The 115,343-nt window shown below is 31.4% G+C and carries 116 protein-coding genes, 4 pseudogenes and 2 riboswitches (2 of these 122 running past the window's edge); of the genes and pseudogenes, 106 read left to right on the plus strand and 14 right to left on the minus strand.

Annotated elements, in window-relative coordinates:
* From dnaJ to recO, 14 genes are all read left to right on the plus strand, one after another.
* Positions 1-314: the 3' end of a molecular chaperone DnaJ gene (gene dnaJ, locus JG554_RS06320; RefSeq protein ID WP_046208138.1), read on the plus strand. 817 nt of this gene lie to the left of the window's left edge; 314 of the gene's 1,131 nt are visible here — the last part of the coding sequence; its start codon lies beyond the left edge, outside the window; it ends in the stop codon at positions 312-314.
* Between the two features lie 3 nt (positions 315-317).
* Positions 318-1,256, plus strand: coding sequence for a 50S ribosomal protein L11 methyltransferase (gene prmA, locus JG554_RS06325; RefSeq protein ID WP_070039389.1), 939 nt, complete (start codon positions 318-320; stop codon positions 1,254-1,256).
* 3 nt (positions 1,257-1,259) lie between these two features.
* A complete protein-coding gene (locus JG554_RS06330; protein ID WP_070039387.1) occupies positions 1,260-2,012 on the plus strand; it encodes a 16S rRNA (uracil(1498)-N(3))-methyltransferase in 753 nt (250 codons plus the stop codon).
* A 5-nt stretch (positions 2,013-2,017) separates the two neighbouring features.
* Entirely contained in the window at positions 2,018-3,364 is a 1,347-nt protein-coding gene (gene mtaB, locus JG554_RS06335) for a tRNA (N(6)-L-threonylcarbamoyladenosine(37)-C(2))-methylthiotransferase MtaB (protein WP_046208141.1), read from the plus strand.
* Positions 3,365-3,539: 175 nt separating this feature from the next.
* On the plus strand, positions 3,540-3,716 hold the full coding sequence (gene rpsU, locus JG554_RS06340) for a 30S ribosomal protein S21 (RefSeq protein WP_002483157.1): 177 nt from the start codon (positions 3,540-3,542) through the stop codon (positions 3,714-3,716).
* Between the two features lie 377 nt (positions 3,717-4,093).
* Entirely contained in the window at positions 4,094-4,786 is a 693-nt protein-coding gene (locus tag JG554_RS06345) for an NfeD family protein (protein ID WP_371090943.1), read from the plus strand.
* Positions 4,787-4,792: 6 nt separating this feature from the next.
* Positions 4,793-5,779, plus strand: a complete 987-nt coding sequence (floA, locus tag JG554_RS06350) for a flotillin-like protein FloA (protein WP_026034799.1) — start codon at positions 4,793-4,795, stop codon at positions 5,777-5,779.
* 17 nt (positions 5,780-5,796) lie between these two features.
* Positions 5,797-6,453, plus strand: a complete 657-nt coding sequence (locus JG554_RS06355; RefSeq protein ID WP_064208894.1) for a hypothetical protein — start codon at positions 5,797-5,799, stop codon at positions 6,451-6,453.
* A 334-nt stretch (positions 6,454-6,787) separates the two neighbouring features.
* Entirely contained in the window at positions 6,788-7,735 is a 948-nt protein-coding gene (locus JG554_RS06360; protein WP_046208145.1) for a PhoH family protein, read from the plus strand.
* The gene (gene ybeY / locus JG554_RS06365) at positions 7,736-8,197 is read left to right on the plus strand and encodes an rRNA maturation RNase YbeY (RefSeq protein ID WP_070039383.1); all 462 of its coding nucleotides are present in this window, start codon (positions 7,736-7,738) and stop codon (positions 8,195-8,197) included.
* Between the two features lie 8 nt (positions 8,198-8,205).
* The gene (locus JG554_RS06370) at positions 8,206-8,544 is read left to right on the plus strand and encodes a diacylglycerol kinase family protein (protein WP_070039382.1); all 339 of its coding nucleotides are present in this window, start codon (positions 8,206-8,208) and stop codon (positions 8,542-8,544) included.
* Between the two features lie 91 nt (positions 8,545-8,635).
* On the plus strand, positions 8,636-9,040 hold the full coding sequence (cdd, locus tag JG554_RS06375) for a cytidine deaminase (protein WP_046208148.1): 405 nt from the start codon (positions 8,636-8,638) through the stop codon (positions 9,038-9,040).
* Complete coding sequence (era, locus tag JG554_RS06380; RefSeq protein WP_046208149.1) at positions 9,040-9,939, plus strand: GTPase Era; 900 nt, start codon at positions 9,040-9,042, stop codon at positions 9,937-9,939. The genes cdd and era overlap by 1 nt, the downstream gene beginning before the upstream one ends.
* A 21-nt stretch (positions 9,940-9,960) precedes the next feature.
* On the plus strand, positions 9,961-10,719 hold the full coding sequence (gene recO, locus JG554_RS06385) for a DNA repair protein RecO (protein WP_070039380.1): 759 nt from the start codon (positions 9,961-9,963) through the stop codon (positions 10,717-10,719).
* 124 nt (positions 10,720-10,843) lie between these two features.
* Here recO and JG554_RS06390 read toward each other — a convergent pair whose 3' ends face one another.
* Complete coding sequence (locus JG554_RS06390) at positions 10,844-12,235, minus strand: glycine--tRNA ligase (RefSeq protein WP_040030033.1); 1,392 nt, start codon at positions 12,233-12,235, stop codon at positions 10,844-10,846.
* 341 nt (positions 12,236-12,576) lie between these two features.
* On the opposite strand from JG554_RS06390, the gene JG554_RS06395 reads away from it, so the two are divergent.
* From JG554_RS06395 to gcvPB, 30 genes and pseudogenes are all read left to right on the plus strand, one after another.
* Entirely contained in the window at positions 12,577-13,200 is a 624-nt protein-coding gene (locus JG554_RS06395; protein WP_081338795.1) for a transcriptional regulator CcpN, read from the plus strand.
* 14 nt (positions 13,201-13,214) lie between these two features.
* Complete coding sequence (locus JG554_RS06400; protein ID WP_046208151.1) at positions 13,215-14,036, plus strand: pyruvate, water dikinase regulatory protein; 822 nt, start codon at positions 13,215-13,217, stop codon at positions 14,034-14,036.
* A 46-nt stretch (positions 14,037-14,082) separates the two neighbouring features.
* A complete protein-coding gene (gene dnaG / locus JG554_RS06405; protein WP_046208152.1) occupies positions 14,083-15,867 on the plus strand; it encodes a DNA primase in 1,785 nt (594 codons plus the stop codon).
* A gap of 138 nt (positions 15,868-16,005) precedes the next feature.
* A complete protein-coding gene (gene rpoD / locus JG554_RS06410) occupies positions 16,006-17,112 on the plus strand; it encodes an RNA polymerase sigma factor RpoD (RefSeq protein WP_046208153.1) in 1,107 nt (368 codons plus the stop codon).
* 66 nt (positions 17,113-17,178) lie between these two features.
* Positions 17,179-17,859: a tRNA (adenine(22)-N(1))-methyltransferase gene (locus tag JG554_RS06415; protein ID WP_070039379.1), complete on the plus strand. Its 681-nt coding sequence runs from the start codon at positions 17,179-17,181 to the stop codon at positions 17,857-17,859.
* The gene (locus JG554_RS06420; RefSeq protein WP_070039377.1) at positions 17,860-18,963 is read left to right on the plus strand and encodes a Nif3-like dinuclear metal center hexameric protein; all 1,104 of its coding nucleotides are present in this window, start codon (positions 17,860-17,862) and stop codon (positions 18,961-18,963) included. It abuts the gene before it with no gap.
* Between the two features lie 204 nt (positions 18,964-19,167).
* The gene (locus JG554_RS06425; protein WP_070039375.1) at positions 19,168-20,502 is read left to right on the plus strand and encodes a DEAD/DEAH box helicase; all 1,335 of its coding nucleotides are present in this window, start codon (positions 19,168-19,170) and stop codon (positions 20,500-20,502) included.
* A gap of 16 nt (positions 20,503-20,518) precedes the next feature.
* On the plus strand, positions 20,519-21,409 hold the full coding sequence (locus tag JG554_RS06430) for a deoxyribonuclease IV (protein WP_070039373.1): 891 nt from the start codon (positions 20,519-20,521) through the stop codon (positions 21,407-21,409).
* A gap of 176 nt (positions 21,410-21,585) precedes the next feature.
* Positions 21,586-22,358: pseudogene (locus tag JG554_RS06435) on the plus strand (metal ABC transporter ATP-binding protein).
* Positions 22,355-23,218, plus strand: coding sequence for a metal ABC transporter permease (locus JG554_RS06440; protein ID WP_046208159.1), 864 nt, complete (start codon positions 22,355-22,357; stop codon positions 23,216-23,218). Before JG554_RS06435 ends, JG554_RS06440 begins: the two are co-directional and overlap by 4 nt.
* Entirely contained in the window at positions 23,205-23,618 is a 414-nt protein-coding gene (locus tag JG554_RS06445; protein ID WP_070039370.1) for a Fur family transcriptional regulator, read from the plus strand. Before JG554_RS06440 ends, JG554_RS06445 begins: the two co-directional genes overlap by 14 nt.
* Before the next feature lie 278 nt (positions 23,619-23,896).
* The gene (locus tag JG554_RS06450) at positions 23,897-24,496 is read left to right on the plus strand and encodes a superoxide dismutase (protein ID WP_203265394.1); all 600 of its coding nucleotides are present in this window, start codon (positions 23,897-23,899) and stop codon (positions 24,494-24,496) included.
* Positions 24,497-24,616: 120 nt separating this feature from the next.
* On the plus strand, positions 24,617-26,668 hold the full coding sequence (locus JG554_RS06455) for a peptidoglycan D,D-transpeptidase FtsI family protein (protein WP_070039368.1): 2,052 nt from the start codon (positions 24,617-24,619) through the stop codon (positions 26,666-26,668).
* Between the two features lie 129 nt (positions 26,669-26,797).
* Positions 26,798-26,947 carry a 50S ribosomal protein L33 gene (gene rpmG, locus JG554_RS06460; protein ID WP_019469354.1) on the plus strand — a complete coding sequence of 50 codons (150 nt, stop codon included), beginning with the start codon at positions 26,798-26,800 and terminating at the stop codon, positions 26,945-26,947.
* Between the two features lie 133 nt (positions 26,948-27,080).
* Entirely contained in the window at positions 27,081-27,623 is a 543-nt protein-coding gene (locus JG554_RS06465; RefSeq protein WP_070039365.1) for a 5-formyltetrahydrofolate cyclo-ligase, read from the plus strand.
* Between the two features lie 11 nt (positions 27,624-27,634).
* Positions 27,635-29,086, plus strand: a complete 1,452-nt coding sequence (locus JG554_RS06470; RefSeq protein ID WP_070039363.1) for a rhomboid family intramembrane serine protease — start codon at positions 27,635-27,637, stop codon at positions 29,084-29,086.
* Positions 29,070-29,275: pseudogene (locus JG554_RS06475) on the plus strand (YqgQ family protein). The gene JG554_RS06470 and the pseudogene JG554_RS06475 overlap by 17 nt, the downstream one beginning before the upstream one ends.
* A 306-nt stretch (positions 29,276-29,581) precedes the next feature.
* Positions 29,582-30,568, plus strand: coding sequence for a glucokinase (locus JG554_RS06480; protein ID WP_070039362.1), 987 nt, complete (start codon positions 29,582-29,584; stop codon positions 30,566-30,568).
* Positions 30,568-30,891 carry an MTH1187 family thiamine-binding protein gene (locus JG554_RS06485; protein ID WP_046208167.1) on the plus strand — a complete coding sequence of 108 codons (324 nt, stop codon included), beginning with the start codon at positions 30,568-30,570 and terminating at the stop codon, positions 30,889-30,891. Before JG554_RS06480 ends, JG554_RS06485 begins: the two co-directional genes overlap by 1 nt.
* Before the next feature lie 2 nt (positions 30,892-30,893).
* Positions 30,894-31,517: an MBL fold metallo-hydrolase gene (locus tag JG554_RS06490; RefSeq protein ID WP_046208168.1), complete on the plus strand. Its 624-nt coding sequence runs from the start codon at positions 30,894-30,896 to the stop codon at positions 31,515-31,517.
* Positions 31,518-31,576: 59 nt separating this feature from the next.
* Complete coding sequence (gene comGA, locus JG554_RS06495; RefSeq protein WP_046208169.1) at positions 31,577-32,551, plus strand: competence type IV pilus ATPase ComGA; 975 nt, start codon at positions 31,577-31,579, stop codon at positions 32,549-32,551.
* Positions 32,523-33,590 carry a competence type IV pilus assembly protein ComGB gene (comGB, locus tag JG554_RS06500; protein WP_070039361.1) on the plus strand — a complete coding sequence of 356 codons (1,068 nt, stop codon included), beginning with the start codon at positions 32,523-32,525 and terminating at the stop codon, positions 33,588-33,590. The genes comGA and comGB overlap by 29 nt, the downstream gene beginning before the upstream one ends.
* A gap of 19 nt (positions 33,591-33,609) precedes the next feature.
* The gene (gene comGC, locus JG554_RS06505) at positions 33,610-33,927 is read left to right on the plus strand and encodes a competence type IV pilus major pilin ComGC (protein ID WP_070039360.1); all 318 of its coding nucleotides are present in this window, start codon (positions 33,610-33,612) and stop codon (positions 33,925-33,927) included.
* Positions 33,917-34,357 carry a competence type IV pilus minor pilin ComGD gene (comGD, locus tag JG554_RS06510; RefSeq protein WP_052722073.1) on the plus strand — a complete coding sequence of 147 codons (441 nt, stop codon included), beginning with the start codon at positions 33,917-33,919 and terminating at the stop codon, positions 34,355-34,357. The genes comGC and comGD overlap by 11 nt, the downstream gene beginning before the upstream one ends.
* Positions 34,338-34,631, plus strand: a complete 294-nt coding sequence (locus JG554_RS06515; protein WP_070039359.1) for a hypothetical protein — start codon at positions 34,338-34,340, stop codon at positions 34,629-34,631. Before comGD ends, JG554_RS06515 begins: the two co-directional genes overlap by 20 nt.
* A 165-nt stretch (positions 34,632-34,796) precedes the next feature.
* Positions 34,797-35,051 (plus strand): competence type IV pilus minor pilin ComGF, encoded by a 255-nt coding sequence (locus JG554_RS13360; RefSeq protein WP_203265209.1) that lies wholly within the window; start codon positions 34,797-34,799, stop codon positions 35,049-35,051.
* A gap of 122 nt (positions 35,052-35,173) precedes the next feature.
* Entirely contained in the window at positions 35,174-35,740 is a 567-nt protein-coding gene (locus tag JG554_RS06525) for a shikimate kinase (protein ID WP_260852391.1), read from the plus strand.
* Positions 35,727-35,823: riboswitch (glycine riboswitch) on the plus strand. It overlaps the preceding gene by 14 nt.
* A 74-nt stretch (positions 35,824-35,897) precedes the next feature.
* Positions 35,898-36,989 carry a glycine cleavage system aminomethyltransferase GcvT gene (gene gcvT, locus JG554_RS06530; protein WP_064208915.1) on the plus strand — a complete coding sequence of 364 codons (1,092 nt, stop codon included), beginning with the start codon at positions 35,898-35,900 and terminating at the stop codon, positions 36,987-36,989.
* A gap of 17 nt (positions 36,990-37,006) precedes the next feature.
* Complete coding sequence (gene gcvPA, locus JG554_RS06535; RefSeq protein WP_046208177.1) at positions 37,007-38,359, plus strand: aminomethyl-transferring glycine dehydrogenase subunit GcvPA; 1,353 nt, start codon at positions 37,007-37,009, stop codon at positions 38,357-38,359.
* Entirely contained in the window at positions 38,346-39,821 is a 1,476-nt protein-coding gene (gcvPB, locus tag JG554_RS06540; protein WP_046208178.1) for an aminomethyl-transferring glycine dehydrogenase subunit GcvPB, read from the plus strand. The genes gcvPA and gcvPB overlap by 14 nt, the downstream gene beginning before the upstream one ends.
* A 189-nt stretch (positions 39,822-40,010) precedes the next feature.
* Here the strand turns inward: gcvPB and JG554_RS13365 are convergent.
* A pseudogene (locus JG554_RS13365) lies at positions 40,011-41,550 on the minus strand (IS3 family transposase).
* Between the two features lie 284 nt (positions 41,551-41,834).
* The gene (locus JG554_RS06560; protein ID WP_046208179.1) at positions 41,835-42,221 is read right to left on the minus strand and encodes a rhodanese-like domain-containing protein; all 387 of its coding nucleotides are present in this window, start codon (positions 42,219-42,221) and stop codon (positions 41,835-41,837) included.
* A 172-nt stretch (positions 42,222-42,393) separates the two neighbouring features.
* On the opposite strand from JG554_RS06560, the gene JG554_RS06565 reads away from it, so the two are divergent.
* Positions 42,394-43,224, plus strand: a complete 831-nt coding sequence (locus JG554_RS06565) for a lipoate--protein ligase family protein (RefSeq protein WP_046208180.1) — start codon at positions 42,394-42,396, stop codon at positions 43,222-43,224.
* Positions 43,225-43,331: 107 nt separating this feature from the next.
* On the opposite strand, the gene JG554_RS06570 is transcribed toward JG554_RS06565, so the two are convergent.
* Both JG554_RS06570 and JG554_RS06575 read right to left on the minus strand, forming a co-directional pair.
* Positions 43,332-43,547 (minus strand): SA1362 family protein, encoded by a 216-nt coding sequence (locus JG554_RS06570; RefSeq protein ID WP_046208181.1) that lies wholly within the window; start codon positions 43,545-43,547, stop codon positions 43,332-43,334.
* Between the two features lie 27 nt (positions 43,548-43,574).
* Complete coding sequence (locus JG554_RS06575) at positions 43,575-44,156, minus strand: hypothetical protein (RefSeq protein WP_046208182.1); 582 nt, start codon at positions 44,154-44,156, stop codon at positions 43,575-43,577.
* A gap of 103 nt (positions 44,157-44,259) precedes the next feature.
* Between JG554_RS06575 and JG554_RS06580 the strand changes: the two genes are divergently transcribed.
* The 18 genes from JG554_RS06580 to JG554_RS06665 all read left to right on the plus strand — a co-directional run bounded on the left by JG554_RS06580 (position 44,260) and on the right by JG554_RS06665 (position 61,642).
* Complete coding sequence (locus JG554_RS06580; protein ID WP_070038269.1) at positions 44,260-45,318, plus strand: M24 family metallopeptidase; 1,059 nt, start codon at positions 44,260-44,262, stop codon at positions 45,316-45,318.
* Between the two features lie 27 nt (positions 45,319-45,345).
* A complete protein-coding gene (gene efp, locus JG554_RS06585; RefSeq protein WP_046208184.1) occupies positions 45,346-45,903 on the plus strand; it encodes an elongation factor P in 558 nt (185 codons plus the stop codon).
* A 255-nt stretch (positions 45,904-46,158) separates the two neighbouring features.
* Positions 46,159-46,632 carry an acetyl-CoA carboxylase biotin carboxyl carrier protein gene (gene accB, locus JG554_RS06590; RefSeq protein ID WP_070038266.1) on the plus strand — a complete coding sequence of 158 codons (474 nt, stop codon included), beginning with the start codon at positions 46,159-46,161 and terminating at the stop codon, positions 46,630-46,632.
* Positions 46,632-47,981, plus strand: a complete 1,350-nt coding sequence (gene accC / locus JG554_RS06595; RefSeq protein WP_046208186.1) for an acetyl-CoA carboxylase biotin carboxylase subunit — start codon at positions 46,632-46,634, stop codon at positions 47,979-47,981. Before accB ends, accC begins: the two co-directional genes overlap by 1 nt.
* A gap of 21 nt (positions 47,982-48,002) precedes the next feature.
* Entirely contained in the window at positions 48,003-48,365 is a 363-nt protein-coding gene (locus JG554_RS06600; RefSeq protein ID WP_046208187.1) for an Asp23/Gls24 family envelope stress response protein, read from the plus strand.
* 112 nt (positions 48,366-48,477) lie between these two features.
* Complete coding sequence (gene nusB / locus JG554_RS06605; RefSeq protein ID WP_046208188.1) at positions 48,478-48,864, plus strand: transcription antitermination factor NusB; 387 nt, start codon at positions 48,478-48,480, stop codon at positions 48,862-48,864.
* A 14-nt stretch (positions 48,865-48,878) separates the two neighbouring features.
* Positions 48,879-50,219, plus strand: coding sequence for an exodeoxyribonuclease VII large subunit (xseA, locus tag JG554_RS06610; protein ID WP_070038263.1), 1,341 nt, complete (start codon positions 48,879-48,881; stop codon positions 50,217-50,219).
* Positions 50,209-50,454, plus strand: coding sequence for an exodeoxyribonuclease VII small subunit (locus JG554_RS06615; protein WP_103161483.1), 246 nt, complete (start codon positions 50,209-50,211; stop codon positions 50,452-50,454). Before xseA ends, JG554_RS06615 begins: the two co-directional genes overlap by 11 nt.
* Positions 50,441-51,328: a polyprenyl synthetase family protein gene (locus JG554_RS06620; protein WP_070038260.1), complete on the plus strand. Its 888-nt coding sequence runs from the start codon at positions 50,441-50,443 to the stop codon at positions 51,326-51,328. Before JG554_RS06615 ends, JG554_RS06620 begins: the two co-directional genes overlap by 14 nt.
* A gap of 319 nt (positions 51,329-51,647) precedes the next feature.
* Positions 51,648-52,100, plus strand: coding sequence for a transcriptional regulator AhrC/ArgR (ahrC, locus tag JG554_RS06625; protein ID WP_019468379.1), 453 nt, complete (start codon positions 51,648-51,650; stop codon positions 52,098-52,100).
* 20 nt (positions 52,101-52,120) lie between these two features.
* Positions 52,121-53,800 carry a DNA repair protein RecN gene (recN, locus tag JG554_RS06630; RefSeq protein ID WP_070038257.1) on the plus strand — a complete coding sequence of 560 codons (1,680 nt, stop codon included), beginning with the start codon at positions 52,121-52,123 and terminating at the stop codon, positions 53,798-53,800.
* A 73-nt stretch (positions 53,801-53,873) separates the two neighbouring features.
* Positions 53,874-54,782, plus strand: coding sequence for a phosphate acyltransferase (locus JG554_RS06635; protein WP_070038254.1), 909 nt, complete (start codon positions 53,874-53,876; stop codon positions 54,780-54,782).
* A 493-nt stretch (positions 54,783-55,275) separates the two neighbouring features.
* A complete protein-coding gene (lpdA, locus tag JG554_RS06640; protein ID WP_070038252.1) occupies positions 55,276-56,697 on the plus strand; it encodes a dihydrolipoyl dehydrogenase in 1,422 nt (473 codons plus the stop codon).
* A 16-nt stretch (positions 56,698-56,713) separates the two neighbouring features.
* A complete protein-coding gene (locus JG554_RS06645; protein WP_046208195.1) occupies positions 56,714-57,712 on the plus strand; it encodes a thiamine pyrophosphate-dependent dehydrogenase E1 component subunit alpha in 999 nt (332 codons plus the stop codon).
* On the plus strand, positions 57,705-58,688 hold the full coding sequence (locus JG554_RS06650) for an alpha-ketoacid dehydrogenase subunit beta (RefSeq protein ID WP_046208196.1): 984 nt from the start codon (positions 57,705-57,707) through the stop codon (positions 58,686-58,688). The genes JG554_RS06645 and JG554_RS06650 overlap by 8 nt, the downstream gene beginning before the upstream one ends.
* Positions 58,689-58,700: 12 nt before the next feature.
* A complete protein-coding gene (locus JG554_RS06655; RefSeq protein WP_064208924.1) occupies positions 58,701-59,981 on the plus strand; it encodes a dihydrolipoamide acetyltransferase family protein in 1,281 nt (426 codons plus the stop codon).
* 215 nt (positions 59,982-60,196) lie between these two features.
* Positions 60,197-60,634, plus strand: a complete 438-nt coding sequence (gene brxB, locus JG554_RS06660) for a bacilliredoxin BrxB (RefSeq protein ID WP_046208198.1) — start codon at positions 60,197-60,199, stop codon at positions 60,632-60,634.
* Between the two features lie 12 nt (positions 60,635-60,646).
* Positions 60,647-61,642: an aromatic acid exporter family protein gene (locus JG554_RS06665; protein ID WP_203265211.1), complete on the plus strand. Its 996-nt coding sequence runs from the start codon at positions 60,647-60,649 to the stop codon at positions 61,640-61,642.
* Between the two features lie 170 nt (positions 61,643-61,812).
* Here the strand turns inward: JG554_RS06665 and prli42 are convergent, their stop codons facing one another.
* A complete protein-coding gene (gene prli42 / locus JG554_RS06670; RefSeq protein WP_150822912.1) occupies positions 61,813-61,911 on the minus strand; it encodes a stressosome-associated protein Prli42 in 99 nt (32 codons plus the stop codon).
* A 201-nt stretch (positions 61,912-62,112) separates the two neighbouring features.
* On the opposite strand from prli42, the gene JG554_RS06675 reads away from it, so the two are divergent.
* The 3 genes from JG554_RS06675 (at position 62,113) to JG554_RS06685 (ending at position 66,933) form a co-directional block, all read left to right on the plus strand.
* Positions 62,113-63,252 carry a M20/M25/M40 family metallo-hydrolase gene (locus JG554_RS06675; RefSeq protein WP_070038250.1) on the plus strand — a complete coding sequence of 380 codons (1,140 nt, stop codon included), beginning with the start codon at positions 62,113-62,115 and terminating at the stop codon, positions 63,250-63,252.
* Between the two features lie 68 nt (positions 63,253-63,320).
* Complete coding sequence (gene gndA, locus JG554_RS06680) at positions 63,321-64,730, plus strand: NADP-dependent phosphogluconate dehydrogenase (RefSeq protein WP_070038247.1); 1,410 nt, start codon at positions 63,321-63,323, stop codon at positions 64,728-64,730.
* Between the two features lie 553 nt (positions 64,731-65,283).
* Entirely contained in the window at positions 65,284-66,933 is a 1,650-nt protein-coding gene (locus JG554_RS06685) for a glycoside hydrolase family 13 protein (RefSeq protein ID WP_070038244.1), read from the plus strand.
* 118 nt (positions 66,934-67,051) lie between these two features.
* Here the strand turns inward: JG554_RS06685 and JG554_RS06690 are convergent, their stop codons facing one another.
* Together JG554_RS06690 and zwf are read right to left on the minus strand one after the other, a co-directional pair.
* Entirely contained in the window at positions 67,052-67,921 is an 870-nt protein-coding gene (locus tag JG554_RS06690) for an AraC family transcriptional regulator (protein ID WP_046208203.1), read from the minus strand.
* Positions 67,922-68,210: 289 nt separating this feature from the next.
* Positions 68,211-69,695, minus strand: coding sequence for a glucose-6-phosphate dehydrogenase (gene zwf, locus JG554_RS06695; RefSeq protein ID WP_046208204.1), 1,485 nt, complete (start codon positions 69,693-69,695; stop codon positions 68,211-68,213).
* Positions 69,696-69,843: 148 nt separating this feature from the next.
* On the opposite strand from zwf, the gene rnz reads away from it, so the two are divergent.
* The gene (gene rnz, locus JG554_RS06700) at positions 69,844-70,764 is read left to right on the plus strand and encodes a ribonuclease Z (RefSeq protein WP_064208927.1); all 921 of its coding nucleotides are present in this window, start codon (positions 69,844-69,846) and stop codon (positions 70,762-70,764) included.
* Between the two features lie 132 nt (positions 70,765-70,896).
* On the opposite strand, the gene proC is transcribed toward rnz, so the two are convergent.
* Positions 70,897-71,712: a pyrroline-5-carboxylate reductase gene (gene proC, locus JG554_RS06705; protein ID WP_046208206.1), complete on the minus strand. Its 816-nt coding sequence runs from the start codon at positions 71,710-71,712 to the stop codon at positions 70,897-70,899.
* 145 nt (positions 71,713-71,857) lie between these two features.
* On the opposite strand from proC, the gene JG554_RS06710 reads away from it, so the two are divergent.
* Positions 71,858-72,616, plus strand: coding sequence for an SDR family NAD(P)-dependent oxidoreductase (locus tag JG554_RS06710; protein ID WP_070038242.1), 759 nt, complete (start codon positions 71,858-71,860; stop codon positions 72,614-72,616).
* A 260-nt stretch (positions 72,617-72,876) separates the two neighbouring features.
* On the opposite strand, the gene JG554_RS06715 is transcribed toward JG554_RS06710, so the two are convergent.
* Complete coding sequence (locus JG554_RS06715; protein ID WP_046208208.1) at positions 72,877-73,791, minus strand: aldo/keto reductase; 915 nt, start codon at positions 73,789-73,791, stop codon at positions 72,877-72,879.
* A 194-nt stretch (positions 73,792-73,985) separates the two neighbouring features.
* Here JG554_RS06715 and JG554_RS06720 point away from each other — a divergent pair, with 194 nt between their 5' ends.
* The 3 genes from JG554_RS06720 (at position 73,986) to xerD (ending at position 76,003) form a co-directional block, all read left to right on the plus strand.
* Entirely contained in the window at positions 73,986-74,528 is a 543-nt protein-coding gene (locus JG554_RS06720) for an NUDIX hydrolase (RefSeq protein ID WP_046208209.1), read from the plus strand.
* A 104-nt stretch (positions 74,529-74,632) separates the two neighbouring features.
* Complete coding sequence (gene fur / locus JG554_RS06725) at positions 74,633-75,079, plus strand: ferric iron uptake transcriptional regulator (protein WP_019468360.1); 447 nt, start codon at positions 74,633-74,635, stop codon at positions 75,077-75,079.
* Between the two features lie 36 nt (positions 75,080-75,115).
* Entirely contained in the window at positions 75,116-76,003 is an 888-nt protein-coding gene (gene xerD / locus JG554_RS06730; RefSeq protein ID WP_064208929.1) for a site-specific tyrosine recombinase XerD, read from the plus strand.
* 91 nt (positions 76,004-76,094) lie between these two features.
* Here xerD and JG554_RS06735 read toward each other — a convergent pair whose 3' ends face one another.
* Positions 76,095-76,601, minus strand: coding sequence for a DUF309 domain-containing protein (locus tag JG554_RS06735; RefSeq protein ID WP_046208211.1), 507 nt, complete (start codon positions 76,599-76,601; stop codon positions 76,095-76,097).
* 91 nt (positions 76,602-76,692) lie between these two features.
* Here JG554_RS06735 and JG554_RS06740 point away from each other — a divergent pair, with 91 nt between their 5' ends.
* The 6 genes from JG554_RS06740 to JG554_RS06765 all read left to right on the plus strand — a co-directional run bounded on the left by JG554_RS06740 (position 76,693) and on the right by JG554_RS06765 (position 82,275).
* Positions 76,693-77,427 carry a segregation and condensation protein A gene (locus tag JG554_RS06740; protein ID WP_046208212.1) on the plus strand — a complete coding sequence of 245 codons (735 nt, stop codon included), beginning with the start codon at positions 76,693-76,695 and terminating at the stop codon, positions 77,425-77,427.
* Positions 77,411-77,959 (plus strand): SMC-Scp complex subunit ScpB, encoded by a 549-nt coding sequence (scpB, locus tag JG554_RS06745; protein ID WP_081254262.1) that lies wholly within the window; start codon positions 77,411-77,413, stop codon positions 77,957-77,959. Before JG554_RS06740 ends, scpB begins: the two co-directional genes overlap by 17 nt.
* Positions 77,952-78,689, plus strand: coding sequence for a pseudouridine synthase (locus JG554_RS06750; protein WP_046208213.1), 738 nt, complete (start codon positions 77,952-77,954; stop codon positions 78,687-78,689). Before scpB ends, JG554_RS06750 begins: the two co-directional genes overlap by 8 nt.
* Before the next feature lie 135 nt (positions 78,690-78,824).
* Positions 78,825-79,550 (plus strand): response regulator transcription factor, encoded by a 726-nt coding sequence (locus JG554_RS06755; protein ID WP_046208214.1) that lies wholly within the window; start codon positions 78,825-78,827, stop codon positions 79,548-79,550.
* A complete protein-coding gene (locus tag JG554_RS06760; protein ID WP_070038240.1) occupies positions 79,534-81,306 on the plus strand; it encodes an ATP-binding protein in 1,773 nt (590 codons plus the stop codon). The genes JG554_RS06755 and JG554_RS06760 overlap by 17 nt, the downstream gene beginning before the upstream one ends.
* Before the next feature lie 216 nt (positions 81,307-81,522).
* A riboswitch (FMN riboswitch) is annotated at positions 81,523-81,659 on the plus strand.
* A 64-nt stretch (positions 81,660-81,723) separates the two neighbouring features.
* Entirely contained in the window at positions 81,724-82,275 is a 552-nt protein-coding gene (locus JG554_RS06765) for an ECF transporter S component (RefSeq protein WP_203265212.1), read from the plus strand.
* 485 nt (positions 82,276-82,760) lie between these two features.
* On the opposite strand, the gene JG554_RS06770 is transcribed toward JG554_RS06765, so the two are convergent.
* Entirely contained in the window at positions 82,761-83,009 is a 249-nt protein-coding gene (locus tag JG554_RS06770) for a ferredoxin (protein WP_019468351.1), read from the minus strand.
* Between the two features lie 109 nt (positions 83,010-83,118).
* Here JG554_RS06770 and JG554_RS06775 point away from each other — a divergent pair, with 109 nt between their 5' ends.
* From JG554_RS06775 to ypdA, 4 genes and pseudogenes are all read left to right on the plus strand, one after another.
* On the plus strand, positions 83,119-84,084 hold the full coding sequence (locus JG554_RS06775) for a helix-turn-helix domain-containing protein (RefSeq protein ID WP_070038236.1): 966 nt from the start codon (positions 83,119-83,121) through the stop codon (positions 84,082-84,084).
* Positions 84,071-85,449: pseudogene (locus JG554_RS06780) on the plus strand (RecQ family ATP-dependent DNA helicase). The gene JG554_RS06775 and the pseudogene JG554_RS06780 overlap by 14 nt, the downstream one beginning before the upstream one ends.
* 147 nt (positions 85,450-85,596) lie before the next feature.
* The gene (locus tag JG554_RS06785; protein WP_238394750.1) at positions 85,597-87,060 is read left to right on the plus strand and encodes a LysM peptidoglycan-binding domain-containing protein; all 1,464 of its coding nucleotides are present in this window, start codon (positions 85,597-85,599) and stop codon (positions 87,058-87,060) included.
* 231 nt (positions 87,061-87,291) lie between these two features.
* Entirely contained in the window at positions 87,292-88,278 is a 987-nt protein-coding gene (gene ypdA / locus JG554_RS06790) for a bacillithiol disulfide reductase YpdA (RefSeq protein ID WP_070038232.1), read from the plus strand.
* Positions 88,279-88,363: 85 nt separating this feature from the next.
* Here the strand turns inward: ypdA and JG554_RS06795 are convergent, their stop codons facing one another.
* Entirely contained in the window at positions 88,364-89,338 is a 975-nt protein-coding gene (locus JG554_RS06795) for an asparaginase (RefSeq protein ID WP_107360165.1), read from the minus strand.
* A gap of 78 nt (positions 89,339-89,416) precedes the next feature.
* Here JG554_RS06795 and cmk point away from each other — a divergent pair, with 78 nt between their 5' ends.
* The 25 genes from cmk to JG554_RS06920 all read left to right on the plus strand — a co-directional run bounded on the left by cmk (position 89,417) and on the right by JG554_RS06920 (position 114,664).
* The gene (gene cmk / locus JG554_RS06800; protein WP_070038226.1) at positions 89,417-90,073 is read left to right on the plus strand and encodes a (d)CMP kinase; all 657 of its coding nucleotides are present in this window, start codon (positions 89,417-89,419) and stop codon (positions 90,071-90,073) included.
* Between the two features lie 297 nt (positions 90,074-90,370).
* A complete protein-coding gene (rpsA, locus tag JG554_RS06805; protein WP_070038223.1) occupies positions 90,371-91,549 on the plus strand; it encodes a 30S ribosomal protein S1 in 1,179 nt (392 codons plus the stop codon).
* Positions 91,550-91,745: 196 nt separating this feature from the next.
* A complete protein-coding gene (gene der, locus JG554_RS06810) occupies positions 91,746-93,056 on the plus strand; it encodes a ribosome biogenesis GTPase Der (protein WP_046208224.1) in 1,311 nt (436 codons plus the stop codon).
* Positions 93,057-93,072: 16 nt separating this feature from the next.
* Positions 93,073-94,071 (plus strand): NAD(P)H-dependent glycerol-3-phosphate dehydrogenase, encoded by a 999-nt coding sequence (locus JG554_RS06815; protein ID WP_070038220.1) that lies wholly within the window; start codon positions 93,073-93,075, stop codon positions 94,069-94,071.
* A gap of 169 nt (positions 94,072-94,240) precedes the next feature.
* Positions 94,241-94,513: an HU family DNA-binding protein gene (locus tag JG554_RS06820; protein WP_019468914.1), complete on the plus strand. Its 273-nt coding sequence runs from the start codon at positions 94,241-94,243 to the stop codon at positions 94,511-94,513.
* 327 nt (positions 94,514-94,840) lie between these two features.
* Positions 94,841-95,398, plus strand: a complete 558-nt coding sequence (locus JG554_RS06825) for a heptaprenyl pyrophosphate synthase subunit A (protein ID WP_046208226.1) — start codon at positions 94,841-94,843, stop codon at positions 95,396-95,398.
* 17 nt (positions 95,399-95,415) lie between these two features.
* Entirely contained in the window at positions 95,416-96,117 is a 702-nt protein-coding gene (locus JG554_RS06830; protein WP_046208358.1) for a demethylmenaquinone methyltransferase, read from the plus strand.
* 26 nt (positions 96,118-96,143) lie between these two features.
* The gene (locus JG554_RS06835) at positions 96,144-97,097 is read left to right on the plus strand and encodes a polyprenyl synthetase family protein (RefSeq protein ID WP_182478099.1); all 954 of its coding nucleotides are present in this window, start codon (positions 96,144-96,146) and stop codon (positions 97,095-97,097) included.
* A gap of 124 nt (positions 97,098-97,221) precedes the next feature.
* The gene (gene ndk, locus JG554_RS06840; RefSeq protein ID WP_070038216.1) at positions 97,222-97,671 is read left to right on the plus strand and encodes a nucleoside-diphosphate kinase; all 450 of its coding nucleotides are present in this window, start codon (positions 97,222-97,224) and stop codon (positions 97,669-97,671) included.
* Between the two features lie 387 nt (positions 97,672-98,058).
* Entirely contained in the window at positions 98,059-99,225 is a 1,167-nt protein-coding gene (aroC, locus tag JG554_RS06845; protein WP_046208229.1) for a chorismate synthase, read from the plus strand.
* Between the two features lie 26 nt (positions 99,226-99,251).
* Positions 99,252-100,319, plus strand: coding sequence for a 3-dehydroquinate synthase (gene aroB, locus JG554_RS06850; protein WP_070038214.1), 1,068 nt, complete (start codon positions 99,252-99,254; stop codon positions 100,317-100,319).
* Positions 100,320-100,328: 9 nt separating this feature from the next.
* Positions 100,329-101,627, plus strand: a complete 1,299-nt coding sequence (gene aroA / locus JG554_RS06855) for a 3-phosphoshikimate 1-carboxyvinyltransferase (protein ID WP_046208231.1) — start codon at positions 100,329-100,331, stop codon at positions 101,625-101,627.
* Positions 101,628-101,630: 3 nt separating this feature from the next.
* The gene (locus JG554_RS06860; RefSeq protein ID WP_046208232.1) at positions 101,631-102,878 is read left to right on the plus strand and encodes a tetratricopeptide repeat protein; all 1,248 of its coding nucleotides are present in this window, start codon (positions 101,631-101,633) and stop codon (positions 102,876-102,878) included.
* 21 nt (positions 102,879-102,899) lie between these two features.
* Positions 102,900-103,460, plus strand: coding sequence for a YpiB family protein (locus JG554_RS06865; protein WP_046208233.1), 561 nt, complete (start codon positions 102,900-102,902; stop codon positions 103,458-103,460).
* Between the two features lie 4 nt (positions 103,461-103,464).
* Entirely contained in the window at positions 103,465-104,067 is a 603-nt protein-coding gene (locus JG554_RS06870; RefSeq protein WP_046208234.1) for a DUF1405 domain-containing protein, read from the plus strand.
* Between the two features lie 37 nt (positions 104,068-104,104).
* Positions 104,105-104,800, plus strand: coding sequence for a zinc metallopeptidase (locus JG554_RS06875; protein WP_046208235.1), 696 nt, complete (start codon positions 104,105-104,107; stop codon positions 104,798-104,800).
* Positions 104,801-105,129: 329 nt separating this feature from the next.
* Entirely contained in the window at positions 105,130-105,447 is a 318-nt protein-coding gene (locus tag JG554_RS06880; protein WP_019468926.1) for a nucleotide pyrophosphohydrolase, read from the plus strand.
* A gap of 32 nt (positions 105,448-105,479) precedes the next feature.
* Positions 105,480-106,628: an N-acetyl-alpha-D-glucosaminyl L-malate synthase BshA gene (gene bshA, locus JG554_RS06885; RefSeq protein WP_070038201.1), complete on the plus strand. Its 1,149-nt coding sequence runs from the start codon at positions 105,480-105,482 to the stop codon at positions 106,626-106,628.
* Positions 106,621-107,829 carry a CCA tRNA nucleotidyltransferase gene (locus JG554_RS06890; RefSeq protein ID WP_070038195.1) on the plus strand — a complete coding sequence of 403 codons (1,209 nt, stop codon included), beginning with the start codon at positions 106,621-106,623 and terminating at the stop codon, positions 107,827-107,829. The genes bshA and JG554_RS06890 overlap by 8 nt, the downstream gene beginning before the upstream one ends.
* On the plus strand, positions 107,813-108,784 hold the full coding sequence (locus JG554_RS06895) for a biotin--[acetyl-CoA-carboxylase] ligase (protein ID WP_070038193.1): 972 nt from the start codon (positions 107,813-107,815) through the stop codon (positions 108,782-108,784). Before JG554_RS06890 ends, JG554_RS06895 begins: the two co-directional genes overlap by 17 nt.
* Before the next feature lie 25 nt (positions 108,785-108,809).
* Positions 108,810-111,527 carry a helicase C-terminal domain-containing protein gene (locus JG554_RS06900; RefSeq protein WP_070038191.1) on the plus strand — a complete coding sequence of 906 codons (2,718 nt, stop codon included), beginning with the start codon at positions 108,810-108,812 and terminating at the stop codon, positions 111,525-111,527.
* Positions 111,528-111,601: 74 nt separating this feature from the next.
* The gene (gene asnS, locus JG554_RS06905) at positions 111,602-112,894 is read left to right on the plus strand and encodes an asparagine--tRNA ligase (protein ID WP_046208240.1); all 1,293 of its coding nucleotides are present in this window, start codon (positions 111,602-111,604) and stop codon (positions 112,892-112,894) included.
* Between the two features lie 105 nt (positions 112,895-112,999).
* Positions 113,000-113,674: a DnaD domain-containing protein gene (locus JG554_RS06910; RefSeq protein WP_431011155.1), complete on the plus strand. Its 675-nt coding sequence runs from the start codon at positions 113,000-113,002 to the stop codon at positions 113,672-113,674.
* Positions 113,664-114,323: an endonuclease III gene (gene nth / locus JG554_RS06915; RefSeq protein ID WP_046208242.1), complete on the plus strand. Its 660-nt coding sequence runs from the start codon at positions 113,664-113,666 to the stop codon at positions 114,321-114,323. Before JG554_RS06910 ends, nth begins: the two co-directional genes overlap by 11 nt.
* A 5-nt stretch (positions 114,324-114,328) precedes the next feature.
* Positions 114,329-114,664 carry a YpoC family protein gene (locus tag JG554_RS06920; RefSeq protein ID WP_070038295.1) on the plus strand — a complete coding sequence of 112 codons (336 nt, stop codon included), beginning with the start codon at positions 114,329-114,331 and terminating at the stop codon, positions 114,662-114,664.
* Positions 114,665-114,909: 245 nt separating this feature from the next.
* On the opposite strand, the gene JG554_RS06925 is transcribed toward JG554_RS06920, so the two are convergent.
* Positions 114,910-115,343, minus strand: partial view of a transglycosylase domain-containing protein gene (locus tag JG554_RS06925; RefSeq protein WP_046208243.1) — the end only. It continues 1,777 nt past the right edge of the window; 434 of the gene's 2,211 nt are visible here — the last part of the coding sequence; its start codon lies off the right edge, out of view; it ends in the stop codon at positions 114,910-114,912.

The following is a 115,343-nucleotide window of genomic DNA, read 5'->3' on the forward strand; positions in this document are numbered from 1 at the left end:
AAGATATTAGTATTGCGCAAGCAACGCTTGGTGATGAAGTCAAGGTTCCAACCTTAAAAGGTCATGTAATGTTAACAATTCCTGGCGGAACACAATCAGGTAAACAATTCCGTCTTAAAGAAAAAGGCGTCAAAAATGTTCATGGATATGGTTATGGTGACTTGTTTATCAATGTAAAAGTTGTTACACCTACTAAGATAAATGAACGTCAAAAAGAATTGTTAAGAGAATTTGCTGATATTGATGGTGAATCATTAACTGAACAACCATCAAATTTTAAGGACAAAGCAAAAAGATTCTTTAAAGGAGAATAAAAAATGAACTGGACTGAAATATCAATCACTGCAAATCATGATACGATACCTATTATTTCTAATATTTTAGAAGAATTCGGGTCAAACGGGGTTGTTATCGAAGATTCATTAGATCTTCAAAATGGTTTTGCTGATAAGTTTGGTGAAATTTATGAGTTAAACCCTGATGATTACCCAGTTAACGGCGTAAGGGTTAAAGCTTATTTTAATGAAATGAAATATACTCAAGACTTTAAAAAAGATCTGATTCATGAAATTAAAAGCATTGAATCTTTGGATGCAAACATATTTGAATATCAACAACAAACGATTCAAGAACATGACTGGGAAAATGAATGGAAAAATTATTTTCATCCTTTTAGAGCTTCTGAAAAATTTACGATTGTTCCAAGTTGGGAAACCTATCAAAAAGAAGACGAAGCAGAAATGTGTATTGAATTGGATCCGGGAATGGCTTTTGGTACAGGAGACCACCCAACCACTAGCATGTGTTTGAAAGCGATTGAACACTTTGTAAAGCCAGATGATTCAGTGATTGATGTTGGTACAGGTTCAGGTATACTTAGCATTGCATCATATTTATTAGGAGTAGAACGCATAAAAGCGATTGATGTAGATGAAATGGCTATTAAAGTTGCGAAGGAAAACTTCGAAAAAAATAATTGTGTTAAAGCAATTGAAGCTGTGCCAGGTAATTTACTAACAGAAGAAACTGAAAAATTTGATGTCGTTATTGCGAATATTTTAGCTCATATTATTGAAGAAATGATTGAAGATGCTTATAATACTTTAAATAAAGATGGTTATTTTATAACTTCTGGTATTATAACAGAAAAGCATGAAACAATTTTAGCACAGATGAAGCGTGTTGGGTTTAAAATCATTTCTATTAATCATGAAAACGGTTGGGTATGTATCGTTGGACAGAAAGTGAGCGATTAAGCAATGCAGAGATATTTTATTGACCAAAACGCTGATGTAAATCAGCGTTTTTTTATTACTGATCAAAGTGATATACATCACATTACAAATGTAATGCGATATCAAAATGACGATCAAATTATTATTACTTTTTCAGATCAAAAAGTCTATAAATGTAAAATTGAAAATATAACTATGGATCAAATCGAAATTGTATTAATAGAAAAAATGGATATCAATACAGAGTTACCACAACATGTAACAATTTGCAGTGGTTTAATTAAAGCAGATAAGTATGAATGGATGATACAAAAATCAACAGAGTTAGGCGCAAGCCAATTTATTGCTGTTGGTATGCAAAGGTCAGTTGTAAAACTTAATGAAAATAAAGTAACTAAAAAATTAGAACGTTGGCAAAAGATTATAAAAGAAGCTGCTGAACAAAGTTATAGGCTAATTATTCCAGAGATAGAGTATAAGTCGAATTTAAAGGAAATCTATGATATTATTGATGAATATGATTATGTATTGATTGCTTATGAAGAATCTGCTAAGTGTGGGGAAAAAAGTACTTTTAAAGCAGTTGTTCAAAAATTTGAACCTGGTGATCGTGTGTTAATCATTTTTGGACCAGAAGGTGGTTTGTCTGAATCAGAAATTAAGTTATTTGGAAGTTCAGCATATCAAGTCGGTCTAGGTCCTAGGATATTAAGAGCTGAAACTGCACCTTTATACACATTAAGTGCTGTAAGCTTTCAAAAAGATTTATTGGGGTGATATTTATGTCAACGGTTGCATTTCATACATTAGGATGTAAAGTGAATCATTATGAAACCGAAGCAATTTGGCAATTATTTAAAGAAGCAGAATACGAGCGTGTTGACTTTGAAACAAATGCTGATGTATTTGTTATCAATACATGTACGGTTACGAATACAGGTGATAAAAAAAGTAGACAAGTTATCAGACGTGCTATAAGACAAAATCCAGACGCAGTTGTATGTGTTACAGGTTGTTATGCACAAACATCTCCTGCTGAAATTATGGAAATACCTGGTGTAGATATAGTGGTCGGCACACAAGATCGAACGAAGTTAATCGGTTATATCAATGAATTTAAAAAAGAAAGACAACCAATCAATGGTGTAGGAAACATCATGAAAAATCGTACATATGAAGAATTAGAGGTTCCATACTTTACAGACAGAACAAGAGCTTCATTGAAGATACAAGAAGGATGTAATAATTTTTGTACTTTCTGTATTATTCCTTGGGCACGTGGATTAATGCGTTCCAGAGATCCTGAAAAAGTGATAGAACAAGCAACAACACTTGTAAATTCAGGATATAAAGAAATTGTTTTAACTGGTATCCATACAGGTGGATATGGCCAGGATTTAAAGAATTATAATTTAGCACAATTACTACGTGATTTAGAAACGATAGATGGATTAGAACGTATCAGAATTTCATCAATTGAAGCCAGTCAATTAACGGATGAAGTCATTAGTGTAATTGAACAGTCAAACAAAGTTGTGCGTCATCTGCATATTCCTTTACAATCTGGATCTGATTCAGTATTGAAGAGAATGAGAAGAAAATATACTATGGCTCATTTTTCAGAGCGATTGACGCGTTTACATGAAGCGCTACCTGGATTGGCAGTTACAAGTGATGTCATTGTTGGCTTCCCAGGTGAAACAGAAGAAGAATTCCAAGAAACATATGATTTTATTGTTGAACATCAATTTTCAGAACTACATGTATTTCCGTATTCTTCTAGAATTGGTACACCAGCTGCAAGAATGGATGACCAAGTGGACGAAAATATTAAAAATGAACGTGTACATCGTTTAATTCATTTAAGTGATCAACTGGCTAAATCATATGCATCTAAATTTGACCAAGAGGTACTTGAAGTCATTCCAGAAGAAGTTGGCAGTGAGCAAGGGACTTTAATAGGTTTTGCGGATAATTATATGAAAGTTCAATTTGAAGGTGATGAATCACTGATTGGCGAGCTTGTAAAAATTAAAATTACTCAACCTGATTACCCAATCAATCATGGGGAGTTACTAAGAGTAGTGGATCATGCTACCAATACAACAGAACATTCAATTACTGTTTAAATTTTAATGAACAATGATTTAACTGCAAACATCTTTTGATGGTGTAAAATGAATCATGAAATTAAAATTTTACTAATTGACCACATTAATCAGATATATTATACTAATTAATACATGGTAATTACCGTGTAATGATTATAAAGTTTCGTTGATATTTGGAGGGAGGGAAATACACATGTCTAAAACAGTAGTCAAAAAGAACGAATCACTTGAAGATGCGTTACGTCGTTTCAAACGTACAGTTTCTAAAAGCGGTACAATTCAAGAAGTACGTAAACGTGAATTTTACGAAAAACCTAGCGTTAAACGTAAAAAGAAATCAGAAGCTGCACGTAAACGTAAATTCAAATAATTAATTGTTTCGTTGACTCCCTCAACACCAACATTAATTATAAACCATAATAGCCTTAGTTGTTTATTCAGCTAAGGCTATTATTTTTATATGTTAAGAAAGTGACTATCTATAATCCTTCTCCCTATACAATGATGTCATAAACATTGAAATAACATGATACATATTTAAGAAAACAACCACATTTACATTATGAACAAATATTAATGTTTACTTCTTTTACAGTAGATTGAAAAAGACTATATTTGTATTTCTAGCATTTAATTAAAAATGAATAACATTATGAATTTTATTGTGTAAACGGTATAATCATATATTTATTTCATGTATAATTAAATTGAGAGTGAGGTGATATAGTGATTCCTTCGATAAGCAGTATACATACAATCTTTTCAACTAGACTTGTTGAAAACGGAAACTGGATAGACAACGTTTCTAACTTTATTGTTAGTCCAATAGGTGCTTTGATATTAACTTGTATTATCTTCTTAGGCTTTTTGTATCAGTTATATTCAAATAGGATAAATATTATCGGAATTATATCAACATTAGCGTTATTCATCTTCTTTTTAGGATTTTTTATAAAAGGCGATGTTAACTTTTATTCAGTTGTCTTATTTGCTATTGGTGTGATATTCGTCATTATTGAATTATTTGTAGTAGGTGCAATCATAGGCATTATAGGTATGGCATTAATCGTTTTTAGTATTGTTACTTTAGGTGACAATTTAGTGTACATGATTGCTAATGTTGTCGTTGCCTTAATATTATCAATCATAGAGTGGGTGATACTTGTGAAATTTTTCAAACGTAAAATACCGTTTTTAGATAAAGTTGTATTGAAGGATTCTACAAATGCAGAAGCAGGTTATACATCACATGAAGATCGCTCTCATTTAGTTGGAGAAGTTGCAGTTACATCTACAGATTTAAGACCAGCAGGAATTATTATTTATAACGATGAACGTATCGATGCAGTTTCAGACGGTTCTTTTATATTACGCAATAAAAAAGTAACTATTCTTGAAGTTGAAGGTACCCGAGTTGTTGTGAGAGAAATAGAAACATAAAGGAGAATGAGTATGATTGGAATTTTAATTATAGCAGTTATAGTCGTAATTGCATTATTGTTATTATTTTCATTTGTACCTGTTGGATTGTGGATTTCAGCAATCGCAGCGGGTGTAAAAGTAGGCATTGGTACCCTAGTAGGAATGAGATTACGTAGAGTTTCTCCACGTAAAGTAATATCACCTTTAATTAAAGCTCATAAAGCAGGATTAAACTTGACAACAAATCAACTTGAATCACATTATTTAGCAGGTGGTAATGTTGATCGTGTTGTTGATGCAAATATCGCTGCACAAAGAGCAGATATTAATTTACCTTTTGAGCGTGGTGCAGCTATAGACTTAGCTGGCCGTGATGTGCTAGAAGCTGTTCAAATGTCTGTAAACCCTAAAGTAATTGAGACACCATTTATCGCTGGTGTAGCTATGAATGGTATCGAAGTTAAAGCAAAAGCAAGAATTACAGTACGCGCAAATATTGCAAGATTGGTCGGTGGTGCTGGAGAAGAAACAATTATTGCACGTGTTGGTGAAGGTATTGTATCTACAATTGGTTCTAGTGAACATCACACACAAGTGCTTGAAAACCCTGATAATATTTCTAAAACAGTTTTAAGTAAAGGTTTAGATTCAGGCACAGCTTTCGAAATCCTATCGATTGATATTGCAGACGTAGACATTAGCAAAAACATCGGTGCAGATTTACAAACTGAGCAAGCGCTTGCTGATAAAAATATCGCACAAGCAAAAGCCGAAGAACGTCGTGCAATGGCAGTAGCACAAGAACAAGAAATGAAAGCAAAAGTACAAGAAATGCGCTCTAAAGTTGTTGAAGCGGAAGCAGAAGTTCCACTAGCTATGGCCGAAGCATTGCGTTCAGGAAATCTTGGTGTGAAAGATTATTATAATCTGAAAAATGTTGAAGCAGATACTGGTATGAGAAATTCTATTAACCAACGTACAAAAAAAGAAGATGATGAATCACCGGAATAATAAATAGGGGTGATTAAATGAATATAGGTATTATTATCTTTGTAGTATCTGTCATTTTTACAATAATTGGAGCTATTAACGATGATAGTCATAAAAAACGAAAAAAACAACAACCGCCATCTAACAAACAGCCAAATCAATCTGAAGCACCACCACAAAAACGTGGTTTCCTTGAAGAAATCGGTAAAACATTTTCTGAGTTAGAAAAACAATTTAATGATGGTCCTTTTTCTCAAGAAGAACATACACCAAAGCAGAATAAACCTGCTGAGACACGAGCTGAAAAGATGGAAACTGAGACACCTCAACAAGAATCATCATCAGCTCCTAAACATAATGAAACAGAAGCTGAAAAAGTAAAACGTGAGCAAAAGCAACAAGATGATAAACTTCAAAAAGAGCTTGAAGCTGATTTAATGGGTCAAATAGAAGACGTGCGTAATGAGATTGATCGTGAAACTGAGAAAAAAATACAAAGAACTGAGAAAAAAGCACGAGATATTATTTCTGATAAATATTTATCAGAGAGAACTAAGCGTTATCGTTTAAAACAGTTAATGAATGCGCATTCTGTTCAAAGCTCTGGCACAAATGCTCAATATAGATTTGCAGATGATGAAGTTGTTAATGGCATTATTTGGTCTGAAGTTTTAGAACGACCAAAACAATTATAAATTTATTTAAACTCAACTTATAAAGTTAGAATCTTGACTTTGTGAGTTGAGTTATTTTTAATTTCAAAGTACTTATTGCTTGATAAATTTCACGCAGTCTATCACAATGCTTTGCTTTACATAAAAATAACAATTAATGTCAATTTTTAATTCACTTTGAAATAATATGAGATTATTTCATGATATAATAATATTGAAGTTGCAGTATGATTTATTCAAATTATTATTTTTATAATAATGCTTATTTCATATCATGCATCATAATTATTTTTGTAACTTAAAATCTAATAGGATAAAATAATAGAAACGAATATATTTGTAAAGGAGCAACTATATGCCTGGAATTATTCAAATAGATGACATCAATGAAGCACAAGCACTCATTGGTAACAATGATGAAAATCTAAAATCAATAGAAGAGGGATTTGATGTCATAATACATGCTCGAGGACAAGAAATAGCCGTTAAAGGTGAAAAAGTTGAGCATGTAGAACAAGCAGAATCAGTACTAATTAATTTATTGAAAGTCATACAGCAAGGCGTTACAATATCGCTCAAAGATGTAGAAGCTGCTGTTAAAATGGCAAAAAATGGTACGATTCATTACTTATTAGATTTATATGAGGACGAAATTACTAAAGATGCGTTTGGTAAAACAATAAGGGCTAAAACTATGGGGCAAAGACTTTACGTCAATGCTATGTATCATAATGACTTGGTATTTGGTGTTGGACCAGCAGGTACTGGGAAAACATTTTTAGCTGTTGTTTATGCTGCCAAGCAATTACGAAAGGGTAATGTTAAACGCATCGTCTTGACTAGACCTGCAGTAGAAGCTGGGGAATCATTAGGATTCTTACCTGGTGATTTGAAGGAGAAAGTTGATCCTTATTTACGTCCATTATATGATGGTTTAAATACCGTTTTAGGAAGAGAACAAACTGCTAGATTTATCGAGCGTGGTGTTATAGAAATAGCACCGTTAGCATATATGCGAGGGAGAACGCTTGATGATGCATTTGTTATTTTAGATGAAGCACAAAACACTACACATGCTCAAATGAAAATGTTCTTAACAAGGTTAGGTTTTGGATCGAAAATGGTTGTTACCGGTGATAAGACACAGATTGATTTACCTAAAGGTGTTAAAAGTGGTCTTAAAGAAGCAATAGCAAAGTTACACAATGTAAAAGGTCTAAGTATCCATCATTTAGACCAAAACGATGTTGTGCGTCATCCACTTGTAAGTAAAATAATTGATCGCTATGAGGGAGAAGAATAAATGTTCACAATAGATTTTAATGATCATACTGAATTAGTCGATAAAAAATGGTTTAAGCAAATAGACGACCTTCTTTCTTTTGCAAAAGAACAAGAAGGCATAGAAAATGATGCCGAATTATCTGTGACATTTGTAGATAAAGTGGAAATTCAACAAATTAATAAAATGTATCGAGATAAAGATAAGGCGACAGATGTAATATCCTTTGCATTAGAGGAAGATGAACCTGAAATCAGTGGGTTAGATATACCAAGAGTACTCGGAGATATTATCATATGCACTGAAGTTGCTCAATCACAAGCAGATGCATATGGGCACTCTTTTGAAAGAGAACTTGGTTTTCTCGCGCTTCATGGCTTTTTACATTTATTGGGTTATGATCATATAAATGAAGCTGATGAAAAGGTAATGTTTGGTCGACAAGATGAAATTTTAAATGCTTATGGATTGCCAAGAGATTAGAGATAGTTATGAAACGTTTTAAGTACGCTTTTCAAGGTTTACTGGTCCTCTTTAACAAAGATAAAAAGTTTTTAATCCACATTATTTTTGCATGTTTTGCAATTTTACTGAGTTTTTATTTAAAAATAAATATAGTTGAATGGTTTTTAATCATCATCGCTATAGGATTTGTGTTAACTTTTGAAGCCATGAATACAGCACTAGAATATGTAGTGGATTTGATTACAGATGAATATCATGAACTTGCAAAGAAAGCTAAAGACACTGCAGCTGCTAGTGTTATGCTTGCTTCGATAATTGCGTTGGTAATAGGACTTATTGTTTTTTTACCATATTTTATAAAATAGAAAATACGATTTTTAATCTATCTATATATTAAGCAACATTTAGTTTGGAAAAATACTATAATAATTAAAAATTGAATAGGAGTGTTAAATTATGGCTTACCAACCCGATTATTTCAAGGAAGTAAGAACAGCACAAAGCAAAGCTTATGCGCCATACAGTAATTTTAAAGTAGGTGCGTACTTAATTACGAAAGATGGTAAAACTTATCACGGCGCAAATGTAGAAAATGCCGCTTATCCATTAGGTATATGTGCAGAAAGATCAAGTCTGGTTGCAGCTATTGCTGATGGATATCGACCTGGCGATTTTGAATCAATCACTGTAACCGTTGATGCAGAAACACCTTCTTCGCCATGTGGTTCTTGTAGACAGGTTTTAAAAGAACTTTGTGATGACGAAATGCCTGTATATATGACTAATCACAAAGGTGACATGATTCAATCTACAGTTAGTGATTTATTACCTCTAGGATTTTCTGGAAAGGATTTAAAATAATGACAGCACATAAATCAGGATTTGTAACAATAATTGGTAGACCTAATGTAGGTAAATCTACCTTTGTTAATCGCGTCATCGGACATAAAATTGCTATTATGTCTGATAAAGCACAAACGACAAGAAATAAAATTCAAGGTGTCATGACTCAAGAAGATGCACAAATTATTTTTTTAGATACACCGGGTATACACAAACCTAAACATAAATTAGGCGACTATATGATGCGTGTTGCAACAAACACACTATCTGAAATTGATGCCATTATGTTTATGGTTAATGTTAATGAAGATATTGGTCGAGGCGATGAATACATAATGGAAATGTTGAAATCAGTCAAGACACCAGTGTTTTTAGTGTTAAATAAGATTGACCTCGTCCATCCGGATGAGCTCATGCCAAGAATAGAAAAATATAAAAAATATATGAATTTCACCGAAATTGTCCCTATATCTGCTTTAGAAGGATTAAATGTTGAGCATTTTATCAATGTTATTAAATCATATTTACCTGAAGGGCCAAAATACTATCCGGATAATCAAATTTCTGATCACCCAGAACAGTTTGTAGTGAGCGAACTCATTCGTGAAAAAATATTACACCTAACGAATGAAGAAATTCCACATGCGATAGGCGTCAATGTTGATCGTATGATTAAAGAAGATGAAGAACGCGTGAGGATTGAAGCAACGATTTTTGTAGAACGTGATTCACAAAAAGGAATAGTGATTGGTAAAGGTGGTAAAAAACTTAAAGAAGTAGGGAAAAGAGCACGTCAAGATATTGAAGGCTTGTTGGGGTCTAAAGTGTACTTAGAACTATGGGTAAAAGTTCAAAAAGATTGGCGAAATAAAGTAAACTTTATTCGTCAAATGGGCTATTTAGAAGATCAAGATTAAGTTGAGAGTCGGTGAGCTAAAATGTTAATCAAACAAAAAGGTATCATTATTAAAACGGTTGATTATGGCGAATCCGATAAAATTATTACAATTTTAAATGAATACGGTGCAAAAATTCCACTTATGGTTCGTCGTGCCAAAAAGAGCAAGAGTGGTTTGCAAGCTAATACGCAATTATTTGTTTATGGCTTGTTTATTTATTCTAAGTGGAAAGGCATGGGAACTTTAAGTTCAGTAGATGTCATCGATCAAAATTATCATCTTCGATTAGATATTTATGAGAGTAGTTATGCTAGTTTATGTACTGAAACGATAGATCGATCTATTGATAATGATGAACTGTCACAGTTTAGCTACGAATTATTACATTTTGTATTAGATAAAATTAAAAGCGGTGTATCTGCACAGTTGATGTCGGTAATTGTATTAATTAAATCAATGTCAAAGTTTGGGTTTAGCGCAATTTTCAATCATTGTGTAGTCACTGGTGATGATGACCAAGCTAAACTCATTGGCTATAGTTTTAAATTTGATGGTGCAATTTCAAATCATGCAAAATTTCAAGATCCAAATGCTTTACTACTATCCAATAAAACGCTTTACTTATTAGATGTGCTACAAAATTTACCTATAAGTAAAATGAACGCCTTGAGTATACATCAAGATATTATTAATGAAATGTCGCAATTAATGATAATGTTATATAGTGAATATGCAGGTATGTATTTCAAAAGTCAAAAGCTTATTAATCAATTACAAAGATTAGATCATTCAAATTAATATAGTCAAAATTAATGAAAAATAAATTTTTATAAGTAAAAAACGTCAATTTCTATAAATTATATAGAAATTGACGTTTTCATTTTGTACTACTATTTTCAAAGTATAACTTGAAAAAGTTAAATTAAAATTTCACTTTTTCAGTTAAGAAACTTTCTAATTCAGCAATCGGCATACGTACTTGTTCCATCGTATCTCTGTCACGTACAGTTACTTGTTGATCTTCTAGTGAATCAAAGTCAAATGTTATACAGTATGGTGTACCGATTTCATCTTGACGGCGGTAACGTTTACCAATTGATTGTGATTCATCAAAATCAATTGCAAAGTTAGCACTTAATTGTTCAAATATTTTAATTGCATCACCAGATAATTTTTTACTTAATGGTAAAACAGCAGCTTTATAAGGTGCTAATGCAGGGTGGAAGTGTAATACAGTTCTTGAATCCTTACTACCTTCAACACCTTCTTCAGCATAAGCATCACAAAGGAATGCTAATGTAACACGGTCTGCACCAAGTGATGGTTCAATACAATATGGAAGGTATTTTTCACCAGTTTCTTGATCATGATATTGGAAATCTTCACCAGAATGTTCACTGTGTTGTTTTAAATCATAATCTGTTCTACTTGCAATACCCCATAATTCTCCCCAACCGAATGGGAAACGATATTCTATATCAGTTGTTGCATTTGAGTAGTGGGATAATTCATCTGCATCATGGTCACGTAAACGCGTTGCCGATTCACTTAAATTTAAGTCTTTTAACCATTGGCTAGCAAAAGTTTTCCAATAATTTTGCCATTCTATTTCTTCACCAGGTTTACAGAAAAATTCTAATTCCATCTGTTCAAATTCACGTGTTCTAAAGATGAAGTTACCAGGTGTAATTTCATTACGGAATGATTTACCGATTTGACCAATCCCGAATGGCAATTTTTTACGCATTGTACGTTGAACATTTTTGTAATTGACAAAAATACCTTGCGCAGTTTCAGGACGTAGGAAAATTTCATTTGTAGAATCTTCCGTCACACCTTGGAAAGTTTTGAACATTAAGTTAAATTGACGAATATCTGTCCAATTAGCAGTTCCACTTACAGGACAAACAATACCTTCTTCATCAATAATACGTTTCATTTCATCGAAACTTAAACCATCGGCTACGAAATTTTCGTCTCCTTTTTCATTCGCCATGTAGTCTTCTATTATTTTATCTGCACGATAACGAATTTTACTATCTTTATTGTCTATCATTGGATCGTTAAAGTTTCCTAAATGACCAGATGCTTCCCAAGTTTTTGGATTCATTAAAATTGCTGCATCAATCCCTACATTATATGGAGATTGCGTGATAAATTTTTGCCACCATGCTTTTTTAATATTATTTTTTAATTCTACACCTAATGGGCCATAGTCCCACGTATTTGATAAACCACCATAAATATCACTGCCAGGGAATACAAATCCTCTGTGTTTTGCTAACTGAACAATTGTTTCCATATCTTTTGCCAAAAAAAACACTCCTTTTAACATAAAAACGCCCCAAGACAAAGAAAAAGAAAAAAACTTAATCATTGCCTTGGGACGAGTTAATTATTTTTAATCACATATAATTATGTGTTTTTAATAAAATATTATTAACCCGCGGTTCCACCCAATTTAGTGAGTACACTCGCCTTTGAAACTTCTTTTTAAATTTTTAGCCAATTGTTATGTTAAGCTTTCACCACCCTTAACTCGCTTTAAATATAATTTTAATGTATTGGTTGATTATTAGCAAGTAAATATATGTATTTGTAGCAATTTATAATTCAATGTATAATTAAATGTAATGAGTAAAGGGGTGAAGTCTTATAGAACTGAATAAAAGACAACAACAAATTATTGATATTGTCAAAAATAATGGACCAATTACTGGTGAACATATAGCAGAACATCTTAGTCTTACAAGAGCGACCTTGAGACCAGATTTAGCAATACTTACAATGTCTGGTATTTTAGAAGCACGCCCACGCGTAGGCTACTACTATTCTGGAAAACCCAAAAATAAATTAATTGCTGATCAATTAAAACAATATATTGTTAAAGATTATGCGTCACACCCTGTAGTAGTGAAAAGTGAAATGTCAGTTTACGATGCGATTTGTACTATATTTCTAGAGGATGTTAGTACGTTATTTGTTATAAATAATGAAGGAGATTTTATAGGCGTTTGTTCTCGGAAGGATTTATTACGTGCTTCGATGATAGGTAAGGATATACATACTATGCCTGTTAATATTATAATGACTCGTATGCCTAATTTAAGCTTTGTATTGGAAGACGAACGTGTCATATTTGCTGCAAACCTAATGATTGAAAAGGAAATTGATTCTTTACCAATTGTGAATAAAAAAGAAAATGGAAAATATGAAGTGAAGGGCCGTATTTCTAAAACAACAATTACTAAAATTTTTGTCTCTTTACTAAATGAATAGGTGGTATGTATTAAATGGAAAATATTAAAATTATTGTTGCTTCTGACTCAGTAGGTGAAACTGCTGAACTTGTAGCAAGAGCATGTATTTCACAATTTAACCCAAATCAATGTGAAAGTGAAATTAGTAGGTATCCGTATATAGAAGCTTTAGAAAACGTAGATGAGGTAATCTCAGTTGCTAAAGATACTGAAGCGATAGTTGTTTATACATTAGTTAAACCAGAAATAAGAAAGTATATGGAAGCAAAAATTAAAGAATTTCAAATTAAATCTGTAGATATTATGGGCCCATTGATGAATATATTATTAGATAAAATAGATGAGCAACCATATTTTGAACCCGGACTCGTGCACCAATTAGATGAAGCATATTTTAAAAAAATTGACGCTATAGAATTTGCAGTAAAATACGATGACGGTAAAGACCCAAAAGGTTTAGATAAAGCTGATATCGTTCTATTGGGCATATCTAGAACTTCAAAAACGCCTCTTTCACAGTATCTTGCACATAAAAGTTATAAGGTGATGAATATTCCTATTGTGCCAGAAGTCACACCCCCAGATAATTTATTTAATGTTGATACTTCAAAATGCATTGCCTTAAAGATAAGTGAGGATAAATTAAATCGCATCAGAAAAGAAAGATTAAAGCAATTAGGCTTAGGTGATAGTGCAAGATATGCTACCGAGCAACGTATTGAAGAAGAATTAAATTATTTCAATGAATTAGTTGAAAAAATTGGATGTCCTGTTATAGACGTAACTGATAAAGCGATTGAAGAAACTGCAAATGACATCATTAGTATTATTGAGCAAAACAGTTTCTTAAAATAAGAATTTCTATTATAATATTATAACTACTGTCTAATAGGTGATAATTTTGCGAATTGAACAAGCAACCATTAATGAAATAAAAGAGAAAACAGATATTCTCGATTTAGTAAGTGAATACGTTAAATTAGAAAAAAGAGGGCGCAATTACATTGGGTTGTGTCCTTTTCATGATGAAAAAACACCGTCATTTACTGTTTCTGAAGATAAACAAATTTGCCATTGTTTTGGTTGTAAAAAAGGAGGAAACGTCTTTCAATTCACTCAAGAAATTAAAGACGTTTCTTTTACTGAAGCTGTAAAGTTATTAGGTGAACGTGTAAATATTGAAGTGGAAACACCTCAAGCAACGTCAGAACAGCATACTAATCATCAAATTGCTTCTGAAGATTTGCAAATGATTGAGATGCATGAATTAATGCAAGATTACTATCATTATGCATTAAAAAAAACCGTTGAAGGAGAAGCAGCGTTAAACTATTTAAAAGAACGTGGGTTTACAGATGAACTCATAGATCGTCGGAAAATAGGTTATTCACCTAAAAATGCACATTTTTGCCATGACTTTTTACAGAAAAAAGGTTATGATATTCAATTAGCATATGAAGCGGGTTTATTGTCTAGGAATGAAGAGAATTTCAGCTATTATGATCGTTTCAGGGATCGAATTATGTTTCCATTATCAAATGCACAAGGTCGAACAGTTGGTTATTCAGGAAGAACATATACAAATCAAGAGCCTAAATATCTCAATAGTCCTGAAACACCGATATTTCAAAAAAGAAGATTGTTATACAACGTTGATCAAGCTAGAAAAGCAATTCGTAAAAATGATGAAATTATACTACTTGAAGGTTTTATGGATGTGATAAAAGCTGATTACGCAGGTTTGCATCAAGTTGTGGCAAGTATGGGAACTCAGATTTCACAAGAACATATCGCATTTATGAAAAAACTCACTTCAAATGTGACATTAATGTTTGATGGTGATTTTGCGGGTAGTGAGGCCACTTTAAAATCTGGGCAAATATTATTGCAACAAGGATTTAATGTTTTTGTAGTTCAACTACCAAAAAACATGGACCCGGATGAGTATATTGGAAAACACGGTGCAGATGCGTTTAATTATTTTGTGGAACATGAAAAAAAAGCATTTATTCTTTATAAAGTCCATATGCATCAAGAAGAAATAGAAAATAATGATTTAGCATATGAAAGGTATTTAAAAGAAATCACAAATGATATTTCATTAATGAAGTCATCGATTTTACGCAAAAAGATATTGCAAGACGTGTCAGAATTGTTTAAAGTAAGCATGGATAGTTTAAATAATGAAGTAGGACTACGTGAAGATTATTATCAACCACAGTCATATCAAATGCCTAGTGTGCCACAATTCACTCATTTAAATAAGCAAGAAAAAGCAGAACGTGCTTTATTAAAACATTTTATGAATGATAAGGATATTTTTTTAAATTATCATAAATTACTTCAAACAGAAGACTTTACAAATCAGTATTTTAAGCGTATATTTAATGTTTTACATGAGTTTTATTCTGAGAATGATACGTTTAATATTAGTGATGTTTTACAATATATCGATACAAATGACATTAAAGAAGCATTTATATCATTGGATAACTATTTGATAAATGAAGAACCATATGAACATGAAATCGATGATTATTTAGACACACTTTTAACAAATAGAAATGAAGAAACGATTGAATCGCTTAATCAAAAGTTACGGGAGGCTTCTAGATTAGGTGATTTAGAGTTGCAGAAATATTACCTAGAAAAAATTGTAAACTTCAATAAAAATAGAATGAATTAAATTAAAAATGAATATATCTGTAGATTATTGGGTTTAACAACTTGAATAAACCGTATGATTTATGGGTAGATAGTATTAAGATTATCTATCAAATGATATCATGGTTTCAAGTTGATATTATATTCGGGAGGCCTTTTCATGTCTGGAAATAAAGTTACACTTAAAAAGCAAACAATAGACCCATCTCTAACTTTAGAAGATGTAAAAAAACACTTAATTGAAAAAGGTAAAAAAGAAGGGCATCTTAGCCATGAAGAAATTGCAGAGAAATTGCAAAACTTCGAGATGGATTCTGATCAAATGGACGAACTATTTGATCAATTAACAGATAACGATATCAGTTTGGTAAACGAAAAAGATAGTTCTGACAAAGATGCAAAATTAAATCCTAATGATTTAAGTGCTCCTCCAGGTGTTAAAATTAATGACCCTGTTCGTATGTATCTTAAAGAAATCGGACGTGTCGATTTATTAAATGCGCAAGAAGAAATAGAATTGGCGAAAAGAATTGAACAAGGTGACGAAGTTGCTAAGTCAAGATTAGCTGAAGCAAACTTGCGTTTAGTAGTCAGTATAGCCAAAAGATATGTTGGTCGTGGCATGCTTTTCTTAGATTTAATTCAAGAAGGTAATATGGGCTTAATAAAAGCAGTTGAAAAGTTCGATTTTAATAAAGGATTTAAATTTTCAACATATGCGACATGGTGGATACGTCAAGCGATAACACGTGCTATTGCAGACCAAGCTCGTACAATACGTATTCCAGTGCATATGGTAGAAACAATTAATAAATTAATCCGTGTACAAAGACAATTATTACAAGATTTAGGTCGTGATCCAGCACCAGAAGAAATTGGTGAGGAAATGGATTTACCACCAGAAAAAGTAAGAGAAATATTAAAAATAGCTCAAGAGCCAGTTTCATTAGAAACACCAATTGGTGAAGAAGATGACAGTCACTTAGGTGATTTTATTGAAGACCAAGAAGCCCAAAGTCCATCTGATCATGCAGCTTATGAATTATTAAAAGAACAACTGGAAGATGTATTAGATACATTAACAGATAGAGAAGAAAATGTACTGCGCTTACGTTTTGGACTTGATGATGGAAGAACACGTACACTAGAAGAAGTAGGCAAAGTCTTCGGCGTTACGAGAGAACGTATTCGTCAAATTGAAGCTAAAGCATTGAGAAAATTAAGACATCCGAGTAGAAGTAAACGTCTTAAAGACTTTATGGACTAATTTTTCAGCTCTTTTGTACCTAGTCGTACAAAAGAGCTTTTTACATTTACATAGAGGAGCGCTTTTATGGTTATATTAAATCAAAGATTAAAAAAAGTAAGTACATATATAATAGGGGATTGTTTAGCGGATATTGGTTCAGACCATGCATACCTTCCGATTTATGCGATTGAAAACAATTTAGTCAAAAATGCAATTGCTGGAGAAGTTATCCAAGGACCATTTGAAGCTTCGAAAAAAAATGTTGTGGAACATGAGTTAAGTAATCATGTCGATGTTAGACTAGGTGATGGATTGTCGATATTACAGTCAAATGATCAAGTTAATTCCATCACTATATGTGGTATGGGTGGACCGTTAATAGCTAAAATCCTTGAAGAAGGTAAAGAGAAATTAACTGCCCATCCGAGGCTTATTTTACAAAGTAATATACAATCTAGTGCGATTAGAAATTTGTTAGATTCCATGCATTACAAGATTATTGAAGAAGTTATTTTAGAAGAAAAAGGGCATATATATGAAATAATAGTGGCAGATTATTTTGAACAACAAACACAAACACTTACTAAATCAGAAATAAAGTTTGGACCGATTTTATTAAAAAAGAAACATGAATTATTTTTTAAAAAATGGGAAAGAGAACGACAGGCATTGCAAAAAATCAAAGATCAATTGAACACTGAAAAACATCGTGAACGGCTAAATGAAATTAACAACGAAATCAATTTAATTAATGAGGTGTTGTAAATGAAAATTAAAACGTTACTCCAAGTAATAAATCAGCATGTACCATTTGAAACTGCAGAGTCATGGGATAATGTTGGCTTGTTAATCGGAGATGAATCTGCTGAAATTTCAGGTGTTTTAACCGCGCTAGATTGTACTAATGAAATTGTTGATGAAGCAATAAACCAATGTTTCAATACAATTATTTGTCATCATCCACTCATATTTAAAGGTGTTAATAATATCATTCAACAAGAAGGCTATGGTGCTATCTTACGAAAATTAATTAAAAATGATATTAATTTAATTGCTTTACATACAAATTTGGATGTTTATCCAAAAGGTGTTAATGCAATGTTAGCAGAAAAGCTTCAATTGAAGAACCAACATATTTTAAATCCAGAAACTTTAAAATACTATAAGGTACAAGTGTTTATACCTGAAGAGAATCTTAAAACATTTAAAGATGCATTGAGTGATGCAGGTTTAGCTGAAGAAGGAAATTATAAATATTGTTTCTTTGAAAGTTCAGGGAATGGACAATTCAAGCCTACTGGTAGTGCCAATCCACATATTGGCTCAATAGATAAAATTGAAGAAGTAAAAGAATTTAAATTAGAATTTATGATTGAAGCATATCAAAAAGATTTAGCAGAACAATTAATTAAAAATAATCATCCATACGAAACACCAGTTTTTGATTTTATAAAAATGGAAAAAGAAGCGAATTATGGTTTAGGTATGATTGGTGATTTAGAATCCGAGATGGATATATCTACATTTGTGAAGCATGTCAAAGCGAATTTGGCAATGCCAAGTGTAAGATATGTTGGTAATTTAGATCAAATTATTAAGAAGGTTGCGATTATTGGTGGTTCCGGTATTGGATTTGAGACTCAAGCCGCTCAACAAGGTGCAGATATCTTTATCACTGGTGATATTAAACATCATGATGCATTAGATGCAAAAACTGCTGGTATTAACTTATTAGATATTAACCATTATAGTGAATATGTAATGAAAGATGGTTTGTGTAATTTATTAATAGATTGGTTTAACCCAGATGATATTACTTTTGAAATTAAGTCATCTAACCTCAACACAGATCCATTTAATTATTTATAATTGCCATGCATGTTACTATCAAGAAATAAAATTTATTTTAGTCAATGACTAGTAATCTTTTTCTAGGCTGTGCATCCTTATGTTCCAGCTTCACTTACATTTAAATTATATTTGATAACTGCCAATTTAGTATAAAATAATTAGTTCAAAATCGTTTGCGAATGCTTTATAATAGAAAAGATGAAGATTTAAGGAGGCCAAATCATGGCAAATCACCCATTCGATAAGTTTAATTTAGACCCAAGTTTAATTGACGCGGTACGAAATTTGAACTTTAATCAACCTACAGAAGTACAAAATAGAGTTATTCCAAAAATATTAAAACAAGTAAACTTAATTGGACAATCTCAGACAGGCACTGGAAAATCCCATGCCTTTTTATTACCACTGATACATTTAATAAATGTCGATATTAAAGAACCACAGGCAATCATCGTTGCTCCAACAAGGGAATTAGCGCAACAGCTATTTGATGTCGCTAGTCATTTAGCTGATTACAAAGGTGATTTATCTGTTAAACTTTTTATTGGTGGCACAGATATAGAAAAAGATAGACAGCGCGCTAAGAATCAACCGCAACTTATTATAGGAACACCAACTCGGATAAACGATTTAGCTAAACATGGAGATTTGCATGTGCATTTGGCTTCTTATTTAGTTGTGGACGAAGCTGATTTAATGATTGATTTAGGATTAATAGAAGAGGTAGACCACATTGCTACACGTTTAGATGAATACTCCCATATAGCTGTGTTTAGCGCTACTATTCCTAAATCATTACATCCATTTTTAAATAAATATTTAGAAAATCCTGAATACGTCGAAATTGAAAATGTTCAAAAAAATAAAAAAAATATTGAATTCTATTTAATTCCGACAAAGGGTGAAGCAAAGATAGAAAAAACAATAAAACTCATTGATATTTTAAATCCATATCTATGTATTATATTTTGTAATAGTCGTGATAATGCAAACGAACTTGCAGACCAGTTAAATACTGCCGGTTTAAAATTAGGTATGATACATGGTGGTTTAACGCCAAGAGAGCGTAAACAACAAATGAAGCGTATTCGTAACTTAGAATTTCAATATGTTATTGCAAGTGACTTAGCATCGCGTGGAATAGATATTGAAGGCGTAAGCCATGTGATTAACTTTGATGTACCAAATGATATCGATTTCTTCACGCATCGTGTTGGACGTACAGGTAGAGGGCAATACAAGGGCGTGGCGATTACCTTATATAGCCCTGAAGAAGAAGAAAACATAGCGTTAATAGAACAACGAGGTTATCAATTTGAAAATGTTGATATAAAAAATGATGAGTTATCGCCAATTAAAGCACACAATACACGTCAATCACGTAAGAATAAAGATGATCATTTAACAAATGAATTAAAAAATAAAGTGAAGAGAAATAAGAAAAAAGTAAAACCTGGCTATAAGAAAAAATTCCAACGTGATCTTGAACATTTAAAACGTCAAGAGCGTAAAAAATACAGTAAGAAACAAAATCGTCAAGCCAGAAAAAATAAATAAAGGATTGGTGACTACTATGTTATTAGGATCTCATGTATCTATGAATGGTAAAAAAATGTTGGCAGGTTCAGCTGAAGAAGCACATAAATTCGGTGAATCTACTTTTATGATTTATACAGGTGCACCACAAAATACAAGAAGAAAGCCAATAGAAGAGCTAAATATTGATCAAGGACAAGAATTAATGCAAACGTACGGTCTTTCAAATATTGTAGTACATGCACCTTATATAATAAATATTGCAAACACTGTCAAACCACATGTGTTTAATCTAGGCGTAGAATTTCTACAAAGTGAAATTGAAAGAACGCAAGCCATTGGTGCTAAAGACATAGTATTGCACCCTGGCTCACATGTGGGAGAAGGTGCGGACGCTGGTATTAATAAAATCATAGAAGGTCTAAATGAAGTGCTGACGAATGACAATAATGTACGCATTGCACTTGAAACAATGGCTGGCAAAGGTTCAGAAATTGGAAGAAATTTTGAAGAAATCGCTCGGATTATAGATGGTGTCAAACATAATGAACGTTTATCTGTGTGTTTCGATACATGTCATACTCATGATGCAGGCTATAATGTAAAAGAAGATTTTGATGGTGTGTTGAATGAATTTGATAAGATAATAGGCATAGATAGAATACAAGTTGTTCATGTAAATGATAGTAAAAATGATATTGGTGCTCATAAAGATAGACACGAAAATATAGGTTTTGGTTATATCGGATTTGATGCCTTAAATTATATCGTTCATCATGATACGTTTAAAAACATTCCCAAAATACTTGAAACACCCTATGTTGGTGAAGATAAAAAGAATAAAAAACCACCTTATAAATTTGAAATTGAAATGCTTAAACAACAACAATTTGATCCAAGTTTAAAGGATAAAATTTTAATGCAATAATACTAAAAAAATGAATTATAATCAAAAATGTGAAAAATTAGATAAATGTATTTAAAGGATGACATAGTGAACTCAATTCAAAATGAGTTTCTAGATCATCCTTTTTTTGTTAATTCGTAAACATTACTATTTACATAATTGTTTGCAAGTTGTATAGTATAGAACGAGGTGAAAAGATGACTACTCCAGTGTTCGAATTAAAAAACATCGATTATTATTTTGAAAACAAAAAGTATTAGAAAATATTAATATTAAAATTAATAAAGGACAATTTTTGGCTATAGTTGGACCTAATGGTGCCGGTAAATCAACTTTGCTAAAAATTATTTTAGGATTGTTACCGTTGCAAAAAGGTGAAATACTTGTAGATGGTAATGTATATAATGGAAAACAATCTTTATACAAGATCAGTTATGTTTCACAAAAAGCTCAAGCTTTTAAAGCAGGTTTTCCTGCAAGTGTTAAAGAAGTCGTGATGAGTGGGCTGACGAAACGTAAAAAGTTATTTCAGTGGTTTAATAAAAAGGATGAAAATAAAGTGGAAGCCGTATTAAATCGATTGAATATAGGCCATTTAATTAATAAAAATATTGCCGAATTATCTGGTGGACAACAACAACGTGTATTAATTGCACGAGCGTTGATCAGTAACCCTTCAGTCCTTATATTAGATGAACCAACTAACGGTATAGATGCAAAACACGTTAGTGAATTCTATGAAACACTAGAAACTTTAAAAAATGAAGGCGTAACTATCATTTTGGTTACGCATGATATAGGTGTCGTGGCTGATACTGCTACAGAAGTAGCATGTTTAAACAAGCATCTGCATTTTCATGGCACGACAGAGGATTTTAAATCGTTAGATGAGGTAGAAATATCTAAAATATACGGTCATCCTATACAATTTGTAGATCACCAACATAATAGGGAGTGTTGTTCATCATGATTGAGGCATTATTAAATTTTGATTTTATGAGATACTCTCTATTAAGTGGTATTTTGATTGGTTTTATTGCCCCATTAATTGGTGCATTTATTGTTGTACGAAGGCTATCATTAATTGCAGATGCTTTAAGTCACGTTACACTTGGTGGTATCTCATTCGGGATGTTTTTCGTGACTATTGCACCCGCACTAACTTTTATTAATCCAATGTGGTTTGGGATATTGTTCGCAGTCATTGGTGCGTTATTGATTGAAAAACTTAGAACATCGTATAGTAATTATCAAGAAATTGCGATTCCTATTATAATGAGTGCAGGCATAGCATTAAGTGCCATTTTTATTTCACTTGCAGATGGTTTTAATCAAGAAATTGTTGGACTATTATTTGGATCAATCAGTGCTGTAACTATCAGTGATTTATCAACTATTATCGCAATCGTTATTATTGTATTAGCATTTATATTGTTATTTTATAAGGAATTATTCATTCTTTCATTCGATGAAGAATATAGTAAAGTGATAGGTATTCCGAAATGGATACAATTTTTATTTATTATTATCGTCGCGATGGTCATATCTGCTTCTATGAGAGTCGTAGGTATTTTATTGGTAAGTGCATTAATTACATTACCGATAGCTATAGCAATGCGTATGACAAAAGGATTCAAACAACTTATTATATTAAGCGTGTTAATTGGTGAATTTTCAGTTATAGCAGGGCTAGTATTAGCATTTTATATGAATATTTCCCCTGGAGGCGTAATTGTCGTATTACTTGTACTTTTATTAGCAATGATGATGTCATATCAAAAGTTTAAATTTAAAACTGTGAAAGGGGCTATTAATAATGAAAACAGATGAAGCAATTAACATTCTAAAAGCAGAAGGACACAAGTATACAAATAAAAGAAGAGATATGATAAATGTTTTTATAGAAGAAGATAAATACATTAACGCAAAACATATACAGCAAAAGTTAGACAAAGATTATCCAGGTATCTCATTTGATACAATATATCGAAATTTACATTTATTTAAAGATTTAGGCATCGTTGAGGGTACCGAACTCGACGGTGAAATGAAGTTTAGAATAGCATGTACAGATCACCACCATCATCACTTTATTTGTGAATCATGTGGTGATACAAAAATTATTGATTTCTGTCCAATTGAGCAGATAAAGGCTTTTTTACCAAAAGTCGATATTCACACACACAAATTAGAAGTATATGGCATATGTGAATCTTGTCAGCATGCTTAAAATTTTTAGCGTGTATCTAATGTAAAATAGCACCTATCGACGCTTATTACTAAAAAGTTCCCTTCAAAATATAGGTCATTAGTCTGAATTTTATTGAATTTTTAAAATACTTTGTCCTTTATGTTTAAAATCCACTATTTTGAGATATAATAGTAAAGGAACTAAAGATAACAAATATAATTTTATGACTTTTGAATAAGTTTGTAAGCATATTCATTGTTGTAATCATTTTTAGTTGTTATGCTTTATTTACAGATTAATTAGGAGGATGATTATTTATGGCTTTTGAATTACCAAATTTACCTTATGGTTCTGACGCATTAGAACCACATATTGATCAACAAACAATGGAAATCCACCATGACAAACATCATAACACTTATGTTACTAAATTAAATGCAGCAATTGAAGGTACTGATTTAGAATCTAAATCAATTGAAGAAATTGTAGCAAATTTAGACAGTGTACCAGAAAATATTCAAACAGCTGTTAGAAATAATGGTGGTGGACACTTAAACCATTCATTATTCTGGGAATTATTAACTCCAAACTCTGAAGAAAAAGGAACTGTAGTTGATAAAATTAAGGAACAATGGGGTTCTTTAGATGCATTTAAAGAAGAATTTGCAGATAAAGCTGCAGCTCGTTTTGGTTCAGGTTGGGCTTGGCTAGTTGTTAATAATGGCAATTTAGAAATTGTTACAACTCCAAACCAAGATAACCCATTAACTGAAAGTAAAACACCTATCTTAGGCTTAGACGTTTGGGAACATGCTTATTATCTTAAATACCAAAACAAACGTCCAGAATATATTAGTGCTTTCTGGAACGTTGTAAATTGGGAAAAAGTTGATGAATTATATAATGCTGCTAAATAATTAAGCTTCTATTTTTGACGGCCTTACACAGGTCGTCATTTTTTTATTTAAAATAATAGAAATCTGTATCAATTTCATATATCATTTAAAGTGATCACTTTTGAATAGAGGTATGTTGTTTTGCTAAAAAGATTAAAGGAAAAATCAAACGATGAGAAAATAAGAAATACGATGAATAAAAGAATAAGCTTTGTGTTTGGTCTAATTGTATTTATTTTTGCAATAATTGTCTTACGATTAGGTTATTTGCAAATTGCACAAGGCTCTCATTATAAACAATTAATTAAAAATAGTGAGAATTTAACTGTTAATGAAGCTGTTCCGAGAGGAAGAATTCTCGATAGAAATGGTAAAGTTCTAGTAGATAATGCATCAAAAAAAGCTATCACTTTTTCTCGGGGAAGAAAAACTTCTCAATCAGAGGTTTTAAAAATAGCTACTGATTTATCAAAACTTATAAAAATGGATACCGATAAAATCACAGATCGAGATAAACAAGATTTTTGGATTTTGAAACACCCTAATCAAGCTGACGAATTAATGAAAAAAGAACAAGCATTGTTAGATGATGGGAGTATTTCTCAAGAAGAATATGATGAAACGTTACATAAAAAAATTGGAAAGCAACAATTTGATTCATTTTCAGACAAAGATTTACAAGTATTAGCGATATTTAGAGAGATGATGTCAGGTTCTGCATTAGATCCTCAAATGATTAAAAATGAAGATGTTACTGATGAAGAATATGCTGCAGTGTCACAAAAACTTTCTGATTTACCAGGGGTTAATACAACAATGGACTGGGATCGAAAGTATCCATATGATGATACATTACGTGGTATTTTTGGTGATGTCTCTACGACACAAGAAGGTATTCCAAAAGAATTAACAGAACAATATTTGTCAAAAGGTTATTCAAGAAATGATCGTGTAGGAAAATCTTATTTGGAATATCAGTATGATGATATTCTCAAAGGTAAAAAGAAAGAAATGAAATATACAACAGATAAATCAGGAGAAGTTATTGACTCACAAGTGATTCATAAGGGGTCACGCGGAGATGATCTTGTTTTAAGTATTGATATTGATTTGCAAAAGAAAACTGAAGAATATTTAGAAAAACAAATAAGCAAATTACGTAGTGAAGGTGCTAAAGATATGGACAATGCTTTAGTGGTTGTTCAAAATCCGAATAATGGCGATATTTTAGCAATGGCTGGTAAACAAATTGATAAAAATGGTGATTTAACCGATTATGATATCGGAACTTTCACATCACAATACGCTGTTGGATCGTCTGTTAAAGGCGGAACATTACTTGCTGGTTATCAAAACAATGCAATTAATGTGGGCGAAAAAATGGTTGATGAACCATTGAAATTTTCTGGTGGTCTTTCTAAACGTTCATACTTTAACCAAGATGGTAAAGTAACTATAGATGATAAAGAAGCTTTAATGCATTCATCAAACGTATATATGTTTAAAACAGCATTAAAAATTGCAGGTTCACCATACGCGCCAAACATGTCACTACCTACTGATATCTCAGAAGCAGGTCAAAAATTACGAAAAGGACTAAATCAAGTTGGTTTAGGTGTTAAAACAGGTATCGATTTACCAAATGAGACTGGCGGACAAATAGAACCGCTAACAGATAATCCGGGTAATTATTTAGATTTGGCAATTGGACAATATGACACTTATTCACCGTTACAGTTATCACAATATGCTTCCACGATTGCGAACAGTGGTTATAGAATTCAACCACATATTGGTTTAGAAATCAGAAAAGCAACAAATAAAGATTCATTAGGACCCGTGAAACAAAAAGTAAAAGGCGACGTATTAAATAAAGTTAACAATACATCAGATCAAGTTAAGCAAGTGCAAGAAGGTTTCAAAATGGCATATAATGAAAAAGAAGGTACAGGTTATCAAAGTTTCAATGATACTGTTGTGCCTTCAGCTGGTAAAACTGGTACAGCAGAAGTATTCCAGGACGGTAAACCAAAAGTAAATTCAACTTATGTAGGTTATGCACCAAGTAATAATCCTAAATTAGCATTTTCAATTGTATATACAAATCAACCTGTTCCAGAACCTTGGCTTAATGGTGGTGACTTAGGTAGAGACATCATTAACTATTATTTTAAGGAAAAAGATAAAAAATAAAATTCATATAACTCATTTTTAAGTTAAAAACCTATGGGTATGGTATATATGAAAAATAATACTTTTCAATTTTATAACTAAATGGTATGATAAATAAGTCGTATTTTGAAAAGGTAAGGAGGAATTAGCATGCGCGTAAACGTAACACTAGCTTGCACAGAATGTGGGGAAAGAAACTACATCACAACAAAAAATAAACGTACTAATCCTGAACGTATCGAAATGAAAAAACACTGTGCTCGTGATAACAAACATACATTGCACCGTGAAACAAAATAATTAAATTTTTAACCAGATTCTAATTTTAGAATCTGGTTATTTTTTTATTAAAAATATTGAAATGACAGTTTGATGACATAATATATTATTATCGTTATAATAAAAGAGGATATAAAATGGGAAGGTGTCATATATGAGTAAACATAAGTTAAGAAAAGAAACCATAAATAAAATGAAACAATTTTCGGATCAAGATCAAAAATTATCTGCTGATCAATACTTAACACAACAATTAATGAATACATCTGAATATAAATCGGCATATCGTATTGGAGTTGTCCTCTCAATGCAACATGAAGTAGATACTTATCCCATCATTTCGAAAATATTAAATGATGATAAAAAAGTATTTGTACCAGAAACTAATTATAAAAATAAAACAATGTCATTTAAGGAGTTAGATAATTTATCAAATATTGCACCTGATGATAAAGGAATTAATTATGTTACAAGTGACACAGAAATAACAAATGATTTAGACCTATTGATCGTGCCTGGTGTAGTATTTAATAATAAAGGTTATAGAATCGGCTATGGTGGCGGCTATTTTGATAAATTTTTATCACAACATCAGCAGCCAACAATAAGTTTAATTTATGACTTTCAAATAAATGATTTTGAAATAGAAGCACATGATCAACCAGTGCAAAAACTAATTATAGCGACTACAAATTAATGGAGGGAAAAATGATTACAGAAAAGCATTTTTGGAAGTCAATTTATACTTGGATAAAATATTTAAATTATCAAGTTGTGCATCGTAATCAAGATGATACTGAAGTTTGGCTTGCAAATAAAAGAAAGCAATCCGTTGCAATATTTAAATTTGGTGCTAATTCTACACAAGAAGTAAGATTTGATAAAAGTAGAATCCAAGACCATGAAGAAGATATAATTACATTTTTAGGTTTTAAACCCCATAATTATAATTTATATATATATACCGATAAAACATTTACAAATGAAAATTTAGATGAGCTAAAATCAGTTAAATTCAAAGTAAAAATTTTACGTCAAAAAGAGCATATAGATCAAATAATGCCCAACTTTTTTGTGAAGTTTGTGTTTAATCGCGATGCGAACCATACAAAAGGTTTTTATAAACAAAGAGCATTAAATAATAATCCTATTGAAAAACATATGCTAAAATTTGCACCAGTTACATATTTATTAATAATAATTAATATTATTATCTGGCTTTCGATGGTATTATTGTTAAATCGATTTTCTGATTTAAAACTTTTAGATGTTGGGGGTCTTGTACATTTTAATGTTGTCCACGGAGAATGGTACAGACTCATTACATCCATATTTTTACATTATAACTTTGAACATATATTAATGAATATGCTAAGTTTATTTATTTTTGGAAAAATAGTAGAATCTATCGTTGGGCATTGGAGATTTTTAATTATTTATTTTGTTTCTGGTTTGTTTGGTAATTTTGCTTCATTATCTTTTAATACAGACACCGTCTCCGTTGGTGCAAGCGGTGCTATATTTGGTCTGATAGGTGCCATTTTCGCTTTTATGTATATTGGTAAACAATTTAACCAAAAGTTGATTGGTCAATTGCTAATTGTTCTTTTCATCCTAATTGGCGTTTCATTACTAATGCAAAATGTAAATATTGTAGCACATGTTGGTGGATTTATTGGTGGTTTATTGATAACACTTATAGGATATTATTTTAGAATTAATCAAAATAAATTCTGGTTTTTTCTAATTGTAATGATTATTTTATTTATTGCAGCACAAATTAGGATTTTTACGATTCAAGAAGATAATATTTATAATACAATCATTGAAAAAGAAATGAAAAATGGCAATTATAAAAGTGCTGAAGATATGGTACAACATACGGTGAATAAAAGTTATGCTGATGATGAAACATACTACCTAAAAGGACTAATTAATGCGACAACTGATTCAAAATCAGAGGGTATGGCATCATGGGAAAGAGGTTTAAGAAACTTCCCAGATTCTGCATTATTAAATTACCAACTAGCGGTTGCAAATAGATCCATCGATAACAAAGATAAAGCAAGAAAATACATTAAGTCCGCTTTGAAATTAGATCCAACAAATAATGATTATATAAATTTAAATAAAGAATTGAGCGATGACAGTGATTCATGAGATTAATACTTTTTATGATGTTCAACAACTTTTAAAAAATTTGGTTTTATTATATATTTTAAGGATAAAAATGATATTTATGAAATGATGGAACAAGAGCTTCATTCACTATATTCCTATAATTTAATTTCTAAAGATGATTATATTAAGTCCAAATTAGTGATTAGTCAAAGAAAAAATGAACACTGATTTTACGAAAGTTTTATGAAAATGTAGTTACTGACATTATAGATATCTACCAAAATAAAGTGATAAAATATTGAAACTAAATAACAGCAATCATGCAAGTGCTGATATAATGTATCTTTATATTCATTATCATTGCATTTATGAAATGAAAAATATTAATATAGATATATATGTTTTATACAGAGAAAAATATATTTTAAGGAAAAAGACTACTATGTTGACACGTTAATCGTTAAAATCGTCTATTGACGAAACAAGGATTCAATTTAGCATTCCTTAAAAATAAGAGAAGGATGAATAAAATACATGAAAAAAATTATCTTAGCAGCAGATATTGGTGGTACAACTTGTAAGCTAGGTATATTCGACGAACAATTAGAACGAATTGAAAAATGGTCTATAAAAACTGATACGTCAGATGTTACAGGTTATGCACTTTTGAAAAATGTTTATGAATCTTTCGTTGAACATGTTGATAATTCAGAATTTGTTTTTTCAGATGTTTTAGGTGTTGGTATAGGTATACCAGGACCAGTGAATTTTGAAACAGGTGAAGTGAATGGTGCCGTTAACTTATATTGGAAAGAAACAGTTAATGTCAGAGAAATTTTCCAACAATTTGTAGACTGTCCAGTTTATGTTGATAACGATGCCAATGTTGCAGCATTAGGTGAAAAGCATAAAGGGGCAGGACATGGCGCAGACGATGTGGTTGCAATTACATTAGGCACTGGCCTTGGAGGCGGTATTATTTCTAATGGAGAGATTGTACATGGTCATAATGGCTCTGGTGCTGAAATTGGTCATTTTAGAGTTGACCATGACCAACGCTTTAAATGTAATTGCGGGAAATCAGGTTGTATTGAAACCGTTGCTTCTGCGACCGGCGTTGTCAATTTAGTGAATTTTTATTACCCTAAATTAACGTTTAAATCTTCGATACTTCAATTAATAAAAGATAATGAAGTTACCGCGAAAGCAGTATTTGATGCGGCAAAAGCTGGAGATCAATTCTGTATCTTTATTACAGAACGCGTGGCTAATTATATTGCATATTTGTGCAGTATTATCAGCGTAACAAGTAATCCTAAATATATTGTTTTAGGCGGAGGAATGTCAACTGCTGGTTTAATATTAATAGAAAATATAAAAACAGAGTACCATAATCTAACTTTTACACCAGCACAACAAGGTACAGAAATCGTTCAAGCTAAACTAGGCAATGATGCGGGCATTACTGGTGCTGCTGGTTTAATTTATACTTATATAATTGAAAAGGAAGGTGTGAAATAATGGCTATAGTAGATGTAGTAGTTATACCTGTGGGTACGGAAGGACCAAGTGTTAGTAAGTATATTGCTGAGATACAAACAAAATTAAAAGAATTTAAAGCACAAGGTAAAATTGATTATCAATTGACACCAATGAATACTTTGATTGAGGGAGATTTACAAGATTTATTTGAAGTTGTTCAAGCAATCCATGAATTACCATTTGATAAAGGTATTGATAGAGTTTGTACTAATATAAGAATTGACGATCGAAGAGACAAATCTCGAAAAATGAATGACAAACTAAAATCTGTTGAAAATCATTTAGATAGTGGAGGTCACTAACAATGCAAATATCTAGTTTAGCATTGGGCTTAGTTAAAACGAATACTTATTTTATTGAAAATGATAAGAATGTGATTTTAGTAGATCCAGCGGCTGATTATGAATTAATTATAAAAAAATTAAATCAAATTAATAAACCTGTCATTGCAGTATTATTAACACATGCACATTTTGACCATATCGGGGCTTTAGATCAAATCGTTGATAAATTTAATGTGCCTGTTTATATGCATCCTAGTGAGTTCGATTTTTTAACTAATACAGAAAAAAATGGTTCACAAAAGTTTAAACAATATGGATTAACACCTGTCATTAGTCATGTATCACCACAAAAAATTGATGAAGGCTCTATGGAAATTGAGGGCTTTAAATTTAAAGTACTTCATACACCTGGACATTCCCCTGGTAGTTTATCTTTTATATTTGATGATTTTGCTGTAGTTGGAGATACTTTGTTTTATCAAGGTATAGGAAGAACTGACTTATATAAAGGCGATTATGAAACTTTGGTTGACTCTATATTAGATAAATTGTTCAAATTAGAGGATGACTTACCATTATTCCCAGGACATGGGCCATATACAACGATAGAAGACGAACAACTTAATCCATATTTGCATGGTTAGTTTTATTTCATAAAGTAATATTAACACCTCCTACGTGTATTATTGTAGGAGGTGTTTTTTTGAAGTTACTCTTTAAAAATATCATTGATAAAGCAATTAAGGAAAATGTATCAGATGTACACTTTATTCCAAACCACAAAAAGGTATACATTAAATTTAGAAAAAAAGAATATTTAAACACTATAGAAACGATAGAAGTCAATATTTATAGGAAGTTGCTCACATATATGAAATATCAAGCAGGTTTAGATGTATCAACACACAGCACCGCACAAAGTGGAAGATACGCTTACAAACTTAAACAATTATACTATTTAAGAGTTTCAACTTTACCTTTATCTCTTGGATTTGAAAGTTGCGTAGTGAGAATTATACCTCAATATTTTCAAAGTTCAGCAAAAGCACTTAGTATAAATCAATTATTTAAACTAGTCCATAAAAAACAAGGTTTAATACTGTTTAGTGGACCTACTGGGTCTGGCAAAAGTACGCTAATGTATCAACTGATAGTGCACGCAAAGGAAAAATTAAATGTTAATATAATTACTGTAGAAGACCCTGTAGAACGTTTGGTTGAAGGTATAACACAAGTTTCTATTAATGAAAAAGCAGGGATTAATTATGCTAATTCATTCAAGGCGATTTTAAGATGTGATCCAGATATTATACTTATTGGTGAAATCAGGGATGCTATGATTGCTAAACAAGTTATTCATGCAAGTTTAAGTGGTCACTTAGTACTTTCAACGATACATTCAAATAATTGTAAGGGCGCATTGAGTAGATTATTAGAAATGGGTATAAGTATTCAAGAACTACGACAGACGGTATTAAGTATTATCAATCAGAGATTAGTAAACACCTCAAAAGATGAACGTTCTTTAATTTATGAACAATTAACTCGAGAAGATATAGCATTTTATTTTGAAAATCAACTTACACTTCCAAGCACATTCAAAAATTTGTCGTATAAATTGAATGAAATGGCAAAAGAAGGGGAAATTTGTGAAGAAACACTTAATAGATATCTTTAGTTCACCTCGATTTATGATTATCAGTGAAAAAAACCAAATTGAATTACTTCAAAGATTACATGATTTACTTCAGCATGGATTCACATTATCAGCATCATTTAAATTTTTACTACAACACTTAACAATAAAAGCACCAAAAATAGTGACTCAGATTAATACTCGTCTAGATCAAGGCGCACAATGTTACGAAATATTATTGTTACTAAAATATCCCAAAATTATTATCATGCTAATATATTTTTCAGAGTTATTCAGTGAACTCACATCAACATTACCACATGCCCAAGACTATTTAATTCGAAATAACAAAGCAAAGCTACAACTACTAAAAACACTTCAATACCCTTTGCTATTAATTACAATTTTTATAGGTATGTTAATCATTTTAAATCATACTATTATACCTGAATTTCAATCTCTCTATAATAGCTTTGATGTTGAAATTTCAAAAACACAATTAATTTTATCATCTTTATTAATATATTTACCTAGAACACTTTTTATTATTTTATTTATCTTCTTAATTTTTTCTTACTTATTTTATATATCTACAAAAAAACTACCCATTAACTTAAAGTACAAAATTATATTAAAAATCCCGATTTTACGTACTTTTTTCAAATTTTATAAAACTTATAGACTTTCTACTGAATTTGCATTGTTTTATAAGAATGGTGTGAACTTACAATCAATCGTTGATATTTATTCTAAACAAAAAAATGACTCATATTTAATTTATCTTGCTAGAAAATTGGCAACAGGTACACAAAATGGCTATAAGTTAAGTGAAATATTAAAAAAGATTTCCTGTTTTGAAGAAGGCTTGATTAACTTTATTGAGGAAGGCGAAAAGATAGGAAAGCTAGACATAGAATTAAAATTATATAGTGAAATTATATTTACAAAAATTGAACGCTATCTGCAACGATTAATTAAATTTATACAACCAACTATATTTTTAATGCTAGGCATCTTAATCATTGCGCTATATTTAGTGATTATGTTACCTATGTTTGATCTAATGCAAACGATTAAATAATAAGATTTGGAGGCTTTTAATGAATAAACTAAAACAATTTTTTAATAAACGTGCTTTTACTTTAATTGAGATGCTCCTCGTACTTTTAATTATCAGTTTATTACTGATATTGATTATACCCAATATTGCAAAACAATCTTCACATATTCAAAGTACAGGTTGTGATGCCCAAATAAAAATGATTGAAAGTCAAGTTGAAGCATATACTTTAAAACATAATAAAAAACCACAATCTATAGATGAATTGATTGCGGATGGCTATATTAAAGAAAACCAAAAAAATTGTAAATCAGGTGCTACTATCACAATTAACAATGGTGAAGTAATTGCAAACTAGTAAAGCATTTACATATATCGAGATGTTAATGGTTATGGCTATTATTAGTATCTTATTAATTGTTCAAGTCAATCATATACCTATTAATGATAAAAAAAATAATGCGAACAATAATTTTATGAATAATTTAATCACTCAACTCAATTATTTAAAATCTAAAGCAATAAAAGATGATAAGTCTATAACACTTATATTTAACGACTATTCAAATAAAATTATAGTTAGAGAACAGTCAATTGAAAACAAAGATATACTATTTCCACCAAATACATTTGTACATCCTAAAAGTAATATAAAATATTTAACATTTAACAATAAAGGTAATATAAATAAATTTGGTAGTGTCTTACTTTCAGTTGATAATGAAATTTTCAAACTAATATTTCATATTGAAAAAGGAAGATTAAGATATGAAAAAATTAAACATTAACGGTAGTATACTTATGGATGCATATATCGCTTTTACTTGCATGCTTATAATGTGTAGTGTATTTTTGCCTATGGTTTTAGAACTAAATCATACTTTTAATGATAAAATTGAAAACATAAGTATGAAAAGAATCATATTATTAGCTTTGAAATATAATGATAGTGAGCGTTTAATAAACGGCGTAAATATTGACGATTATAAAATAAAATTAACTAATTCTAATTTATGCATAAAAACAAAGGATAATAATAATGAAAAATGTTTTCACAAGTAAATATTCCAGCTTTACTTACATCGAAGTATTATTTACATTATTTATAACTATATTAATATTTACTATGCTACCTCTATTATATAAATCAATCGTTCCAACAAAGAATCAATCTAATTTAGAATCATCAATTGATATAGAATTTTTTCAAGAGACATAACTGAAGCAATGTTACAAAACAATTCAAAAGCACTTGAAATTGATAAAAGCGGCCGTATTTTAAAATTTAACATAAGGAAAAATATTATAAGGTACGAGTTTAAAAATAATAAGATTATTAAAACTGTAAATAACACAGGAAACATTACCTTATTAAACAATGTAAAAAATGCGCAATTTATATTACTAAAAAATAAGCATTTAAAATTAAAATTGAAAATGTATTATACAGGGGGTTCCTTTGAAAAGGCAGTTCAATTCTAATATGAAAGGATATATATACCCTTTTGTGATGGTTATTTATATGCTATATTTATCACTAATAGCAAAATATACTTCTCAATTTAATCTTCAACTAAAAACGCTTGATAACATTGAATCATATTATGATAAACAAATTAAATTACAATTACAAAAGGAAGATATTTTTGAAAAATAAAATTAACACACCACTGATTTTAATAGGTTTTATGGGGACAGGAAAAACAACATTAGGAAAATATATTGCACAAAACAATCAATTAAGTTTTGTAGATTTAGATGAATTTATAGTGCAACAAGAAGGAAAAACAATACCAGAAATTTTTGAACAATTAGGTGAAAAAGGATTTCGCAATTTAGAGTTTAAGTATTTAAAAAAATGTGCGAACCAATTTGACGTCATTGCTACAGGCGGGGGTATCATCGAAGGCAATGATGCATTTAACTTATTAAAAGAACAAAAACATGTTATATGGTTAGATTGCGACATAGAAATTCTATACGATAGAATTAAAAATGATAGTAATAGACCCAATGCGAATAATAAACCGTTTTTTAAATTAAAAAGCTTGTATTCAACTAGAGTTTCAAGATATAATGAAATCGCATTCATCAAAGTGAATAGTAATAAGTCGCTTCCAGTTACATATAAAAAAATATTGGAAACGATGAAAGCGAATGACCAGTATTAGAGAGAATGGTTAATCATTTATATAACCATCGCCGAAGGTGCAAGTTTAACGAAACTCTCAGGCAAAAGGATAATACTGAGACGCATTCCTGGATTTATTGACAGGGTAGGCTTAGTCTACTCTGTCTTTTTTTAATATATTAATAGGGGGTTTAGCAATGGTAAATGAATTAAAACGCACACCACTTTATCAAAACTTTGTGGATCTCGGTGCAAAAATTGTTGAATTTGGTGGTTGGGCTATGCCAGTTCAATTTTCAAGTATTAAAGAAGAACATAATGCTGTAAGAACTAATATGGGCTTATTTGATGTAAGTCACATGGGTGAAATTTTAATAAAAGGTTCTGAAGCAGATCAATTAGTACAATACTTGCTTTCAAATGACACTGACAATTTAGACACAACAAAGGCGCAATATACAGCATTGTGTAACGAGCAAGGCGGTATCATCGATGATTTAATCACCTATAAACTCAGTGAAAAAGCATATTTATTAGTCGTAAATGCTGGAAACACAGATAAAGACTTTGAATGGATGAAAAAACAATCTGAAAATTTTGATGCTGAAGTCTTAAATGTATCAACAGATTATGGCCAATTAGCTATACAAGGTCCAAATGCACGTGATTTTGTTCAAAAGCATGTGAAACAGAATATATCAGAAATGTCTCCTTTTGAATTCTTACAAGATGTTGAATTCTTTGGTAAAAACGTAATATTATCCCAATCTGGTTACACAGGTGAAGATGGATTTGAAATTTATTGTAAATCAGATGATACACCATTTTTATGGGATTCAATATTAGAATTTGACGTAGAACCTTGTGGTCTTGGTGCAAGAGATACATTAAGATTAGAAGCTGGTTTACCACTTCATGGACAAGACTTAAGTGAATCAATTACACCATATGAAGGTGGAATTGCATTTGCTGCTAAACCATTAATTGATGCCGATTTTATAGGTAAAAAAGTGTTGAAAGATCAAAAAGAAAACGGTTCTAAAAGAAGAACAGTTGGCATAGAAATGATTGATAAAGGAATTCCAAGAACAGGTTACACTGTTTATGATATCGATGGAAATGAAATTGGAGAAGTTACTTCAGGCACACAATCTCCATTAACTGGTAAATCAATTGGTTTAGCTATAATTGATAGAGATGCATTTGAAATGGGCAAAGAGATTATTATTCAAATTAGAAAAAGACAAGCAAAAGCAAAAATTGTGAAGAAAAATCAAATCAGTAAATAATTTAAAGGGGTGTTACCGTGAGTCATCGTTATATTCCATTAACAGATCAAGATAAAAATGAAATGCTAGAGACAATTGGTGCTGAATCAATCAGCGAATTATTTGGAGATGTTCCAAAAGATATTTTATTAAATAGAGAGTTAGCTATTCCCGATGCTGAATCTGAAACCACATTAACAAAAAGACTTAATAAAATTGCTAGTAAGAACATTACTAAAGAAACACATACTTCGTTTTTAGGTGCAGGCGTTTATGATCATTATGCCCCAGCAGTAGTAGATGCAATGATTTCGCGTTCTGAATTTTATACTGCATATACACCTTATCAACCTGAAATTTCACAAGGTGAATTACAAGCTATCTTTGAATTTCAAACTTTAATTTGTGAATTAACAGATATGGATATTGCAAACTCATCTATGTACGATGGTATGACAAGTTTTGCAGAGGCTTGCATTTTAGCATTTAATCAAACGCGTAAAAATAAAATTGTCGTTTCAAAAGGCATGCATTATCAAGCATTACAAGTCTTACACACATATGTAAAAACACGTGAAGAATTTGAAGTTGTTGAAGTTGATTTAGATGGCACAATTACAGATTTAGAAAAACTTGAAAATGCTATTGATGATGATACTGCTGCAGTTGCAGTCCAATATCCAAACTTTTATGGTTCAATTGAAGATTTAGAGAAAATACAGTCATATATCGAAGATAAAAAAGCATTATTTATTGTTTATACAAACCCAATCGCACTAGGGTTATTGACACCACCAGGTAGTTTTGGTGCAGATATTGTAGTTGGAGATACACAACCATTTGGTATTCCAACACAGTTTGGCGGTCCACATTGTGGCTTCTTTGCTACTACTAAAAAACTCATGAGAAAAACACCTGGTAGACTTGTTGGACAAACCGAAGACCAAGATGGAAACCGTGGTTTTGTGTTGACACTTCAAGCACGTGAACAACATATTAGACGTGATAAAGCAACATCAAATATATGTTCAAACCAAGCATTAAATGCATTGGCTTCATCAATTTGTATGTCTGCTTTAGGAAAACAAGGTATTTACGACATTGCAGTTCAAAATTTTGAGAATGCAAACTATGCTAAAGAACAATTTAAGCAACAAGGATTTGAAGTTAGCAATGGCACATCATTTAATGAATTTGTAGTAAAATTCGATAAACCAGTTAAAGATGTAAACGATGCTTTAATTCAAGAAGACATAATAGGCGGATTTGATTTAAGTGAAATAGGAGAAAACTTCGACAATCATATGTTAATTGCAGTTACAGAATTACGAACTAAAGATGAAATTGATACATTTGTTAAGAAAGCAGGTGAAATAAATGGCAGTAAGTAAATCTAGTCCATTAATTTTTGAACGTTCTAAAGAAGGTCGTTACGCGTATTCTTTACCTAAAAAAGAAATTGATAATGGAGCAGTTAACAAGCTATTAGATGACAAATTTATTAGAAAAAACAAAGCTGAATTTCCCGAAGTGGCAGAACTAGATTTAGTGCGTCATTATACAGAATTATCAAATAAAAACTTTGGTGTTGATTCAGGATTTTATCCATTAGGTTCATGTACCATGAAATATAATCCAAAAGTAAATGAAAAAATAGCTAGAATACCTGGTTTTGCTGAATCACATCCACTACAAGATGAATCTCAAGTACAAGGTTCGCTAGAAATTATTCATAGCTTACAAGAAGAACTCAAAGAGATAACTGGTATGGATGAAGTCACTTTACAACCAGCAGCTGGTGCACATGGAGAATGGACAGCACTGATGATTTTTAAAGCTTATCATGAAAAAAATGGTGAAGGACATCGTAACGAAGTCATCGTTCCTGATTCTGCACATGGTACAAACCCTGCTTCAGCGGCATTTGCTGGATTTAAAGCTGTTACAGTAAAGTCAAATGAACGTGGAGAAGTTGATATAGAAGATTTAAAACGCCTTGTCAACGAAAACACAGCTGCAATTATGCTTACGAATCCAAATACACTAGGTATTTTTGAACAAAACATCATGGATATTCGCAATATTGTACACGAAGCTGGTGGATTATTGTATTATGATGGTGCCAACTTAAATGCAATCATGGACAAAGTTAGACCTGGAGACATGGGCTTTGATGCTGTTCATTTAAATTTACACAAGACATTTACTGGACCGCATGGTGGTGGCGGACCTGGTTCAGGACCAGTTGGTGTTAAAAAAGAACTTGCAAGTTTCTTACCAAAACCAATGGTAATTAAAGAAAATGATGTGTATAAATACGATAATAATATCGAGCATTCAATCGGACGTGTCAAACCATTTTATGGTAACTTCGGTATTTATTTAAGAGCATACACATATATTAGAACTATGGGTAATAAAGGACTTGAAGAAGTTTCAGAAGCAGCAGTACTAAATGCAAACTATATTAAAGCAAGATTAAAAGAACATTTTGAAATTCCTTATGAACAATATTGTAAACATGAATTTGTTTTAAGTGGCTCAAAACAAAAAGAATATGGTGTACGAACACTAGATATGGCTAAACGTTTACTTGACTTTGGTGTACACCCACCTACTATCTATTTCCCATTAAATGTAGAAGAGGGTATGATGATTGAACCTACTGAAACAGAATCTAAAGAAACTTTAGATTATTTCTGTGACACAATGATCGAAATTGCGAATGAAGCAAAAGAAAATCCCGATAAAGTTTTAGAAGCACCTCATACAACGATTATTGATCGATTAGATGAAACAAAAGCTGCTCGTCAACCAGTATTAAAATTTGAGCATTTAAGATCAGAAAAATAATTTTTAAAATGACATATTAAAGGATTTTTTGAATTGATAATCAAATTATGTATGAAGCATTCAATTCAATTAAAAATTAATAACTTGATATAAACCTCATTTAGAGAACAAAGGGCTAATCCGTATTAATGAACTGCACCCTGTCAAGTAGACAGTGAAAAAAACAAAATGTTTATGGCTACCTTATATTTACGATATAAGGGTAGCCATTTTTAATGTTATTCTTTCTTGATTAAAAAATTCTATATATGAATTAATTGCTTTTATTGCTGTAGCCTTGTCTTTAAAAATCACTTTTTTTCTTCCTCTAAACAATTCACTTTTAATAGTTCCCCATACACCTTCCATAGGCCCATTATCTATGCAACATCCTGGTCGTGACATACTTTGTTTTATACCAAGTTGCTCTAACGTAACTTTAAATAATCTGCTTGTATATTGATATCCTCTGTCGCTATGCAAGAGTATACCTTCGGTATTCGGCACAAGTTTGACTGCTTTTTTGAGCGTATCTAATACAAATTTATTGTTATTTGAGGTACTTAATTTATGACTGATAATCTGTTTGCTGCCTAAGTCATAAATAGCACTTAAGTAAAGTTTTTACCATTGCTGAGTTTGAATTCTGTAACGTCAGTTAACCATTTTTATTTGGGATTTGTTCTTCAAATTTTCTATTTAATATATTATGTGCTGTAATTTCAGGTGTTGTTTTAATATATCGTTTTCTTTTAGGGCGGATAGTAGATTTTAGATTAAGTTGATTCATCAATCTATAGACACGTTTATGATTTACTTTTTGATGTAGTTTAAGTCTTAAATATATGTATATACGACGATATCCATATATGCCTTTGTATTTATTGTAGATATCAACGATATCTTTGATCAATTTTTGGTTTTCAATTTCTTTATTTGATGGTTTGCGATGTAACCATTTATAGTAACTTGAACGTGATATCTTTAATACTGAACATAACCAAGCTATCGGATAAAGGTTTTTAAATGCTTTTACCGTTTGGTATGATGCTTTTGTCTGATGCCTGTTTCATCAACTTCCTTTCTATTTCTTCTTCCTTTTTAAAACGTCATTTTCCATTTGAAGAAATTTATTTTTCTCTTTAAGTATCTTAATTTCAGCTTTTAATGCCTCTTCAGGTGTTAATACAGACTGGGGTTTCCCTTTTCCACGTCCATCTTTAAGCCCATCATACCCATGCAAGTTGTACTTTTTTACCCAGTTATATACTTGGCTATAATTGATGTTAAAATGATTTGCTGTTGTCTTATACGATTGGCCATGATTCATATAATAATCAACGATTTCTACACGATCTTCAAATGTTAATGATTTATATTTCAATTGATACACCTCGGGTTTTGGAGAATATGTTTTTAATATTTTACCCGATAAATACTTTGAAATCCATTTGTTTACAGTTGAAGTAGTGGGGATATTATATTTAACTACTAAATCAGTTAAAGATAGGCCATCATTTATATATTCGTTCACAACTTTAAGCTTAAATTCATTTGAGTAGGTATTATTTCTTTGAATTGGTAAAAGCACCTTTATTCCATGCTTCTTAAATTTATAATAGTTAATCAATAATGTTCTAGGAGAACAATTTAAATTTAATTTTTGAATTACATTTTTCATACTATATCCTTCTTCATATAAGCTGAAAGCTTTTTGATAAGTTTCAGGTGATAATTTTCTATGAGTCATAAAAAGCTCCCTTCAAAGTTTACATTTTTAAGTGTCTACTTTGAAGGGAGCTTATCATTAAATTGGATTGGCCCTTTATTCTCTATAAATCTTATGAAGTTAATTGTGTGAATTTACTTGGAAATATTATAAAATCACTGCCTTTCACCATGTATTTAAATTCATTCAAAACAGGTTATTTATAATATTTAGCAAATTATAAATTTAAATTTTTTAATTATATAAAAAATTGAGCTACTAGTTATTTAACTAACAGCCCAATTTTAAAATGTTAACTTATTCATTTATTTTTTTGATTTGATTTTACCAGTCCATTTTTTATATCCGCCTTTAAGCATGAATATATCTTTATAACCATTCTTTTTTAAGATTCTAGCGGCACGATAACTGGCAATACCATTCGCATCACAAAGATAGATAGGTTGATCTGTTCTCAAGCCTTGATATCTTTGCTTAAACATTGTGATTGGGATGTTACGGGCACCATTAATATGACCATAATCATAATCTACTTTTTCTCTTACATCAATCACTTGAGCTTTTCGCAAACCATTATGGAATTCATTTTGGTTTAATTCTGTTACCGCTTTTTTGTTCAAATATCTATTGAACAACATATATGCGATGATTATTATTAAAATTGCTAAAGCTATAAACCAAAAATTACTCATCTTGCATCCTCCCTAATTAACCGATATTATATATTATAAGACTGTTAGCACAAATTATCAAAATATTTTTATCATGATAATTACGTAAACTGACATTTTTGTACAATTATTGAAAACGATAACACAAATTAGATGTTATCACAATTTAATTTTAATGAATGGAGTTTTGATTGTGACTGAAACATGGCATTTTATCAATACAGGTAGTAATGATCCATTTTATAATATGGCAATGGATGAAGCGTTATTAAATTTTGTATCTAGAGGTGAAATTGATCCAGTAATTAGATTTTATACATGGGATCCAGCTACACTTTCAGTTGGTTACTTTCAAAGATTAACGAAAGAAATTGATATAGACAAGGTGAAAGATAAAGGTTATGGCCTTGTTAGAAGACAAACAGGTGGCAGAGGTGTCTTGCATGACAAAGAATTAACTTATAGTGTTATTGTACCGGAATCACATCCAAACATGCCCAAAACAGTTACAGAAGCATATAGGGTCATTTCTGAAGGGCTACTTGAAGGATTCAAAACATTAGGTTTTAATGCTTCATTTGCTATCCCACGAACTAAAGAAGAACGGTCTAAATTAAAACAACCAAGAAGTGCGGTTTGTTTTGATGCTTCCAGTTGGTATGAATTAGTCGTAGAAGGACGCAAAATTGCAGGTAGTGCCCAAATGAGACAAAAGGGTGTGATTCTGCAGCATGGTTCATTGTTACAAGATATAGATATTGATGATTTATTTGATATGTTTATATTTAAAAATGATCGTTTGAAAGAGAAAATGAAGCAAGCTTTTGTCGATAAAGCAGTAGCAATTAATGATATATCTGATCGCTACATCACTTTAGATGAAATGGAACAAGCATTCGAAAGTGGATTCAAAAAAGGATTAAATATCAATTTAAAACCTTTAGAATTGACTGCTCAGCAAAACGCAGAAGTTGACGCATTAATTAATAAGTACCAATCATCAGAATGGACTTATAGAAAATAATTAAATTCGCTATAAAAAAAGCATTTACCCAACAATTTTTGAATTTAATTGTTGGGTAAATGTTTTAATTTATTCAATAATGTTAAATATTCAGAACCTAATTTCTATTATTTTTTATGCCTTTTTCTATATTTTCTTTGGGCACGTTTATACTTTCTTTGATCTTCTGTTAAAAAGAAAAAATAATAAATTAAATAAATGATACCTGCAAAAATTGCTAAACTGATAGCCATTCTTACAAAACTAAATAAGAACGCATCTAAGTTAAGTATTAAACCAACTAATGCAATTGCGATTACGATATAAAATATTGCTTGTTTCAAAATACACACTCCTATTTATATGTCTCATTACTCATTGCTTATGCTCACTTTTGATAAAGTAGTTTGCCCTTTATTAAGTTTTTTCTTATCTTTCTCGTTATAACCATCCCTTATATCACTCATGGCAGAATCTAATGACTTGTTTAATTTAGTAATATTTTTATGTTTCTTCTTATCTTCGTCATTCATTTTATCTTTATCAATTTTACTTTTATATGTAGTAAATGCACTATCAATTTTATTAGTAATATCGGTTAATTTATTTTGAACTTTTTCGCTCTGCTTATTTTTTGAGACTTCGTCTTCAATATCATTATAATCACCAATTGCTTTTGCGACATCTTGATAATATTCAGAAGACGCCTTAATATGATTTAATTTCTTTTTATTACTTTTCGCATTCTTGATATTATTTTTATCTTTTTCTAATGCAGTAATATTTGTTTTTTCTTCTTTTATTTCAAGTTTTAAGTCTTGTATATCACTTTTTAATTTATGATTTTCGTCACGTAATTTTGTTGTTTTCTCTTCTAATGGGCCTAAATTTTGGCTTCCACATCCGGCGAGTAAACACGAAGCGCATAAAATAGCGAATAATTTTTTCTTCATAACTCTCTCCTAATTCAAAAACTATAAATTTGTACACTAATTATGCTATCATTTTAATGTATATATTGGAAATGTACAAATTTATTGAATAGGGTGATTACTGTTGAATAGAATTGAAAAGTTAAAATCTGCTCTAAAGACAAAACATTTGGAAGCAATTATCGTTTTATCTGATTATAATAGAAGATACTTATCTGGATTTACTGGAACCAGTGGTGCATTGATTATTACAAATAGCGAAAAACTATTGCTTACTGATTTTAGATACATAGAGCAAGCAACTGATCAAGCTGCTGGTTTTAAAGTGATTAAGCAACAGGGACAACTGATAGAATCTATAAAATCCACACTAGAAGACTTAAATGTGCAAAATGTTGGCTTTGAAGGTAATTTAGTAAGCTATGATACTTATTTACAATTAAGTAAATCTTATATCAGTTTAATAAGTATTTCTGGTTTAATTGAGAGAATAAGAGAAGTCAAGGATGAACAAGAAATAGCAAATATTCAAAAAGCTGCTCAAATTGTTGATGATGCTTATGAGTATATTTTAACAGTTGCTAAAGCTGGAATGACAGAACTTGAGTTAAAAGCAAAATTAGAAAGTAAAATGCTCGAATTAGGTTCAGAAGGACCATCTTTTAATACTATTGTTGCTTCTGGAGTGAGAGGAGCACTTCCACATGGTGTAGCAAGTGATAAAGTCATCAATCAAGGAGAATTAATTACCTTGGATTATGGAGCTTATTACAATGGATATGCCTCAGATATTACCCGTACTTTTGCTATTGGCGAACCAGATGCTCAATTAAAAGAAATATATAACATTGTATTACAAGCAAATTTAAAAGGAATTGAAGCAGCTAAACAAGGAATGACTGGTAGAGAACTTGATGCAGTAGCAAGAGATTATATTAACGAAAAAGGATACGGTGAGGCTTTTGGCCATTCATTAGGGCATGGTATAGGATTAGACGTACATGAAGGTCCAAATTTATCTAAAAAATCTGAATCTCCATTAGAATTAAATAATTGTGTTACAATTGAACCCGGTATATATTTAGATGGAATTGGTGGCGTACGTATTGAAGATGATATATTAATTACCGAAAATGGTTGCGAACGCTTTACTAAATCGTCTAAAGACCTTATTATTTTATAGAAGACCTTATATTAAGGAGGAAACTGAATGATTTCGGTTAATGATTTTAAAACAGGTTTAACAATTTCTGTAGATAATGGTATTTGGAAAGTTTTAGATTTCCAACACGTAAAACCAGGAAAAGGTGCTGCATTTGTACGTTCAAAATTACGTAACTTAAGAACAGGTGCGATCCAAGAGAAGACATTTAGAGGCGGAGAAAAAGTTGAAACTGCTATGATTGAAAATCGTCGCATGCAATATTTATACGCCGATGGTGATACACACGTTTTCATGGATAACCAAACATTTGATCAAATTGAATTACCTGCTGATTACTTAGAACATGAATTAAATTTCTTAAAAGCAAATATGGAAGTTCAAATTCAAAGTTATGAAAATGAAACTTTAGGTATTGAATTGCCAAAAAACGTTGAGCTTACAGTAACAGAAACAGAACCAGGTATTAAAGGTGATACTGCTACTGGTGCAACAAAATCTGCGACTGTTGAAACAGGTTATACACTAAATGTACCATTATTTGTTAATGAAGGAGATACTTTAGTAATTAACACAAGCGATGGAAGTTACGTGTCAAGAGCTTAATTCATCAGTGACACTCACCACTTGATGACAGCATTTGCAAATTATTTTAGAAGCCTTTCCACTTACTTTAAATGGAAGGGCTTTTATTATTTGCGTAAGGACGGAAAATTATTTTGACACAAAACTATAGTTAATTATTGATTAACTATAAAAGTTAATGAGTTATAATAGAAAATATGTATATGCTTGAATTGAACATTTCACTAAAGTAAAATAAACTAGGTAAATGAAAACAATCTGAAGGAGTCAGTATTTATGAATTTTAAAGAAATTAAAGAATTAATTGAAATTCTTGATCAATCTAGCTTGACTGAAATAAATATAGAAGATAAAGGGAATATAGTTAACTTAAAAAAAGAAAAAGAAACTGAGATTATCACACCTCAAGTTTCACAACAACCGATGCAACAGATTGCACCACAACAATCAGCTGTTTCAAATCAACTTGATACACAAAGTTCTGATGATACAAGTTCTTCCCAAGAAAATGACAATTTAAAAACAATCAATGCACCAATGGTTGGCACATTTTATAAATCACCTTCACCAGAGGAAAGTCCATATGTTCAAATAGGAGATTCTGTTTCAAACGAATCAACAGTATGTATTTTGGAAGCTATGAAACTATTTAATGAAATACAAGCAGAAGTCACAGGGGAAATTACTGAAATACTAGTAGAAGACGGTCAAATGGTAGAGTATGGCCAACCGTTATTTAAGGTGAAATAATGAATAAAATTTTAATTGCAAATAGAGGGGAAATTGCTGTAAGAATTATTCGAGCCTGTCACGATTTAGGTTTACAAACTGTGGCAATATATTCTGAAGGAGACAAAGACGCATTACATACTCAAATTGCTGATGAAGCATATTGTGTCGGTCCCACTCAATCTAAAGATTCTTACCTAAATATCCCTAATATTTTATCTATCGCGACTTCAACAGGATGTGATGGGGTTCACCCTGGATATGGTTTTCTAGCAGAAAACGGTGATTTTGCTGAACTTTGTGAAGCATGTCAACTTAAATTTATTGGCCCAAGTTATGAGTCCATACAAAAAATGGGTATCAAAGATGTCGCTAAAGAAGAAATGAAACGCGCTGAGGTTCCTGTAGTTCCTGGAAGTGAAGGGTTAGTTAAAGATATTAAAGAAGCGAAGAAAATTGCAAAAGATATAGGATATCCAGTCATTATCAAAGCTACTGCAGGCGGTGGTGGCAAAGGTATACGTGTTGCACGTGATGAAAAAGAATTGGAAACTGGCTTCAAAATGACTCAACAAGAAGCAGAAACTGCTTTTGGTAACAATGGATTATATCTTGAAAAATTTATTGAAAACTTTAGACATATCGAAATACAAGTAATTGGAGACAGTTATGGTAATGTCATCCATCTAGGTGAGCGTGATTGTACCATACAAAGACGTATGCAAAAACTTGTAGAAGAAGCACCGTCACCAATCTTAAACGATGCTAAACGGCAAGAAATGGGTAATGCAGCAGTAAGAGCAGCAAAAGCTGTAAATTATGAAAACGCTGGAACAATTGAATTTATTTATGATTTGAACACGCATGAATTTTATTTTATGGAAATGAATACACGTATTCAGGTAGAACATCCAGTTACAGAAATGGTAACTGGTATTGATTTAGTAAAACTACAACTTAAAGTAGCGATGGGTGAAAAGTTACCATTCACACAAAAAGATATTGAAATCAAAGGACATGCAATTGAATTTAGAATTAACGCTGAAAATCCTTATAAAAACTTTATGCCTTCACCAGGTAAAATCACACAATATCTAGCACCGGGTGGTTTTGGCGTAAGAATTGAATCAGCATGTTATACTAATTATACAATCCCTCCATACTATGATTCTATGGTAGCAAAATTAATTGTTCATGAACCATCAAGAGATGAAGCAATTATGACAGGATTGAGAGCGTTAGGTGAATATTTAGTATTAGGCATTGACACTACAATTCCATTTCATATTCGCCTACTAAATAACGATATATTTAGAAGTGGTGAATTTAATACTAATTTCTTAGAAACTTATAACATAATGGATGAATAAACTAAATAGGAGGTTTGTGAAATGGTCAAAGTAACAGAATCATCACATTCCAATTTAGGAAAAATAGAAATTGCACCTGAGGTTTTGACTGTTATTGCAAGTATAGCAACCTCAGAAGTAAAAGGCTTAGAAGGTCACTTTAAAGAAATAAAGGACTTAAGTGTTGAGAAAATTACAAAAAAACAATTGGCACGTGGTATTAAAGTAGATACTAAAGATGATGGTATTCATATTGATGTATATTGCTCATTTTCATATGATATTAATATCTCAGAAACAGCAAGAAAAATACAAAATGCCATATACAATTCAATATCTACGATGACAACGATCATACCAAGTCAAATTAATGTTCACATTACACATATCGTATCTACAAATTAAATATAGCACTTTGACTTTAATGCGGTCATAAAACTGAGTTCTATAATCAAGAGATTAACAAAATTCTATTTTATATTAGTCATAAAGCGTACAATGCTAAAAGGAGTTTATAATGAGTCGAAAAGAATCAAGAACACAAGCCTTTCAAACACTATTTCAATTAGAAATGAAAAATAGTGATTTAACGATTGATGAAGCAATTAGTTTTATTAAAGATGATAATCCTGATTTAGAGTTTGATTTTATTAATTGGCTAGTTACAGGCGTAAAAGATCATGAATCTGTATTAGATAATAAAATTGCACCACATTTAAAAGATTGGACAATAGATAGATTATTGAAATCTGACCGAATTATTTTAAGAATGTCAACTTATGAATTACTAAATAGTGAAACGCCACAAAAAGTAATTATCAATGAAGCGGTTGAATTAGCAAAACAATTCAGTGATGATGAACATTATAAGTTTATCAATGGTGTGTTGAGTAATATTGAGTAAAAGAGTGATATAATATGTCAGATTATTTAAGCGTTTCAGCTTTAACTAAATATATTAAATATAAATTTGATCAAGATCCGCACTTACAGACTGTCTTGCTTAAAGGTGAACTTTCTAACTTTAAAAAACATAGTAGTGGTCATCTCTATTTTAATGTTAAAGATAAAAATAGTGTCATCAGTGCAATGATGTTTAAAGGAAATGCTTCGAAAATTGACTTCGACCCTAAAGAGGGAGATGAAGTGTTGTTAGAAGCACGTGTTTCTGTATATGAAAGACGTGGTAATTATCAAATTTATGTTAATAAAATGCATATAGATGGTATTGGTAATTTATATCAAAAATTAGAACAGTTAAAAAAGAAATTAACTAAAGATGGTTATTTTGATCAAAACCATAAAAAGATTATTCCTAAGTTTCCTAAAAAAATCGCTGTGTTGACTGCAGGCACGGGTGCAGCGATTAGAGATATCCATACTACTATTAATAGTCGATATCCTTTAGTTGAACAAATACAAATCAACACTTTAGTACAAGGTGAGCAGGCTAAGTATGATATCATTGAAAAAATAAAACAAGCTGATGATTTAAATGTAGATACTATAATCATTGGTCGTGGTGGTGGTTCTATAGAAGATTTATGGAACTTCAACGAAGAAGATGTTGTCAAAGCGATTTATGCGTGTGAAACGCCAATCATATCAGCAGTAGGCCACGAAACAGACTTTACGCTTAGTGATTTTGTAGCAGATGCACGTGCTGCTACACCTACACAAGCAGCAGTGATGGCAACACCTGATCAATATGAATTGAGGCAATATATTCAACAACAAAAACTTTCTTTAACCAGGTTTATGAAACAACAGATTCAACATCAAAAGCAGTATTTAGAACACGTTGCTTCATATTACAAATTTAAAACACCAACCTTGTTATATGATCAACAGATTCAAAAACGGGATGACTTAGAGAAACAGCTTAATTTAGCTATTACTTTTAAAGTTAATCAACATAAGCAAAAGCTAGAGTTAATAAAACAAAGTTTCAACTTAAAACATTTCAAACAAAATATTCAAAGAGAACAAACAACTATCAATCAAAAACAAACGAATCTTGTAAAATTAATGAATCATCTTATTGTAAAACAAAGAAATAATTTAACTAATAAAATAGAGAATTTGAATAATCTTAGTCCAACCAATACAATGTTACGTGGTTATACGATTGTGAACAAACAAGATAAAATAGTTACTAGTACTAGCGATCTAGCTGAAAATGATAATATTGTATTAACGATGAAAGACGGTTCTGTTGATGCACAAGTTATGAAAGTAAGGTGTAATGATGACGAATAAATCACAAAGTTTTGAAGAAATGATGAAAGAATTAGAAAGTATAGTTCAAAAACTAGATAATGAAAATGTTTCTTTAGAAGAATCTTTAAACTTATACCAAAGAGGTATGACATTATCAGCAAATTGTGATGAAACATTGAAAAATGCTGAAAAAAAAGTTAATGAACTGATGTCTGAAGAAAATGTTGAAGGCGATGAAGAAACTGAAAAGGAAGAAAATCATGATGAATCATAAAATAGACAATTTAACTGACGAAATAAATGAATTATTACAAAATTCAATTCCGAATTCATCACTGAATACAGATTTAGAACATAGCATGAGATATTCGTTAGAAGCAGGCGGCAAACGAATTAGACCTGTTTTACTTTTATTAACATTGGAAATGCTAGCATCGGATTATAAACTTGGTTACGCTTCAGCACTTGGATTAGAAATGGTACATACGTATTCTCTTATTCATGATGATTTGCCTGCAATGGATGATGATGATTATCGAAGAGGTAAATTGACAAATCATAAAGTCTACGGTGAATGGAAAGCAATACTAGCTGGTGATGCATTACTCACTAAAGCATTTGATATCATTGTTAACGACGACAAGCTGAAAGATAATACCAAAATAAAACTGATTAAACGCTTATCATCTGCAAGTGGACATTTAGGTATGGTAGGTGGTCAAACACTCGATATGCAAAGTGAAGGTGAAGGATCTGCGGTAGACCTAAATACTTTAGAACATATCCATCAAGCTAAGACAGGTGCTTTATTAAAATTTGCAGTAATGGCAGCTGTTGATATTGCCGAGGCTGAACTAAGTGTAGCTAATTTATTAGAAAAATTTAGTGAACATTTAGGATTAATGTTCCAAATAAAAGATGATTTATTAGATATTTATGGAGACGAAGCGAAACTAGGTAAATCTACAGGTAGTGATCTTGAAAATGATAAAAGTACTTACGTCTCATTATTAGGTCAAAACGGGGCAGAAGATAAGCTGAAATCACATACTGAATCTGCATATGCGTGTTTAGCTCGTTTACCTGAACAATATGACACAAGTAATCTAAAATATATCGTAGAATTATTCAATTATAGAGAATCATAATCAGACGTAGATTCTGTTTTTACAGATTTTATAAAATTTCTACCATTAAATTATGCTAAATCATGCTACTTTTCGTAGCGTGATTTTTTATTTATAAAAATTTATAATTTTATAAATAAATATTCATTTGTTACTAAAATAGTATCGGTATAAGTGATTCAAAATTTAATTATGGCTTATTTTTAATTCACTTCGAAAATAGACAGGCAGTATACACAACAGTCAATAAAAGTATTTCTGTTAAATTAACTTTAGTAGTAGTATCATTGTCCATGTGTTAAAATCATTGTATAAATATTCGTTTACAGAGGTGCTATACATGGCAAAAAAATCAGTAAGACATATTAAAATAAGAGAAATTATATCTAATGAAAAAATTGAAACCCAAGATGAACTGGTAAAGCGTTTAAATGAATATGAGTTAAATGTTACCCAAGCAACTGTTTCTCGTGACATTAAAGAATTACAGTTAATAAAGGTCCCTACACCTTCTGGTCAATATGTTTATAGTTTACCTAATGACAGAAAATATCATCCTTTAGAAAAACTTGGTCGTTATTTAATGGATTCATTTGTAAATATTGATGGTACTGGAAACCTTTTAGTACTTAAGACCTTACCTGGTAACGCTCAATCAATTGGGGCAATTTTAGATCAAATAGACTGGGATGAAGTGTTGGGTACAATTTGTGGTGATGATACTTGTTTAATTATATGCAGAGATGAATCAGCCAGCGAAAAAATTAAAACACGTATCTTTAATTTATTATAAGTATAAGGAAGTGATTATAAATGCTACAAACCTTATCAATTAAACAATTCGCTATTATAGATGAATTAGAAGTAAACTTTGGTGATGGCTTAACTGTTTTGAGTGGCGAAACTGGTGCTGGTAAATCAATTATTATAGACGCGATTGGTCAATTAATTGGTATGCGTGCTTCATCAAACTATGTTAGACATGGTGAAAAAAAAGCTGTTATTGAAGGAATTTTTGATATAGATAATAGTAAAGAAGCCATTTCGATACTTCATGATTTATCTATCGATATCGATGAAGACTTTTTATTAGTAAAAAGGGAAATATTTAGCTCAGGTAAGAGTATTTGTAGAGTTAATAATCAAACAGTTACTTTACAAGATTTGAGAAAAATAATGCAAGAATTATTAGATATACATGGGCAACATGAAACACAAACATTATTAAAGCAAAAATATCATTTACATTTATTAGATAATTATGCCGAAAATACATATAAATCACTGCTTGAATCGTATGTTGATACTTTTGATAAATACAGCGCTAAGAAAAAAGAATTAGCAGATTTAGAGTCAGCCGATCAAGCGTTATTACAACGGTTAGACTTGTTAAAATTTCAATATGAAGAATTACAAGAAGCGAATCTTATTGAAAACGAAGTCCCTCAACTTGAGAGCGATATCAAACGTATTCAAAATTCAGAAAGTCTTAGTTTAGCCTTAAACAATGCACACGTCACGTTGACAGATGAGCATGCCATTACAGATCGTTTATACGAATTGAGTAATCAGTTACAATCAATTAGTGAAATTTTACCTGATAAATATGATGAACTAAAAGAAGATGTCGACCAATTTTATTACACACTTGAGGATGCTAAACATCAATTGTACGATGATTTAACGAATACAGAATTTGATGAACAATATTTAAATGAATTAGAATCTAGAATGAATTTATTAAATAATTTGAAACGTAAATATGGTAAAGATATTAATGAACTAATTATGTATCAAGATAAAATGGCTGACGAAATTAATAAGATTGAAAATTATGAAGAAAGTACTGCTCAATTACGTCAAGAAATCGATGATTTATATAAAAATGTTATGGAACTAGGAGAAAAGTTATCGCAAGAAAGAAGAAATGTTGCACAATCTTTGCGTAATCATATTGTAGATGAAATTCAAAATCTTCAGATGAACGATGCTAATTTAGAAATTTCATTTAAACCTTTAGATAAACCGAACCGAGAAGGAATAGAATTTGTGGAATTTTTAATCAGTCCAAATAAAGGCGAACCTTTAAAGAGCTTAAATAAGATTGCTTCTGGAGGAGAATTATCAAGAATTATGTTGGCGCTAAAAACTATCTTTGTAAAAACAAGAGGCCAGACAGCAATTTTATTTGATGAAGTAGATTCTGGTGTATCTGGTAAAGCTGCTCAAAAGATGGCAGAGAAAATGAAAGGATTGGCTGAACACATACAAGTGATATGTATATCACATCTACCACAAGTTGCGTCCATGAGTGACCACCATTTATTTATTAGTAAAAATTCTAATGATGAACGAACAACAACACAAGTTAAAGAATTGACTGGAGAAGAACGTATTGATGAAGTAGCAAGAATGATTTCTGGTGCTACTGTGACAGAATTAACCAGACAAAATGCGAAAGAAATGATAGAGCAGAACCACAATTTAAAATAAAAATCTATATTCACTATTGTTAATACAAGTGCTAGCTGGGTTAGATAAATAATCAGTGAAGGATGTTGATTTTATGCGATTCCAACATTTAGTTGAACCATGTGAAACAATGAATGGAAATGTAGCCGTTTTATATGCAAATGACGAAAAAATGATATCAGTACTAGTTAAGGCTTTAAAATTAACTAACATAGACATTTTTATTTATGATACCCAAGACACTACGGAAATCATTCGTTCTTTTGATTTAGAACCTCAAATCCTAAATAGGATTCATGTGCTAACATTTTCAAGTGATTATCAATTACTTAAGCAATGCGCAGAAGATTTATCGCAGGGCAAAGTGACTGTTTTAATGAAAGGAAAAATGAAAGCCACATCAATGATTTCTTTTATTTTAAGCAATAAAAATTTTATAGACCAATATGGGTTTTTAAACCATGTTGCGTGTTTTAGTATACCTAATTACCATAAAACTTTAATGATTAGTGATGTAGCATATAATGTGGCACCTACGATAGAAGAAAAAAAGCAAATCATTAAAAATCTAACTACATTTAGTAATACATTAGGTTACGATAAATTTAATATTGGATTATTATCTGCAGTCGAATATGCGTCTAAAAAGATACCATCATCTATTGATGCTGAAAAATTAAAAAATATTTTCAATCGAACTTCGGATGTATATGTAAAAGTAGATGGACCAATTCTATTTGATTATGCAATCAGTAAAAAAAGAGCGATTGAAAAAAATTACACATCTAGTATTGCTGGTGATGTTGATGCACTTATCGTTTCAAATATAGATGTTGGGAGTGCATTATTAAAATCTTTAACTCATTTTGGAAATGCTTCTGTTTCCAGTTTGTTACTCGGCGCAAAATTCCCAATTGTTTTCACGTCAAGGGCAGAAAGTAAGCAAAATAAGTTAAACTCCTTATTACTTGCTTTGAAAACACAAAATAAATTTAACCACTAAATAAATTTGAATTTTTACACTATTATTTAGGTTATTAATTTTATAATACTGAATTTTGATGTAAGATAGTAAAGGATATCAATTAATAGAAAATTTAATTGCTGTTGCACTTGTTTATGTAAAGTAAGTAACGATTTTCTATATAAGACTTATTGTAATAATAGTATCTATTCATATTTCATTATTTAAACATTTTACTGAAAGTATTCGTTTTTAAAAATTGGTGAAATGGAGTTATTTTAGTAAATTTCAAAAACTTGTATTGAAATCACTTTTAAAATTCAAAGGTGATTTTATTCGTATGTTTAAATTAATTAACATTAAACAATTCAGTTTGTTAAATACTTTAAACTTGCTATACAATTCTTTTATCAATGTTCTTTCAAATAAATATTAAACTGTAAACTATAGATTGAATTTTAAATACTATACGAATTTAATGTTTAAATATGATTTTTGACATAATACTAAGATTGCAGTTAGGAGCAAAAATATGGCAGATGAAAAATATGATCTAGTAATTTTAGGTGGAGGAACAGCTGGGTATGTATCAGCAATAAGAGCATCTCAATTAGGTAAAAAAGTTGCGCTTGTAGAAAAGTCACTTTTAGGAGGTACTTGCCTACATAAAGGATGTATACCAACAAAAGCGCTCTTAAAATCCGCTGAAGTATTAAGAACAGTTACAAATTCAAGTGAATTTGGTGTAGATATTGATGCATTTAAGTTAAATTTTTCAAGAATGCAAACGCGTAAAAATGAAGTAGTCCAACAAATGTTTAACGGTGTTGAACAACTTATGAAACATAATAAAATAGATGTGTTTAATGGTATCGGACGAATATTAGGTCCATCTATTTTCTCACCTCAAAGTGGCACTATTTCAGTAGAATATGATGATGGTGAATCAGAATTAATTCCTAATAATAATGTATTAATTTGTACAGGATCATCTCCAATGCCCTTGCCTTTTTTATCTTTTGATGGCAACACTGTGTTATCTAGTGATGATATATTGAAGTTAGATAAATTACCGCAAACACTTGCTATCATAGGAGGCGGAGTAATTGGTTTAGAATTTGCATCTTTAATGGTGGACTTAGGTGTAGAAGTTTCTGTTATCGAAGCAGGACCACGTATTTTGCCTACTGAAAGTAAATCAATAGCAAAAGCGTTGCAAAATGATTTAGAACAACGTGGCGTTAATTTTTATGTAGATGTCCAACTATCTGAAGAACATGTTTCTACTAAAGATAACAGTATTGAAATTCAAATCGAGGAAGAATTATTCGTTTTTGATAAATTATTAGTAGCCATAGGTCGTAAACCAAATACAACAGATATTGGATTAAACAACACAAAAATAAAACTGACGGATAAAGGCCATATAGTCGTAAATGAATATCAACAAACAGAAGACAAACATATCTATGCTGCTGGAGATTGTATAGGTAAATTACAACTCGCACATGTTGGATCTAAAGAAGGCATAACAGCCATTGAGCATATGTTTGATGCTACACCAATCTCAGTAGACTATAATAAAATGCCAAAATGTGTCTATACACAACCAGAAGTTGCAAGTATTGGTCAAACTAAAGAATCAGCGAATGAGGAAGGATTCAAAACAAAAACATTTAAAGTTCCATTTAAGGCAATTGGAAAAGCAGTCATTGAAAATACAAAAAATTTGAATGGTTTTTGTGAAATTGTAATTGATCAAGAAAACGATAACGTCCTAGGTATAAATATGATTGGCCCCCACGTAACTGAGCTCATTAATGAATTATCATTATTTCAATTTATGAATGGTTCAACATTGGAATTAGGGTTAACTACACATGCACATCCGTCACTTTCAGAAGTGCTGATGGAATTAGGATTAAAAGTCGAAAATAGATCGATTCACGTTTAATTAAGGAGGATACAAAATGTTTGATTATAAATCAGTAGGTCTTGATACTTCTGAATTAAAATCTATGTATAAATGGATGGATTTAGGCCGAAAAATTGATGAGCGCATGTGGCTACTTAATCGTGCAGGTAAAATACCTTTTGTAATAAGCTGTCAGGGACAAGAAGCTACACAAATAGGTATGGCATTCGCAATGCAAGAAGGGGATATTTCATCACCTTATTATAGAGATCTTGCACTTGTTACATATTTAGGTATGACGCCACTTGATTCAATGTTAGCTGCTTTTGGTAAACGTGATGATATCAGTTCTGGCGGCAAACAAATGCCATCTCATTTTAGTAAAAAAGAAAAAGGAATTCTATCTCAAGGTTCACCAGTTGCTACACAAATATTACATGCAGTTGGTGCTGCACTAGCTTTAAAAATGGACAGTAAACAAAATATTGCAATAACTACTGTAGGTGAAGGAAGTTCTAACCAAGGAGATTTCCATGAAGGTTTAAACTTCGCTGGTGTACATAAATTACCTTTTATTTGCGTTATAGAAAATAATAAATATGCTATTTCTGTACCTGACTCATTGCAATATGGTGCTGAAAAATTATCTGATCGTGCTATTGGATATGGTATACATGGTGAACAAGTAGATGGCAATGATCCTATTGCAGTATATAAAGTTATGAAAGAGGCTCGTGAGCGTGCATTGAGTGGCGAAGGTTCAACTTTAATTGAAGCGATGTGTACACGTTTGACTGCGCATTCTTCTGATGATGATGATAAATATCGTTCACAAGAAGAACGTGAAGGATTAAAATCATTGGATTGTAATCAAAAATTCAAATCTTTCTTATTAGAAGAAGGAATTATTGATGAACAGTGGTTGGATGAAATAGAAAAAGAACATAAAGAAATTGTTAATCAAGCTACAAAAGAAGCTGAAAAAGCACCTTATCCATCACCAGAAGAAACTTACACACATGTCTACGAAGAAGGGAGCTTAAATAATGGCTAAATTATCTTATTTAGAAGCGATTCATCAAGGTCTAGACCAAGCAATGGAAAAAGACAATGATGTTTTTGTATTGGGTGAAGATGTAGGTAAAAAAGGTGGCGTCTTTGGTGTTACTCTAGGATTACAACAAAAATATGGGGAAGCACGTGTGTTAGACACGCCATTAGCTGAATCTAACATTGTGGGAACTGGTATAGGAGCAGCAATGATGGGTAAAAGACCAGTGGCAGAAATACAATTTGCAGAATACATTTTACCTGCTACCAACCAAATTATGAGTGAAGCTGCTAAGATGAGATATCGCTCAAATAATGATTGGCACTGTCCATTAACCATTCGTTCTCCATTTGGCGGTGGAATTCATGGCGCTTTATACCATTCTCAAAGTGTAGAATCTATTTTTGCATCAACACCTGGTCTAACAATAGTCATACCTTCTTCACCTTATGATGCAAAGGGGCTATTACTTGCTTCAATCGAATCTAATGACCCAGTCCTATACTTTGAACATAAAAAAGCATATCGTTTATTAAAAGAAGAAGTACCTGAGTCATATTATACGGTGCCAATTGGTAAAGCTGATGTAAAACGTGAAGGAGATGACATTACAGTATTTACCTATGGCTTATGTGTCAATTATTGTATACAAGCTGCTGATATGTTAATGGAAGAAGGCATCAATGTTGAAGTTGTAGATTTACGTACCGTGTATCCATTAGATAAAGATACAATTATTGAACGCGCGAAACAAACAGGTAAAATATTATTAGTTACTGAGGATAATTTAGAAGGAAGTATTATTTCTGAAGTAGCCGCTATTATTTCAGAAAACTGTTTATTTGACCTTGATGCACCGATTATGAGACTTGCCGGGCCAGATGTTCCATCAATGCCATTTGCACCGACGCTTGAAGATGAGTTTATGATAAATCCAGAAAAAATAAAAAACAAAATGCGTGAACTCGCAGAATTTTAAGGAGGCACAACCATGGAAATTAAAATGCCTAAACTCGGTGAAAGTGTACATGAAGGAACAATTGAACAATGGCTTGTTTCAGTAGGCGATAAAATAGAAGAATATGACCCACTTTGTGAAGTCATAACTGATAAAGTTACAGCAGAAGTGCCATCATCATTTGCAGGTACAATCCGTGAAATTATTGTGGAGGAAGGTACAACAGTTGAAGTAGGTGAAGTAATTTGTTACTTAGATACTGAAGAAGATGTATCAGATGAAAATACCGATAACGGTGCTACAAATGACCAACCTGAAGATGTAAAAGAAACATCACAAACTCAAGAGAGTAACTCAAATGTAAACAATAGCGAAAACGCTGCAGCTGATCAGCGCCCTCAAAATAATGGACGTTTTTCACCTGTAGTATTTAAACTAGCGTCTGAACATCAAATTGACCTTTCACAAGTTAAAGGAACTGGCTTTGAAGGAAGAGTAACTAAAAAGGACATAGAGAAAGCAATCAAAGAAGGTACCCATAAATTAGGTTCAGAAATCATCGCGCCTAAAGACTCACCTAAAGTCAATAAGCAAGTGCAATATAATGAACCCTCTCCGGGTTCAGCAATACCAGTAAATGGCGTTCGTAAGCAAATTGCTGAAAATATGGTCAACAGTGTTAATGAAATCCCACATGCTTGGATGATGGTAGAGGCAGATGCTACAAATCTAGTTAAAACAAGAAATTATCATAAAAATAGTTTTAAAGAAAATGAAGGTTATAACCTTACTTATTTTGCATTCTTTGTAAAAGCAGTAGCAGAAGGCTTAAAAGCATATCCTTTACTAAATAGCAGCTGGCAAAATTCTGAAATAGTAATGCATAAAGATGTTAATATTTCAATTGCAGTAGCTGATGAAGAGAAATTATATGTTCCAGTAATCAAAAATGCTGATGAAAAATCTTTAAAAGGCATTGCTAGAGAAATTAATGATTTAGCTCAAAAAGCACGTAATAAAAAATTAAGATCTGAAGATATGCAAGGTGGTACTTTTACAGTCAATAATACTGGTACATTTGGTTCAGTATCATCTATGGGAATTATCAATCACCCTGAAGCAGCAATACTTCAAATTGAATCTATTATCAAAAAACCTGTCGTTATTGATGATATGATTGCAATTAGACATATGGTTAATTTATGTATTTCTATCGACCATCGTATATTAGATGGCTTGCAAGCAGGTAGATTTATGAATTTCGTCAAAACGAGAATCGAGCAATATTCTATAGAAAACACAAGCATTTATTAGTTTTGTAATATCGGTAAATACTATTAAATATGATAAATAGTAAGTTAGAAATCAAATTTCATTATTTTGATTTCTAACTTTTTTATTTTAAAAACTTTATTATTGAAGGTTCCATGATGAACGAACTTGTTGTCAGATTAAACACACATGTTGAACTATTGTCTATATATTAGTAAAATGAAATTAATAAATTGATAACGAAAGGTGATTTGAATATGGATTTAAATTTTGATTTATATATGAATGATGTAGTAAGCCAAGCAAGAAATGAAATCGAAGAAGCAGGTTATGAACAATTAACGACAGCTGATGAAGTTGATAAAGTCTTAAATCAAGAAGGCACATCACTAGTAATGGTTAACTCAGTTTGTGGTTGTGCCGGTGGTATTGCTAGACCAGCAGCTACGCATGCATTACATTATGATAAATTACCAGACAGACTTGTAACAGTGTTTGCTGGACAAGATAAAGAAGCAACTCAACAAGCAAGAGATTATTTTAAAGGATATGCACCATCAAGCCCATCATTTGCATTAATAAAAAATGGTGAAATCACACAAATGATAGAACGCCATCAAATCGAAGGCCACGATGTGATGGATGTTATTAATCAATTACAAAATTTATTTGATACTTATTGTGATGAAAGATAGAGGTTAACATCGATGATGCGATTAAATCCATATCGAATCGGATTTAGAACAATTAAAACTGCTGTAGGTATGGCACTAGGAATTATCATTGCTAAATTAATGGGGTTAGATAATTTTGCTTCTAGTGCCATTTTAGTGGTGCTTTGTATTAAACATACAAAAGTACATTCACTACAAGCGATAATATCTAGATTTGTCTCTTGTATATTAATCCTTGTGATTGGCTCAATAGCTTTCAGTTATTTTGGTCAAAGCGCGATTATTTTAGGTGTGATCGTACTTTTATTTATACCGCTCACTGTTGTTTTTAAAGTACAAGAGGGAGTAGTTACAAGTTGTGTTATTTTGCTGCATGTATTTAATGCTAAAGTCATTGACATACACTTGTTTATCAATGAAATTTTATTGTTAATCGTTGGTCTTGGTATTGCATTTTTAATGAATTTAATCATGCCTAGTTTAGACTTTAAACTAAAACAATATAAAGAGGAAATAGAAAATCAATTCACAAAAATCTTTGAAACATTCAGTACTACTTGCAAAGCACCTAACCCTTCTTTAGATATGTCCTTCAATCAATTACAACTTACGATACAAAAAGCAAAATCAATTGCATTTAGAGATGTTAAAAATCATTTTGTACGTAATGAAAATTCTTACTATCATTATTTTGATATGAGAGAAGCACAGTTAGAATTATTAGAAAGAATGTCTAAAATGATACAAAACATTGAAACAAAAGACACGTTATTAGATAAAATCAGTATTTTGTTTTTAGAGGTAGCTCAAAACGTAAATAGTAATGATTATACTGCCTTACGCTTGCATTCTCTTTATGAAATCAAATTAGAGTTAGATCAATTAGAGTTACCAAACTCACATGCTTCTTTCAGAACTAGAGCAAGCATTAAACAATTACTCAATGAATTAGAAGAATATTTAGAAGTTAAATCACAATTCGGATCCTTAAAATTACATAAAGATACAAAATCAACAATTTTTTCATAATATGCATAAATAATAATCACCTTGACCTAGGTAAAAGAAATGGCGCACTCACTTTCTTTTACCTAGGTCATTTTAATGTAAAAAAGCACAAAAAATGTACCATAAAGCAATATAATTTACATCGCTAAATGATACATGACACAATTTTAATTAATATTTATTTTCATTTTTTAATTTGTTAAAGGAACGATACTCGTCAAGATTAATGCAAGTACGACTGCTATCAACATAACTACAATTATAAATCTAAGCACTTTATTGTTATTCAAACTTAATTCCTCCAAAATATATCAAATGCGTTTTAAAAATCAATATTGTACTGTGACTCATCCACAATATTTCAAGTCACTACTATTTTATCAATGTATATTATAACATAACTAGACGAATACGTATAAACATATTTGTTTTGCTAAGCTTTAAACTTATGTAAACTAAAATAAATTGTGATTATAGAAAAGGGGATTTATATGATAAATAAACAACGTCTATTAGAGACATTTTTAGAACTCGTTCAAATTGATTCTGAAAGTGGCAATGAACAGGATATCCAATACCATCTTAAAAAAATAATGGAACAGCAAAATATAGATATCTATGAAGATAAAGCCAGTATTCAAAATGATACTTTAGGTGCGAATAATTTAATTTGCACCTTAAAGGCAACGCCCAATTATGAACATCTTGAAAAAATATATTTCACAAGTCATATGGATACAGTTGTACCAGGTCAAAAAATCACACCAACTGTAAAAGATGATGGATACATATACTCAGATGGAACTACGATTTTAGGTGCAGATGATAAGGCTGGCTTAGCAGCTATTATAGAATTTATCCATGTTATTAATGAACAACATTTGCCTCATGGTCAAATTCAATTTGTTTTGACTGTTGGTGAAGAAATTGGCTTAGAGGGGGCGAAAGCAATAGATAAAACTTTACTAGATGCGAGTTATGGGTTTGCAATTGATGCAAGTGTTCCAGTTGGCACAACTGTAGTTGGTGCGCCAACTCAAATGAAACTGAATGCGACTATATTGGGAAAAACAGCGCATGCCAGTACACCTAACCATGGTATAAGCGCAATCAATGTAGCTGCAAAGGCAATTAGTGAAATGAACTTAGGTCGAATAGATGACTATACCACTGCAAATATTGGTCGTTTTGAAGGTGGTTCTGCTACCAATATTGTGGCAGAAAAAGTAACATTAAATGCAGAAGCACGTTCACATTCAGAAGAAAGTATCGTCAGACAAGTCAATCATATGAAATCTGTTTTTGAAACAACAGCAAAAAGGTATCATTGTCATGCCGAAGTAGAAATCATCAAAAGTTATCCAGGATTTAAAATTTCTGATGATGCAGCGGTAACTTCTATAGCAAAATCTAGCGCTTTAGCTTTAGGTTTAGAAGCAAATACTGTCATTGCTGGTGGTGGATCAGATGGTAATATAATAAATCAACTTGGAATACCTACAGTCATTTTAGGTGTAGGTTATGAAAACATTCACACTACAGAAGAAAGAATTTCAATTGAATCTTTAAATCAGTTAGCTAGTCAACTTTTAAGTATTAACGACGTGCTTATTAAACAATCTATAAACTGATTAAGTGAATATAAAGATACCTTTGTGATACAATATACTAGAAAACTTTAATAAGAGAGGTTAGTTAAATGACACAACAAATAGGTGTAGTAGGTTTAGCCGTAATGGGTAAAAACCTTGCTTGGAATATTGAATCACGTGGATACAGCGTATCAGTTTTTAACCGTTCTTCAGAAAAAACAGATGAAATGGTAAAAGAATCTGAAGGAAAAAACATACATCCAACATATTCAATGGAAGAATTTGTAAATTCCTTAGAAAAACCCCGTAAAATACTACTAATGGTAAAAGCAGGAACAGCTACAGATGCAACAATTGATACGCTTTTACCATTATTAGACGATGATGACATTTTAATTGATGGTGGAAATACTAATTATCAAGATACAATTAGACGAAACAAAGCACTCGCTGAAAGTGGTGTTAATTTCATTGGTATGGGTGTATCTGGTGGTGAAGTTGGTGCATTAACAGGACCTTCACTTATGCCTGGTGGACAAGAAGCAGCTTTTAATAAAGTGAGTCATATATTAGAAGCTATATCAGCAAAAGCAAAAGACGGCGCACCATGTGTAGCCTATATCGGACCAAATGGTGCCGGACATTACGTTAAAATGGTCCATAATGGTATAGAATATGCTGACATGCAGTTAATTGCAGAAAGTTATGCAATGATGAAAAACTTACTAGGTATGTCACATGAAGATATCGCTCAAACATTTAAGGATTGGAATGCTGGGGAATTATCAAGTTATTTAATAGAAATAACTGGTGATATTTTCAATAAATTAGATGATGAAACAAATGGACCATTAGTTGAACAAATACTAGATACAGCCGGCCAAAAAGGTACTGGTAAATGGACATCTATCAATGCTTTAGAACTAGGAATACCTTTAACAATAATCACTGAATCTGTATTTGCTCGTTTTATTTCTTCAATTAAAGAAGAACGTGTAAATGCTTCTAAACAATTAAATGGACCTAGTGCTAAATTTGAGGGTGATAAAGAAGCATTCCTTGAAAAAATCCGCAAAGCACTTTATATGAGTAAAATCTGTTCTTACGCGCAAGGTTTTGCTCAAATGAGAAAAGCTAGTGAAGACCATGCATGGAATCTTCAATTAGGTGAGCTTGCTATGATCTGGCGTGAAGGTTGTATAATCCGTGCGCAATTCTTACAAAAAATTAAAGAAGCGTATGATAATGATAGTGAATTACAAAACTTACTATTAGATCCTTATTTCAAAGACATCGTTACAAATTATCAAGATGCTTTACGTGACGTTGTAGCAACAGGCGTACAAAATGGCGTACCAACACCTGGTTTTTCTGCAAGTATTAACTATTATGACAGTTATCGTTCAGAAAATTTACCAGCTAACTTAATCCAAGCACAACGCGATTATTTTGGTGCACACACATATGAGCGTAAAGACCGTTCTGGTATTTTCCATACACAGTGGATTGATGAATAATTTAGATGTTTTATAACATTCATGTTCTAATATAATTATCTCAGATGGAACTGAAAAATTACCAAAAACATAAGTAATTCTAGCTAAAGCGTGTTAATTGTCATTAAAATTAACGATGGATTGGCCTCAAATAGTGAAGTTCATAATTATAATATAAACACTTTCGCTAAATTCATAATATAAAATGAATTTATACGGAAGTGTTTTTCTATAAATAAAATTACTTATTCAATCGAATTTAAAAATAAAGTTATTGTTTAGCTGATTTTTAAAAATGAAATCTATATGTATAAACTAAATATCTTTTTTATATCATACCTGTTTCATTTGGAAGCGATTACGCCAAACTTTTGACTTTTATACATACATTAATTAACCTAATAATATATGTAATTAATTCTTTTATATTTAATATTGTATTAACCTATAACAATGAAATATTCGCTACTGCTTGTCATGCAAATATTTTATGACAATACAACTCATAGGTAACACTTCAAATATTAATAATGAACGGATTTAACGAATTCAATACCTTTGAAGGGGGATTTATATGAACAGGAAATGGTGGAAAGAAGCAATTGCTTACCAAGTTTATCCAAGAAGCTTTAATGATACAAATAACGATGGTATCGGAGATTTAAAAGGTGTGATAGAAAAATTAGATTACTTAGATGATTTAGGCATTGATGTTATTTGGCTTAGCCCAATGTATAAATCTCCAAATGATGATAATGGTTATGACATTAGCGACTATAAAGATATTATGGATGAGTTTGGGACTATGGAAGATTTTGATCAATTACTATATGAAGTACATCAAAGAGATATGAAATTAATATTAGATTTAGTCGTAAACCATACGTCAGATGAACATCAGTGGTTTATAGAATCAAAATCAAGTAAAGATAATCCTAAACGTGACTGGTATATCTGGAGAGATCCGAAACCAGATGGTTCAGAGCCAAATAATTGGGAAAGTATATTTAATGGATCTACATGGGAATTTGATGAACATACAGGTCAATATTATTTTCATTTATTCAGTAAAAAACAACCAGATTTAAACTGGGAAAATAAAGAAGTAAGAAATGCTATTTTTGAAATGATGAATTGGTGGTTTAATAAAGGTATAGATGGTTTTAGAGTAGATGCAATAACACATATTAAAAAAACATTTGAAGCTGGTGACTTAAAACTACCAGAAGGAAAAGATTATGCGCCAGCATTTGAAGTGGATATGAATCAACCTGGCATACAAACTTGGTTACAAGAAATGAAGGATAAATCTTTAAATCATTATGATATTATGACTGTAGGGGAAGCAAACGGCGTCAGTCCAGATAATGCTGAACCATGGGTAGGTGAGTCAACTGGTAAGTTCAATATGATTTTTCAATTCGAACATTTAAGTTTATGGAATTCAGGTGATGTTAAATTTGATGTCAATGCCTATAAAAATGTGTTAAATGAATGGCAAAAAAAACTTGAAAATGTTGGTTGGAATGCATTATTTATTGAAAATCATGATCAGCCAAGACGTGTATCAACTTGGGGAGATGATTCGCATTATTGGTTTGAATCTGCTACAAGTCATGCAGTCGTTTATTTTTTACAACAAGGTACACCCTTTATCTATCAAGGGCAAGAAATTGGTATGACCAATTATCCATTTGATGATATTAAAACTTTTAATGATGTTGCAGTAGTCAATGAATACCAAATTGTCAAACAGCAGGGTGGCGACGTATCCAAACTTTTAGATAAACATAAAAAAGAAAATAGAGATAATTCACGAACGCCTATGCAGTGGAATAATTCTAACTTTGCAGGATTTTCAGACGTAGCGCCTTGGTTCCCTGTAAATCCAAACTATAAAACGATTAATGTTGCACAACAACAACAAGACCCAAATTCAATATTAAATTTCTATAAAGCTTTAATAAAATTAAAAAAATCTCAAGATATTTTTACATATGGAACGTTTAATCTAGTTGATTCAGAAAATAGTCAAGTATTTGCATATACACGAGAATTAGATGGTCAAAGTGTACTAATTGTTGGTAATTTAACAAATCAAGAAGCTAAATTATACTTTGATATGAACGTGATAGAAGAAAATATCTTACTACACAACTATAAAAACAATACTATTGATTTTGAAAATATCCAACCATACGAAGCATTTGTAATTAAATTATAAAACATTTTCGATTTACCACATTAAATAGTATTACAAACGCAAAAATAGCGAGTAAGCAACTCAATTAATAATAAGTTTGCTTACTCGCTTTTTGTTATTTAAGCATTTTTGTGTATTGTTATTCAAGTATGTCATATTGCTCTTGATCAACAGGCATCCATAATTGAACTTTAGTGAATGGATCATCGAATGAAATATCAAATGGATAAACTTCAACGTACAAACTATTATGTTCATAGGGTAAAGTCATCTGCAGGCTAGTCTCAATATAATACCAAGCTTCATTGACGACATAATCCATCTCACCTTGCAAATTAAATTTAGCATATTGTCTTTCAGGTAAGTAACGACTTTCTAGATGAGCAGGGTATCTTTCACTTGGCACGCCAACAAAAATTTCCATACCATGATCAAGTGGACAATTAACCACAAATAGCTCATGTGGACTCGTATCATTATATCGTTGTAATTCCTTAACTTTATCGTCAATTAATAAATCTTCTAAAAAATCAGGCACTTTAAATGGGTTGTCAATCTCGTCTGAATTCAAAAATTTAGCATAACCCACTAAAGATAAGCCTTGTGTATCTTCTAAACGATACGTATAAGGCGCACGTTCTGTAGTAGTAAGTTTAATATAAAGTCTTGGTTGCATTTTTAAATCGTCTCGTTTTGTATTGACTTGAATAGGAGAAACACCATGAAAATCACTAAAATCATTAGCAAAATCATTAGCATCTTTATAGCTATACTTTTTTGCAACATCTACCAAGCGAGCTGAACCACTTAAAATGTCTTGAGCAGCTAAAGTCAATCTTCTTGACCTTGCATATTCTGTTGGCGATTGACCTACAATCATTTTAAATGATTGATCAATATGAAATGGTGAAAGACCAACGTAATCACTAAGTGCTTGCAAATGTAAAGGTTCTAGCAAATGATCTTCAATATATACAATTGCCTGTTGGATTTGCTTGATAACGTCCAAAACTTTCACTCCTAAATTATAACTAAATACAATTAAATATGTACCTCGCTACTTTTCTATACACTATGTTATGAATCATTGTTGATTAGTTCTATTTTACATCATTTTTATATGACTTACATCTCAAAAATATTAAATAGGGTAAAATGTAAACAATCTAAAATTGTATATTCATAGTTTAATCAATAGTCTAAATCATAACACAAATAGGGTATAATAAAAAAGCAACAACACAAGCACAAATAGAAACTTGTATCATTGCCTTATTTTTTAAAAAGTTACATGTTAACTAATGAATATCGTCCCACCAGTGGAAACCATCTCTACTTAATAGTAAATCACTTGCTAATGGACCATTTGTTCCAGCTGTATAATTAGGGAATTCAGGTTCATTTTGGTTCCATTCTTCTTGAATTGCATCAACGAATTTCCAAGTTGATTTTAATTCTTCCCAATGTGTAAAGTTAGTTGCATCTCCATTTAAACAGTCAAATAATAAATTTTCATAAGCATCAACCGTATTCATTTTATCTTGCGCGCTCATTGCGTACGATAATTGTACTGGCTCAGTTTCAATGCCTTGTACATTCTTTTTAGCATTTAAGTGTAAGGAGACACCCTCATTTGGTTGTATGTTAATAACTAGGAGGTTGGAATCTAATTTTTTATCTGTTTTATAGTATAGGTTCATAGGGACTTCTTTGAATTCGACAACTACTTGAATCGTTTTACTTTTCATTCGTTTACCAGTTCTTATATAGAACGGTACACCAGCCCATCTAAAATTATCAATCGTTAGTTTACCTGAAACAAAAGTTGGTGTGGTAGAATTTTCTGCTACACGATCTTCATCTCTATAACGTTTTACTTGCTGACCTTCAATGACACCTTCATCATATTGACCACGAACAAAATTTTGCCGAACTTCTTCTGGTTCTAATTTACGTAAAGATTTTAAAGCTTTAACTTTTTCTGCTCTGATATCTTCACTATTTAAACTAATAGGTGCTTCCATTGCGAGTAAGGCAACCATTTGTAACATATGGTTTTGAACCATATCTTTTAATGCGCCGCTAGATTCGTAGTAGCCACCTCTGTCTTCAACACCAAGCACTTCGGATGAAGTAACTTGAATGTTAGAAATGTATTTGTTATTCCACAATGGTTCGAACATTGCGTTGGCAAAACGTAATACCTCAATATTTTGAACCATATCTTTACCTAGATAATGATCGATACGGTATATTTCTTCTTCCTTAAATGAACGACGTAATTGTTCATTTAATTTTTCGGCAGATTCTAAATCTGAGCCGAATGGTTTTTCAATTACTAGGCGTTTAAAACCTGTTGTATCTGTTAATCCAGAAGATTTTAAATAGTCAGATATAACACCAAAGAAATTTGGAGCCATAGCTAAATAAAAGAGTCTATTACCTTGCAATTGGAAATCATGATCTAATTTATTACTGAATTCTAATAGTGATTGATAACTCGCTTCATCACTTACATCGTGTTTATGATAAAATACGTGTTCCATAAATTTATCTAAGTGTTTAGTATCTTTAACGTGTTCTTGAATTGACGACTTCACTTGACTACGGAAATCATCGTTTGTTAAATCTCTTCTACCAATTCCAACGATTGCAATGTGCTCATTCAAATTTTCTTGTTGATATAAATGGAATAATGATGGAAATAATTTTCTGTGACTAAGATCACCAGTTGCTCCAAAAATAGTAATTAAGCATGGGATATCTTTATTTCTAGTATTCAAGATCAAAACCTCAATTCTTTATTAAATCTGTATTTATTATAGACCAATATACCAATATCTTCCCACAATTTTGCTTGTAATATCATATTTTATTATATTTTTAATACTTTTATATGATAAAATATGAACAAGAAGAGGAGGCATATGCATGGAAATTACGTTTTTTGGGACAAGTGCTGGTCTGCCAACTAAAGAAAGAAATACGCAAGCGATTGCATTAAATTTGGAACCATACTCTAACAGCATATGGCTTTTTGATGTTGGTGAGGGCACACAGCATCAAATATTACATCATTCAATTAAATTAGGTAAAGTTGATCACATTTTTATCACGCATATGCACGGAGATCATATATTTGGCTTACCTGGCTTGCTAACAAGCCGATCTTTCCAAGGAGGTGAGGGTAAACCGCTTACGATTATTGGTCCCAAAGGTATTAAATCATATATAGAAACAACTTTAACTTTATCAGAATCAAAATTAAATTATCCTATTACCTATATTGAGATTGAGGAACAATTGTCCTATCAACACAATGGATTTAATGTTGAAGCACATATGTTAAATCATGGTATTCCTTCATTTGGATATAGAGTGGAAGCACCATATAAATCTGGTAAAATAAATGTTGAAGCACTTAGAAGCATCGGATTAGAACCCGGCCCTAAATATCAAGATGTAAAAAACAATGAAACATTTGAATATAAAGGTGAAATCTACAACTCCAAGGACTTTAAAGACGACGCAGTTAAAGGTCCAGTAGTAGCAATATTTGGAGACACTATGCCTTGTAAAAACGAATTATTAATTGCACGTGATGCAAATATCATGGTACATGAAAGTACATATATAGAAGGAGATAAATCATTGGCTAATAGTTATCACCATAGTCATATTGATGATGTTTTTGAATTGATAAGAGAAGCCAATGTCGACTACAGTTTAATCACACATATCAGTAATCGTTATACTAAAGAAGAAGTATGTGAAATTAGTAAATCACTTAAACTTTTAAGTGATACACCACCATTTAATTTTGTTAATGACTTTGATGCTTGGCAATTTTAAAAATGAAAAGTGGGGCAGTTATCTAAAAATTGATGTATTCCAAAACGAGTCTTAATAATAAACTTTGGAAGTATTTTACAATTTAGATTACTGTCCCACTTATCTATAATAATTTAATTTTTTTAAAAGATATTAATCATTGTCTTGGTTGGATAATTCAATACTTCTATTAACTGCAGAACGTAAACAATCTTCGAATATAGCCTCTATATCATGATCTGCAAGTGCATTAAGTCCTGCTTGTGTTGTACCACCTTTAGAAGTGATATTTTTTCTTAACTGTTCCATACTCAGTTCTGAACGTTCTATCATTTTACTCGTTCCTATAATTAAATTCCGAATCGATTCTTCTACTTGTGACTTTTCTAAACCTAAACGTGTACCTGCTGTAACATATTGCTCAAAGACATGGTATAAAAATGCTGGACCGCTTCCAGTAATCGCTGTTACCTGATGTAAATTATCTTCTGAAACTTCTATTGCAGAACCAAATGCATTTATTAAACTATCAACTTCTTCTTTTGATTTAGCTCCAAAATTATTGGAAAAGCTAATGCCAGTAACTGAATGTCCGACATGTGCATTTGTGTTTGGCATGATACGCGCAATTGGATTATTAGAAGCCAATTTTTCACGAATATAGCTTATCGGTAAACCAGCCATAATAGAAATAAATTTATTCTTTTCTGCAATATATGGTTTGATACGATCTGCTAACTCATCAAAATCATATGGTTTCGTTCCTAAGAATACATAATCTGCATCTTTTAACAATGCCGCATCATCATAGCTATAGTTCACACCTAATTCGTCAGCATATTCTTTTAATGCAACTTCATTCGAACGATTCGTTAAATAAATATTTTTAGAATCAATCACTTTTGAACTAACGATACCTGTAAAAATTGCATGCGCCATATTTCCGGCACCATAAAATACTAGTTTCATGTGAAGACTTCACTTCCTCTTTGCTTTTTATGTTTCCATACTAACATAGTTTTAAATTATGGCTAAGAATTTTTAAAGATCTATAGTAAAATATCATTTACACTCATATACTTAAACTATGAATTTAAAGCTAGGAGAATTTACTATGATAGGTAAACATTTTATATTAACAGGTGGTACAAGTGGATTAGGAAAAGCCATATTAAAAACATTATTAACTAAAAAAGTACATGTTACGGTACTTGCACGAAATCCAGAGAAATTAAAACAATTTAAAACACAATATAACACAGAACATCTTAATATCATTAAATGTGATTTACAATCACAACAGGAAATCATGGATTTAAAAAATTACTTTCAACATCAAACGATTGATGGACTCATCTATTGTTCTGGTCTTGGGTATTTTAAATCCATTGAAGACCATACATCTGTTGAAATGTTTGAAACATATAAGTTGAATGTATTGCATTTTAATCTATTAATGAAAGTTGTACAACCGGCTTTCTCTAAAAATCCAATTATCGTTGGTATAGGTAGTCAAGCTGCCTTTATAAGCCAAGGTTATGCTGCACATTATGGTGCAAGTAAAGCGGCTTTCAATCAATTATTAAATGCACTGCGCATTGAAAAACCAAATTATCATATTATGACAGTTAATACAGGGCCAATAGCGACGCCATTCCATGAAAAAGCAGATCCATCAATGAAATTTGCTAAAAAATACAGAGATATAATGCTTGATCCCGAAAAACTAGCAAACCAAATTATCGAAGGTATAATTAGGCAAAAATTAGAAATTAATCAACCTAGATGGATGCATAATTTACTAAAAATTTATCAATTAATGCCACGCTTTATAGAAAAACACCTCACTTCTTTATTTAAAAACAAAAGGTAACGCTACTTCAAAAATGAGAAATTGTCATTTTGACAATAGCATTAAAATAGAAGATAGCAATAATGGTGTTACGGATAATTAAGCTTTTAATATAAAAACGTCAATTTCTATAAAATCACAATAGAAATTGACGTTTTGGCTTTGATTGAAGTTATTTATTTTTTAGCTTTCGGTCTTAGAAACAATCTCGTTTATACAATTAAAACTTTAAGATTTTCAATTTTTCGCATACATACATATTGGAAACAAGTAAAAGAGATTTATTTTAAATGTTGGGTATACTCTAAATTTTTCACGCGCTCTTGTGCTGCTTTTAAAGCTTCTAAACTTATGTCTTTTGAACGTTGATAATTTTTTACATTTTCATCAAGTTGATCTGTACTACTTGCACCAACAATGATGGAACCTAAAGCATCATGAGACGTTAAATAATTAAACGTAAGTGCAGTTAAATTACTTTCTATTTCTTTTATGGATGCAATTGTTTCGCCGAGTTCTTGATAAGTATAGTCAAAAATACCTTCACTGAATTTTGAATCTAACACATTATTACTTTTAGCAGTTAATAATCCTTTAAACACTGGACCGCGAGCTAATACTTTAACTTTTTTAGCATGTACATCATCTAAAAGTTGTTCCGGTCTGTTATCAATTAAATTAAATTGAGACATTAGCGTTTCGATATCGCTATGTTTTAAATAGTAATCGATTACGTTAGGTCTTATTGAGGAGATACCGTAAGCACGGATAATACCTTCTTTCTTTAATTCATCGAAAGCGCTAATCGTTTCATCTATAGGATCATCAATTGTACCACCATGTAGCTGATATAAATCTAAATGATCTAAACCAAGTCTTTTCAATGAGCCTTTCACTGCTTCTTTAATATAAGATTTAGAAGGATCCCATGTTGTAGACCCATCTTCCGTTAAACGATTTCCTACTTTTGTGCCAATGATTATATCATCTCTATTTTGGTATTTCTTTAATGTCTCACCAACGATTGTCTCATTTACACCTTTGTCATACATATCAGCTGTATCAAAATAAGTGATACCATGTTCAATTGCACGTTCTATGATAGGCTCTGCTTGCTTTTTATTTGTCCCAAGACTCATACAGCCTAAACCTAACTCTGAAATTTCTATACCGCTTTTCAAAACATTTTTTTGCATGTTTTATCTCCTTTCGATACACTTGGATAATAGGGCGTAGACGTAATAAAGTAAGTTGGATTTTTTCAATATTAACTATTCTATACAAAACAAAAATCAAACTCAATATGTGTTCATTCGCTATTCCCATAATAACTAACTAATGAGTACATCTTAACAATATCTTAAACCAATTAAAAGGACAGTGATTATTTATGAACCTATTTGAAAAGACATTGCATAGCGCTTCTATTTATAAAGGAGCAATCATAGATTTAGAAGTCCACGATGTTGAACTACCCGATGGACAAACTTCTAAACGTGAATTAATATACCACAACGGTGCTGTCGCTGTTTGTCCAATTACACCTGATAATAAAGTGATATTAGTGAAACAATTTCGTAAAGCTTGCGAAAAACCACTATTAGAAATACCAGCAGGTAAATTAGAAAAAGACGAAGAACGTATATCCGCAGCTAAGCGTGAACTTGAGGAAGAAACTGGTTATATTGCAGATGAATTAGAACATATTACTGAAATGTATGGTTCACCTGGTTTCTCAAACGAAAAAATATCAATTTATATGGCAAAAAATTTAACAAAAGGTGAAATGCATTTAGATGAAGATGAATTTTTAGAAATAGCATATTTTGATATAAATGAAATTAAAACATTATTAGATAATAAAGAATTGGAAGATGCAAAAACCATTATTGCTTTACAACATTTACTACTTAATTATAATCATTATAAATAAGAGGCGAGAATACTTGCGAATTTTATCAATTATTGGTATTTTAAATATATATATCATAACTAAATTAAAATGATTATAATTATTAGTAGGGGAGTGAGGCTTCCGTGGAAGAACGATTAAATCGCGTGAAGCAACAATTACAGCAATCATCTTATAAATTGACGCCACAACGTGAGGCAACATTGAGAGTTTTAATTGAAAATGAAAAAGATCATTTAAGTGCTGAAGATGTTTATTTAAAAGTTAAAGACAAAGCACCTGAAATAGGACTTGCAACTGTCTATCGTACATTAGAATTGCTAGCAGAATTAAAGGTAGTGGATAAAATAAACTTTGGCGATGGTGTTGCACGATTCGATTTAAGAAAAGAAGGAGCAAAACATTTTCACCACCATCTTGTGTGTATGGAATGTGGTAAAGTAGAAGAAATCGAAGAAGACTTATTACCTCGCGTAGAGGAAAGAGTAGAAAATGAATTTGAATTTAAAATATTAGACCATCGTTTAACATTCCATGGTATTTGTGCATCGTGCCAAGCAAAAGGAAAATAATTTAAAAAATACTATTTCAGAAACAGAGGTAGTACAGTGAAAAATATTATAGATGAATATTTGAAATTTATACAATTAGAAAAAGGATTAAGTGTAAATACAATTGGTGCATATCGAAGAGATTTAAAAAAATATGATGAATTTTTAACATTACACAAAATTAGTCATATTGATTTTGTAGATAGACAACTTATTCAAGAATGTTTGGGTCACTTACATGATGAAGGTGCATCTTCAAAATCGTTAGCACGCTTCATTTCCACTATCCGCAGTTTTCATCAGTTTGCATTAAGAGAAAAATATGCAGCAAAAGATCCAACAGTATTAATAGAAACGCCGAAATATGATCGTAAATTACCAGATGTTTTAGAAATAGATGAAGTACTTAGACTATTAGAAACCCCTGATTTATCCAAAAATAACGGATATAGAGATCGCACGATGTTAGAATTACTTTATGCCACTGGCATGCGTGTGTCAGAACTGATTCAAATAGAGTTAGAAGATGTTAATTTAATTATGGGCTTTATACGTGTTTTTGGTAAGGGAAATAAAGAAAGAATTGTGCCATTAGGAGATACAGTGATTGAATACTTAAATACTTATTTGGAAACAGTAAGACCACAATTATTAAAAAACACGGTAACTGACACACTCTTTTTAAATATGCACGGTAAACCTTTATCAAGACAAGCCATATGGAAGATGATTAAACAAAATGGTATCAAAGCAAATATACTAAAAACTTTAACACCACATACATTAAGACATTCATTTGCCACACATTTACTCGAAAATGGAGCAGATTTACGTGCAGTACAAGAAATGCTCGGCCATTCTGACATATCTACAACACAATTGTATACACATGTTTCAAAATCACAAATTCGTAAAATGTATAATGAATTTCATCCAAGAGCATAAACACAGCCTGGTTTATTCTATTGAATAACTAGACTGTGTTTTTTATTGTAGTTACATTATTTAAATAAATATATTCATATAAGATTAATGCTTATATCCATTTGTTTCGAGCTTGTAGAGCGCGTTTTCTTGCTGCTTCGACTTCAGTTCTGTCTCTTTTTAAATGGTGGTCAATGATATAATCATCTTCAATTTTATAATATGTCATCGCATAATGCGGGTATTGTTGTAATATAACTTGCTCCATTGTCGCAGTTAATGGGAGATGAATAGGCTCGAAAGATTTCTCCTTCTTTGTAGCATTAATTAATTCGACTAATAGCGCTTTATACGCTTCTATATCGAGTCCAATATTAATTGCTGAGTCGTACTTTTCTATTACTTTTAATGACTTACCAAACGATTTATAGGCACCTACATAATTATGTCTACGGTAATGATAAGCGCCAGTTGCAGTCAATATAAGACTTACAACAGCATCTCCTTTATTGTAATTTGGGTTTGTTTTCCAAGCGTCTTCTAAAATATCGTGACAAAGAAAGTAATGTTGCTTTGTATGGAATTGGAAATAAAAATCTTGAAGTGCAATTTTTAACATGTTTATCGCTCCGATTTTAAATGTTTGTATTAAACATGCTATAATATTTTAGTGAATTACGCACTTAACTTGCTAATATGAGGTAGATAAAATGTATGAAGTAAAACTCGATGCCTTTAATGGTCCTTTAGATTTATTATTGCATCTTATTCAAAAATTTGAAATTGATATTTATGATATACCAATGAAATCTTTAACAGAACAGTATATGCAATATATTCATGCGATGAGTCAATTAGAAATTAATGTGGCAAGTGAATATTTAGTTATGGCATCAGAATTACTAATGATAAAAAGCAAAATGCTTTTGCCTCATTCAGATGAAGTTGACGATTTAGAAGATGACCCACGTGAAAATTTGGTTGAGCGATTAATTGAATATCAAAACTATAAAGAATATACAGTGCTATTAAACGAAAAAAGAGCAGAAAGAGAGAAGTATTATTCTAAACACCCAACGGATTTAACACATTTAGAATCAAATGAAACTTGGGACCCTAATAATACGATTGATTTAACAGAACTCATCATTGCTTATCAAAAAGTGAAAAATCGTGTGGAATACCAAACACCCAAAACCGTTGATATTCGAAAAGAAACGTTCACAATACAAGAAGCTACTACACAAGTAACTCAACGTTTGCAAAAACATGAATCATTCAACTTTTTTAGTTTATTTAATTTTACTGAACCACTGGAAATGGTAGTCACTCATTTCCTCGCCATACTAGAAATGTCGAAATCTGGAATAGTAAATATTGAACAACAAAAAAGTTTTGACGATATTAATATTTTAAGAGGAGTTAATTATGGCATTGAACGATAAAGGAATCCTAGAAGCATTACTTTATACTGCAGGTGATGAAGGACTTGAAGAAAAGCAAATACTAGAAATTTTAGACATTGACCAACATCGTTTTCATACATTAATCAATGAATATGACGCTTGTGGCTTAGAGATCCAACATTATGGTAAAAATTATGTCTTAACCACCAAAAAAGATGCGTCAGAATTTATTGAGAAGTTAATTGAACAAAAATCAAAAATGAAATTATCACAAGCAGCTATGGAAGCTTTATCGATAATCGCATACAATCAGCCATTATCTCGTAGTGATATTGAATTGATTAGAGGTATAAATTCGGACGGAGCCGTCAAAACCTTGATAGCACGAGGTTTAATTGAAGCCAAAGATGAGGCAGATTCTAGAAGCCAACAATTATATACAACAGAACTATTCTTAAATGTATTTGGTATTGAACAATTAGATGATTTACCAACTACGGATGAAGAAGATGAGGAAATAGAAGCCTTCTTCAGTAATTTAGTAAATCAAAAAGGAGAAAAAAATGAATAAAGAAACAGAAAGATTACAAAAACGTATCGCAAATAGTGGCTATACTTCAAGACGTAAAGCGGAAACATTAATTACAGAAGGTAAAGTGAAAGTAAACGGTGAAATCAAAACAGAATTAGGTACTAAAGTAAAACCAACGGATACAGTAGAAGTTGAAGGCATTAAATTAGAACAAGAAGACAAACTATATATTCTTTTCTATAAACCTTCACAAGTTATCACTAGCGTTTCTGATGACAAAGGTAGAAAGGTCGTTACTGATTATTTCAAACAAATTAAGACAAGAATATACCCTGTAGGACGCTTAGATTATGATACATCAGGGCTACTTTTACTTACCAATGATGGTGAATTCACTAACTTAATGACACATCCACGTTATAAAATCAAAAAGAAATATGTTGTTAAATTAAAAGGGTATCTCATGCGTGAAGAAGTTAAAGCATTAGAACAAGGTATTAATTTAGAAGATGGGCAAACGCAACCTGCGACTGTTAAAGTTAAAAACCAAGACAAAGATAAAAATACGACACTTGTTGAAATTACAATAACTGAAGGTCGCAATAGACAAGTTAGACGCATGTTTGAATACTTTGGACATCAAGTATCAAAATTACAACGCATAGAATTTGGACCCTTAAATTTAAAAGGACTCAATGCTGGTGAAGGCCGAGTACTCACACCGCATGAAGTAAAAATATTACGTCAAATTGCAGAACACGGACAATAATTATGACATTCCTTTAACAAAATCCTGATATTGATAATTTTTTCACAAACTTTTCATTCATAAACACTTTTATAGCTCAACCTATGATATAATATGGTTGAAATTGAAGTTAGCAGTGTGGGAGGGTACGAACCTATGTCAAACGAAATACTTATCGTTGATGATGAAGATAGAATCAGACGATTATTAAAATTGTACTTAGAAAGAGAATCTTTTGAAACTCATGAAGCTAGAGATGGACAAGAAGCCTACAAAATGGCAATGGAACATGATTATGCATGTATCTTGTTAGATTTAATGTTGCCAGAAATGGATGGCATTACTGTAGCAGCTAGACTCAGAGAACAGAAAGAAACACCAATTATTATGTTAACTGCTAAAGGAGAAGAAACAAACCGCGTAGAAGGTTTCGAATCCGGTGCAGATGATTATATTGTAAAACCATTTTCACCACGTGAAGTGGTCTTACGTGTCAAAGCGCTATTAAGACGAACTCAAGTTGCACATACAGAACAAAGTGAACCACATGCACGAGATTTAATAGAATTTGAACATCTTGTGATTGATAATGATGCTCATCGCGTGCTAGCTGATGGCAACCAAGTAAACTTAACGCCAAAAGAATATGAACTTTTAATCTTTTTAGCAAAAACGCCAAATAAAGTCTTTGATCGTGAGCAACTATTAAAAGAAGTATGGCATTATGAATTTTATGGAGATTTGCGTACTGTTGATACACATGTAAAACGTTTAAGAGAGAAATTAAATCGCGTTTCTGATGAAGCTGCCCAAATGATTCAAACAGTTTGGGGCGTTGGCTATAAATTCGAGGTTAAATCTGAAAATGAACCGCCTCAATAATGTAGTAGTAAAACTGTGGTTAACTATAATTTTTATAGTAACGACAGTTTTAATTTTATTAAGTGCAGCACTTATAACGTTTATACAATCTTACTTTACGCAAGAAACAGAAGATTCATTACTTGAAGATGCTAAAAGAATCAGTCATTTAGTTGAGCATTCAGAAGATAAAACGACTGCCATAAAGCATAGTAAGTCTCTTATCGAGGGTCCAGTGGGGCTTATTATCATGAATCATAAACACATGGATAGCATCAATAATGATGAGACAAAAGAAAAGATGTTCAAAGAAATAAAAAGTAATAAAAACTACGAAAAAGTGTTTGATAAAGGAAAGCAGATATCTGAGCACGTGACAATAGATATAAATAAACAGCAAAAAACTTATGTTTTAATAGGTTATCCATCAAAAAATTTAGAATCGAGTGCACATAATAGTAAATATAGTGGTGTTTTTATCTATCAAGATTTGAAAACGATAGAAGATACCAATAATGTGATTACAGTCATTATTTTAATTATTGCTATAATCTTTTTATCTATTACTACTGTGTTTGCCTTTTTCTTATCATCTCGAATTACAAAACCACTAAGAAATTTAAGGACTCAAGCATTAAAAGTTTCTAAAGGAGACTATACACAAGTAGTTCCTGTTAATTCTCGAGATGAAATTGGTGAGTTATCACGTGCTTTTAACACGATGAGTTCGGAAATACAACAACACATCGACGCATTATCCTCATCAAAAAATATCAGAGACAGTTTAATAAACTCTATGGTTGAAGGCGTTCTAGGTTTTAATGATAAACAAGAAATAATTATATCAAACAAGATGGCACAAAATATTTTAAAAATATTGGATGCACACGATTTAGACAAACTTGATCGTCAAAATGAATTAACATTTAAATCCAAAAAAACACAATTCGAAGAATATGAAATTAGCACACGCTATTTTGTCATTATTACAAGTTATATTGAACAAATTCAGCCTGATGGCAGAAGTGGTATTGTAGCTATTATTCGTGACATGACCAATGAACATAATATTGATCAAATGAAAAAAGATTTTATTGCTAATGTATCACATGAATTGCGTACACCTATTTCATTGCTACAAGGATATACAGAGTCGATAGTGGATGGTATTGTAACAGAGCCAGACGAAATACATGAATCATTGTCGATTGTCCTTGATGAAACAAAACGTTTAAATCGATTAGTAAATGAGTTGCTCAATGTTGCACGTATGGATGCTGAAGGGCTAACTGTAGAGAAAGTGAAACAGCCAATTGATCCACTGCTTAATAGAATGCAACAAAAATACCAGAAACAAGCAAATGACTTAAAGTTAACGATGAATTTAAATCCAAATACACACAATCAATTATGGTATTTCGACACCGATAGAATTGAACAGGTTTTAACTAATCTTATAGATAATGCTACTAGATATACAGAACCTGGTGATTTAATATCGATTAGTTATGGAGAGTCAGAAAATGAAAATATTTTATACATTTCAGACACAGGATCTGGTATTGCTCCAGAACATTTACAACAAGTATTTGATCGTTTCTATAAAGTCGACACTGCTCGTAAACGAGGTAAACAAGGTACTGGGTTAGGTCTGTTTATCTGTCGTATGATTATTGATGAACATGGAGGTACGATAGACGTTAAAAGTGAGCTTGGCAAAGGCACAACATTTATAATTAAATTACCAAAACCAACAGAAGAACGTGAAGATACATGACTATTAAAGTAATCATAGAAAGTGAAATGTAATTTAATTTATAATCTTAATGTAAATCAAGCATGTGTGTTCTATAAATGACGAGATTGAGAGTCAATACATTACTATTGATTTTCAATCTCGTCTTTTTCATAAATTATGTAATTTACTTAGCATAAGCAGGTCTATTGTTTTTATCTGAGTAATAGGCTATGATATATTTATAAAATTTAAGAAATTCATCTTCGGGGTAGGGTGTAATTCCCAACCGGCAGTAATTGAAGCCTGCGACCCATTTATCTATTAAAAAGATAAATGGCTGATCTAGTGTAATTCTAGAGCCGACAGTATAGTCTGGATGGGAGAAGATGGAGGGTTTTTGTTGTGCAATTAAATCCTCCTTTTCTAAGTAAGATGAATGGAAGGAGATAATTGAATATGCAACAACAAACCAAGCGACTTATTACGATAAGTATGTTAAGTGCGGTGTCATTTATTTTGATGTTTATCAAATTTCCAATCCCATTTTTACCACCATATTTAACATTAGACTTTAGTGATATTCCAGCTCTATTAGCAACTTTTAGTTTAGGGCCAGTAGCTGGTATTATTATATTATTTATAAAAAATTTACTTAATTTCTTATTTAATATAGGGGATCCAGTTGGACCAATTGCTAATTTCTTAGCTGGCGCTAGTTTTATTTTAAGTGCCATTTATATAATTAAAAATAATCATACAGTCAAAACACAAATCATTGGATTTACAATAGCGACGATTGTTATGACGATTGTTCTAAGTATTTTAAATTATTTTGTTTTATTGCCACTTTATGGGATGATTATGAATTTATCAAATGTAGTTGAAAATATAAAAATTGTGATAGTTTCCGGTGTTATACCTTTTAATATAGTAAAAGGTATAATAATTTCTTTAATATTTATGTTATTATTCAAACGTTTAAAAAGATTTTACTTAGATAATTTTTAATTAATTAGCTTATACCACGAATATGAAAAAATGGACACGCAATAATAAAAGAAGCTGAGACAATTTATTTGTCTCAGCTTCTTTATTATTGAAAACTTTTGCTAAAGTTGAAAGTGAAGTTGCTTATCATTATTTTTGTACTTAAACGCATCTTTTAAAATAGTTTTTTAACTTGTTAACACTTAATGGAATGATATAAGCACAAGATTATAGAATCGAGTCATATCTCCAGACGAGTGAACAACCTGGTCGAATTTGTCGAATTTTAAAATTTAAAATGACCAAGCTATTTCATATGGATTAGTCATTTATTTTGATTGTGAGATTTACATGCTATATTTCAACTTGCTTTATTTTCATACTACAATTAATAAATGATTATTTTTCATAAAATAAGAGCTCAGCTTTTTCATTAAAACAATGAATATACTGAGCTTTTATAAATTCATTTCATGCAAAAATGAATATCTATTTGATTAATTTTATTATTCAAATTTTAGAGGGTCTCCGTCAAAAGATTCCTCTTCAATTTTAATAGAATCTGTAGGACAACCTTCTAAAGCATCTTCCATGTCTTCATATAATTCTTCTGGTACTTCCGCAGTACCTTGGTTATCATCTAGTATAACGTATGCGATACCTTCATCGTCGTAATCATATATATCAGGAGCAGCAGCACCGCAAGCACCACATGCAATGCATGTATCCATATCAACAATTGTATATTTAGCCAAACTCTTCGCCTCCTTTAACAAACATGCTACACTAATAACACAATTAGTATTGTAGTTACTGTTTAAAATTTTATCAAATGTTTTTGTTTTATAAAATGAGGGAGCACACATGTATAATTTAATTCGCTTTACACGAATGCAAGCACATAATTACAAAACAGAAAAAAGCATATATAATATTATCACAGGCAAAAAATCCCATCAAACCTTTTTTGACGCCTGTAGTCAACAACTATTATCATTGTATCATAGCTTACCAAACTTAAAATATCCATCATTTGTTGGATATATTCAAAATGGACAACAGGATGTTGATGGTACGCGATTAATTCGTACACATCCAAGGTATACATATGATAGTTTATTAAACACCTTTAAGGCACTTCAATTATTAACCCAAACAATTTCGAATATTTCACATGATTCATTACATTTTGTGCCTATTACACACAACAATACAATTCAACATAGAGTTAAAAAAGTATATAACAGTGCTAAAAATAAGAATATATCTTGCAAATTAAAAGAAGAATTAAATCTTCTTTTCTCTTCAATTTCTGAAAAAAATAGTAAAACGTATTTGCACTATTATTTACAAGGTTATAAAGAAAGTATGTATACAAGACAACAAGTCAGCTTAATAGAAAATATTTCGCAACAACAATTGTTCGAACTAGAAATAAATGAATTAGTAATCATGATGTTTGAATTGGAAAATGCGATTAAATATCCTATTTTAAATCAATTAATTATTTTACCAACGTTGCTTTTTAAAACAGAGGAAACTTACATAGGTATTAAAAAAGGTCTCAGCTTTAACGAATTAGCTAAGACACAAAATGTAAAATCAAACACAATTGAAGATCATATTCTAGAATTATTTATAAAAGGGTATCTTTCACAATACGATGTATTTATAAATGATAATTCATATTCACAGTTTCTAAGTTACTATGTAGAAAATCGCAGCGAAAGATTAAGAAATTACAAAGAGAAATTTCCAAAATTAAATTACTTTGAAATTAAACTATTAATCATCGGTGTTGAAAGAGGTGATTTAAATGTTACATCATGAATTAAAAAAATGGTTTGGTTTTGATTCATTTAAGCCTGGACAACAGGAAATTATAGAGCATGTATTAAATGATGAAAATACTTTGGGTATATTGCCGACTGGTAGTGGAAAAAGTTTATGTTATCAATTACCAACCTATATCAAACAAAAGCCCACCCTTATCATCTCACCGTTAATATCCTTAATGGATGATCAAGTTATGCAATTAAAACTACAAGGCGAGCATTACGTTTCATGCATCCATTCCGGATTAGATGAAAATGAAAAAAAACAAAATTTACAATACTTAAAGCATAGTCGTTTTATATTTTTAAGTCCCGAATTTTTGTTGCAACCACATAATTTTAAACTTATACAACATCTAGATTTAGGTTTAATCGTTTTAGATGAAGCCCACTGCTTATCTGAATGGGGTTATGATTTCAGACCACACTATGCACTTGTAGGGAAAATCATCAATTATTTTCCTAAAGCCAATATACTTGCTTTGACTGCCACAGCACCACCTTATTTAACATATGATTTAAATCACATGCTAAATAAAACATTTACTGTTGTGAAAACAACTACGAATAGAGAAAATATTACATTATCACACATAAATTTCGAAAATGATCATGAAAAGTTAAAATGGTTACTTCCAACGTTAGAACAATCAGGTCCAACTATTATCTATGTTTCATCCAAAAAAATGTGCCTAACTTTAGCAAAGGCAATTTATCAATATGGTTTTTTAACTGGGATATACCATGGTGACTTAACCTATCAGGAAAGACATACTGTACAGCATCAATTTATAAATAATGAAATACCAATTATTGTTGCAACAAGTGCTTTTGGAATGGGGATAAATAAAAAAGATATACGAACCATCATACATTTTCATCTAGCCACAAGTCCATCAAGTTATATGCAAGAAATTGGTCGTGCAGGACGTGATGGCTACTCTAGCCAAGCAATCAGTCTTTACCAACCAGATGATAGTTATCTATTAGAAACGTTATTGTTTGCAGATATAATTACTGAAGAAGATGTGAATACATTTGAATTAGGTATGTTTTTACCACCTGAAAAAAATGAAATATTAGAGGTTCTAAGTAGTAATTTTAAAATTGAACAATTGCGTACTATTTTCAAAACAGCATTTGAAAGAAAACAACGCGGTTATTATCGAATGTTAGGTTATAAAAATTTAGACCAATGTCGTAGGTCATATATGGTAGAGTTTTTCGGTGAAAATCTATCAACAAAACCAACACAGTGCTGTGATAATGACACAGAATTAAAACCAATTAATATTATTAATAGAAAAAAGTGAAAAGAAAAATGGATTTTAAAGAAAAATTACGAAATATATTCAAATAAAAGATAAATACTTTACTTCACTTTTTCAATCAAGCTATAATACTAGATATACGCTAAATTTTTATTTGTTTTTCATATAAAATTAATACATATATACTGGCTTTTAGGGTAAAACAGTATATACTAAAATTAAATGATGGAAGGATGATGAATTTGTCTAATAATAATTTCAAAGATGATTTTGAGAAAAATCGTCAATCTATTGATCCAAAAGAACATCGAGATGATGTAAAGGATTCTGTTAACGATTCCGTTGACAATGTAAAAGAGGAAGTTTCTGATAAACAAGACGAACAATTCCCTCCAAGAAATGCCCAAAGAAGACAACGTAGAAGAGATACGGCAACACATCAAAATGAAGGAAATGAATCACCTGTTGATGAGAAAAATGATACATCAAGTCAACAAGACAGTAAGCAACAACAGGAAACACATTCATCATCCAAGACGGTTGCGGATGAAACCAATAAAAATCAAGACCCTTCAGAAAATAACAATATTAATCAAAATAGAAGTGAAAAAGATCACGACATTTCTGAAGATAACCAATCTGAAGATAAAAATGATAAGAAAAAAGGCGCTGCCGTAGCTGGCGGAGCAGCCGCAGCTGGTGCAGGTGCATATGCCGCAAAAAAACACCATGACAAGAAAGATGATTCTGATCATGCTAAAGATAACAATGCAGCCTCAGACGATAACGAAAAAAGTGATGCTGCTACAGGCGTAGGTGCTAATAATAAAAATCAACATACTGAAGAAGCTAATTCTGAAAAAAGTAATGATTCAAAAGACAACAAGAAAAAAGGCGCTGCCGTAGCTGGCGGAGCAGCCGCAGCTGGTGCAGGTGCCGCTGGAGCAAGTGCTGCGCGTTCGAATGGAAATGGCTCCGGTGGAAATAATGGTAACGGTGATCACAACAACGATCCAAATGATGATAACAACAATAAAAAGAAAAAAGGCGGCTTATTTGGAAAAATATTACCAATCGTAGCAGCAATTTTAATTTTAGCAGCAATCGGAATTTTTGGAGGTATGGCATTAACTGGCAACAATGATGATAGTAGTAATAACGACGATAAAAAGGTAGCGGACAACAAAGATAAAAAATCTGACTCAGATTCAGACAAGGACAGCAAGAAAGATTCAGACAAAAACAAAGACGATGATAGTGAAAAAGCAAATACAAATAATGACGATAACGCTGAATCAGATAGTAATGATAATTCAAACCAAAGCGATTCTAATTCTGACGATGCAGCTACTAGCGATCAAAATCAAGCTACTGAATCTGATCAAAATAACCAAAGTGATCAAAATGCACAGAACAGTCAAAATGATCAATCACAACAAAATAATCAAGCTACGAATCAAGGTAATGATTCAGCAAACCAAGGTCAAGCAACTAACAGCCAAAACAATCAACAAAACAACCAAGCTTCAAACAACAATTCAGGACAACAAACACATACTGTAAATGGTCAAAATCTTTACAGAATAGCCATCCAATACTATGGAAGCGGATCTCCTGAAAATGTAGAAAAAATCAGAAAAGCAAATGGATTACAAGGTAATGATATTCATAACGGACAACAATTAGTTATTCCTCAATAAAACATTCATCTTTAACAAATAAAATGAAGCTTGATTATCGAGCCTGTTCCTAAAAAAGGACTAATCCATAACATGATATGCTCCCTACAAAGTAGACATTTAAAAAAGTAAACTTTGTAGGGAGCTTTTATATGAATTAGTCATTTTTGTAAACAAATTTTCAAAATCTATCACTTGGTTTTTTTAAATCTACTGGTATAATAAATGGGTGGTTAAAGGAGGACAAATACTATGCAAACAGTAGAAAGTATAATCATCGGCGGTGGACCATGTGGGTTAAGTGCCGCTATTGAACAAAAGAAAAAAGGGATTGATACTTTAGTAATTGAAAAAGGAAATGTTGTGGACGCTATTTATAACTATCCAACACATCAAACATTCTTTTCTTCAAGTGATAAATTAAGTATTGGCGACATTCCATTTATTGTCGAAGAAAGCAAACCACGTCGTAATCAAGCATTAGTGTATTATAGAGAAGTTGTTAAACATCATCAACTGCGTATCAATGCTTTCGAAGAAGTCCTTACTGTTAAAAAAATTAATAATCGTTTTACACTCACTACTACGAAAGATGTTTATCAGTGTCGATTTCTAACCGTAGCTACTGGTTATTATGGTCAACATAATACTTTAGAAGTAGAAGGTGCAGAATTACCAAAAGTAAAACATTATTTTAAAGAAGCACACCCTTATTTCGATCAAAATGTTGTCATCATTGGTGGAAAAAACTCAGCAGTTGATGCAGCACTGGAATTAGAAAAGGCAGGTGCACATGTCACAGTTATCTATCGTGGTTCTGACTATCCAAAAGCAGTTAAACCATGGATTTTACCTAATTTTGAGTCATTAGTGAAACACGAAAAAATAAACATGGCCTTTAACGCTGAAGTCACAAAAATTACTGAAGATAGTGTTATTTATGAGCAAGATGGAGAAGTAATTGAGATTCCTAACGATTACATTTTTGCAATGATTGGTTATCATCCGGACTATAATTTCTTAGAATCAATTGGAATTGAAATCAATGAAAATGAATTTGGGACAGCACCAGTTCATAACAAAGAAACTTACGAAACAAATGTAGAAAATTGTTATATTGCTGGTGTGATTGCTGCAGGTAATGATGCAAATACGATTTTTATTGAAAATGGTAAGTATCATGGTGGCATTATCACTCAAAATATTTTATCTAAAAAGCAAACGCCTTTAGAATCATAATATAAAAAAGAGCTGGATAAGTGATTATTATTTGAGAATACTTTCAATATTCTTAAATAAAACGTTACTTATCACAACTCTTTTTTTATAATTGAGCTTCAAAATACCTTTTTAATTGTGCTTTAGTTAAATGATTACTTAAGCCGATTAATAATTTCAGTCTCGCTTTTTGTCCATTTAATCCATTAGAGAAAATAACTCCTTTTTGTTCTAATGTTGCACCGCCACCTTCATAAGCATAAATAGGACCGACAATACCATTAAACGATCTAGATACAAGTATAACTGGAATATTGTTATTTAAACATTGATTCAACCCTTCTAAACATGTAGGTGGCAAATTGCCTTGACCTAGCGCTTCTATTATAATCCCATCAACTTGCTTTTTACTGTAAAAAGCCAAAACATCGCTATTCATTCCCATATACGCTTTCACGAGTGGGATATTTAAAGATTGATTGATATCAGTCAATACTAAATGCCCAAATGGTTTATGATGAAACTGTACACTTTGTTTTGTTATCACACCTAAGGGACCATGATTCGGACTTTGAAATGTATTCGTATTAGAAGTGTGCGTTTTCGTTACATTTCTAGCTGTATGAATCTCATCGTTAAAAACGACCATAACACCCATATTTAATGATTCATCACTAATTGCAACTCTAATTGCTGATAAAAAGTTATATAAACCATCTGCACCAATTTCATTGGAAGAACGCATCGCACCAGTGATTACAATTGGTTTTGAGGTGTCTATTGTTAAATCTAATAAATAAGCTGTTTCCTCTAGTGTATCAGTACCATGTGTAATCACATAACCATCATAATCATCTTGATCCTCAGATTGATTTATAATTTGTTTTAAAGTTTCCACATACGCAATATTCATGTGTGGAGATGGTACATTAAAAGGTGTTATTTCTGTTACATCAGCATATTGATTAATAATATTTTGATGATTAGAAATTGGATTGTCTTTATTTGTAACAACTTTGTTCGATTCATCTTGTGACATGCTAATCGTGCCGCCAGTATGTATGACAAGAAGTTTTTTCATGTGTGCATTCCTCCTATTTATAAAATACATATTTATGATAAAATATTATTTATAAAACAACAAGGAAGGGTTACTAAAATGAAACCAATAAATATCGCACTTGATGGACCTGCAGCTGCAGGTAAGAGTACAATAGCAAAACTTGTGGCAGCCAAGTTATCTATGGTGTATGTAGATACTGGTGCAATGTATCGTGCTATAACATATAAATATTTACAATTAAATAAAACAGAAAATTTTTCTGAACTTGTCGAATCAACTGAACTTTCATTAACTTATAACGAAGAAAAAGGACAAAGAGTCATTTTAGACAATCAAGATGTGACAGATTATTTAAGAGAAAATGATGTGACAAATCATGTTTCTTATGTATCTTCAAAAGAATCAGTGCGCTCATTTGCCGTTGAAAAGCAACAAGAGTTGGCGCAGCAAAAAGGCATTGTAATGGATGGTAGAGACATTGGTACGGTTGTGTTGCCAGATGCTGATTTAAAAATATATATGATTGCCTCTGTTGAAGAACGTGCTTTACGTCGTCAAAAAGATAACGAACTAAGAGATATACAATCAACAGTAGAACAATTAAAAAAAGAAATAGCCGAACGCGATCACTATGATATGAATAGAGAAATATCTCCTTTGAAAAAAGCAGAAGATGCAATAACTATTGATACTACCGGTATGAGTATCGAAGAAGTTACTGATAAAATTTTGACATTAGTAGAAGATATCTAAATTCATAAAATCATATTATCTATTGATTTTTTTTGTAGTCCTTTTGTTAAAATTGTGTAAAAAAGTTATAAAATATCAAAATCAGGGTATATTATCGTAGTAGGTTTTTAAAACTTGTACTACATATAAGTCAATGTAAATTGCTATTGATATTAAAACTATTATCTACATGTTAAGTATCAATTAATATTTTTAAATGTATAGAATGAGAGTATTCACTATAAAGTGGAATTCCTTGACAATTCTGTCAAATTATAAGATGTTATAAATATGTAGTGTAATAAGGAGGCAGACAAGATGACTGAAGAATTCAATGAATCAATGATTAACGAAATTAAAGAAGGGGATAGAGTTACTGGTGAAATTCAAGAAATTGAAGATAAACAAGTAATTGTACATGTTAATGGAGGTAAATTTAACGGTATTATCCCTATAAGTCAACTTTCAACACATCATATTGATAATCCTAGTGATGCTGTTAAAGTTGGTGACGAAATCGGTGCATATGTCACAAAAGTGGAATATGACGAAGAAAATGAGACAGGTGCTTATATCTTATCAAAACGTCAATTAGAAACTGAAAAATCATATGAATTTTTACAAGAAAAATTAGATAATGATGAAATCATCGAGGCTAAAGTCACTGAAGTTGTAAAAGGTGGTTTAGTAGTAGATGTTGGTCAAAGAGGATTTGTACCAGCTTCATTAATTTCAACTGATTTCATCGAAGATTTCTCTCATTTTGAAGGACAAGTTCTAAAATTAAAAGTTGAAGAACTAGATCCAGCAAATAATCGCGTCATTCTTAGTCGTAAAGCTGTAGAAGCATTAGAAAATGCTGAGAAAAAAGATGACTTACTCAATAATCTTAATGAAGGCGATGTCATAGAAGGTAAAGTTGCACGCTTAACAAACTTTGGTGCGTTTATCGATATTGGTGGTGTAGATGGACTTGTACATGTTTCCGAGCTATCACATGAGCATGTTAAATCGCCAGAAGATGTTGTTTCAATTGGTGATCAAGTCAAAGTGAAAGTAAAATCAGTTGATAAAGATTCTGAACGTATTTCATTATCAATTAAAGATACATTACCAAGCCCGTTTGAATCGTTAAGAGGAGAAGTCAATGAAAGTGAAGAAATCGAAGGTAAAGTTGTCAGACTTACAAGCTTTGGTGCCTTTGTTGAAATCAAACCTGGGGTGCAAGGTTTAGTTCATATTTCAGAAATCAGTCATTCACACATCGGTACACCTGGTGAAGTATTAGAACCAGGACAAGTTGTCAGTGTTAAAATACTCAGTGTCGATATTGACAATGAACGTATTTCACTTTCTATTAAAGCAACATTACCTGACGAAAATGTTGCTGAAAGTGATAGTGAAACAACACAATCATATTTAGATAATAATGAAGACGAAGACAATCCAACACTAGGTGATGTTTTCGGAGATAAACTTAAAGATATTAAGTTTTAATAATTATCATAAGACTAAAAATAAATCTTGTCCTATTTTTACGTTAGGGCAAGATTTATTTTTTTAGTATACATATCAATCAATAAATTAATTGTATTTCATGAAAGTCATTTAAATTGATTCATTAATAATTTCTTTTGAAATACTTACCCCGTATGATAGAATTATAGAGATTAAAAAAGAGAGGAAGTTAGTTATGACTAAACCTATAGTTGCTATTGTAGGAAGACCCAATGTTGGAAAGTCTACAATTTTTAACAGAGTCGTAGGTGAACGTGTCTCAATTGTTGAAGATACACCAGGTGTGACTCGTGACAGAATTTATTCATCAGGCGAATGGTTAACTCATGATTTCAATATCATTGATACTGGAGGTATTGAAATAGGTGATGCACCATTCCAAACACAGATTAGAGCGCAAGCAGAAATTGCCATAGATGAAGCTGATGTCATTATTTTTATGGTAAATGTTAGAGAAGGTTTAACACAAAGTGATGAAATGGTAGCTCAAATGCTATACAAATCTAAAAAGCCCGTTGTATTGGCAGTGAATAAAGTTGATAATCCTGAAATGCGAAATGAAATTTATGATTTTTATTCACTAGGTTTTGGAGATCCGTATCCAATTTCTGGTTCACATGGTTTAGGGTTAGGTGATTTATTAGATGAAGTAGTTAAAAATTTCAAAGAAGAAGAGCCCGATCCATATGACGAGGATACAATTCGTTTATCAATTATTGGTCGCCCTAACGTAGGTAAGTCGAGCTTAGTTAACGCGATTTTAGGTGAAAATCGAGTCATAGTATCCAATGTTGCTGGAACAACTCGAGACGCTGTTGATACTGAATATAGCTATGACGATCAAGATTATGTGCTCATAGATACTGCTGGTATGCGTAAAAAAGGTAAAGTATATGAAAATACAGAAAAGTACTCAGTTTTACGTGCACTTAAAGCGATAGAGCGATCAAACGTTGTTTTAGTAGTTATCGATGCTGAACAAGGTATCATAGAACAAGACAAGCGTGTTGCTGGCTATGCGCACGAAGAAGGAAAAGCGATTGTTATCGTTGTCAATAAATGGGATGCTGTAGATAAAGAAACAAATACTATGAAGAAATTCAAGGACGAAGTACGCAAAGAATTTCAATTTTTAGATTACGCACAAATCGCTTTTGTTTCAGCAAAAGAACAAAAAAGATTATCTACGCTATTCCCGTATATTTTGGAAGCGAGTGAAAACCATAAAAAACGTGTTCAAAGTTCAACATTAAATGAAGTAATTACAGATGCAATTTCTATGAATCCTACACCAACAGATAAAGGTCGTCGATTAAACGTATTTTATGCTACACAAGTTGCAATAGAACCTCCAACATTTGTTGTGTTTGTAAATGACGTAGAATTAATGCATTTTTCTTATAAACGTTATCTTGAAAATCAAATCAGAGCTGCCTTTGGATTTGAAGGTACACCTGTACACATCATAACTAGAAGAAGAAATTAATAAATGGAGGGGTTACATGTCTAATATAGCTGTCTTTGGTACTGGGAGTTTCGGTACGGCATTAGCAAATGTCTTAGCTGAAAACGGGCATCAAGTATTAATGTGGGGGAAAAATGAAACGACTGTTAATGAAATAAATGAATTTCATACAAACACTAAATATCTTAAAAATGCACAACTTGAATTATCAATTAACGCAACTACAGATATTCATAAAGCAATAGCGCATTCAGATGTATATCTCATGGCTTTACCTACAAAAGCGATGAGGGAAGTTGCAAGTGAAATTGATTCACACTTAACATCGAAAAAAACTTTTATCCATGTTGCTAAAGGAATAGAAAACGATACTTATAAACGCGTCTCTGAAATGTTAGAAGACTCAATTAGCTCTGAACATAATGCAGGTATTGGTGTACTATCAGGTCCAAGCCATGCTGAAGAGGTTGTTATCAAACAACCAACTACAGTGGCTGCTTCTTCTAAATCACCAGAAGTGAGTAAATTAGCTCAAGATTTATTTATGAATGATTATTTAAGAGTTTATACGAATGATGATTTAGTAGGCGTAGAATTGGGTGGCGCATTAAAAAATATTATAGCTGTTGCAAGCGGTGTAATTTCAGGCATGGGCTTCGGAGACAATGCCAAAGCGGCATTAATGACTAGAGGTTTAGCTGAAATAAGTCGACTTGGTGAAAAATTAGGCGCAGATCCACTGACATTTTTAGGTTTAGGTGGTATTGGCGATTTAATTGTAACGTGCACGTCTACTCATTCTAGAAATTATACATTAGGGTATAAATTAGGTGAAGGTAAATCACTAGAAAAAGCATTAGAAGAAATGAATATGGTGGTTGAAGGTGTATATACTACAAAATCAGTTTATAATTTAGCTAAAGAACATCATATTGATATGCCAATTACAACTGCATTATATAGAGTTTTGTTTGAAAATCAACCTGTTGATGAAAGCGTCAAAGACTTAATGGGACGGGGCAAAAAGGCCGAATAAGATAGAACTATTACACTTTTTTGCAAATATATAACAATTTGATATTAAAATCCTATTAATTCAACGTTTTTTACACATAAATCATTGCAGTTGCAGTATTCGTTGTGTTAAAGTCATACCATAATGATATTAAGTTATCATTATAAACCCTAGGGGAGGTGAATTCATAATGAACAAAACAGATTTAATCAATGCTGTTGCAGAACAAGCTGATTTAACTAAAAAAGAAGCTGGTTTAGCTGTAGATGCAGTATTCGAATCAATTCAAACATCACTTTCTAAAGGTGAAAAAGTACAATTAATTGGATTCGGTAATTTCGAAGTACGTGAACGTGCTGCTCGTAAAGGACGTAATCCACAAACTGGTAAAGAAATTGATATCCCTGCAAGCAAAGTTCCAGCATTCAAAGCTGGTAAAGCTTTAAAAGATGCAGTTAAATAATTCTTTACTTAAAAGTGAAGCCCTTGTTACAGGGGCTTTTTTTCTTTTGGTAAAAACTTTTAAATACAAATAAAAATAGATTGTAAACTAAGTCTCTTAATATGGTATCATTCGATATGATGATATGATATTAAGAGATTTTTAAAGTGATCAAACATCAATTTAGTTTTTATAAAGATAATAAACAAACATAATTCATTTATTTTTATAATTTTTACTATTCACAAAATACATAAAACGTATATATTTATCACTTTGAAAACCGTTGATTTTAATTTTCCCTATATAATGTTAATATGTATATTGATAATAACGTGAGGTGTGAACATGGAAACGACATTAAGTATTTTTGAAAAACAAATTACCCAACGCTTGAAAGGTATACATCATTATGACGCTATTTATATAAATGAAGTATTAGCAAAAATCCTTGATTCTTATGATATACCTGAAGATGCTAAATTAGCTTGCCTCACTATAGATACTGCGATGCGTCATTTAGATGAGGTTTCCAAAAATTTATCCTCTAAGAAAGCCATTTTGATTGGTGATTTACTAAGCGCTCACTTTTATACATTATTAGCGAAGTTACATGATCCAATTTTTCAAAAGCAAATTAGTTCAGCGATTGTTGAAATTAATGAAATGAAATCCTCCATCCATAACGGAGTGATTCCCAAAGAAGAAATCGGTCATTTTATTTTAAAAATCGAAAATAAATTTCCACTTATTACTATCAATCGATACGTACCAAACATAGAAACAACAGATATCAATCAAAAATTATTAACAAACTTATTAGAAAATCATCCTTCGTATTTAAAAAAATATTCGAAAGATGAACTAAATACATTTTTAGAAGAAATTAAATTAGAAATTAATTAAAAAAGAGGTAATCAATGATGGCAGATAATAAAGCAAAAAAAGAACAAGTACATAACGTTTTTCAAAATATTTCTGGAAAATATGATCGCCTAAACAACATCATCAGCTTTGAACAACACAAGACATGGAGAAAACGCGTTATGAAAGAAATGAATGTTAAAGATGGTAGCAAAGCATTAGATGTTTGTTGCGGAACGGCAGACTGGACCATTTCTTTAAGCAAAGCAGTCGGTCCTTCTGGTGAAGTATTAGGTGTAGATTTTAGTGAAAACATGCTTGAAGTAGGTAAAAAGAAAACAGCGGACATGCAAAATATCCAACTCATTCATGGTGATGCAATGCATTTACCATTCGAGGATAATGAATTTGATTATGTCACAATTGGCTTTGGTTTACGTAATGTACCTGATTACCTTGCAACGCTTAAAGAACTAAATCGAGTTTTAAAACCTGGTGGAATGGTTGTTTGCTTAGAAACAAGTCAACCAACTGCTCCAATATTTAAACAATGTTATAAATTATACTTTAAATTTGTAATGCCTATATTTGGTAAAATATTTGCGAAATCGAAAGATGAATATGAATGGTTACAGCAATCTACTTTTGATTTTCCAGACAAAGAAAAATTAAAACGTTTATTTTCACAAGCAGGATTTAGTAATATTAAGGTACGTAGCTTCACTGGTGGCGTTGCAGCGATGCACCTAGGCTATAAATAAAAATGAAACAACCAAAGGTGATGACTGTGTCAAAGTTAAGTATGAACAATGAAATTAAAATAATTGAACAGCGATTGGAAGAAGCATTAATAAGTAAGGATCAAATCTTAGAAGATGCTTCTTATCATTTATTTTCATCAGGCGGAAAACGTGTAAGACCTGCCTTTGTAATATTAAGTAGTCAATTTGGCGAAGAAATTAATGAAGATGTCTATCGTGTTGCTGTAGCACTCGAATTAATCCATATGGCTACTTTAGTACATGATGATGTTATTGATAAAAGTGATAAACGTCGCGGTAGTTTAACGATTGCCAAAAAATGGGATCAAGACACTGCAATTCTCACAGGTAATTTTCTATTAGCTGTCGGTTTAGAACATATTTCAAATATTGAGGATAACCGAGTACATAAAGTGATATCTAGTGCAATTGTCGAAGTATGCATGGGTGAATTGTACCAGTTTCAAGATCAATTCAATGCTCATCAAACAATTACTAATTATTTAAGAAGAATCAAACGTAAAACTGCATTGCTTATACAATTATCAACAGAAGTTGGAGCAATTGCTTCACATGCTGATACCAAAACGGTTCGTAATTTGAAAATGATTGGTCATTATATTGGTATGAGTTTTCAAATCGTTGACGATATTCTAGATTTTACTAGTACTGAAAAGAAATTAGGAAAACCAGTGGGCAGTGATTTAATGAACGGCCATTTAACGTTACCAGTATTGTTAGAAATGCGTAAAAATCCTGAGTTTAAATCACAAATAGAACAACTTGGCCCAAACAGTGATCAATCCTTATTTGATAAATGTATACAAACCGTTAAACATTCTGATGTCATAAAACAATCACAAGCAATTAGCGATAGATATTTAGATAAAGCGCTTCATCTTATTGATCAATTAGAAAAAGATGATGCTAAACCAATATTTAAAAAAATTATTAAAAAAGTAGGGAAAAGAAACGTATAATTGTGTGAAAAGCATTGAAAGCGCTTAAATTAACTGTTAATATTATAATGTGCTTCAAGACATTATAATATTTTGTTTTGTATTTTTATAAAACTTACATCACTAACAGGGGGATAAACACACAATGGAAAGAACATTTTTAATGATTAAACCGGACGCGGTTCAACGTAATTTGATAGGTGAAATCGTTTCACGTATTGAACGTAAAGGACTAAAACTTGTAGGTGCTAAACTAATGACAGTACCTAAATCGCTTGCAGAAGAACATTATGCTGAACATACGGATAAACCATTCTATGGCAATTTAATCGACTTTATTACTTCTGCACCTGTATTTGCAATGGTTGTAGAAGGTGAAGATGCAGTACATATTGCGCGTCACATTATTGGATCAACAAATCCATCAGAAGCTACACCTGGTACAATCAGAGGAGACTTTGGTTTAACTGTAGGCAGAAACATTATTCATGGTTCAGATTCAGTTGAATCTGCTAATAAAGAAATCAATCTTTGGTTTAATGCAGAAGAATTAAGTGATTTTACAGAATCACGTGAAGCATGGTTATACGAATAATCATCGTTGAATCGATACACCATTACTTGTAAGATGATATGCGTTATTAACTTAATTATTTAATACGCTCAACAATAAAGATAAAAAATAATAGTAAAAATACGATTCATGGTCGTATCCGTAAAATCAAAACACTTTCGTTGTATTCATAATAAAATGAATTTATGCGAAGGTGTTTTTTTGTATAAAAGTTGCAATTGCATTCTAAAGTGAAGTCGTTTAATATCTTAAGTTATTACTGAATTTTAGACAGATGTTATAGTTGTATGTAAGGAAATCTTATAAAGTTTAGTTATTTGAAATTTTTCTGTTAATTTGAACAATTGAATGTGATAAGATAAGGAACATATAATCATTTAAAGTACTAAAGAACGGAGTGGGTAAATAATGAGATATTTAACTTCAGGAGAATCACATGGTCCGCAACTAACAGTAATTATTGAAGGTGTGCCAGCAAATTTAGAAATTCATGCTGCCGATATAAATGAAGAAATGTTTAAACGTCAAGGTGGATACGGTAGAGGTAGACGCATGCAAATTGAAAAAGATAGTGTTGAAATTGTATCTGGGGTACGTAACGGATATACGCTTGGTAGTCCAATCACGCTTATTGTCACAAATGATGATTTTAAACATTGGAGAAAAATCATGGGCGCTGATCCTATTAGCGATGAAGATCAAGAAAACATGAAGCGCGTAATTACAAAACCACGTCCAGGTCATGCCGATTTAATAGGCGGTATGAAATATAATCATCGAGACTTAAGAAATGTATTAGAGCGTTCTTCTGCTAGAGAAACTGCTGCGCGAGTGGCTGTAGGTGCTGTATCGAAAATATTACTAAAGCAACTCGATATTCATTTTTATAGTAGAGTTATGGAAATTGGTGGTATTAAAGATGATTTAGCTTATGACCTTGAAACAATCAAATCTAATATTGATAAAAATGATGTCCGTGTGATTAATGATGATATTGCTCAACAAATGAGAGATAAAATTGATGACGCCAAAAAGGCAGGAGATACTATTGGCGGTGTTGTACAAACTATTATTGAAGGAGTACCAATTGGTATCGGCAGTTATGTACATTATGACCGTAAATTAGATGGTAGAATTGCTCAAGGGGTTGTAAGTATTAATGCTTTTAAAGGCGTCAGTTTTGGAGAAGGATTTAAAGCAGCCGAAAAACCTGGCAGTGAAATACAAGATGAAATACTTTATGATACAAACAATGGTTATTACAGAGGATCAAATCATTTAGGTGGTTTTGAAGGTGGTATGTCTAACGGAATGCCTATTGTTGTCAATGGTGTTATGAAACCAATTCCAACATTATACAAACCGCTAAATTCAGTAGATATTAATACTAAAGAATCTTTTAAAGCTTCTGTTGAACGCTCTGATAGTTGTGCCGTTCCAGCTGCAAGTGTTGTAGTAGAAAATGTCGTTGCTTTTGAACTTGCAAAAGCATTATTAGAAGAATTCCAATGTAATCATATCGAGCAATTAAAATCACAAATTGAAGAACGCCGCTTGTTGAATATTGAATACTAAATTATAAGATTAGCCAGGTGATATCGATGAAATTACAAACTACGTATGAGACTAATAATTATCCTATTATCATAGAACATAACGCGCTAAAACATTTACGTCATTACATTGAAAATTACAAAGATATTGTACTAGTCGTAGATAATACAATTGCTCAAAAATGGGATGATACATTAGAATTTATTACATCTGAATACGATGCTCACATGTTGGTTGTACCGTCAGGTGAGTCTACAAAATCTCTAGATTATTATGCAGAGACTATAGAAACATTATTGAGCAAAAATTTGACTAGAAATACTTGCATCATTGCAGTAGGTGGTGGCGCTACCGGTGATTTCGCTGGATTTTTAGCTGCTACCCTATTGAGAGGCGTTGATTTTATCCAAGTACCTACGACGATATTAGCACATGATTCTAGTGTTGGTGGTAAAGTGGGAATCAATTCAAAACACGGTAAAAATTTAATTGGTGCATTTTATAGACCAACTGCGGTTATCTATGATTTGAATTTTCTCTCAACGCTTCCTTATACAGAAATATTGAGTGGTTACGCTGAAGTATATAAACATGCATTGTTAACTGATGCCGATGCAGTACGTAATATTGAATCACATTTTTATGATAAGACAACGTTAGCGTCTTTAGATGAAATGGAATATTATATTTATAAAGGCATAGAGACAAAGTTAAATATTATTGTAAAAGATGAAAAAGAATCAAACGTTCGTAAATTTTTAAATTTAGGACATACTTTTGGTCATGCCGTTGAATACACATTTAAAATACCACACGGTCATGCCGTGATGATTGGCATTCTTTTTCAATTCATCGTATCGAACCATATTTTAAACCAAAAATTTGATATTTTACATTACGTCAATTATTTAAGTTCTCTAGATTATCCATTAAATATCATCAATACCTTCAAATTCGATTCACTTTATGAATTAATGTTAAGAGATAAGAAGAATGACCAACAAGGCGTACAGATGGTTTTATTAGAAGGTATAGGAAATCCTGTGGTTAAACATGTCGATAAATCCACTTTAGTAGAGAGTTTCACGACATTACAAACATATTTTAAAAAGTAGGTGGCATAATTGGTTAATAGTAAAACAATTGATATAAATGGTCCTCTGATTGGAGAAATAGAAGTTCCAGGAGATAAGTCAATGACACATAGAGCGATTATTTTAAGCTCATTAGCATCAGGTAGGTCAACGATATATAAACCCTTACTTGGTGAAGATTGTATTCGTACAGTAGAAATTTTCCGTCTACTTGGTGTCGAAATAGAAATTTTAGAAGATAAAATTGAAATAAACTCACCTGGATATAAATTTTTCCAAACACCACATCAAGTACTCTATACTGGCAATTCTGGAACGACGACACGTTTAGTTGCTGGATTATTATGCGGACTAGGCATTGAAGCAGTCCTTTCTGGTGATGCTTCTATTGGTAAAAGACCGATGGATCGAATTATGAAACCTCTAACGTTAATGAATGCAGATATTTCAGGTGTGAATCATAACTTTACGCCTTTAATCATCAAACCTGCTCAAATTAAAGGCATATCATACCAAATGGAAGTCGCAAGTGCTCAAGTTAAAAGTGCAATATTATTTGCAAGCTTGTTTGCAAACGAAAAAACAACGATTTCTGAAATAGGTATAACGCGCAATCATACAGAAACAATGTTTGAACATTATCAAATTCCGATTACTTACAATGATAAAATGATTCAATTACCTGAAAATAGTATTGAACATATTACTGCCACTGATTTTCATGTACCTGGGGACATTTCCTCAGCTGCATATTTCATTGTTGCAGGGTTGATAACTCCAGGAAGTGATATTACAATTCACAATGTTGGCATAAATCCAACACGTTCAGGTATCATAGATATCGTGACACAAATGGATGGCAATATAACTTTATTCAATCAAACTAATGGTTCAGAACCTACCGCTTCAATACGCGTACAATATACACCAAATATGAAACCTATCCATATTGAGGGTGAATTAGTACCAAGAGCGATTGATGAATTACCAGTTATCGCCTTACTTTGTACTCAAGCAAATGGAACAAGTATTATAAAAGAGGCGGAAGAATTAAAGGTCAAAGAAACCAATCGTATTGACACTACGGCAAACATGTTGAATTTATTAGGTTTCACCTTGCAACCAACAAGTGACGGCATGATTATCCATCCATCAAGATTGGAACAAACTGCCACAGTGGATAGCTTTACTGATCACCGCATTGGTATGATGCTTGCTGTAACTTCTTTACTAACTAGTGATACATTAACGATTGATCAATTTGATGCAGTCAATGTTTCCTTCCCAGGTTTCTTAGCTAAATTTAATCAATTAGAAAAAGAGGGATAAAGTATGGAAGATATCTATAAACTTATAGATGATATCAACTTACAAAAACTAGATAACTTAGATACACGGGTAAATGACGCGCTAAGTTCTCCAAAAGATGATGCGCTCTTTATACTCGGTGAAACATTATATAACTATGGACTAATGCCACAAGGTCTTGAAGTATTTCGTACACTTTATCACAAATACCCAGATGAAAGTGAACTGTTAATTTATTTCATTGAAGGACTGATTGCGGAAGATCAAACGGATGAAGCATTAGAATATTTAAGCACTGTTGAACTATCTACAGAACGTTTGATGCTAGAAGCAGATTTATACCAACAATTAAATATGCTTGAAGTGGCTATAGATAAATTAGTAGAAGCTATTGATATTGAACCAAACGACCCAATCATACATTTCGCATTGGCAGAATTACTTTATTTTGATGGTCAATATTTACGTGCTTCTTCGGAATATGAAACGGTATTAGAAACGGGAGAATATCAAATCAATAATGTTAATTTATTCTCACGTTTAGCTGATTGTAGCTTACAAAGTGGAAATTATAGTGATGCCATCACAATGTTTAATGAAATCAGCGAAGATGAAATGGATTCAGAAATATACTTCAAAAAAGCCATTGCTTATGAAAAAAATGACTTAACACAGGAAGCTATCAAATTAGTGCAAACACTATTATCAAAAGATCCAGACTTCCTACAGGGCTACTTTTATCTACAACAATTATATGAAAACGAGCATAATCATGCAGATGCCATTGAAATTGGTAAAGAAGGGTTGCGCTTGAGTCAATTTTATAAAGAATTAATGGTATCAACAGGTAGTATTCAAATAGAACACGGAGATGCTAATGAAGGTGTACAATTGTTACTACAAGCCTTAGACGTAGATAATGCTTATCAAGAACCACTTTTAATCTTGAGTGATTTCTTTAGACAAGAAGAAGATTACGATTCAATTATTAGCTTATTACAATATGTAGATGAAGAAGATTTAGATCCCGTATTTATGTGGCATGTAGCACATGCTTTAGGTCAAGAAGAGCGAGATAAAGAAGCACAACATTTCTTTGAATTAGCCTATCCAACCATGAGAACGCAATCAGCATTTTTAAGTGATTATTATTTCTATTTAGTTGAAATAGGTTATATAGAACAAGCACAACAAATCTTAAAGCAATTGCTAGAAATAGACCCATCGAACGAAACTTGGCATGATGAAGCTGAAAGATTGCAATCATTCTAAAAAGTAAAGAAGGTGAGTATATTGACTGATACCTTACAACAATTAAAAGCAAGTTTTATAGAATACGTATTATTTCAGTATCGTTTTAAATCTCGAATTAGTGTATGGGTATTAAATTTGATAAAATCCTCACCTGAACTTTTACAAAAAATATACTTTGTAGATGAGCAAATTCCCAGTCATAACACTTTAGAAATTGCAACTGTGAATACAGACAACATCGCCATAAAACTTATAGTAGAGGATCAACAATATATTAATAATGAAAAAATATTTGACTATATCGCAAATCAAAATATCTTTTTTGATATCAAATTATATTTAAATAAAGAAGATTCTAGAGATACGAAATTAGACGATTTATTGTTAACACAATTACTTCACTCTCCATATTATGCCGTATATATTCAAGATATATATGGTTTGCCATTATCAAAAAAAAGTGAATCATCTATTATCAAATATTTACAAGACAATATTGACTTAAGTCTGCAACTTCAGGATAGAGCTTTATTTTATCAATTATCTCAAATCCTAAATACATTTAAGTTGAGGAATCTTAATACATTATCGAAGGATTGACTATATGAACATTTACTCACTATGGCAACTTATCATTTTTAATAAAGGTATGCTGTATTTCTTATTAATATGTAATTTATTAGGCACAGTTTACGGGTATATTTGGTACGGTTCACAAATGAGTGCTACACCTTGGCAATTTATACCATTTGTACCTGATAGCCCAACTGCATCATTATTTTTATGTATTGCTATTCTAGGGTTGATTGTTAACAAGAACTTACCAATCATCGAAGCACTCGCTTTTGTCACATTAATCAAGTATGGAGTATGGGCTGTAATTATGAATATCATTCTTTTTATTCAATACGATATGATTACAATTACAGGTTGTATGTTGATACTTTCTCACGGCATTATGGCAATTGAAGGTTTTATTTTTTATCCAAGATTTAAAGTGACGATTTCTGCCTTTTTCGTAGCGATGATATGGGTGTTTCATAATGACATTATCGATTATGTATTTATGCAATATCCTTTTTATGATTTTATTGCAAGTCACATTGAAGCAATTGCATACTTATCATTCTGGTTAAGCGTTATACCTTTAGTTTTATATTTAAGTTTAACTCTATTTAAAAAAGATAAAATATTTGACCATTATTAACGTCCACAGTAAAATGTTTATAAAGGAGTGAGGATTTTTGTCTTTTATTTATATGATTATATACTTTGTTATTTTAATGGTTCTGCCTCTATGGGCACAACACAAGGTTAAATCTAACTATGAAAAGTATTCTCAAGTGAGATCAACTAGTGGGAAAACAGGGCGTGAAGTAGCGCTTGAAATACTCCATTCAAATGGAATTTATGATGTAGATGTTGTCGAAGGTAAAGGATTTCTAACAGATCACTATGATCCTAGTAAAAAAGTTCTTGTCTTATCACCAGCAAACTTCAATAGACCTTCAGTTGCTGGTACAGCAATTGCAGCCCATGAAGTAGGACATGCTATACAGCATGCCCAAGGATATTTCTTCTTAAGATTTAGAACTTCATTAGTACCTTTAGCAAATATTGGTAGTTCTTTAGGTTACATGGCAGTGTTTGCTGGTATTGTTTTAACGAGTTTACAGAGTACATTGGGATCAACTGCACTTTGGATAGGAATTGCATTAATGTCATTCGCAGTATTGTTCTCAATTGTTACCTTGCCAGTCGAATTTGATGCTAGTAGTAGAGCAATGAAACAAATTAAAAGCTTAGATATTGTTAATGAAAAAGAATATCGCCATGCAAAAAAAGTATTATCAGCTGCTGCAATGACTTACGTTGCATCCACTGCTGTAGCATTAGCAGAACTTGCACGTTTCATTTTAATCGCTAGATCAAGTGAATAATTTATCCATGCAAATGAGACAGAAATATAAATTATTTAAATTTATTTCACTGTTTCACAACGCTTAGGTTGATAAAATTAGGATAAGAGGTTGAGGCAATCATTTTGCCCAATCTCTTTTTTATGTATACAATTATTATTTTTTAAATATAGATTTTAAATGGTGACTTTCTTTACATCTATTATTGTTATACCTCAGCATATCATATTATCATTTAATTTAACTACTTAATTCATATTGAATAGTGTATAAAGGTTGCAGGAATAATGCATGAATCATAGAATTAGTCTATACTATAAAAGAAACTGATAGAATGAGAGGCGTTTATCATGAAATCGATGAAAGACATGCAAATCGAAGTAGATGACTATATAAATCAATTTAAAACTGGCTACTTTTCACCTCTAGCAAATCTCGCAAGGTTATCAGAAGAAGTAGGAGAGTTATCAAGAGAAATCAATCATTTTTATGGAGAAAAAAAGAAAAAAGATAGTGAAGCTGCAAACACGGTAAAGGCAGAACTTGGAGATAATTTATTCGTGTTACTATGTATAGCTAATTCCTTAGATATAGATATGACTGAAAGTTTTAACGAAACAATGGATAAGTTTAATACACGAGATAAAAATCGTTTTGAAAGAAAATAGATTGATATTGTTTAAGAAAGGATGTGCCACCTATGAAAATAGGAATTACATGTTACCCTTCTATGGGTGGTTCTGGAATTATCGCCACTGAGTTGGGTATCAAATTAGCAGAAAGAGGACATGATATCCATTTTATAACATCGAATATACCTTTTAGAATTAGAAAACCTTTACCTAATATTACATTTCATCAAGTTGAAGTGAATCAATATGCTGTATTCCAATATGCACCTTACGATATTACCTTAAGTACCAAGATTGCTGAAGTAATCAATGAATATGACCTAGATTTATTACATATGCATTATGCCGTACCGCATGCTGTTTGTGGTATCTTAGCAAAACACATGTCTGGTAAAGACATTAAAATAATGACTACCCTACATGGCACTGATATTACAGTATTGGGATATGATCACTCATTAAAAAATGCGATTAAATTTGGTATAGAGGGTAGCGATGTAGTGACAAGTGTCAGTAAATCACTTGCAGAACAAACGACTGATATTATTGAAACAGATAAAACAATCATTCCAATTTATAATTTCGTTAGAGAAAATGAATTCCCTACAAAACATTCAATGCCAACTGAATCTGATATCAAATTAAAAGCTTGTTACGGGATAGAACCTGAAGAAAAAGTGATTATTCACGTTTCTAATTTTAGAGCAGTCAAACGAATTGATACAATCATTGAAACTTTCGCAAAGATACACCAAAAATTGCCATCAAAACTTATTTTATTAGGTGATGGACCTCAATTAATGGATATGAAAGCAAAAGCACGTGAATTAGACATTGAAGATGCTGTGTTATTTTTAGGTAAACAAAATTGGGTGAGTGAATTTTATCAAATATCAGATTTAGTATTATTATTAAGTGAGAAGGAAAGCTTTGGTCTCACATTGCTAGAAGCAATGAAATCAGGTGTACTTCCAATTGGCTCTACTGCTGGAGGTATCAAAGAAGTAATTAAACATAACGAAACAGGTTTTATAGTAAATATTGGTGATAGTGATACAGCCAGTACGTATGCGTTACAATTGTTGACAAATGATGAACTTTATAAAAAAATGCAGCAGCAAATGCTGGATGATGTTGCTGAACGTTTTTCTTCAGATTTAATTGCAGACCAATATGAATATTATTATAAAAAAATGTTAGAGGGTAATCATGACTAAAACATTATTCGAACAAGCAAAACCAATATTAAAAACTTTACAATCTAACCATTACCAAGCATTTTTTGTTGGGGGTTCTGTGAGAGATTATCTAATGCATAAAACAATACACGATATTGATATTACTACGAGTGCGACGCCTGAAGAAGTAGAAGCTATTTTCGAAAAGACAATTCCTATAGGTAGAGAACATGGCACAGTCAATGTTGTCTATAATGGTGAACACTATGAAGTAACAACATTTCGTGCAGAAGGTGATTATGATGATCATCGAAGACCTAACGAAGTCTTTTTTGTGCGTGAATTATATGAGGATGTTAAAAGACGTGATTTCACAATGAATGCAATAGCTATGGACGCCGATTTTCATATTCACGACTACTTCAATGGTCAACAAGATATTGAAAATCACATAATTAGAACCGTAGGCAATGCGCATGAACGTTTTAATGAAGACGCGTTAAGGATTATTCGAGGTCTACGTTTTCAAGCACAATTAGGATTTGCATTAGAAAATGAAACTTTTTATGGTATGAAATCACATATCCATGATATTAAATATTTATCAATTGAACGAATTGTGGTTGAACTAAAAAAACTCACTTCTGGTAAGTATCTAGCCTATAGTTTTGAAAACTTACAGTACTTGAATGCATTTAATTACATTCCTTTTTTCAAACATTATAAACTAAATGATTTTATTTTAGATGAAGCCATTCCGTTCACTTTATTTGTAGCTTTATTGAAAGCACAACAACCTTTAGTAAATGGTGCGCTTAATGATTTAAAAATTAGTAATAATGAAAAAAAGTATATAGGTAAATTAGAACGGCTACTTAATCAATTACCCAATATTAAATCTAAATCAGACTTTAAAATACTTCTTTATGATTATGGTGAACAAGATATACTATTAATATTAAATTTCATTGATTTACATATTAAAAACCATTTACCTTCTTTTTCACCGCTTATTATAAATATACAATCTGTAAAAGAAGAATCTAAAAAGTTACCTATTCACTCAAGAAAGGATATTGATATTAATGGTAAAGATATCCTTGAGGCAGTTAATAAGCAAAGCGGTCCTTGGCTAAAAACACTATTGAGAGATATTGAGATTGCTATTATCAATAGAGATGTTCAAAATATTAAACCAGAAATCATTAGGTGGGTGAAGTCACATGTCGAAATACAGTAAAGATGTTATTCAAATCTTATATACAAACCAGTCAGAATATATTTCTGGACAGTTTATTGCAGAACATCTTGCAATTTCTCGAACAGCAGTCAAAAAAGTAATTGATCAACTTAAGCAAGAAGGGTGTGAAATTGAATCAATTAACCATAAAGGACATCGCTTAATTGAACTACCTGATAAATGGTATAGTGGGATTGTAGAACCTTTAATCGATGAACAAAAAATGTTTGATCATGTAGAGGTCAAAGCGCAAGTTGATTCCACACAGTTACTCGCAAAACAAAAATTAGTTGGAAACTCAAACACCTTTTTAATTTTAAGTGATGAGCAAACGAAAGGAAAAGGGCGCTTCAATAGACCATGGGATTCATCACGCGGCAAAGGATTATGGATGTCTATTGTGTTACGTCCAAATGTCCCATTTGAAATGATAACAAAGTTTAACTTGTTTATGGCATTAGGTATCAGAGATACAATGCAACAATTTAGTAATGAGAAAGTAACGATTAAATGGCCAAACGATATCTATATTGAAGGAAAAAAAGCTTGTGGATTTTTGACTGAAATGGTAGCTAATAGTGATGGTATAGAAGCGGTGATATGCGGTATTGGCATAAATATGAATCACTTGCCTGAAGATTTTCATGGTGAGTTGCAATCAAAGGCCACGAGCTTAAGAATACATGCTAACCAAAAAATACATCGTTATCATTTATTAGAGCAATTAATAAATCAGATTGAAAAACGTTACCATCAATTTTTAAGCCAGCCATTTTCCACGATACGACATGAATACATTGAAGCTTCAAATATTTGGAATAGAACTTTAAAATTCACTGAAAATGGTCAACAATTTCAAGGTGAAGCTATAGATATTGATGAGCATGGTTATCTAATTGTCATTGATGAGCAACAGACACAACACAAACTCATGAGTGCAGATATAGAACTATAAATTTATAAGAAAAGGAGGAATGAAAATGACACAGCCTTGCTACGCTGTTGTTGATTTAGAAACAACAGGCAACCAATTAGACTACGATGAAATTATTCAAATTGGTATTACTTTCGTCCGCGATAATAAAATAATTGGCACCTATCACTCTATGGTAAAAACAGATTTAGAAATTCCTCCTTTTATTCAAGCATTAACCTCAATTGAAGATGAAATGCTAAAGCAATCACCATATTTCCATGAAATTGCTGACGATATATACAAACAACTTGAAGGCTGTATCTTTGTCGCACATAATGTAACTTTTGATTTAAATTTCATAAAAAAATCATTTAAAAAATGTAATATCAGATATAGACCCAAAAAAGTATTAGATACATTAGAATTGTTTAAAGTTGCTTTCCCAACAGATAAAAGTTATCAATTAAGTGAATTAGCAGAAGCACATGGTATTACGTTAAATAATGCCCACCGTGCGGATGAAGATGCTGCAACGACTGCACAACTTATGATACTTGCTTTCAATAAATTCGAAGCACTACATTTAGATACTTTAAAACAACTTTATTATTTAAGTAAAAATTTAAAATATGATTTACATGATATTCTTTTTGAAATGGCTCGAAACCATAACCATGAACAACTAAGTGAAGATTTCGAACAATTTGAACAGATTATTTATAAAAAGCAAAGAGATTTTAAAGCGCCCACAGTAAACTTTGACGGAACTTTAAAAGATCTTTATACAGACATTACTGAAAAATTAAATTTAACATATAGACCCCAACAATTATATTTAGCTGAAATTATATTAGAACAGTTGATGCATAGCGAGAAAGCTATGATTGAAGCGCCGTTAGGGAGTGGTAAATCATTTTCATATTTATTAGCTTCACTAATGTATAACATACAAACAGGAAAACATGTAATGATTTCTACAAATACAAAATTATTACAAAATCAGTTGTTGGAAAAAGATATACCTGCATTAAAATCAGCATTGAATTTTAAAATAAATGCATCTTTAATCAAAAGTAAACGAGATTATATTTCGTTAGGATTAATCAGTCAAATCTTAAAAGATGAATCTAATAATTACGAAGTTAGCATTTTGAAAATGCAATTATTGATCTGGATTACAGAAACACATACTGGAGATATACAAGAGTTAGATTTAAAAGGCGGACAAAAAATGTATTATGAACAAAAGTTAGAAACTTATGTTCCAGTGCGTAATGACATTAATTATTTTAATTTTATTAAGCGCAACGCAAAAAATATACAAATTGGTATAACAAATCACGCTCATTTAATACATGCTTCACATGACAATACAATTTATCAATTATTTGATGATTGTATCATTGACGAAGCCCATAGGTTACCTGATTACGCATTAAACCAAGTTACGAATGAATTAAGCTATTCTGATGTCAAATACCAATTAGGCCTAATTGGTAAAACTGAAAACGATAAACTACTTGCCGCTATCGACCATTTAGAACAACAACGTATACTTGAAAAATTAGATATACCACCAATCGATGTTTTTGGCCTTAAAACAAATATCAATGAAATACATGATTTAAACGAACAATTGTTCAGTACGATGTTTAATAGTATCCAACAATCAGAAATACATGATGATGAAGTGCATAAAGTTCATTTTGTATATCATTTTGATGTAACACCTATTTTAAATGATTTGCATGCCATCATTCATAAATTAAATATGACCTTAGAATTCTTTAACGGCATGAGCCATAAAACAATTAAAACAGTAAGAAAACAATTACTTTATATTAATGATAAGTTTAGAGCAATTGAAACTAGTTTAAAAAATAATCATACTAGTTATTTATCCATTAAAAACATTAACCAAAAATCTACAATCAAATTAAATGTGAAAGATTATGATGTGAAAGAAATATTAACAAAACAAGTGTTAGATAAATTTAATGCACTTACATTTATTTCAGGTACCTTAACTTTTAATCACTCATTTGAAAATTTCAAGCAATGGTTTAATAAGGACATCATATTTAATACTTATGAGCTTGATACTGCAACAGTATCTTCAAACCAGACAACTGTATTTATACCAAATGATGTCGTTTCATATAATTATAAAAATATTGATGACTATGTGAGCTCTATTGTCAACTATGTTATAGAATATACAACAGTTATTGAATCAAAATGTTTAATTCTATTCACTAGTTATAAGATGATGCATATGGTACAAGAACTCTTGAATGAATTACCTGAGTTTGAGGATTACGTAATACTCACACAACAACAAAATCAAAACTATAAAATTGTACAGCAATTTAATAGTTTTTCTAAAGCCATCCTATTAGGGACTAGCACATTCTTTGAAGGTTTTGATTTCCAATCAAATGGTATCAAGTGTGTAATGATTACAAAATTACCTTTTATGAATCATAACAATACGAAATATTGGTTAATGGAATCTGAATTCACTTCCACATTTAAAGATTTCGTTTTACCTGATGCTGTTACTCGTTTCAGGCAAGGACTAGGCAGACTTATTAGAAGTGAGCAGGATAAAGGTATCATCGTATCATTTGATGATCGTTTAATTAAAAGTAATTACAAACAATTCTTTGAACAATCATTAGAAAATTATCGTCAAAAGAAAGGCGATATAAAACAATTTTCAAGCTTACTTAAAAAAATAAAAAAAGAGACAATACATCATAAAAGTAACTCGCGCAACTAGAAGTTGTACCTTGATTTTGTTAAAATGTATAAGGATTAATAAAAGAAGACTACAAAAATATTAGGAGTTTGGTTATGAAAACAACGATAAAAGAAGCAAAACATTACATTAACCAAGAAGTAACGATAGGTGCTTGGTTAACGAATAAACGTTCAAGTGGTAAAATTGCATTCTTGCAGTTAAGAGATGGTACTGGCTTTATGCAAGGCGTCGTAGTAAAAGCTGATGTAGATGAAGATACTTTTCAGTTAGCTAAAGATATTACGCAAGAAACTTCATTATATATTACTGGTGTCATTTCAGAAGATAATCGCTCTGATTTAGGTTATGAAATGCAAGTAAAATCTATTGAAATCATTGCAGAAGCTCATGATTACCCAATCACACCGAAAAACCATGGTACAGAATTCTTAATGGATCATCGTCACCTTTGGTTACGTTCAAAAAAACAACATGCAGTTATGAAAATAAGAAACGAAATTATTCGTGCAACATATGAATTCTTTAATAATACTGGGTTTACCAAAATAGATCCACCTATTTTAACAGCTAGTGCACCAGAAGGTACAAGTGAACTATTCCATACTAAATATTTTGATCAAGATGCTTTTTTATCTCAAAGTGGTCAACTCTATTTAGAAGCAGCTGCAATGGCTCATGGTAAAGTATTTTCATTTGGACCTACATTCCGTGCAGAAAAATCTAAAACACGCCGTCATTTAATTGAATTTTGGATGATAGAGGCTGAAAAAGCGTTTTGCGATCATAACGAAAGCCTAGAAATTCAAGAACAATATGTGACACATGTTGTTAAATCAGTACTAGAAAATTGCAAATTAGAATTAAATATTTTAGAACGTGACACTGAAAAGCTTGAAAAAGTTACAACGCCTTTCCCACGTATCACATATGATGATGCAGTTGAATTCTTGAAAGAACAAGGCTTTGATGATATCGAATGGGGAGAAGACTTTGGTGCGCCTCATGAAACTGCAATTGCAAATCATTACGATTTACCTGTATTTATTACAAATTATCCAACAAAAATCAAACCTTTCTATATGCAACCAAATCCAGATAATGAGGATACAGTGTTGTGTGCAGATTTAATAGCACCCGAAGGATATGGAGAAATAATCGGTGGTTCTGAACGTATCAATGACCTTGCATTATTAGAACAACGTATCGATGAATTTGAATTAGACCCTGAAAGTTATAGTTACTATTTAGATTTACGTCGTTATGGTAGTGTACCTCACAGTGGATTCGGTTTAGGTCTAGAAAGAACAGTCGCATGGCTATCAGGTGTAGAGCATGTTCGTGAAACTGCACCATTCCCTCGTTTATTAAATCGACTATATCCATAATATTATCAATACAAGAAACTACCTAAACTACGTCCAGTCTATTTTACGGCTGGACTTTTTTATAATATTTACACATGATAAGGAGGGGTGCTTTTGAATATAGATATGCTTAAAACTAGACCTGTTGTAATTCGTAAAGAATTACTAGATTATTATAATGAATTAGGTATCAATGAGCGTGAATTAGTTATCTTAATAAAATTAATTTACGCGTCGGAAACGACCAATAAACAACCATCCATTGAATCTTTACAAAAAGGCACATCACTAGATTCTAGAGAAATTACTGCTATTATACAAAATCTTATTCAACGTGATTTATTAGAGTTAAATGTTAACAAAGACGAAGAAGGTAAATTCACTGAATATATGAATCTCGATCAGTTCTATCATAAACTAAATGATATTATGCAACACGTTAATAATAATAGTAACCAAAAACAAGTTGAACTTGAATTCAATAAACTTTTCCAACAGATTGAGCAAGCTTTTGGTAGACCATTATCACCGTATGAAATCGAAACATTAAACCAATGGTTAGACATAGATAAACACGACTTAAGTGTGATTCAAGCAGCATTAGATGAAGCGCAAAGTCAGAACAAAATGAGTTTTAAATACATTGATCGAATTTTATTAAATTGGAAAAAAAATAATGTAAAAACCATTGAGGATTCCAAAAAAATAAGTCAACAGTTTAACCAACCTAAAATGAAACATACTGTTAAAAAAGTGCCTAAATTTGATTGGCTAAATGAGGAGAATCAAGATGATAAGTAATAAAAAAGCTTTAGAAATGATCGATGTCATTGCTAATATGTTCCCAAACGCTGAATGTGAACTCGTACATGATAACCCATTTGAACTAACAATTGCAGTACTATTATCAGCACAAACTACAGATGTTTCTGTAAATAAACTCACTAGAGAGCTTTTCAAAAAATACAAAACACCTGAAGACTATCTAAATGTAGATATATCAGAATTAGAAAATGATCTGCGTACCATTGGTTTATACAGAAATAAAGCTAAAAACATTCAAAAATTATGTGCGTCATTACTAAATAAATTCGACGGGGTGATTCCGCAAACACATGCCGAACTTGAAAGTCTAGCTGGAGTGGGGCGTAAAACAGCAAACGTAGTGATGAGTGTTGCTTTTAATGAGCCTTCACTTGCAGTAGATACTCATGTAGAACGTGTAGCTAAACGTTTAGGCATTTGTAGGTGGAAAGATAATGTTAGACAAGTAGAAGATAAATTGTGTAAAGTCGTACCAAGAGAACGTTGGAATAAAACACATCATCAACTTATTTTCTTCGGACGCTATCACTGTTTAGCACGTAGCCCTAAATGTGATATATGCCCCTTATTTAATGAATGTAGGGAAGGGCAAAAAAGATATAAAGCCAGTTTGAAAGAAGTGTGACACAATTGATTTCAAAAGAAGCGTTTAAACAATTAGAAGAACAAATAGATTTATTTTCTAAACAGAAGAAATTAAATTCTTCTGAAGCCAAGGTATTAATTGATAAATACTTTGATATGATTGAGTCTTTTTTTAAACAAATCAATCACATTCATACGATTGATTTTGAACAATTAAGCGATTATCCAGTTGTACCAATGAATTTTAAAGAGCGTTATCAATATATGCTTGCCCGTAAATACCATTTTATGGGTTATAGTCAAATGAAGACAGTCAAATCAGAATTAATAAAAATGAATGCATCCTATCAAATACGTAGAAAAAACAAAGGTAATCCTTAAAACCACTTCCCAACTTGTTGGGTTAGTGGGACTTATGCATGAGCGAAAGCTCAATACTTGATAGTCAGTTGCTCACTCATACAAAGCCATCAATCTTCAATTAGTTACGAAAACTCTATAAAATAAAGAAAACGCCAATTTCTATAATATTTCAATAGAAATTGGCGTTTATTTGTTAGTAAAGAATAATGATAATCAAGTGTTTATTAAGCACTTAGTTACTTGTTCAAAAATTTATTTGGTCACTATTGTGCTCTTGATAAGCCAGTAGAATTATTTGCATTATTACTGTTCGAGTTAGCTGATGATGCATTATTGTTATTGTTGTTGTTATTATTGCTACCACCGCTATTATTATTACTACTACTGCTGCTGCTTCCACCTTGTCCTCGAGGCTTATTACTTGTTGTGTTGTCATCAGGATGTCCTGCAACAGATAGGCTGTCTTTACTATCACCATTTACTGAGTCAGGTTTACTAAAGTCCTTGCCGTCTCTTGGTGAGATATTACTCATTACATCCTCGAATAAATATTGCGGATATTCTTGTTCGTCATGACCAACAAATGAATTTACGCCGCCTTGTTTAACTTCTTTGAAGCCCATCCACACAGACATGCTGTATTTTGGCGTGAAACCATTCATCCATACATCTTTTGCAGCATCGTCAGGTAAACCAT

Source organism: Staphylococcus sp. 11-B-312, assembly GCF_016743055.1.
Classification (GTDB): Bacteria; Bacillota; Bacilli; order Staphylococcales; family Staphylococcaceae; genus Staphylococcus; species Staphylococcus ureilyticus.

Excerpts from the sequence above, each read along its gene's own strand:
- floA (WP_026034799.1), top strand. The coding sequence starts at position 4,793 with ATGAGTATGATTGGAATTTTAATTATAGCAGTTATAGTCGTAATTGCA.
- accC (WP_046208186.1), top strand. The coding sequence starts at position 46,632 with ATGAATAAAATTTTAATTGCAAATAGAGGGGAAATTGCTGTAAGAATT.
- JG554_RS06765 (WP_203265212.1), top strand. The coding sequence starts at position 81,724 with ATGCAACAACAAACCAAGCGACTTATTACGATAAGTATGTTAAGTGCG.
- JG554_RS06360 (WP_046208145.1), top strand. The coding sequence starts at position 6,788 with ATGCCTGGAATTATTCAAATAGATGACATCAATGAAGCACAAGCACTC.
- JG554_RS06465 (WP_070039365.1), top strand. The coding sequence starts at position 27,081 with ATGAGTAAACATAAGTTAAGAAAAGAAACCATAAATAAAATGAAACAA.
- JG554_RS06760 (WP_070038240.1), top strand. The coding sequence starts at position 79,534 with ATGAACCGCCTCAATAATGTAGTAGTAAAACTGTGGTTAACTATAATT.
- JG554_RS06515 (WP_070039359.1), top strand. The coding sequence starts at position 34,338 with ATGAAAAAATTAAACATTAACGGTAGTATACTTATGGATGCATATATC.
- JG554_RS06720 (WP_046208209.1), top strand. The coding sequence starts at position 73,986 with ATGAACCTATTTGAAAAGACATTGCATAGCGCTTCTATTTATAAAGGA.
- gcvPB (WP_046208178.1), top strand. The coding sequence starts at position 38,346 with ATGGCAGTAAGTAAATCTAGTCCATTAATTTTTGAACGTTCTAAAGAA.
- JG554_RS06635 (WP_070038254.1), top strand. The coding sequence starts at position 53,874 with ATGCGATTCCAACATTTAGTTGAACCATGTGAAACAATGAATGGAAAT.
- JG554_RS06425 (WP_070039375.1), top strand. The coding sequence starts at position 19,168 with ATGGCAAATCACCCATTCGATAAGTTTAATTTAGACCCAAGTTTAATT.
- JG554_RS06575 (WP_046208182.1), bottom strand. The coding sequence starts at position 44,156 with ATGAAGAAAAAATTATTCGCTATTTTATGCGCTTCGTGTTTACTCGCC.
- asnS (WP_046208240.1), top strand. The coding sequence starts at position 111,602 with ATGAAAACAACGATAAAAGAAGCAAAACATTACATTAACCAAGAAGTA.
- ybeY (WP_070039383.1), top strand. The coding sequence starts at position 7,736 with ATGTTCACAATAGATTTTAATGATCATACTGAATTAGTCGATAAAAAA.
- proC (WP_046208206.1), bottom strand. The coding sequence starts at position 71,712 with ATGAAACTAGTATTTTATGGTGCCGGAAATATGGCGCATGCAATTTTT.
- JG554_RS06775 (WP_070038236.1), top strand. The coding sequence starts at position 83,119 with ATGTATAATTTAATTCGCTTTACACGAATGCAAGCACATAATTACAAA.
- cdd (WP_046208148.1), top strand. The coding sequence starts at position 8,636 with ATGGCTTACCAACCCGATTATTTCAAGGAAGTAAGAACAGCACAAAGC.
- rpsA (WP_070038223.1), top strand. The coding sequence starts at position 90,371 with ATGACTGAAGAATTCAATGAATCAATGATTAACGAAATTAAAGAAGGG.
- recN (WP_070038257.1), top strand. The coding sequence starts at position 52,121 with ATGCTACAAACCTTATCAATTAAACAATTCGCTATTATAGATGAATTA.
- ypdA (WP_070038232.1), top strand. The coding sequence starts at position 87,292 with ATGCAAACAGTAGAAAGTATAATCATCGGCGGTGGACCATGTGGGTTA.
- der (WP_046208224.1), top strand. The coding sequence starts at position 91,746 with ATGACTAAACCTATAGTTGCTATTGTAGGAAGACCCAATGTTGGAAAG.
- JG554_RS06685 (WP_070038244.1), top strand. The coding sequence starts at position 65,284 with ATGAACAGGAAATGGTGGAAAGAAGCAATTGCTTACCAAGTTTATCCA.
- cmk (WP_070038226.1), top strand. The coding sequence starts at position 89,417 with ATGAAACCAATAAATATCGCACTTGATGGACCTGCAGCTGCAGGTAAG.
- JG554_RS06750 (WP_046208213.1), top strand. The coding sequence starts at position 77,952 with ATGAATAAAGAAACAGAAAGATTACAAAAACGTATCGCAAATAGTGGC.
- ndk (WP_070038216.1), top strand. The coding sequence starts at position 97,222 with ATGGAAAGAACATTTTTAATGATTAAACCGGACGCGGTTCAACGTAAT.
- JG554_RS06615 (WP_103161483.1), top strand. The coding sequence starts at position 50,209 with ATGACGAATAAATCACAAAGTTTTGAAGAAATGATGAAAGAATTAGAA.
- JG554_RS06560 (WP_046208179.1), bottom strand. The coding sequence starts at position 42,221 with ATGAGTAATTTTTGGTTTATAGCTTTAGCAATTTTAATAATAATCATC.
- ahrC (WP_019468379.1), top strand. The coding sequence starts at position 51,648 with ATGGCAAAAAAATCAGTAAGACATATTAAAATAAGAGAAATTATATCT.
- JG554_RS06655 (WP_064208924.1), top strand. The coding sequence starts at position 58,701 with ATGGAAATTAAAATGCCTAAACTCGGTGAAAGTGTACATGAAGGAACA.
- JG554_RS06735 (WP_046208211.1), bottom strand. The coding sequence starts at position 76,601 with ATGTTAAAAATTGCACTTCAAGATTTTTATTTCCAATTCCATACAAAG.
- JG554_RS06795 (WP_107360165.1), bottom strand. The coding sequence starts at position 89,338 with ATGAAAAAACTTCTTGTCATACATACTGGCGGCACGATTAGCATGTCA.
- JG554_RS06490 (WP_046208168.1), top strand. The coding sequence starts at position 30,894 with ATGCAAATATCTAGTTTAGCATTGGGCTTAGTTAAAACGAATACTTAT.
- nth (WP_046208242.1), top strand. The coding sequence starts at position 113,664 with ATGATAAGTAATAAAAAAGCTTTAGAAATGATCGATGTCATTGCTAAT.
- JG554_RS06415 (WP_070039379.1), top strand. The coding sequence starts at position 17,179 with ATGGTTATATTAAATCAAAGATTAAAAAAAGTAAGTACATATATAATA.
- bshA (WP_070038201.1), top strand. The coding sequence starts at position 105,480 with ATGAAAATAGGAATTACATGTTACCCTTCTATGGGTGGTTCTGGAATT.
- efp (WP_046208184.1), top strand. The coding sequence starts at position 45,346 with ATGATTTCGGTTAATGATTTTAAAACAGGTTTAACAATTTCTGTAGAT.
- nusB (WP_046208188.1), top strand. The coding sequence starts at position 48,478 with ATGAGTCGAAAAGAATCAAGAACACAAGCCTTTCAAACACTATTTCAA.
- JG554_RS06480 (WP_070039362.1), top strand. The coding sequence starts at position 29,582 with ATGAAAAAAATTATCTTAGCAGCAGATATTGGTGGTACAACTTGTAAG.
- prmA (WP_070039389.1), top strand. The coding sequence starts at position 318 with ATGAACTGGACTGAAATATCAATCACTGCAAATCATGATACGATACCT.
- JG554_RS06650 (WP_046208196.1), top strand. The coding sequence starts at position 57,705 with ATGGCTAAATTATCTTATTTAGAAGCGATTCATCAAGGTCTAGACCAA.
- JG554_RS06440 (WP_046208159.1), top strand. The coding sequence starts at position 22,355 with ATGATTGAGGCATTATTAAATTTTGATTTTATGAGATACTCTCTATTA.
- JG554_RS06400 (WP_046208151.1), top strand. The coding sequence starts at position 13,215 with ATGGAAAATATTAAAATTATTGTTGCTTCTGACTCAGTAGGTGAAACT.
- JG554_RS06470 (WP_070039363.1), top strand. The coding sequence starts at position 27,635 with ATGATTACAGAAAAGCATTTTTGGAAGTCAATTTATACTTGGATAAAA.
- JG554_RS06785 (WP_238394750.1), top strand. The coding sequence starts at position 85,597 with ATGAATTTGTCTAATAATAATTTCAAAGATGATTTTGAGAAAAATCGT.
- xseA (WP_070038263.1), top strand. The coding sequence starts at position 48,879 with ATGTCAGATTATTTAAGCGTTTCAGCTTTAACTAAATATATTAAATAT.
- JG554_RS06420 (WP_070039377.1), top strand. The coding sequence starts at position 17,860 with ATGAAAATTAAAACGTTACTCCAAGTAATAAATCAGCATGTACCATTT.
- scpB (WP_081254262.1), top strand. The coding sequence starts at position 77,411 with ATGGCATTGAACGATAAAGGAATCCTAGAAGCATTACTTTATACTGCA.
- JG554_RS06445 (WP_070039370.1), top strand. The coding sequence starts at position 23,205 with ATGAAAACAGATGAAGCAATTAACATTCTAAAAGCAGAAGGACACAAG.
- rnz (WP_064208927.1), top strand. The coding sequence starts at position 69,844 with ATGGAAATTACGTTTTTTGGGACAAGTGCTGGTCTGCCAACTAAAGAA.
- JG554_RS06890 (WP_070038195.1), top strand. The coding sequence starts at position 106,621 with ATGACTAAAACATTATTCGAACAAGCAAAACCAATATTAAAAACTTTA.
- JG554_RS06900 (WP_070038191.1), top strand. The coding sequence starts at position 108,810 with ATGACACAGCCTTGCTACGCTGTTGTTGATTTAGAAACAACAGGCAAC.
- JG554_RS06895 (WP_070038193.1), top strand. The coding sequence starts at position 107,813 with ATGTCGAAATACAGTAAAGATGTTATTCAAATCTTATATACAAACCAG.
- JG554_RS06645 (WP_046208195.1), top strand. The coding sequence starts at position 56,714 with ATGTTTGATTATAAATCAGTAGGTCTTGATACTTCTGAATTAAAATCT.
- JG554_RS13360 (WP_203265209.1), top strand. The coding sequence starts at position 34,797 with ATGTTACAAAACAATTCAAAAGCACTTGAAATTGATAAAAGCGGCCGT.
- JG554_RS06715 (WP_046208208.1), bottom strand. The coding sequence starts at position 73,791 with ATGCAAAAAAATGTTTTGAAAAGCGGTATAGAAATTTCAGAGTTAGGT.
- JG554_RS06740 (WP_046208212.1), top strand. The coding sequence starts at position 76,693 with ATGTATGAAGTAAAACTCGATGCCTTTAATGGTCCTTTAGATTTATTA.
- aroC (WP_046208229.1), top strand. The coding sequence starts at position 98,059 with ATGAGATATTTAACTTCAGGAGAATCACATGGTCCGCAACTAACAGTA.
- brxB (WP_046208198.1), top strand. The coding sequence starts at position 60,197 with ATGGATTTAAATTTTGATTTATATATGAATGATGTAGTAAGCCAAGCA.
- rpmG (WP_019469354.1), top strand. The coding sequence starts at position 26,798 with ATGCGCGTAAACGTAACACTAGCTTGCACAGAATGTGGGGAAAGAAAC.
- JG554_RS06620 (WP_070038260.1), top strand. The coding sequence starts at position 50,441 with ATGATGAATCATAAAATAGACAATTTAACTGACGAAATAAATGAATTA.
- era (WP_046208149.1), top strand. The coding sequence starts at position 9,040 with ATGACAGCACATAAATCAGGATTTGTAACAATAATTGGTAGACCTAAT.
- JG554_RS06815 (WP_070038220.1), top strand. The coding sequence starts at position 93,073 with ATGTCTAATATAGCTGTCTTTGGTACTGGGAGTTTCGGTACGGCATTA.
- JG554_RS06675 (WP_070038250.1), top strand. The coding sequence starts at position 62,113 with ATGATAAATAAACAACGTCTATTAGAGACATTTTTAGAACTCGTTCAA.
- lpdA (WP_070038252.1), top strand. The coding sequence starts at position 55,276 with ATGGCAGATGAAAAATATGATCTAGTAATTTTAGGTGGAGGAACAGCT.
- JG554_RS06600 (WP_046208187.1), top strand. The coding sequence starts at position 48,003 with ATGGTCAAAGTAACAGAATCATCACATTCCAATTTAGGAAAAATAGAA.
- gndA (WP_070038247.1), top strand. The coding sequence starts at position 63,321 with ATGACACAACAAATAGGTGTAGTAGGTTTAGCCGTAATGGGTAAAAAC.
- comGC (WP_070039360.1), top strand. The coding sequence starts at position 33,610 with ATGAATAAACTAAAACAATTTTTTAATAAACGTGCTTTTACTTTAATT.
- rpoD (WP_046208153.1), top strand. The coding sequence starts at position 16,006 with ATGTCTGGAAATAAAGTTACACTTAAAAAGCAAACAATAGACCCATCT.
- JG554_RS06525 (WP_260852391.1), top strand. The coding sequence starts at position 35,174 with ATGATAAACAAATTAAATTACAATTACAAAAGGAAGATATTTTTGAAA.
- JG554_RS06355 (WP_064208894.1), top strand. The coding sequence starts at position 5,797 with ATGAATATAGGTATTATTATCTTTGTAGTATCTGTCATTTTTACAATA.
- rpsU (WP_002483157.1), top strand. The coding sequence starts at position 3,540 with ATGTCTAAAACAGTAGTCAAAAAGAACGAATCACTTGAAGATGCGTTA.
- JG554_RS06825 (WP_046208226.1), top strand. The coding sequence starts at position 94,841 with ATGGAAACGACATTAAGTATTTTTGAAAAACAAATTACCCAACGCTTG.
- gcvT (WP_064208915.1), top strand. The coding sequence starts at position 35,898 with ATGGTAAATGAATTAAAACGCACACCACTTTATCAAAACTTTGTGGAT.
- JG554_RS06450 (WP_203265394.1), top strand. The coding sequence starts at position 23,897 with ATGGCTTTTGAATTACCAAATTTACCTTATGGTTCTGACGCATTAGAA.
- accB (WP_070038266.1), top strand. The coding sequence starts at position 46,159 with ATGAATTTTAAAGAAATTAAAGAATTAATTGAAATTCTTGATCAATCT.
- aroB (WP_070038214.1), top strand. The coding sequence starts at position 99,252 with ATGAAATTACAAACTACGTATGAGACTAATAATTATCCTATTATCATA.
- JG554_RS06665 (WP_203265211.1), top strand. The coding sequence starts at position 60,647 with ATGATGCGATTAAATCCATATCGAATCGGATTTAGAACAATTAAAACT.
- JG554_RS06755 (WP_046208214.1), top strand. The coding sequence starts at position 78,825 with ATGTCAAACGAAATACTTATCGTTGATGATGAAGATAGAATCAGACGA.
- JG554_RS06860 (WP_046208232.1), top strand. The coding sequence starts at position 101,631 with ATGGAAGATATCTATAAACTTATAGATGATATCAACTTACAAAAACTA.
- JG554_RS06830 (WP_046208358.1), top strand. The coding sequence starts at position 95,416 with ATGGCAGATAATAAAGCAAAAAAAGAACAAGTACATAACGTTTTTCAA.
- recO (WP_070039380.1), top strand. The coding sequence starts at position 9,961 with ATGTTAATCAAACAAAAAGGTATCATTATTAAAACGGTTGATTATGGC.
- JG554_RS06870 (WP_046208234.1), top strand. The coding sequence starts at position 103,465 with ATGAACATTTACTCACTATGGCAACTTATCATTTTTAATAAAGGTATG.
- JG554_RS06710 (WP_070038242.1), top strand. The coding sequence starts at position 71,858 with ATGATAGGTAAACATTTTATATTAACAGGTGGTACAAGTGGATTAGGA.
- JG554_RS06370 (WP_070039382.1), top strand. The coding sequence starts at position 8,206 with ATGAAACGTTTTAAGTACGCTTTTCAAGGTTTACTGGTCCTCTTTAAC.
- JG554_RS06485 (WP_046208167.1), top strand. The coding sequence starts at position 30,568 with ATGGCTATAGTAGATGTAGTAGTTATACCTGTGGGTACGGAAGGACCA.
- JG554_RS06820 (WP_019468914.1), top strand. The coding sequence starts at position 94,241 with ATGAACAAAACAGATTTAATCAATGCTGTTGCAGAACAAGCTGATTTA.
- JG554_RS06330 (WP_070039387.1), top strand. The coding sequence starts at position 1,260 with ATGCAGAGATATTTTATTGACCAAAACGCTGATGTAAATCAGCGTTTT.
- JG554_RS06430 (WP_070039373.1), top strand. The coding sequence starts at position 20,519 with ATGTTATTAGGATCTCATGTATCTATGAATGGTAAAAAAATGTTGGCA.
- mtaB (WP_046208141.1), top strand. The coding sequence starts at position 2,018 with ATGTCAACGGTTGCATTTCATACATTAGGATGTAAAGTGAATCATTAT.
- JG554_RS06880 (WP_019468926.1), top strand. The coding sequence starts at position 105,130 with ATGAAATCGATGAAAGACATGCAAATCGAAGTAGATGACTATATAAAT.
- JG554_RS06910 (WP_431011155.1), top strand. The coding sequence starts at position 113,000 with ATGCTTAAAACTAGACCTGTTGTAATTCGTAAAGAATTACTAGATTAT.